Source organism: Alicyclobacillus sp. SO9, assembly GCF_016406125.1.
In the GTDB taxonomy this organism is placed as follows: Bacteria; Bacillota; Bacilli; order Alicyclobacillales; family Alicyclobacillaceae; genus SO9.
In genome coordinates, this window is the sequence record NZ_CP066339.1 from 4,209,785 (window position 1) to 4,325,127 (window position 115,343).

The 115,343-nt window shown below is 48.1% G+C and carries 99 protein-coding genes and 1 pseudogene (2 of these 100 running past the window's edge); 37 read left to right on the top strand and 63 right to left on the bottom strand.

Annotation, left to right across the window (positions count from 1 at the left end; genetic code table 11):
• The 6 genes from GI364_RS19740 to GI364_RS19765 all read right to left on the bottom strand — a co-directional run.
• Positions 1-185: the start of a response regulator gene (locus tag GI364_RS19740; RefSeq protein ID WP_233095884.1), read on the bottom strand. The gene continues 472 nt to the left of window position 1, outside the view; only the first 185 of its 657 coding nucleotides appear in the window; its start codon is at positions 183-185; its stop codon lies beyond the left edge, outside the window.
• The gene (locus GI364_RS19745) at positions 182-1,318 is read right to left on the bottom strand and encodes a sensor histidine kinase (RefSeq protein ID WP_198850904.1); all 1,137 of its coding nucleotides are present in this window, start codon (positions 1,316-1,318) and stop codon (positions 182-184) included. Before GI364_RS19745 ends, GI364_RS19740 begins: the two co-directional genes overlap by 4 nt.
• A gap of 311 nt (positions 1,319-1,629) precedes the next feature.
• The gene (gene metK / locus GI364_RS19750; RefSeq protein ID WP_198850905.1) at positions 1,630-2,826 is read right to left on the bottom strand and encodes a methionine adenosyltransferase; all 1,197 of its coding nucleotides are present in this window, start codon (positions 2,824-2,826) and stop codon (positions 1,630-1,632) included.
• Between the two features lie 170 nt (positions 2,827-2,996).
• Entirely contained in the window at positions 2,997-3,215 is a 219-nt protein-coding gene (locus GI364_RS19755) for an alpha/beta-type small acid-soluble spore protein (protein WP_198850906.1), read from the bottom strand.
• 102 nt (positions 3,216-3,317) lie between these two features.
• Complete coding sequence (locus GI364_RS19760; protein ID WP_233095885.1) at positions 3,318-4,073, bottom strand: WecB/TagA/CpsF family glycosyltransferase; 756 nt, start codon at positions 4,071-4,073, stop codon at positions 3,318-3,320.
• 41 nt (positions 4,074-4,114) lie between these two features.
• Positions 4,115-5,629 (bottom strand): hypothetical protein, encoded by a 1,515-nt coding sequence (locus GI364_RS19765; RefSeq protein ID WP_198850907.1) that lies wholly within the window; start codon positions 5,627-5,629, stop codon positions 4,115-4,117.
• Between the two features lie 219 nt (positions 5,630-5,848).
• Here GI364_RS19765 and GI364_RS19770 point away from each other — a divergent pair, with 219 nt between their 5' ends.
• Positions 5,849-6,046, top strand: a complete 198-nt coding sequence (locus GI364_RS19770) for a cold shock domain-containing protein (protein ID WP_198850908.1) — start codon at positions 5,849-5,851, stop codon at positions 6,044-6,046.
• A 99-nt stretch (positions 6,047-6,145) separates the two neighbouring features.
• Here GI364_RS19770 and GI364_RS19775 read toward each other — a convergent pair whose 3' ends face one another.
• From GI364_RS19775 to GI364_RS19785, 3 genes are all read right to left on the bottom strand, one after another.
• Complete coding sequence (locus GI364_RS19775; RefSeq protein ID WP_198850909.1) at positions 6,146-7,345, bottom strand: MFS transporter; 1,200 nt, start codon at positions 7,343-7,345, stop codon at positions 6,146-6,148.
• 257 nt (positions 7,346-7,602) lie between these two features.
• On the bottom strand, positions 7,603-9,576 hold the full coding sequence (locus tag GI364_RS19780; protein WP_198850910.1) for a S53 family peptidase: 1,974 nt from the start codon (positions 9,574-9,576) through the stop codon (positions 7,603-7,605).
• Between the two features lie 471 nt (positions 9,577-10,047).
• Complete coding sequence (locus GI364_RS19785; protein ID WP_198850911.1) at positions 10,048-11,772, bottom strand: phospho-sugar mutase; 1,725 nt, start codon at positions 11,770-11,772, stop codon at positions 10,048-10,050.
• A 209-nt stretch (positions 11,773-11,981) separates the two neighbouring features.
• Between GI364_RS19785 and GI364_RS19790 the strand changes: the two genes are divergently transcribed.
• Entirely contained in the window at positions 11,982-12,497 is a 516-nt protein-coding gene (locus GI364_RS19790) for a MogA/MoaB family molybdenum cofactor biosynthesis protein (protein ID WP_233095886.1), read from the top strand.
• Between the two features lie 82 nt (positions 12,498-12,579).
• Here GI364_RS19790 and GI364_RS19795 read toward each other — a convergent pair whose 3' ends face one another.
• The gene (locus GI364_RS19795; RefSeq protein ID WP_198850913.1) at positions 12,580-13,353 is read right to left on the bottom strand and encodes an alpha/beta hydrolase; all 774 of its coding nucleotides are present in this window, start codon (positions 13,351-13,353) and stop codon (positions 12,580-12,582) included.
• A gap of 174 nt (positions 13,354-13,527) precedes the next feature.
• Positions 13,528-14,151, bottom strand: a complete 624-nt coding sequence (locus GI364_RS19800) for a biotin transporter BioY (protein WP_198850914.1) — start codon at positions 14,149-14,151, stop codon at positions 13,528-13,530.
• A gap of 192 nt (positions 14,152-14,343) precedes the next feature.
• On the opposite strand from GI364_RS19800, the gene GI364_RS19805 reads away from it, so the two are divergent.
• Both GI364_RS19805 and GI364_RS19810 read left to right on the top strand, forming a co-directional pair.
• Positions 14,344-15,288, top strand: coding sequence for an ATP-binding cassette domain-containing protein (locus GI364_RS19805; RefSeq protein WP_198850915.1), 945 nt, complete (start codon positions 14,344-14,346; stop codon positions 15,286-15,288).
• Positions 15,273-17,093 carry an ATP-binding cassette domain-containing protein gene (locus GI364_RS19810; RefSeq protein WP_198850916.1) on the top strand — a complete coding sequence of 607 codons (1,821 nt, stop codon included), beginning with the start codon at positions 15,273-15,275 and terminating at the stop codon, positions 17,091-17,093. The genes GI364_RS19805 and GI364_RS19810 overlap by 16 nt, the downstream gene beginning before the upstream one ends.
• On the opposite strand, the gene GI364_RS19815 is transcribed toward GI364_RS19810, so the two are convergent.
• Both GI364_RS19815 and GI364_RS19820 read right to left on the bottom strand, forming a co-directional pair.
• The gene (locus GI364_RS19815; RefSeq protein WP_198850917.1) at positions 17,090-18,013 is read right to left on the bottom strand and encodes a DMT family transporter; all 924 of its coding nucleotides are present in this window, start codon (positions 18,011-18,013) and stop codon (positions 17,090-17,092) included. The two genes, GI364_RS19810 and GI364_RS19815, sit on opposite strands and share 4 nt — an antisense overlap.
• A gap of 51 nt (positions 18,014-18,064) precedes the next feature.
• Positions 18,065-19,048 (bottom strand): NAD(P)H-quinone oxidoreductase, encoded by a 984-nt coding sequence (locus GI364_RS19820; RefSeq protein ID WP_198850918.1) that lies wholly within the window; start codon positions 19,046-19,048, stop codon positions 18,065-18,067.
• 141 nt (positions 19,049-19,189) lie between these two features.
• On the opposite strand from GI364_RS19820, the gene GI364_RS19825 reads away from it, so the two are divergent.
• Entirely contained in the window at positions 19,190-20,206 is a 1,017-nt protein-coding gene (locus GI364_RS19825; RefSeq protein ID WP_198850919.1) for a LacI family DNA-binding transcriptional regulator, read from the top strand.
• Positions 20,207-20,212: 6 nt separating this feature from the next.
• Here GI364_RS19825 and GI364_RS19830 read toward each other — a convergent pair whose 3' ends face one another.
• The 7 genes from GI364_RS19830 to GI364_RS19860 all read right to left on the bottom strand — a co-directional run bounded on the left by GI364_RS19830 (position 20,213) and on the right by GI364_RS19860 (position 33,317).
• Positions 20,213-21,739: a gluconokinase gene (locus tag GI364_RS19830; protein ID WP_198850920.1), complete on the bottom strand. Its 1,527-nt coding sequence runs from the start codon at positions 21,737-21,739 to the stop codon at positions 20,213-20,215.
• Between the two features lie 131 nt (positions 21,740-21,870).
• Positions 21,871-23,142 (bottom strand): MFS transporter, encoded by a 1,272-nt coding sequence (locus GI364_RS19835; RefSeq protein ID WP_198850921.1) that lies wholly within the window; start codon positions 23,140-23,142, stop codon positions 21,871-21,873.
• 1,668 nt (positions 23,143-24,810) lie between these two features.
• Positions 24,811-26,046 (bottom strand): IS110 family RNA-guided transposase, encoded by a 1,236-nt coding sequence (locus GI364_RS19840; protein WP_233095887.1) that lies wholly within the window; start codon positions 26,044-26,046, stop codon positions 24,811-24,813.
• A 439-nt stretch (positions 26,047-26,485) separates the two neighbouring features.
• A complete protein-coding gene (locus GI364_RS19845) occupies positions 26,486-26,851 on the bottom strand; it encodes a DUF423 domain-containing protein (RefSeq protein WP_198850922.1) in 366 nt (121 codons plus the stop codon).
• A 373-nt stretch (positions 26,852-27,224) separates the two neighbouring features.
• Complete coding sequence (ppc, locus tag GI364_RS19850) at positions 27,225-30,035, bottom strand: phosphoenolpyruvate carboxylase (RefSeq protein ID WP_198850923.1); 2,811 nt, start codon at positions 30,033-30,035, stop codon at positions 27,225-27,227.
• 197 nt (positions 30,036-30,232) lie between these two features.
• Positions 30,233-31,717 (bottom strand): serine hydrolase, encoded by a 1,485-nt coding sequence (locus GI364_RS19855; protein WP_198850924.1) that lies wholly within the window; start codon positions 31,715-31,717, stop codon positions 30,233-30,235.
• A gap of 340 nt (positions 31,718-32,057) precedes the next feature.
• Positions 32,058-33,317 carry an NRAMP family divalent metal transporter gene (locus GI364_RS19860; RefSeq protein WP_198850925.1) on the bottom strand — a complete coding sequence of 420 codons (1,260 nt, stop codon included), beginning with the start codon at positions 33,315-33,317 and terminating at the stop codon, positions 32,058-32,060.
• Positions 33,318-33,768: 451 nt separating this feature from the next.
• On the opposite strand from GI364_RS19860, the gene GI364_RS19865 reads away from it, so the two are divergent.
• Positions 33,769-34,428 carry a TerC family protein gene (locus GI364_RS19865; RefSeq protein WP_198850926.1) on the top strand — a complete coding sequence of 220 codons (660 nt, stop codon included), beginning with the start codon at positions 33,769-33,771 and terminating at the stop codon, positions 34,426-34,428.
• A gap of 24 nt (positions 34,429-34,452) precedes the next feature.
• On the opposite strand, the gene GI364_RS19870 is transcribed toward GI364_RS19865, so the two are convergent.
• Positions 34,453-35,199 carry a Cof-type HAD-IIB family hydrolase gene (locus GI364_RS19870; RefSeq protein ID WP_198850927.1) on the bottom strand — a complete coding sequence of 249 codons (747 nt, stop codon included), beginning with the start codon at positions 35,197-35,199 and terminating at the stop codon, positions 34,453-34,455.
• Between the two features lie 85 nt (positions 35,200-35,284).
• Between GI364_RS19870 and GI364_RS19875 the strand changes: the two genes are divergently transcribed.
• A complete protein-coding gene (locus tag GI364_RS19875; protein ID WP_198850928.1) occupies positions 35,285-36,046 on the top strand; it encodes a TSUP family transporter in 762 nt (253 codons plus the stop codon).
• A gap of 15 nt (positions 36,047-36,061) precedes the next feature.
• On the opposite strand, the gene GI364_RS19880 is transcribed toward GI364_RS19875, so the two are convergent.
• The gene (locus tag GI364_RS19880) at positions 36,062-36,769 is read right to left on the bottom strand and encodes an MOSC domain-containing protein (RefSeq protein WP_198850929.1); all 708 of its coding nucleotides are present in this window, start codon (positions 36,767-36,769) and stop codon (positions 36,062-36,064) included.
• 148 nt (positions 36,770-36,917) lie between these two features.
• On the opposite strand from GI364_RS19880, the gene GI364_RS19885 reads away from it, so the two are divergent.
• Positions 36,918-37,385, top strand: a complete 468-nt coding sequence (locus GI364_RS19885) for a hypothetical protein (protein WP_198850930.1) — start codon at positions 36,918-36,920, stop codon at positions 37,383-37,385.
• A gap of 107 nt (positions 37,386-37,492) precedes the next feature.
• Here the strand turns inward: GI364_RS19885 and GI364_RS19890 are convergent, their stop codons facing one another.
• Positions 37,493-37,699 carry a DUF1657 domain-containing protein gene (locus GI364_RS19890; RefSeq protein WP_198850931.1) on the bottom strand — a complete coding sequence of 69 codons (207 nt, stop codon included), beginning with the start codon at positions 37,697-37,699 and terminating at the stop codon, positions 37,493-37,495.
• Positions 37,700-37,810: 111 nt separating this feature from the next.
• Entirely contained in the window at positions 37,811-38,263 is a 453-nt protein-coding gene (locus GI364_RS19895) for a GNAT family N-acetyltransferase (RefSeq protein ID WP_198850932.1), read from the bottom strand.
• Between the two features lie 374 nt (positions 38,264-38,637).
• Between GI364_RS19895 and GI364_RS19900 the strand changes: the two genes are divergently transcribed.
• Entirely contained in the window at positions 38,638-38,934 is a 297-nt protein-coding gene (locus GI364_RS19900; protein WP_198850933.1) for a hypothetical protein, read from the top strand.
• Positions 38,935-38,993: 59 nt separating this feature from the next.
• Here GI364_RS19900 and GI364_RS19905 read toward each other — a convergent pair whose 3' ends face one another.
• The 3 genes from GI364_RS19905 to GI364_RS19915 all read right to left on the bottom strand — a co-directional run bounded on the left by GI364_RS19905 (position 38,994) and on the right by GI364_RS19915 (position 41,587).
• Positions 38,994-39,530 carry a TlpA family protein disulfide reductase gene (locus GI364_RS19905; RefSeq protein ID WP_198850934.1) on the bottom strand — a complete coding sequence of 179 codons (537 nt, stop codon included), beginning with the start codon at positions 39,528-39,530 and terminating at the stop codon, positions 38,994-38,996.
• Between the two features lie 163 nt (positions 39,531-39,693).
• Complete coding sequence (locus tag GI364_RS19910; protein ID WP_233095888.1) at positions 39,694-40,449, bottom strand: biosynthetic peptidoglycan transglycosylase; 756 nt, start codon at positions 40,447-40,449, stop codon at positions 39,694-39,696.
• A 1-nt stretch (position 40,450) separates the two neighbouring features.
• On the bottom strand, positions 40,451-41,587 hold the full coding sequence (locus GI364_RS19915; protein WP_198850935.1) for a D-alanine--D-alanine ligase: 1,137 nt from the start codon (positions 41,585-41,587) through the stop codon (positions 40,451-40,453).
• A 114-nt stretch (positions 41,588-41,701) separates the two neighbouring features.
• Here GI364_RS19915 and murF point away from each other — a divergent pair, with 114 nt between their 5' ends.
• On the top strand, positions 41,702-43,078 hold the full coding sequence (gene murF, locus GI364_RS19920; RefSeq protein WP_198850936.1) for a UDP-N-acetylmuramoyl-tripeptide--D-alanyl-D-alanine ligase: 1,377 nt from the start codon (positions 41,702-41,704) through the stop codon (positions 43,076-43,078).
• A gap of 175 nt (positions 43,079-43,253) precedes the next feature.
• Here murF and pstA read toward each other — a convergent pair whose 3' ends face one another.
• The 9 genes from pstA to GI364_RS19965 all read right to left on the bottom strand — a co-directional run bounded on the left by pstA (position 43,254) and on the right by GI364_RS19965 (position 53,305).
• Positions 43,254-44,105, bottom strand: coding sequence for a phosphate ABC transporter permease PstA (gene pstA, locus GI364_RS19925; protein WP_198850937.1), 852 nt, complete (start codon positions 44,103-44,105; stop codon positions 43,254-43,256).
• The gene (pstC, locus tag GI364_RS19930; protein ID WP_198850938.1) at positions 44,102-45,106 is read right to left on the bottom strand and encodes a phosphate ABC transporter permease subunit PstC; all 1,005 of its coding nucleotides are present in this window, start codon (positions 45,104-45,106) and stop codon (positions 44,102-44,104) included. The genes pstA and pstC overlap by 4 nt, the downstream gene beginning before the upstream one ends.
• Before the next feature lie 35 nt (positions 45,107-45,141).
• Positions 45,142-46,266, bottom strand: a complete 1,125-nt coding sequence (gene pstS, locus GI364_RS19935; protein WP_198850661.1) for a phosphate ABC transporter substrate-binding protein PstS — start codon at positions 46,264-46,266, stop codon at positions 45,142-45,144.
• Between the two features lie 276 nt (positions 46,267-46,542).
• Positions 46,543-47,199, bottom strand: a complete 657-nt coding sequence (gene phoU, locus GI364_RS19940; RefSeq protein WP_198850939.1) for a phosphate signaling complex protein PhoU — start codon at positions 47,197-47,199, stop codon at positions 46,543-46,545.
• 103 nt (positions 47,200-47,302) lie between these two features.
• Entirely contained in the window at positions 47,303-48,055 is a 753-nt protein-coding gene (gene pstB, locus GI364_RS19945) for a phosphate ABC transporter ATP-binding protein PstB (protein WP_198850940.1), read from the bottom strand.
• A 625-nt stretch (positions 48,056-48,680) separates the two neighbouring features.
• A complete protein-coding gene (locus GI364_RS19950) occupies positions 48,681-50,063 on the bottom strand; it encodes an MFS transporter (protein WP_198850941.1) in 1,383 nt (460 codons plus the stop codon).
• A gap of 195 nt (positions 50,064-50,258) precedes the next feature.
• On the bottom strand, positions 50,259-51,104 hold the full coding sequence (locus tag GI364_RS19955; protein WP_198850942.1) for a hypothetical protein: 846 nt from the start codon (positions 51,102-51,104) through the stop codon (positions 50,259-50,261).
• Entirely contained in the window at positions 51,101-51,652 is a 552-nt protein-coding gene (locus GI364_RS19960; protein ID WP_198850943.1) for an RNA polymerase sigma factor, read from the bottom strand. Before GI364_RS19960 ends, GI364_RS19955 begins: the two co-directional genes overlap by 4 nt.
• Positions 51,653-51,739: 87 nt before the next feature.
• Entirely contained in the window at positions 51,740-53,305 is a 1,566-nt protein-coding gene (locus GI364_RS19965; RefSeq protein ID WP_233095889.1) for a bifunctional GNAT family N-acetyltransferase/carbon-nitrogen hydrolase family protein, read from the bottom strand.
• A 154-nt stretch (positions 53,306-53,459) separates the two neighbouring features.
• Here GI364_RS19965 and GI364_RS19970 point away from each other — a divergent pair, with 154 nt between their 5' ends.
• Positions 53,460-54,428, top strand: a complete 969-nt coding sequence (locus GI364_RS19970; RefSeq protein ID WP_198850945.1) for a diacylglycerol/lipid kinase family protein — start codon at positions 53,460-53,462, stop codon at positions 54,426-54,428.
• A 5-nt stretch (positions 54,429-54,433) separates the two neighbouring features.
• Here GI364_RS19970 and GI364_RS19975 read toward each other — a convergent pair whose 3' ends face one another.
• Positions 54,434-54,775 (bottom strand): DUF3147 family protein, encoded by a 342-nt coding sequence (locus GI364_RS19975; RefSeq protein ID WP_198850946.1) that lies wholly within the window; start codon positions 54,773-54,775, stop codon positions 54,434-54,436.
• Positions 54,776-54,789: 14 nt separating this feature from the next.
• The gene (locus tag GI364_RS19980; RefSeq protein ID WP_198850947.1) at positions 54,790-55,134 is read right to left on the bottom strand and encodes a DUF3147 family protein; all 345 of its coding nucleotides are present in this window, start codon (positions 55,132-55,134) and stop codon (positions 54,790-54,792) included.
• Positions 55,135-55,241: 107 nt separating this feature from the next.
• On the opposite strand from GI364_RS19980, the gene GI364_RS19985 reads away from it, so the two are divergent.
• Positions 55,242-56,177: a LysR family transcriptional regulator gene (locus GI364_RS19985; protein WP_198850948.1), complete on the top strand. Its 936-nt coding sequence runs from the start codon at positions 55,242-55,244 to the stop codon at positions 56,175-56,177.
• Between the two features lie 127 nt (positions 56,178-56,304).
• On the opposite strand, the gene GI364_RS19990 is transcribed toward GI364_RS19985, so the two are convergent.
• The 3 genes from GI364_RS19990 to GI364_RS20000 all read right to left on the bottom strand — a co-directional run bounded on the left by GI364_RS19990 (position 56,305) and on the right by GI364_RS20000 (position 59,538).
• A complete protein-coding gene (locus tag GI364_RS19990; RefSeq protein WP_198850949.1) occupies positions 56,305-56,730 on the bottom strand; it encodes an SCP2 sterol-binding domain-containing protein in 426 nt (141 codons plus the stop codon).
• Between the two features lie 6 nt (positions 56,731-56,736).
• A complete protein-coding gene (locus GI364_RS19995) occupies positions 56,737-57,918 on the bottom strand; it encodes an iron-containing alcohol dehydrogenase (RefSeq protein ID WP_198850950.1) in 1,182 nt (393 codons plus the stop codon).
• A 132-nt stretch (positions 57,919-58,050) separates the two neighbouring features.
• Entirely contained in the window at positions 58,051-59,538 is a 1,488-nt protein-coding gene (locus GI364_RS20000) for an aldehyde dehydrogenase family protein (RefSeq protein ID WP_198850951.1), read from the bottom strand.
• A gap of 236 nt (positions 59,539-59,774) precedes the next feature.
• Between GI364_RS20000 and GI364_RS20005 the strand changes: the two genes are divergently transcribed.
• Together GI364_RS20005 and GI364_RS20010 are read left to right on the top strand one after the other, a co-directional pair.
• The gene (locus tag GI364_RS20005; RefSeq protein ID WP_198850952.1) at positions 59,775-61,769 is read left to right on the top strand and encodes a DNA gyrase/topoisomerase IV subunit B; all 1,995 of its coding nucleotides are present in this window, start codon (positions 59,775-59,777) and stop codon (positions 61,767-61,769) included.
• Between the two features lie 13 nt (positions 61,770-61,782).
• Positions 61,783-64,227 carry a DNA gyrase/topoisomerase IV subunit A gene (locus GI364_RS20010; RefSeq protein WP_198850953.1) on the top strand — a complete coding sequence of 815 codons (2,445 nt, stop codon included), beginning with the start codon at positions 61,783-61,785 and terminating at the stop codon, positions 64,225-64,227.
• Between the two features lie 144 nt (positions 64,228-64,371).
• On the opposite strand, the gene GI364_RS20015 is transcribed toward GI364_RS20010, so the two are convergent.
• A complete protein-coding gene (locus GI364_RS20015) occupies positions 64,372-65,679 on the bottom strand; it encodes a citrate (Si)-synthase (protein WP_198850954.1) in 1,308 nt (435 codons plus the stop codon).
• A gap of 796 nt (positions 65,680-66,475) precedes the next feature.
• Here GI364_RS20015 and GI364_RS20020 point away from each other — a divergent pair.
• On the top strand, positions 66,476-67,984 hold the full coding sequence (locus GI364_RS20020) for a malate:quinone oxidoreductase (RefSeq protein ID WP_198850955.1): 1,509 nt from the start codon (positions 66,476-66,478) through the stop codon (positions 67,982-67,984).
• A 52-nt stretch (positions 67,985-68,036) separates the two neighbouring features.
• On the opposite strand, the gene GI364_RS20025 is transcribed toward GI364_RS20020, so the two are convergent.
• Entirely contained in the window at positions 68,037-69,368 is a 1,332-nt protein-coding gene (locus GI364_RS20025; RefSeq protein WP_198850956.1) for an MATE family efflux transporter, read from the bottom strand.
• Positions 69,369-69,680: 312 nt separating this feature from the next.
• Between GI364_RS20025 and GI364_RS20030 the strand changes: the two genes are divergently transcribed.
• The 3 genes from GI364_RS20030 (at position 69,681) to dctP (ending at position 73,576) form a co-directional block, all read left to right on the top strand.
• Positions 69,681-70,622 (top strand): LysR family transcriptional regulator, encoded by a 942-nt coding sequence (locus GI364_RS20030; RefSeq protein WP_198850957.1) that lies wholly within the window; start codon positions 69,681-69,683, stop codon positions 70,620-70,622.
• Between the two features lie 180 nt (positions 70,623-70,802).
• Entirely contained in the window at positions 70,803-72,545 is a 1,743-nt protein-coding gene (locus GI364_RS20035) for a thiamine pyrophosphate-requiring protein (RefSeq protein WP_198850958.1), read from the top strand.
• Positions 72,546-72,586: 41 nt separating this feature from the next.
• Complete coding sequence (dctP, locus tag GI364_RS20040) at positions 72,587-73,576, top strand: TRAP transporter substrate-binding protein DctP (RefSeq protein ID WP_198850959.1); 990 nt, start codon at positions 72,587-72,589, stop codon at positions 73,574-73,576.
• An 84-nt stretch (positions 73,577-73,660) separates the two neighbouring features.
• On the opposite strand, the gene GI364_RS20045 is transcribed toward dctP, so the two are convergent.
• Entirely contained in the window at positions 73,661-75,448 is a 1,788-nt protein-coding gene (locus tag GI364_RS20045; RefSeq protein ID WP_198850960.1) for an IS1634 family transposase, read from the bottom strand.
• Positions 75,449-75,756: 308 nt separating this feature from the next.
• Between GI364_RS20045 and GI364_RS20050 the strand changes: the two genes are divergently transcribed.
• On the top strand, positions 75,757-76,263 hold the full coding sequence (locus GI364_RS20050; protein WP_198850961.1) for a TRAP transporter small permease: 507 nt from the start codon (positions 75,757-75,759) through the stop codon (positions 76,261-76,263).
• Between the two features lie 17 nt (positions 76,264-76,280).
• Positions 76,281-77,585 (top strand): TRAP transporter large permease, encoded by a 1,305-nt coding sequence (locus tag GI364_RS20055; protein ID WP_198850962.1) that lies wholly within the window; start codon positions 76,281-76,283, stop codon positions 77,583-77,585.
• On the opposite strand, the gene secF is transcribed toward GI364_RS20055, so the two are convergent.
• The 4 genes from secF to GI364_RS20075 all read right to left on the bottom strand — a co-directional run bounded on the left by secF (position 77,563) and on the right by GI364_RS20075 (position 80,777).
• Positions 77,563-78,438: a protein translocase subunit SecF gene (secF, locus tag GI364_RS20060; protein WP_198850963.1), complete on the bottom strand. Its 876-nt coding sequence runs from the start codon at positions 78,436-78,438 to the stop codon at positions 77,563-77,565. The two genes, GI364_RS20055 and secF, sit on opposite strands and share 23 nt — an antisense overlap.
• Positions 78,435-79,733, bottom strand: a complete 1,299-nt coding sequence (gene secD, locus GI364_RS20065) for a protein translocase subunit SecD (RefSeq protein ID WP_198850964.1) — start codon at positions 79,731-79,733, stop codon at positions 78,435-78,437. Before secD ends, secF begins: the two co-directional genes overlap by 4 nt.
• 134 nt (positions 79,734-79,867) lie before the next feature.
• Entirely contained in the window at positions 79,868-80,278 is a 411-nt protein-coding gene (locus GI364_RS20070) for a hypothetical protein (RefSeq protein WP_198850965.1), read from the bottom strand.
• Positions 80,235-80,777 carry an RNA polymerase sigma factor gene (locus tag GI364_RS20075; RefSeq protein ID WP_198850966.1) on the bottom strand — a complete coding sequence of 181 codons (543 nt, stop codon included), beginning with the start codon at positions 80,775-80,777 and terminating at the stop codon, positions 80,235-80,237. Before GI364_RS20075 ends, GI364_RS20070 begins: the two co-directional genes overlap by 44 nt.
• A 313-nt stretch (positions 80,778-81,090) precedes the next feature.
• On the opposite strand from GI364_RS20075, the gene GI364_RS20080 reads away from it, so the two are divergent.
• Entirely contained in the window at positions 81,091-81,525 is a 435-nt protein-coding gene (locus GI364_RS20080) for a thioredoxin family protein (RefSeq protein ID WP_198850967.1), read from the top strand.
• A gap of 12 nt (positions 81,526-81,537) precedes the next feature.
• Positions 81,538-81,744: pseudogene (locus GI364_RS20085) on the top strand (thioredoxin family protein); the annotation flags it as partial.
• Positions 81,745-82,180: 436 nt separating this feature from the next.
• Here the strand turns inward: GI364_RS20085 and GI364_RS20090 are convergent.
• The 3 genes from GI364_RS20090 to GI364_RS20100 form a co-directional block, all read right to left on the bottom strand.
• Positions 82,181-83,053, bottom strand: coding sequence for a carbohydrate ABC transporter permease (locus tag GI364_RS20090; RefSeq protein ID WP_198850969.1), 873 nt, complete (start codon positions 83,051-83,053; stop codon positions 82,181-82,183).
• A 5-nt stretch (positions 83,054-83,058) separates the two neighbouring features.
• Positions 83,059-83,952, bottom strand: coding sequence for a carbohydrate ABC transporter permease (locus GI364_RS20095; RefSeq protein WP_198850970.1), 894 nt, complete (start codon positions 83,950-83,952; stop codon positions 83,059-83,061).
• 64 nt (positions 83,953-84,016) lie between these two features.
• Positions 84,017-85,366 (bottom strand): ABC transporter substrate-binding protein, encoded by a 1,350-nt coding sequence (locus GI364_RS20100; RefSeq protein WP_233095891.1) that lies wholly within the window; start codon positions 85,364-85,366, stop codon positions 84,017-84,019.
• A 523-nt stretch (positions 85,367-85,889) separates the two neighbouring features.
• Here GI364_RS20100 and GI364_RS20105 point away from each other — a divergent pair.
• The 11 genes from GI364_RS20105 (at position 85,890) to GI364_RS20155 (ending at position 97,745) form a co-directional block, all read left to right on the top strand.
• Positions 85,890-87,086, top strand: coding sequence for an IS256 family transposase (locus tag GI364_RS20105; protein WP_198850049.1), 1,197 nt, complete (start codon positions 85,890-85,892; stop codon positions 87,084-87,086).
• Positions 87,087-87,454: 368 nt separating this feature from the next.
• Positions 87,455-88,180, top strand: a complete 726-nt coding sequence (locus tag GI364_RS20110; protein ID WP_198850972.1) for an HAD family hydrolase — start codon at positions 87,455-87,457, stop codon at positions 88,178-88,180.
• Entirely contained in the window at positions 88,177-89,061 is an 885-nt protein-coding gene (locus tag GI364_RS20115) for a MurR/RpiR family transcriptional regulator (RefSeq protein WP_198850973.1), read from the top strand. Before GI364_RS20110 ends, GI364_RS20115 begins: the two co-directional genes overlap by 4 nt.
• On the top strand, positions 89,058-90,617 hold the full coding sequence (locus tag GI364_RS20120) for an ABC transporter substrate-binding protein (RefSeq protein WP_198850974.1): 1,560 nt from the start codon (positions 89,058-89,060) through the stop codon (positions 90,615-90,617). The genes GI364_RS20115 and GI364_RS20120 overlap by 4 nt, the downstream gene beginning before the upstream one ends.
• A gap of 11 nt (positions 90,618-90,628) precedes the next feature.
• Positions 90,629-91,567: an ABC transporter permease gene (locus GI364_RS20125; protein WP_198850975.1), complete on the top strand. Its 939-nt coding sequence runs from the start codon at positions 90,629-90,631 to the stop codon at positions 91,565-91,567.
• 83 nt (positions 91,568-91,650) lie between these two features.
• Positions 91,651-92,481, top strand: coding sequence for an ABC transporter permease (locus tag GI364_RS20130; RefSeq protein ID WP_198850976.1), 831 nt, complete (start codon positions 91,651-91,653; stop codon positions 92,479-92,481).
• Entirely contained in the window at positions 92,475-93,272 is a 798-nt protein-coding gene (locus tag GI364_RS20135; protein ID WP_198850977.1) for an ABC transporter ATP-binding protein, read from the top strand. The genes GI364_RS20130 and GI364_RS20135 overlap by 7 nt, the downstream gene beginning before the upstream one ends.
• A gap of 22 nt (positions 93,273-93,294) precedes the next feature.
• On the top strand, positions 93,295-94,119 hold the full coding sequence (locus GI364_RS20140) for an ABC transporter ATP-binding protein (RefSeq protein WP_198850978.1): 825 nt from the start codon (positions 93,295-93,297) through the stop codon (positions 94,117-94,119).
• A 139-nt stretch (positions 94,120-94,258) separates the two neighbouring features.
• Positions 94,259-95,458, top strand: coding sequence for a hypothetical protein (locus GI364_RS20145; protein WP_198850979.1), 1,200 nt, complete (start codon positions 94,259-94,261; stop codon positions 95,456-95,458).
• Positions 95,459-95,517: 59 nt separating this feature from the next.
• Entirely contained in the window at positions 95,518-96,198 is a 681-nt protein-coding gene (locus GI364_RS20150) for a PspA/IM30 family protein (RefSeq protein WP_198850980.1), read from the top strand.
• 245 nt (positions 96,199-96,443) lie between these two features.
• Positions 96,444-97,745: an MFS transporter gene (locus tag GI364_RS20155; protein ID WP_198850981.1), complete on the top strand. Its 1,302-nt coding sequence runs from the start codon at positions 96,444-96,446 to the stop codon at positions 97,743-97,745.
• 51 nt (positions 97,746-97,796) lie between these two features.
• On the opposite strand, the gene GI364_RS20160 is transcribed toward GI364_RS20155, so the two are convergent.
• From GI364_RS20160 to GI364_RS20190, 7 genes are all read right to left on the bottom strand, one after another.
• The gene (locus tag GI364_RS20160) at positions 97,797-98,453 is read right to left on the bottom strand and encodes an HAD family hydrolase (protein ID WP_198850982.1); all 657 of its coding nucleotides are present in this window, start codon (positions 98,451-98,453) and stop codon (positions 97,797-97,799) included.
• A 52-nt stretch (positions 98,454-98,505) separates the two neighbouring features.
• Positions 98,506-99,489, bottom strand: coding sequence for an energy-coupling factor transporter transmembrane component T family protein (locus tag GI364_RS20165; protein WP_198850983.1), 984 nt, complete (start codon positions 99,487-99,489; stop codon positions 98,506-98,508).
• Positions 99,486-101,243, bottom strand: a complete 1,758-nt coding sequence (locus GI364_RS20170; RefSeq protein ID WP_198850984.1) for an ABC transporter ATP-binding protein — start codon at positions 101,241-101,243, stop codon at positions 99,486-99,488. Before GI364_RS20170 ends, GI364_RS20165 begins: the two co-directional genes overlap by 4 nt.
• 5 nt (positions 101,244-101,248) lie before the next feature.
• Positions 101,249-101,461, bottom strand: a complete 213-nt coding sequence (locus GI364_RS20175; protein ID WP_198850985.1) for a hypothetical protein — start codon at positions 101,459-101,461, stop codon at positions 101,249-101,251.
• Positions 101,458-102,234 carry an ECF transporter S component gene (locus GI364_RS20180; RefSeq protein WP_198850986.1) on the bottom strand — a complete coding sequence of 259 codons (777 nt, stop codon included), beginning with the start codon at positions 102,232-102,234 and terminating at the stop codon, positions 101,458-101,460. The genes GI364_RS20175 and GI364_RS20180 overlap by 4 nt, the downstream gene beginning before the upstream one ends.
• Before the next feature lie 280 nt (positions 102,235-102,514).
• Positions 102,515-102,706, bottom strand: coding sequence for a hypothetical protein (locus GI364_RS20185; protein ID WP_198850987.1), 192 nt, complete (start codon positions 102,704-102,706; stop codon positions 102,515-102,517).
• A gap of 480 nt (positions 102,707-103,186) precedes the next feature.
• Positions 103,187-103,780 carry a DUF1003 domain-containing protein gene (locus tag GI364_RS20190; RefSeq protein ID WP_233095892.1) on the bottom strand — a complete coding sequence of 198 codons (594 nt, stop codon included), beginning with the start codon at positions 103,778-103,780 and terminating at the stop codon, positions 103,187-103,189.
• 392 nt (positions 103,781-104,172) lie between these two features.
• Here GI364_RS20190 and GI364_RS20195 point away from each other — a divergent pair, with 392 nt between their 5' ends.
• The gene (locus GI364_RS20195) at positions 104,173-106,620 is read left to right on the top strand and encodes a bifunctional YncE family protein/alkaline phosphatase family protein (RefSeq protein WP_198850989.1); all 2,448 of its coding nucleotides are present in this window, start codon (positions 104,173-104,175) and stop codon (positions 106,618-106,620) included.
• A gap of 125 nt (positions 106,621-106,745) precedes the next feature.
• Here GI364_RS20195 and GI364_RS20200 read toward each other — a convergent pair whose 3' ends face one another.
• From GI364_RS20200 to GI364_RS20210, 3 genes are read right to left on the bottom strand one after another with little or no spacing between them, the layout of a single operon-like run.
• The gene (locus tag GI364_RS20200) at positions 106,746-107,852 is read right to left on the bottom strand and encodes a GntR family transcriptional regulator (RefSeq protein WP_198850990.1); all 1,107 of its coding nucleotides are present in this window, start codon (positions 107,850-107,852) and stop codon (positions 106,746-106,748) included.
• A 27-nt stretch (positions 107,853-107,879) separates the two neighbouring features.
• Positions 107,880-109,478 (bottom strand): xylulokinase, encoded by a 1,599-nt coding sequence (locus tag GI364_RS20205; RefSeq protein WP_198850991.1) that lies wholly within the window; start codon positions 109,476-109,478, stop codon positions 107,880-107,882.
• Positions 109,479-109,484: 6 nt separating this feature from the next.
• On the bottom strand, positions 109,485-110,885 hold the full coding sequence (locus GI364_RS20210; RefSeq protein ID WP_198850992.1) for a sugar porter family MFS transporter: 1,401 nt from the start codon (positions 110,883-110,885) through the stop codon (positions 109,485-109,487).
• 447 nt (positions 110,886-111,332) lie between these two features.
• On the opposite strand from GI364_RS20210, the gene GI364_RS20215 reads away from it, so the two are divergent.
• Together GI364_RS20215 and araA are read left to right on the top strand one after the other, a co-directional pair.
• Positions 111,333-112,040: an L-ribulose-5-phosphate 4-epimerase gene (locus GI364_RS20215; protein WP_198850993.1), complete on the top strand. Its 708-nt coding sequence runs from the start codon at positions 111,333-111,335 to the stop codon at positions 112,038-112,040.
• Between the two features lie 27 nt (positions 112,041-112,067).
• Positions 112,068-113,492: an L-arabinose isomerase gene (gene araA / locus GI364_RS20220; protein ID WP_198850994.1), complete on the top strand. Its 1,425-nt coding sequence runs from the start codon at positions 112,068-112,070 to the stop codon at positions 113,490-113,492.
• A gap of 127 nt (positions 113,493-113,619) precedes the next feature.
• Here araA and GI364_RS20225 read toward each other — a convergent pair whose 3' ends face one another.
• Positions 113,620-114,261, bottom strand: coding sequence for an FAD-dependent oxidoreductase (locus tag GI364_RS20225; RefSeq protein ID WP_198854133.1), 642 nt, complete (start codon positions 114,259-114,261; stop codon positions 113,620-113,622).
• Complete coding sequence (locus GI364_RS20230; protein WP_198850995.1) at positions 114,168-114,839, bottom strand: NAD(P)/FAD-dependent oxidoreductase; 672 nt, start codon at positions 114,837-114,839, stop codon at positions 114,168-114,170. The genes GI364_RS20225 and GI364_RS20230 overlap by 94 nt, the downstream gene beginning before the upstream one ends.
• A gap of 249 nt (positions 114,840-115,088) precedes the next feature.
• Between GI364_RS20230 and GI364_RS20235 the strand changes: the two genes are divergently transcribed.
• On the top strand, positions 115,089-115,343 hold the 5' portion of the coding sequence (locus tag GI364_RS20235) for an ArsR/SmtB family transcription factor (protein ID WP_198850996.1). The gene runs 63 nt beyond the window's last position; only the first 255 of its 318 coding nucleotides appear in the window; its start codon is at positions 115,089-115,091; the stop codon falls past the right edge of the window.

Consider the following 115,343-nt stretch of genomic DNA (forward strand, 5'->3'; position numbering starts at 1 on the left):
ATATTGATGTCAAGCAGCAGGATGTCCGGATCTATTGTTTCCAGGCCTGCCATGACATCCAATCCATTAGGCCACAACGCTACTACTTGAAAATCCGGCTCGTATTGAAGCACATCTCTTAGTGTGTCTCGAAAGTGGTCGTTATCATCAGCAATCGCAATTTTAATATGCTTGTCTGAACTCACTTTGACCCACCTCTTAAAATTGGTAATTCCATGACGACCTTAGTCCCCTTGGGCAATGCGTTCATTACCTCGAGCGACCCATTCAGCAGTCCCAGCCGCTGTCTGGATACGGTTAATCCAAGTTTCCCGTTTTCAACCCACTCATACCACTGTGACTCGCCAATTCCAATTCCGTTGTCCACAACTTCGACTTTAAGCCTGTCTACACCGTAGGTCAGCGAAATATCTACTTGAGACGCCTGTGCGTGAGCAAGTGTGTTTTTTAACGTTTCCTGCACTGTCCGAAAGATAGTCATTTTTTCAGTCGGCCGAAGTACTGTTTCGACGCCAATGAGGTGCACGTGAACCGTCACATCCGACCACTCGGCCCATTGCTGTGTATACCGCTTTAACGCAGGAATCAGCCCCAAGTCATCCAAAAGCGGTGGACGCAAGTCAAAGACAATTTGGCGAATGTTCGCAATGACGCTGTTCAAGCGTAGGCGAATGTCCTCTTTCAACTCTTCGTTGTCGTCAGCAACCGGTACTACTTGAACTCGCATGGCTGTCCCTGCCAGGCTCTGCATGGGCCCGTCGTGAAGACGTTGGGCAAGTACGCGGCGTTCGTCCTCCTGCATCTGCATAACCTGTAACCCAACGAGCGACTCAGTCTGTGCTGTTTGTAAGGTGTTGGCCAAGCCCCCGAATTGTTCCGTCAAATAGTCTGTGACGTGCCCGAATTTTACCATCAGTGTTTCGGCTTCATGTGCGGAAATACGAAGAGATTTTAAGCGGCGGGCCAATTCATCCCGGCGCCTGCGCAACTGTGCTTCACGTTCGCGCCATTGTCCCAGTTCCATTTGGAGTGCCTGCGCTTTCTCATACGCATCTTTCATTTCGCCGTGTGTGTACTGATAAATCCCGCGGTTGACCTGGACCAGTTGCTCGCGTGCCCGCCGACTGTGGCGCTCGGTTTCCTCAACACGGTTGATGGCGTCTGTACATTCTTGTTTCACAGATTCATACTCCTGCTCAAGTTCCTGTACTTCCTGCCATGTTCGCGCGACAATCTTTTCAACCTGCTGCTCGCCGTCTTCAATTGCATTCAGGGTTTTTTCGATGGCTGCCTGCAATGCCGCAACATGATACGCCAAATTGCAACACGTCACTTTCTGTTATTGTCTAGTCCATAAATTTCTTGACAGACAGCAGAGATTCCTGCTGGACTTTTCTGGTATGTAAACAAATTGAACCAAAGCATCAAACAAATGGGGTCGTACCAATAAAAAAAGGGCGCGGACAGACTATGCTGACTCGCGCCTAATGGGGTAAGGGTGATGTAAATAAGTTTCGGATGCCCCTCGGATATTTGTGGGGGTCTCAGCAAATTTTTTTGTGCTCATTCTGAGAAATAGTAGTTGGTTCAATATCACCCGCTGTGAGAATTCGCACATGTAAATAGATTTCACACCACACCAGCCTCAGATCGAAGCAGGTTTGCCTTATCTGTCTGTTCCCACGGTAAATTCAAATCTGGCCTGCCAAAATGTCCGTAGGCTGCCGTTTGCCTGTAGATGGGTTTACGCAATCCCAACTCTTTGATGATTCCGGCAGGACGCAAATCAAAATGCTTTCTAATGAGTTTCTCAATCAGGTCTTCATCCACAGTTGCAGTACCAAAGGTATCCACTGCAACAGACACAGGTTGTGCTACCCCAATAGCATAGGCCAATTGAACTTCACATTTTTTTGCAAGGCCTGCAGCTACCACGTTTTTCGCAACATAGCGGGCTGCATATGCAGCACTGCGATCGACTTTCGTGGGATCCTTACCTGAAAATGCCCCGCCTCCATGCCGGGCATAGCCGCCGTAGGTGTCTACAATAATCTTTCGGCCCGTCAAACCTGCGTCACCTTGAGGACCCCCAATGACAAAACGTCCTGTGGGATTTATAAAATACTTGGTTTTCTCATCGAGCAGTTCCGCCGGAATCACTGTTTCAATGACGAACTTCTGTATGTCGTGCGCTATTGTGTCCAATCCCGTGTGCTCGTCATGTTGAGTTGAAACCACAACCGCATCAACCCGCACCGGGATTTCTCCATCGTATTCGACTGTGACCTGTGTTTTACCGTCAGGGCGCAGGTAGGGCAGCGTCCCATTTTTTCTGACTTCCGCTAACTTCCGAGACAACCTGTGTGCGAGACTGACAGGTAGTGGCATTAGTTCGTCCGTCTCGTCGCATGCAAAACCAAACATCAGGCCTTGGTCGCCAGCACCGATTTCCTCAATCAGTGCGTCTGCAACGTCAGGCGATCTCGCCTCCAATGCACGGTCAACACCCATGGCAATGTCGGGAGACTGCTCATCTATCGACGTCATGACTGCGCACGTTTCAGAGTCAAAGCCATACTTTGCCCGAGTATAACCGATTTCCGCTAGAGTTTTGCGGACAATTTTCGGGATATCCACATAACAGGTAGTCGTAATCTCTCCTGCAACGAGCACCAAACCCGTAGTAACGGTGGTCTCGCACGCCACTCTCGCGCTTTCGTCATGCGTTAGAATTTCATCCAAAACAGCGTCTGAAATTTGGTCGCAAATTTTATCAGGATGACCCTCTGTCACTGATTCAGACGTAAACAATCTGCGTTTGGCCATTCGGTTCCCCCTCCTTCTATGTACTGCGGGGTGAAAAACATACCTATGTTAAACTATTCATTTCTACCCGTCAAACAACATTTCAACATAAAGCATAAGGCGAAGCGTATGCTTCGCCTTATGCTATCAACAAATTCTTCAAAATTCAATTTTATTCATGTGAATGCTTTTTACTGTTGCTGTCCCGATGTACCGGAAAGAGACTGTTCTGCGTAGGCAACTAGTCGCTTTGTAATTTCGCCGCCCACTTTACCAGTATCGCGGGTGGCTAACTCTCCCCAGTAGTCTTCGCTGCCTTGATAAACAGGAAGCCCCAACTCCGACGCGATTTCGTACTTCATGTTGTCGAGTGCCTTATGAACACCAGAAACAATGTGACGCTTGCTCATATTGCTGCACCTCCCAGAAAACTTTGTCGGTGCACCGACATTTCTTAGCGTGTCCAGCCGACTTTTCGATACCCTGGGAGATGTTTGGCACAGTTGCTTGTTTTAGCTCCGTTTAGTCACTACTTTCCATGCGAACCTTGGCAACGCCAGTTGTCTCTTCCAGCGAGACGGTTCCCTTACCAGACGATAAAACCATTCTAAATGAACCCGTTGTACAACTTTAGGAGCACGTTGTACCACTCCGCTCCAAACATCGATGCTTCCTCCAACTCCGATTCCAACGCAAGGCGGAAGCCCTGCCAGGGATTCAAAAATGAGCTTTTCTTGCCGTGGTTGCCCTAAGCCGACAAACCAAACATCTGGCTGGAAGGCTTCGATTTCTTGTTTCACTTGTGACCATTCATGATTTTCAAAATAGCCGTCTCTTCCTGCAAATATGACCGATGGATAGGCCGTACGAAAGCTGTCAAGGCAATGTGCCAAGGAATCGCCTCGAGCTCCGAGGATATACACCCGAAGTGGAATGTTCCGAGTCTGAGCTGTTTGCAGAAGAGCCTCGCCTAACTCCACACCCGTAACCCGCTCCAACTTCGCATTACCGATTCTCTTGGCAGCCCAAAGTACGCCGATACCGTCTGGCGTTACGAGATCGGCGACAAAAGCCATTTTCTTCAGTTGTTTGTCACGTTCAGCGTGCATCACAAACTCGGGTCCGGCAGTGATGACCATACGTCTGCTTTTTTCCGATACCCAGTGCAAAATCTGTTCGACTGCAGTTGTCAAGTTTACTTTATTGAATCGAATTCCTAAAACTTCGATGGAATGATGAGCTCTGTATTGAACATTTCCACGCTGCACGAATGCATCCCTCTTCACGTCCGAAACCTGGCCGCAGCCTCCTATTGCGACGTCTGCAGCAGGGTCAGCACAGGATTTGTTTGACTCCGTTCACGGATTACCTCTAATTGTACTCCAAACAAGCTGGGTTTGCTGATATAAGCGGTTTTTCCGTTTACCAACGTGATCCAGCTGTCTGCAAATCCGTAGAGCCCATTATGGTAGTCCAATGCAAATCCCGAGTCCTCCACTTTTTTGCCCTGATACGTAAACGGGTTTTGGGGGTCCAGATTGAGGTATACTGTGTGCTTGTCACTCGGCCTCGAATCATATGTGTGTTGAACGGCACCTGAGTAACCCAGAACTGTTCCATTCGGCAGTACAGTGAGCTTCTGCATCCCTGCATGAAGAGCAATTCCGTCCCAATTGTGAGTCCCATGGGGCAAGATTCGCAGTGAGCCCTTGTACCCGGCGGGAACTTTCAGGGTAATCGTTACACCCTTGTCAGATTCTGCAGCTGCCGTTCGTAAAAGTCGTGTAAGTTCGGTATTCACGTTCGACTGTGATGTGTTAAAAGCTCGTGAAAAGGCACTATTCGCTGGTTGTCCGCTGTGAATAAACCGAAGGAATTTTTGAAATGGGCTTGTACCGTCCTTTTGCAGCAACATGTTTACTGCCAGCCAGTCCTGCAACTCCAGGTCATACGGAGCTTTGCCTTGAATGACTTTAAGCTCATCACCAGTCAAAGGACGAAGGGAACCGCTTATAACGGCAGCAATCACATTTTCAGCCATACGTTTTGCGTAGCCGCTATACACCAAGTTGGGCTCTGTTTTCGTTTGCAGAAGCATCCCCATGTGAACTGCCATCCCCTCATTGAGCCAACTTGGCAGTGCACCCCCATTCTCATTCAGAAACACGTGCGTTAATTCGTGGGTCAAAGTGTTCACCAGTTCTGGTGTTGTTTTGTTTTGGTACAAGGGAATAATGACCGTTGACCCATCGGTAAACCCTCCAGTGTCCAAACTCAATTTGGACGTTTCCGCTTTCGTAACTCCAACTGCTTGAAGGGCTTGTTGGTAATCGGAAGAAGTCGTAACTAAATCAATGGTCGCCCTTGACCGAAGACTTATCCCAAGAAACGAAGCGATTTGTGCGGCAATGTCATATTGTTTTAACAAGTTCTGTGTATGAACGACTTGTGAACTTGGTACATTACTATTGAAGGCTTTCACACGAATCAGTTTTGACAACGAAGCCTGGGATTCCGGACCGAGTGCAGGTTGGGACACTGCGTTGTTTCTTGCCGTGTTGTTATTTTGGCTGTGAGCGCCCGGTGTCCGCTGTCCGTTCTGCTGCGCAAGCGCTGGAACCTTCTGATGCACTGACTGCGTGCTTGGCGGACTATGTAATCCTGAAAATCCAGACAGCAAGGACACATGTCGCAAGGGTGCAAGCCAGTGGCGCACGCGCGCTGGAGATCGCTGGTATTCAATGGCGAGAATCGAAGCAAGGGTAAGGGACAGCGCAAAAACAGAAATGGACAAGTGAAACAACTGTTCACCACGGCGTGACACTACACTTCCTCCTTTTCCCTTGGAGACAGTTCCCATTGGATATCATCAGTCTGCCCACTTGTCTTCGGCGTCAAAACACCGAATTTCGGCAATATTGCTTTTGCCATTCGGTTCGTGCTATGATAGGCTTGCAACGCAAATTCATTTGAGTACAGGTACTGCGAAAGTACGGAACAGGTACTTGGCTGGAGTACATGGTACTAAGTAGGAGGCAATACAGTGCAAGGAACAGTTAAATGGTTTAACGCAGAAAAGGGTTATGGATTTATTCAGGTGGAAGGCGCTAACGACGTTTTCGTCCATTACACAGCCATTACCGGTGAAGGTTTCCGTACCTTGGAAGAAGGCCAGAGTGTTGAATTCGATATTGTCGAAGGTCAACGTGGCCCGCAGGCCGCTAACGTAGTAAAATTGTAATCTTAATAAATAAAACGGCCGACGCCCCGCTTTCGCGGGGCGTCTTAATTATGCATGGAGTATTTTAATGGACAATGTGACAGCCCTGTTGCTGCTTCGTTAGGATACTGGAGCTGTCGCAGATGTGTTTTGACGACGGTCCAACGACTTATTAAAAGCAATTGTCACTGCGTTGATAAGCAAAATGGACATGGTCACATAAAAGACTGCACGAATATTAAACGCAGCAGCAACGCTGCTACCCAAAATTGGGCCCAGCAAGTTTCCTAAGAACAAGGAACTGCTGTTAAAACCGAAGGCAGTAGCCTGAATTTCCTTTGGTGCCAATTTCTTTACCAAGACATTTAGCGATGGAATCATCCCGCCGACAAACAATCCGAGGAAGAACCGCCCCACAAGCAGGACAGTAATCCCCCCTGCCAAAGCCTGCGGAATATAGGCCATCGCTGCCATAACTAGGGCTAACATCAGAATCTTCCGCTGACCGATGTTATCTCCCAAACGGCCAAGTAAAGGCGAACCAATCATATTTGCAATACCTGTGATGGCTACCACGAACCCAGCAACCAGCGCTAAATGAGGCCCAGTATACAGTGTTTTTGCATAAAGCGTAACAATCGGTTCAATACTCATCATCCCGAGCTGTGTCACTACTGATGCAAGAAATACGGGCCACAGAGGAACCAGTGACTTCCAGGCCACTTTGCGCTGGTCTTTCACTTTCGCCACTCTCACGCGCTCTTCCTTTACAAACACTGCTACAATCAAACTAGCTAAAATCAGGAGAGCTCCTGTTAAGTAGAAGACATGGGAATAACCAATTGCCTCCGCTAAAGCCCCGCCAGCCAAAGGTCCAATTAGATTCCCCGCAACGGTACCTGTCTGTAATATACCTAGCGCTCGTCCGGAGTGTTCGTCCGGCGTCACGGAAGCTTGCAGAGAAACGGCCATAGAGATAAATCCAGAAAAAATACCGTTGATCAACCTCAACACCAACAGTTCCCAAGGTGCTCCAACTAAGCCCATGAGGATTGTCATTACGCCCATGCCAATACCCGCTCGTAACAGCATGATTTTACGACCGTGCCGGTCTGCAATAACGCCCCACAGCGGTTGAAATAAAAAAGACGTCACAAACTGCGCTGAAAAAACCCAACCAGACCACCGTTCTACGGTTGCCATGTTGTGAACTCCAAGTTGTTCAATATATAAGGGTAAAAACGGAATAATAAGGCTCATTCCAGAAACAACAATGAAATTAGCAAATACCAGTATGACGAGGGTTCGTTTCCACTGCATACCGCAACCTCTCTTCCACTCTCTCTAGTCTTCGTCTTGATTGGATATCTACGGTAGAAAAGCTTCGGGTACCTAAATAATTGTACCGACATACAGTGTAGAGCACCTTGCGACAAAATTCAAAGGGCCAGCTTTCCAGCCGGCCCCGAATTTTCTTTAGAAATGAAGTTATTTGTGTCTGAATAGCGGTCCCGCAGTAGCGTCAGGCCGTAGGCTTTACAAGCCTGTTCGAGACAGCACAGGTTGGCAGTTGCTGATTATCGGCCGTAACCGTAGAAGCGGCCCCACTCTCCCCATTGTCCCTGCTTAAAGTCTTTCGCCAGTTTCGCCACGTTTGGAACACCCAGCCCTGTAGCCTGGTTATAGACGGTGCCAGGCTGGCCTGTATAGAAAATGTTGTCGTTGCTGGTTCCCTGTGCATTCAGCGGTGTAAACGGCGAGTTTTTCCGTACAGCAAAGCGATAAATTTGCGGATTCCAGAAGCCAACTCTGGTATGGTCCGCTGAATTAATAACAGCAGTTAATCCGTTCAACTGCGGTGAAACTACGCTGGTTCCGCCATACTGCACCCACCCAGGGGTTTGATTGGGAACACCTTTGCTATTCTGCTGGCTGAGATACACGCCATAACCGGTTTCTGGGTCTGCATCCAAGGATACATCGGGCATGTTGCGTCCGCTGCCGACTCCGGTAACCACTTTCGGATTGGGGTTGCTGGTAATAGAGCTGGCATTGCTGTTTGGAATCCAGTTTGTCACCCCCGCATACGTGTTGACACCGGGGACACCCTTCTGATAGCTCGGTGTTTTAAAGATAGTACTGAATCCGCCGCCGTCGCCTACAAGGTAATCAGCAGCCCAATTTGATACTGTCGGCTTTAGTTCTGTATTCAAGTGGCTGTAGTAGTAATCCCAGCCCCAAGCGCGTTCCTGCTTGACGTTCACGTTTCTCGAGGCGTTTTGCCAGGGAAGCGTTGTGCCGCCTGCCGCAGTCACGTACGGACTGTCTGCCGGGTTGTCCACCACGCGGCCAAACAGACCCGCCACTCCGTTAAAACCGTAGTCATAATAGACTGCTGAGTCATAAGCCCCGCCGTCGCCGGATGATGCAAAGGTAGAAATCCCCTGTGCCGCAGCTTCCATATACAGTTGATTGAAGACCTGAGCATACTCCGGAGTCTCTTGATTCTGCTGGACAAAATAGTTGATAATTTGCTCGCTTTCACCCCAACTGACCGATAATTCCTGAACTTGATTCTCCGAGATGGCTTTCGCATAGGCATCCGTAAAACCTGTGTCAGTGTTAGGGCCGATATAGACGTGAATGTTTGCAGCAGGAGCCATAGCACCTGATTGTTCAACATCAAGGGTTGTTTCATCGTAGCCTGAGTAGTAAACGCTCGGAGACTGAGCGTTGGCATTGTCTACGTTGGTCACCGTCAAACGGTGAGGATTCACATTAATGCCCATTGCCTTCCAATAGTGATAGGCGTCGCTGGGATTGAAGCCGGCCAATGTGACGATACCTATAGTCTGACCTTGACCTTTGGCTCCCTCTTTATAGAGTGGTGTAACGTTGTAATGTTTGGCCATTTTTGCCGGAGTCTCAGCATAGGGACCGCTAGGCGGTGTTGCTGACGGCTTCGATCCCGGTTTTTTCATGGACAAGGATTGCATATTTGAATAGTTGGTCAGGCCGAGGATACACAGGATATTGTTGGCTACACTCTCCGGTGCCCTGGGCTCCCTACGCGTCGCATGGAACTCTTTCCCTTTGTACCTTGCCTTTTGAATATCTACGCTAAAGGCTTTATTGAACTGGCCGACAGTGCCAGTTGCGGTTATTACGAGATGGTTCGGATACACAGAAGACTGAATCCCAAATCTCTTCAAATAATTTGTAACACTATGAATTTGCCAGCGGCTCGGAGCAAACTCGCGGCTGAACTGGCTGACACTCAAATAGCGCCTGAAGTTCCAGCTCCCCGGAGTCGTCGTACCATGGATGTACTTTGTCAAAGCCTGTTTGTTCTGAATTTTCATTACAATATCTACTGTTACTTGTGTTGAGGAAGGCAAGTTACCGAAGTAATTGGAGTGCTGTAGTACTTGTGAGCCAATACCCTGAGGAATTGCATTGGATTTGGACGCGGCAAATGCAACGCTGGGCAATGCTGCAGTAAGAAGCGTCCCTGTTGCTGCGACTGCCAAAAACTTCTTTGTTAAATTCACTTTAACCTCTCCTTATGTAAAAATAGTGTGACATCCTGTCAACCAATATTACCACAATTTTAATAGATTAGGATGATTTCTCTGAAAAAATCATTAAATCTGATAACGTTTATTAACAAAAAGATAACAACATCTTCATCTAAATGTAATACTGTACCGGTATACTACAAATCAGTAAGTGAGCACAATGCTTACTCACAATTGACCCCCTTTTTTTTATATATATTTTGTGTTTAGGCTGACCTGTTTCAGGGCGGTCTTTTTCTTTTCATTCAGTGTCTGCTGACGCCTCGGTGCACCCTCAGTGGATTCTCAATAAGCACAGACGGGCGGACAACCCCCACGAAGTAGAAGAAGTAGAAGGAGTACACACAAAAGCACCGCCACGCGACACCCTCGTTGGTGTGTACGCAGGCAGCGGTGCTCGCTTCGGTGAACCCATGCAAAATGAGTTTCAGGCTGTTGAACCAATCATTGTAACAGAGTGTCTACAGCTTCATGCAGTATCTGCATTGAAGCCTGGCAATCCGCCAAGGAATTACCTTTTGCACCAATGTAGACTTTGATTTTCGGTTCAGTCCCTGACGGACGCACGGCCAGCCACGATCCGTTTGAAAAGAAGTATTTCAAAACATTTTCCTTCGGCAAACTCAGTTCAGAAATGGTTGCAGTACCAACTTCTCTACGCTCACTGGTTTGATAGTCTTCTACGGCATCAAGTGTAAGCCCGGGAACCTCAATGCCATGTTGCCTCAAACCGTTAAGGATGTTTTGAATCTTCTTCATGCCGTTGAGCCCGGGCATCTTTCTACTGACCAAGTCTTCGCGGAAATAGCCCACACGTTCGTACAAGGTTTCCAAAGCGTCTAACAGCGTCTGTCCTTTGCTTTTGTAGTAGGCTGTCATTTCAGCAATCAGAAGTGCAATTTGAACAGCATCCTTGTCGCGGACCATAGACGAAGCAAGGTAACCGTAGCTTTCCTCGTAGCCAAATAAGAACTCGTATTCCCCGGTTCTCTCGTAGGCACTAATTCGGTTTCCGATGTATTTGAAGCCAGTGAGTGTGTCCTCTACTGCTACATTGTAAAGTCGGGCTACCTGAGCCCCAAGTTCAGACGTAACAATGGTTTTAAAGACAATTCCATTCGTCGGCAGACCGCCTGATTCGATTCGGGACTTCAATACAAACTCTACCAACAAACCGCCGACTTGATTGCCAGTCAAAAGCCGAAAACTCCCGTCCTGGTCGCCCACTGCTACGCCGACTCTATCAGCATCGGGATCGGTGCCCATCACTACATCAGCACCGCATTTTTTCGCTTCCTCAATGGCAAGTCTTAAGGCTTCAGGCTCTTCCGGATTGGGGCTTTCTACCGTGGAGAAGTTCCCGTCAGGTTTCTCCTGACTTCTAACAACGTAGACATCCTTGTAGCCCGCCTGCCGCAGTGCTTCACGAACAGGTAGATTTCCTGTTCCATGCAATGGCGTGTAGACAAGACGAGTCTCATCCCGGTCATGGGGAGAGACGGATTTCTGCTTGACTTCCGCCACAACGGTTTCTATGTATTCACTGTCGACGTCAGTTCCTATCCAACGCAGATAGCCTGCGCTTTCCGCATCCTTCCGAGCCATAACAGATATACTGAAGAGGTTTTCGATTTGTTCAATTTCACTTGTTATCCGGTTTGCTTCATCTGGCAGCACTTGTCCCCCATCCGGTCCGTACACCTTATACCCATTGTATTCAGGAGGATTATGACTTGCCGTCACCATAATACCTGCTGCTGCGTTCAAGCTTCTTACGGCAAACGACAGTTCAGGGGTTGGACATAAATGTTCAAATACGTACGCCGGAATCCCTTCCGCTGCCAGCACAAGACTAATGTCTTCGGAAAACTCAGGTGACATATGACGGCAGTCATATCCAATTACAACCCCTTTGGCTGCTACATTCAGACCTTGGCTCTTTAGATATCTGGCCAATCCTAGCGTTGCCTTTCGGACGGTATAGATGTTCATGCGATTGGTTCCGGCGCCGAGGACACCTCGCAAGCCTCCGGTTCCAAATTCCAGGTCGCGGAAAAAGCGGTCTTCGATTTCCTGCTCATCGTGCAATTCTTCTAACTGTTTCCGTAAACCTTCGTCTAAAGACGGCTCTCTCAGCCATTGTTGGTACAATTCTGCTGCTGTACTCAAGTCATCCACCTCGCGCTTTACACGTTGTCTTCCGCCTGATTCAACACCTGATTCAACACCTGATTCAACACCATGGTGATATAGGTTCCTAAGTTTTACATTGTAGCACACTCGTCTTATTATTTTTGTGAAAATGGACTCTTGTGTACGCTATAATAGTGGACACCATAGGAAATGAAAGAGTAAGAATAATCAGGAAAGAAGGAACGATGAACATGCCATCAGTTGAAAGGTATACAGCAGCCGTCATTACTATCAGCGATTCAGCCAGTAATGGAGAGCGTGAAGACAAAAGTGGAGACACACTGGAAGGCTTGCTCCAGAAGGCGGGGTTCTCAATTACAGACAGAGAAGTTGTTCCGGACGAGCGTCAGGTTATCGCCGGTACATTAACGCGATGCACAGCCAGCCATAACATAGCCTGTATCTTTACAACCGGAGGTACAGGGGTTGGTCCCAGAGACGTGACTCCTGAGGCCGCGAAGGACGTCATCGAACGCAGAATGCCGGGAATGGAAGAAGCCATGCGCCACGAGAGCCTGCGTCAGACACCATTTGCCATGCTCTCCCGGCAGGTTGTAGGCGTTGCAAAAGATACATTGATTGTCACGCTGCCGGGAAGTGAGAAGGCTGTCCGGGAATGCTTTGCTGTTATTCAGCCCGTGCTGAAACACGTTGTAGATTTGCTGGCAGGGGAAACCGCCCACAAAAGTTCAAACAATTAATGAGACTACTTCACCAAAAGTTGGACGGAAGCGCCTTTGTCCGAGACATTGTCGCATTGCGGCACACGTCTCGGCGATGGTGTCATTGCATGATGTAGCCTTTCACAGCATGCAAGACATCTTGCTCCCACTCGCGTTTGCAAAAGCTGTGATCCGCTCCCTCAAGGATGTGGATCTGAGCCTTTTCACCATAGCAAACATCTTTGTACCTTGAGGACGTCTCGACAGGAACAACGTCGTCTTTACTTCCGTGAATTAGCAAAACGGACTTGTCATACCCTAGTCCCAACTGAATCAGGTTCAATTCGAGAATTTCCTTGGCAAACGGAAGACCTATCAGATAGCCTCCGTTATCATAGGTTTCTGGCAACGGAGCATTGGGCTCTTCTGCACGCATTTGTCCAATGGACGTTCTGAGAACATCCGCCATGTTGCCGGCGGCGCAAAGTAACACAAGTCCGGCAGCTTCATCTGGACGCTTGGCGGCAACGGCAGACGCTACGACTCCGCCCATGCTGTGACCAATCAGTGTTACACGAGACGCGTCAACCGCCTTGTGGCTTCGCACAAAATCCAGGATTGCGTGGGCCTCTTCAATCTCCTTTGACAGCGTCATGTCCTTGAAATCTCCGTCACTCTCTCCGCTTCCGGAAAAATCGAAGCGAAAAGTAGCAATCCCCTGGTTCTCAAGCATACGAGACAGCTTTAGGTACATCCTGTGAGCACCCACTTTCTCGCCTGTGAAACCGTGAAAGACAATCACTGCGGGTACAGGTGCTGTTTCGCTGTTCTCCGGCATGTGGACCATGCCCCGTAAAGTAAGACCATTTACTGCAAGCTGTGTGGATTGTTGCACAGTCCAACCTCCAAACACTATGTATGATTTTCTCATCATACCCTGTTTTGAATCCGGATAAAAGATCGCTGCAAACAAAATCAGCTTGGGACACCCGCATGACAGCGTAAAGCGAATTTCCAAGCTGATCCATCCGATACCTGCTTTCGCATATCTTCTCTAAAAGGTGAACGACTACATGTCCGTAGCACTGTCGTCATTGCTCAGATTCACAACAGCATTCCGGTTTCCACCAAGCAACCGTGAGACTGGATATATTCTCCGTACAGGCAAGGTCACAAGAGCAGCTACAACAGCCTTCGCGAAATCTCCGGGGAGAAAAGGAAAAAAGCCTTCCACCAAGGCCTTGTGGAACGGCAAATGTGCGACTGCTGCGAGTTGCGGCACGCCTCCGACATAGTTAAAAAGCGAGCCGAAAACTTCAATGACAATCACAAGTTTCACAAAGGCAAGACCGCTGTTTCCCCTGATACGCTGACTGAACCAGCCAACTGCAAATGCACATAACGGCCAAAACCAAACAAAGCCTCCGTTCGGACCCAGAATAAGTCCGAGACCACCAGCGCCCCCGATGAGCGGCAGACCCAAAGCAGTCAAGAACACTACCAAAAAAACGCTAAAAAACCCATACCACGCACCTAAGATTGCACCGGCCAGCATGACCGCAAAATTGCCCAGTGTAATCGGGACCGGTGAAAACGGAAGCGGTATGTTAACAAAATTCAGTGCGACGACTAAGGCTGCAAATAACGCACTAAAGACAATCCCCCGTACTGTTAAACGAGTTTCCACTTGCATTCCCCTCACTTTTATTGTTAACCATATGATAGTATGTAGTTGACAATTGGATTCTAGCATAATGTATCCGAATTGGAAAATCACATACTTGGACGTTTGAAGTCAAAACGGGAGTACTTCGAGCTGCCCATCGCAGCCTCAACAACAACTCCAGATGACATATACAGAAATCGAATTGAGGGACTCAACGACATGAACAGCATTGTCATAACAAACGGTACTGTGGCATTTAGCACCGAAACGGAACCAGGCTATTATTCAGCTTTAAGAGACGTGAATTTTGAGATTGAACGAGGAGAATTCGTCGCTGTTGTCGGCGCAAACGGAAGTGGTAAGAGTACATTGGCAAAGGTTGTGAGCCGGCTGCTGCCTTTGTCTAGAGGCACAATAAAGTGGCCCAACGTGTTTGAAACACTCGGGCGTGTTGAAAAGGGGACAGCAAGCGGTCTTTCTGATTCACCGACTGCAACGATGCCTGTACAAATGGTGTTTCAAAACCCTGATGCGCAGATTGTGGGTGAAACGGTTTACGAGGATATTTGCTTTGGTCTCGAGAACTTCGGAATACCGGCTGACCAAATGCGAACCAGAGCACAGCAAGCTCTCAAACGAGTCGGCCTTCATGTACATCTCACACAGCTTGTCAATAATTTGTCTGGCGGCCAGAAACAATTGCTGTGCATTGCATCGTGTCTAGCTGTCGGTGCACAGGTGCTCGTCTTCGACGAAGCCACGGCCATGCTCAACCCGGCGGCACGTCAACGTATACTAGAGCTTGCACAGAGATTGCAACAAGACGGAGTTACTATTCTATGGGTAACTCAGTGGCTGGAGGAAGCTGCGCAAGCCCGCCGAATCGTTGCGCTGCAAGGAGGAGGTATTTTCTTTGACGGCACACCCAGAGAGTTTTTCTACGGAACTGTAAGTGACTCTGTAAGCGACTCTAAAACACCGAGTTGTGAAGCTGACGGCGTCATCACAAGAGCTCAAACACCCTGTGAATTACTGCAATTGAAGCCTCCCTATGTAGTCGAGGTTTCGCAAGCACTTGCTGCAAGCGGCACGTTTCTACCCGTGACGCCCCTCACACTTCAAGAATTAGCTGAAGGAGTGCAGCAACTTTGCCAATTACAATAAAGGACCTGTCAGTATTTCCAGACCATCACCCGGCTAGAGGTACGCCGCCCATTCTCAACCGCCTCAATTGCACTTTGTACGACGGTGAAATTACTTTGCTCGTCGGACAAGTTGGCGCGGGAAAATCCACGCTACTTGATGTGATTGGTGCATTGCGGCAACCAGATGAAGGTACCATTTGCTTTAATCAAAAGCCAATTTGGAAAGGCCGTAAATTGGATGTTAAAACAGTTCGTAAGGTTGGCATGGTGTTTCAATCTCCGGACGAACAGTTGTTTGCTAAAACCGTCCTCGCTGAATTCAAATACTCACTGCGTCAGCTCAGGCTGAGTGAAGTACAACTGAGACGCTGCGCAGAATCGGCCTTAGCAAGCGTAGGACTGTCTCCTGAATTGCTGCAAGCAGCACCGCTGACTCTCAGCCAGGGCCAGAAGCGCAGAGTAGCACTGGCCACCACCTTCGCCGCTAATCCAGATTGGCTCCTGCTTGATGAGCCTACTGCCGGACTTGATACAGCGGCGTCAAGCCAATTTGTTCGGCATTTAATTGAAAAGAAACAAACTTGTTCCGGTGGATTGGTGATTGCAACGCACGATTTAGACACCTTTCTCCCAGTTGCCGAGCGCGTGTTGGTGCTTAAATTCGGGCGGATTGTGGCCGACGTTACGCCATCGCAATTGGTAGATAACCACGATATCTGGACGGCTGCAGAAGTTGGGCTTCCAAGTGCAGTACAACTCATCCTGCATTCGGAAGCAAAGAACTGTCCAATTCAGCTCCATTCCTACCGCCCTGAGGCCGCAGCAGCAGCTATTAGACAAAGAATTCAGCAATCAAGCGTGTCAACGTCATCTGTGTGGAGGCGAAATCCAGAAGTCAAAAGCTCACTTCAAGACACGGTCTCATCCTCCGCAATCACTTCTTCTGAATCTGTCGGCTCCGCATCTGGTAGCTCCAGTACCGCAGCATTACCAGTCGGCAGTTCTTTGGAGGTACCGTCAAATTCTTTGTCTGAATCTGCGTCATCATCTGCTGTCTTGGACGGGTTTGTCCGGCGTTTGGATCCCCGTGCAAAATGGCTGGCGTACATGCTGCTGTCCGTTGCGATACTACTTCAATCAAATTGGGACGGACTCATAGCCGCTTCGTGTGTTACGCTTGCAACAGTGCTGGTTTCTCGGGTCAAAATACAAGAAACACTGCGCCTGCTGGCACCTTTCACTGCACTGCTCGCCGTGTCCACTGCCTTTGCCGCAGTGAAGTTTTCTCAACAAGCTCCGATTTGGAGTGGAAAAATCGCTGGATTTTCATTGTTGGCTGCAAATACCACAGCAAAGAGTCTGTTCCCATTTTTATTGATTATGATTCTGGGAATGCTGCTGCCGGCTACTACAAGCCAGTTGCGGATGAAACAAGGTCTGGAGCAGTCACTGGAATTCCTGAAGAAACTCGGCCTTCCAGTGGAGGCTTTCGCTTTGGCGACATCTCTTACACTTCGCTTCATTCCCGTCATCATAGGAGAACTCCGGCGGTTTAGCCGAATAGCACAGTCTCGACAATTCCGAAAACGTCGCAGACAGGGGATCCCGCTTTGCGACATACCAGCGGTGGCCATTCCCCTGTTGTTATCTATTCTTGCGATTGGCGATCAATTGTCCACCGCACTCGAAGCAAGAGGGTACCACTCAGTCGGACAACCGCGAACCCGCAGTGTCAAGCTCCGATTTACTCAAGTTGACTGGCTGCTCATCTTTCTATTTCTTTGTATCAGCCTGATGCTGATGTTGTTTCGATTCTTGATTTAATATGCATCAGAATTCACGGATGAAGCAGGGGGATTTGCTGAATGGGCTTTTCTGCCCCCTCTCGAACCCCATATGTTCACAACCAGCACACCGGCAATGGCAACAGCTCCGCCAATGATGGACAGCCATGTGGGCCATTCTCCAAGCCAAATCCAAGCAATAAATATGGCTAATACCGGATTGATATAGAGGGCTGAGGAGACTTTGCTTGCGTCACCCAATGAGAGTGCAATCGCCCAGGCCACATATGCCACAGCGGCTGGAAACACACCGATATAAATGCCAGATATGGTGGCAGCCAACGTTGCATGCACTGAATTGCGGAAGAAACCTGGCAAAAACCACAGCATCGGGATAGTTCCGAACCAAGTAAAGTAGGCGGTCAAGGTAATGGGCCGATACTTCTTAAAAAGAGGCTTTTGAAAGACAAAGAAAAACGAAGTAGCCACAGCAGACAACAAAATCAACAAGGCCCCCGGGTTAATGCCACGACCCCCGCCTGAACCCATGGTAATCAGAACAATCCCGGAGAACCCCAAAAGAATGCCCATCCATCCAATTCGGCTTAGTCGTTCTCCCAGAGCTGCTGTAGCAATCAAGGCCGTAATTGCGGGTGCTGCCGCAATCAAGAGACTGGCTGTGCCCGCTTCTACGCTTACCTCTCCAAAAGTCAACGAGGTATGATAGATGGAGATGCCGGTGAAGCCCAGGAGGGCGATGCGAACGAGATCGCCCCGGGTGGGTACCTCCATTTTCTTAAAGACCGCATATATGAGAAAAACCAGAGAAGCGCTTAGAAACCTCAGCAACACCAGATGCCCGGGTGTATATCCGCCGAACAACCCCTCACGAATGCCTGCAAAGGCGGAAGACCAGAATAACAACGTAACTGCAACAGCCGCGACAACCTTCCAGTTCAAAGCGCTTCTCCTCTCCACTCTTCGATGCCTTGCCAATCGCCACGCCAAATATCATCCGATTCGCAACACGATTTTCCCCGTGTTCTTATTGTCTTCCATAAATTGATGTGCCTTTGCTACCTCACTCCATTCGAACACGGTATCCACAATCGGCTTAAGCTGACCGCTCTCAAACTTGGACAAGGCATACGAAGCAAATTCCTGTGTGAGGCGAATTTTGTCCTCTGCCGCTCGCGATCGCAACGCCGTCCCGATAACCTGCAGCCGCCTCCCCAGCAGCATACCCAAGTTGACATCCTTGACATTGGTTCCGCCCAGGGTTCCAATGATAACCAACCGACCGTCCACAGCCAAGGCTTTCAAATTCTGCTCAAAGTAGGGCTCTCCGATGAAATCAAAGATCAAGTCTACTCCATCTTGGTTCGTCTGTTCCTTGACAAAGGGCAGAAATTCCCCGTCGTGATAATTCCAGCCTGCTTTAGCGCCCAGTTCGTAGCAGTATTCTAATTTTCCCTTCGATCCCGCTGTAACGAAACTCACAGCCCCCGCTTCTCTCACCAACTGAATGGCGGCCGTCCCAACACCACTGGCACCAGCGTGAATCAGGACGCGTTTATCGGCTCTCAGACCGCCAAGCCAGTATAGATTGGAGTAGGCAGTCAGAAATACTTCGGGAATTGCTGCGGCCTGTTCGAATTCCATGCCCTCCGGCATCCGCATCGCCATACCTGCAGGAATCTTTACGTATTCAGCATATCCGCCCCCTGGCAGCAGCCCAAAAACCTTATCTCCCAGTTCGAAATCCAACACACCCTCGCCAACGGCAGCTACTTCTCCCGCCATTTCCAAGCCTAAAATTTCTGAAGAACCTTTTGGCGGCGGGTAAAAGCCCCGTCGTTGCAGCAGATCTGCGCGATTTAGCGCTGTCGCTCGAACTCTTACCAGCAACTCGCCGGTTCCAGCAGCCGGGGCTGGTGTTTCTCCTATGTACAATACGTCCGTATCTCCGTAGTCTTTTAACAAAACTGCCTTCATAGCAAAACCTCCTTAGAATTCCATCCTATCACGCCTACTGTCAACAGCGTATTCGGGCCACTCGCTTCAGCGGCTGCTCGTCCCTCTATGCTATGATAAGGGGCAGTTGAGAGCTAAAGTGCCCTAAGAGAGAGGTTTCTTATGCGCGAAAAGCGAGTCACCATTCAAGATGTAGCAAAAGCCGCAGATGTGTCTATCACCACTGTATCACGTTTCCTAAACAAACGTTACGAATCCATGAGTACTGCGACAAGAGAGCGAATCGCCCGCGTCATTGAGGAGCTAAATTACAAACCGAACATTCTAGCGCAAGGGCTAAAGGGCAACAAGACGAAGACAGTGGCGATTGTTGTAGTCAATATTACATACCCATTTTGTGTCTCTGTAATTCGAAGTCTTTCCACAATGCTGAACGAGGCAGGTTACCGCTTGATGGTAGCTGATACAGGCGGCGACGCTGCCCGCGAACAAAGTCTGCTGGAGTCCCTAATGGCACAGCAAGTGGAGGGCATGATTGTACAGACCAATGGAGATAACAACAACTTATTAGGAGAGATTGCCAAGCAACTGCCCGTCATCATCATTGACCGACAGTTTGATATTCCGCATACAGTCAATGTGATAACGGACAACGAAGACGCATCCCGAAAGTTGACGCACACACTGTTTCAAAATGGATACAACACTGTCGTTTACCTGACGGAACCAATAGCAGGTATCAGTACCCGCCACGGTCGACTAAAGGGGTACGAATCCGCATGTAGAGAGACCGGTCATGAAGCCATTGTCGTGTGGGTGAACAAGGATGAGTCTGACAGCTTCAAGAGAGCACTGGGGGAAATACAAGGTCTGAATTTAAACAAACCCGCGGCAATTTTCACTGCCAACGGGTTAATTATGCTGTCGTTTTATCCGCTCATCCGCGACGCAGAGTGGAACGTCCCTCGCGACTTTGGCTTAGCCACATTTGATGAGCCAGACTGGGTGCGCCTCACGACACCACCCCTCACATGCGTGCGCCAGCCAACCACAGAAATTGGACACTTCAGCGGCGAAGCCATCCTAAAAGCACTCCGAGCAAGTAAGGGTCTAAAACGGCGACAGGTCGCTGTGTTTCCTTCGGAAATTATGCTGGGTGACTCAACTCGCCTGTCCTAAGGTGCTTCACTTCCGGCGTAAGTCCCATGCCCGGCTCAACTCTTGGAAGGCCGCCGCAGTCTTCCTAAATTGCTGGTACTTGTGTTTATATTGAAGCGGATTTTTGGGAAAGAACACTTCTTCTTTTACGTTCTCAGATTGTAGCGCTTCTTGCACTGGCCGTTCCGCTTCCAACTGTTTCGTTTCTGCCCCGCTTTGACAGTCGCTGTGTTCTGCCAGGTCCACGGCACCGAGTATCGAGGCATCGGAAAGGAAATTGACACGAACAGGAATGTCGAAAATGTCTGCCAGCAACTGCCGTACCCACACTACTTCAAACAGCTTTCCTGATGCAATCAAAACATGGGGCTTGCCCACTTGTTCAAATAATTCGGAAGCAATCCAATACGCGTTAAAGAGAATTCCCTCAATTCCCGCTCTCAGCATGTGCAGGCCGTTGTGTTGAAGGGTTAAACCCACAAAGGACGCCCGTGCTTCGGAATCCCATAAGGGAGATCTTTCTCCACTCACATAAGGCAAACAGTACAAGCCGTCCGTACTCACTGTCTTCGCAGCGTCAATCGCTTGGGTCATCGACATGTCCTTAACAGCAACATTGCTGTAAATCCAATCAAGCACGATACCGCCGCTGTTGCTCGGCCCCCCGACGACGAATCGGCTGTCGTCAAGGATGTAACAGAAAGAGCGAATGGCTTCATGGGTTTGCGGTTTCTCACTGAGGAGTCGAACCGCTATACTCGTACCCATTGTCAAGGCGATGCTGCCCGATTGCACTGCTCCCACACCCAGATTTGCCAAAACGCCATCTGAAGCTCCGATACCAAAGCGAGTGTTTTTCGTTAAGCCAGCGTCCAGAAGTCGTTCTTCTTGACACCCTCTCCGAGAAAACTTCGTCTTTACAATTTGCGATAATTGACTCGTGCGCACTTTCACAAATTCCAAAGCTTGCTCATCCCATTGCCTGGTCTGCAAATTTAATAGTCCCGTTGCACTAGCGATAGATTCATCTACTTCCCAGACGCCAAACCACTGATACCAAACCCATTCTTTGAGTGAAACAAATTTGCCAGTGCTCTGAAATTCTGATGGCATAACATCCTGAAGCCATACCAGTTTCACCATGGGTGACATCGCATGCACGGGGGTGCCTGTACGGTAGTACAATTCTCTGCCTGTTTTCGTATTCCAAATTTCATTTGCAGTTCTTGCAGCTCGGCCGTCCATCCATGTCATGGCATTCCCAACCGGCGTTCCGTCAGAAGATACCAGCAGGAGGCTGTGCATCGCTGAACTAAACCCTACCATTGCAATGGAACGACCTTGGCTGACAGCAGCGCTAATCGTTTTTTCCATTACGAGCGTCAATTTCTCGTAAACCTCATGGGGGTCCTGCTCTGCCATATAATTTGATTCAACAATTAGGTTTAACTCATCACGGTTCTTTACCAGGACATTTTTATTCATATCAAACGCTACGGCTTTGACGGAAGTGGTTCCGATGTCAATTCCCAAGATGCAAGATTTATCTGTCAAAGGTGCCACACCCTCATCTCAGTCCAAAGGTCAACCGCTGTCAGTAGGCAGTTGACCAAAGGACATGAATCTAATTTAACAATATACTATCCAGCTCAGAGAACAAACCGTCGATTGCAGGACAACACAATTTAATGAAACGACGGACTCTTGATTTGTTCCATATCAGGCAACAAGAACAAGTAACTCAAGATACCAATGACTAGGACGACTGCAGCAACCAGAAAACCAAGTCCAAAGGAGCCCGTTCCGCCAGCAATAAATCCTGTTACAATCGGAGCAGCAATTCCCATCACGTTGTTGACAAAGTTCATAATACTGCCCACCGTACCCACTGTTCCTTTTGGAGCAATCAGTGCCGGGATGCTCCAGCCAATGGGGGCTGAAAAAGCCAGTCCGCCAAGAGCGATTGAAATAAAGATAATGGCAACATTGGGATTGTTGGTAAAGGCAGCACCTGCCACAGACAATCCGAGGACCATTCCAATCACGAGCAGGGTTTTTCGGACTCGGGTTGGATTAAACCCTCGCTTGATTAAGTAATCAACCAGCCATCCACCAATGATGATGTCGGTCAGCGTAGCGATAATCCACGGTACAACCGTATACCATCCAGATTTCAGCACGCTCATGTGCATCTGATTTTCCAAGTATCCCGGTAACCACGACAGGAACAGGTAGAACGAATAGCCATAGGCAGCAAATCCAATCGTCAGCCCCCAAACCTTTCGCTGTTTCAAGACATAACCCAAGTTACGCATCACACCGCCTGGTGCTTCTCCGGTTTCTTGCGCTCCACCTTCAACAATGAAATCATATTCTGCTTTTGTCAGCTTGCGGTCTTCTTTCGGATCCCGATACCAAATCCAGTAGGCAATCGCAAACAAGAAACTCAAAATACCTGTGACGACAAAGCCGCCTCTCCAGCCCCACTCCATTACAGACCAAGCGACCAGCGGCACACCGATTACATTTGACAACTTGGCTGCAGCATCAAATGCAGATGTTGCCAGTCCTCTTTCTTGCCGAGGGAACCAGTAACCTGTAGCCTTTGATGCACCGGGAAAGGCGGGTGCTTCCGCTGCCCCAAGTAGAACACGGGCGACAATGATAAAACCCATTCCGCTCACGACCGCCGTCAACAGTGTGGCAGCAGACCACAGCAATGTGCCAATCCGCATCAACCACTTCACACCGACTTTATCAAGCAGTGTCCCAATTGGAATTTGCAGAAGTGCATATGACCAACCGAATGACGATAACAAAATCCCCATTTGTCCGTCGGTTAAATGAAAGTCGCTCATAAGTGGTTTTGTTGCCACAGAAATATTAGTCCGGTCAAAATAGTTGATGACGACCCCAATCCCAATCAACAACGCAATTCCCCATCGACGATTCCTCACGTATTGAACCCCCTTGATTTCAAGTAATAGAAAAGTAATCGCTTTCGAAATCAACTATATCGTTTTACGAAAACGTTTTACTAACAAACCATATGCTACTAGATTTAGTTAAAGTCCGCAAGAGGAAAAATACTCACTTAACACCACATTTGCACCACTCTGCCGACAACCTCAACTGCGTCCCAGGCTCACAGCCTAGCAGCGTCCCGCCCGCCGCAGCGGTGGCCGGAAGACCCAACGAGATCGATCAGGACCGGCCGAAAAAGGTAAGCGGAAAACTGCCCCTTATACACTTAAAATGAATGAAATTCCTAATATTGGTATAAATCTAGCATCCCCATGATGAAAACACTCATGCAGTGTCCAGTCTGAGCCAATTTGTTCGTGATGCGGTTAGTTAGGGATCCCGTTGATCCCTACGCCCCACCAATTAATGTCCATTTATGACACTAATGCCTCGGCCAAGGTGGCATTAGGGATCCTTGCGATCTCTATCGCGCCGGCACTGCGGAAATAGGGATCTTTCGAGGCACTAACCAGCCTCACCGCCCTACCGCCAGCCACCGCAGGCAGCGAGGCCCCGGCGAGCAACGGGATCAAAACGGGAACACGAGCGGAAAACTGCCATTAATCAACTGATATTGAAGTTATACCCTTGTAATAGGATGAATTTGGAAGGCGTTGCGATGGGCAGAGTGGGTGCAGGCGTCTGCGCCGTTGGTTAGTGATCCCGTTGATCCTTAGCTCGATATCCGCCACATGATAGTGATCGATTCGATCACTATCACCAGCAGGCCCTCCGAAATAGTGATCCCTTTGCTCCTTATCACCCGCGCTCCACTCTGCCTCTCCCCAGAATAGTGCCCTTTTATGACACTAATGCTACGAGCAAGGTGGCATTAAGGATCATTGGGATCACAATGGCATCGTCCCTCCGACAATAGGGATCTTTCGAGGCACTAACCAGCCTCACCGGCTGGCCCGCCAGCCACCGCAGGCAGCGAGGCCCCGGCGAGCAACGGGATCAAAACGGGAACACGAGCGGAAAACTTCCATTAATCAACTGAAATTGAAGTTACACCCTAATCATGGAATGAATTTGGCAGTTGCTGCGACGGACACGGGGGTGGGGGGTGTCTGCGCCGTTGCTTAGTGATCCCGTTGATCCTTATCTCGATATCCGCCACATGATAGTGATCGATTCGATCACTGATATGAACGAAGGTGTCAACTACAACTTAGACTCCATGACACTACACCGTTCGAGTACCTAAGTACCGCGTGGCTTGAATTGGAGTGGCTGCCGTGATAGGCTCATTTGCCGCGGCCATTAAGTACTTTATATAGGCTGCCTTGGCTGCAGTCATCACGGCTGCAGAGGCTCCAAGTCAAGCCACTTGAGCTGAAAGACTCGACTCGAAGGCAAAAACTTCTCGACGATGAGCATTCTGATATGCGTGGGTTGGTTACCACATAGTATCTCTCCGTCCAAGGAGCTTCCGACTAACTATTGGCGTGCGTTCGGTGGAGAAAGACTCTCCACGTAGCAACAAGTGATCTGCGTGGGTTCTCCTCTACGGTTTTACACTTTTGCCTTCGAGTCCAATCTTCAAGCCTTTATATCACTTCAAACGGTTATCCCACAGGGCTATGACAACGGCAACTTACTCAGTTACTAGCTACTGAATTCATTTCTTCTTTAGAGATGGCCCACACGAACCCAGCTAACTCTCGGGCAAGTGCAACGATGGCTTTGGTACTAGGCTTACCTCGAGAGAGCAATCGAAGGTATTTACGATGTAAGCGGTCCTGGGCTTTCCAAGAGATACTTTGCACAGAAGGGGACTGCCCTTCCTGTCGCTTTCGAATGTCCCCCCTCAATGCAGGTCTATAGCGATAGCTCCAAGCCGCTTCGACGAGTACTCTTCTTAGGTGGGTATTTCCTGTCTTTGTAACTTTCCCTTGACGTCGCACAGGGCCGCTCGATGATTCACTCGGTATTAATCCTGTATATCCCATGAATTGACGGGCAGTCGTAAAGCGACGGAAGTCTCCAACCTCTACAACTAAGGTCACTGCCGTAAGCTCTTTTACACCACGGAGTGTTTGTAGTGCTTGAATGACTGGCTTGTGTGGGCTTTTCATAGCCAGTTCGTGAATTTCTTTTTCCAAGCGTTCAATTCGTTGTGCAATTACAATAATTGCATGTAGATATTCTTGATGTGTCTGTTGTAGAGCTCGGTTCGAAAACTTTAACTGCTGTAGCCAAGCCATATATTTGCTCTTCCACTTTGTCATCTTGGCAGGGGATGTTAAGTCATGACGAAGAAGAAACTTACTCATGCGCTGTCTTGCTCTTAGTAAGTCCTCTTTTGCATCTTCTCTACAGCGCACTAGATCTCGCAGTGCCTCATCGTCTTCGTTCGGGACGTATACCGCTGTGAGCTCCCCTGCTCGGTGTAGATGTGCCAGCTTGATTGCATCTCGACGGTCTGTCTTCACTCGATCTCCAGGTCGTGACGGAATGAGAGACGGGGCGATAACAGAACACTTTACACCCATTTGGGTAAGCATTCTCTGGAGTCCATATCCTAAGGGACCCGCTTCATAACAGACATCCAAATCCTCAGGTTGACCCAACTTCCGAATGAGTTTTCGAATTGCTTCCGGTGTGTTAGGAATAACCCCCCATGACCTTGGTGCATCTCTGCCGGCGTCGGCAACAGCAATAGCAATCGTATCTTTGGACGTGTCTAAACCAACATATTTTGTGTTATCCTGCATAGTATCGGCTCCTTCACAATGTAGCTCTGATTGGTTTTCTGGTTCTCTTACAAATCCAGTATTGCCAATTAACCTACGAAATTGTGACATGGAGCCGACTTCGTTCATGATAACTATCACCAGCAGGCCCTCCGAAATAGTGATCCCTTTGCTCCCTAACCCCAACCTTCCATTGTGCCTCCCCCACGTTAGTGTCCATTTATGACACTAATGCCTCGGCCAAGGTGACATTAGGGATCCTTGCGATCACTATCGCACCGGCACTGCGGAAATAGGGATCTTTCGAGGCACTAACCAGCCTCACCGCTCTACCGCCTAGCAGCCTCAGTGTCAGACCCTAGAGCCAGAACCAAGGTTGTCCTGAATGACGGCCAGACATAGTAACATCCCCTAAACCATCGCGGCATATGGTGATTAGCAACGATTCAGGAGATGTAGGACATTGATATACTTTTGGCAAGCTGTGCTGCACAAACGCTGTCAGACAGAAGCCTTAAAAGTCTGAATCCAGGTGTCACCGCCAGGGGTTTGGCGTAGCGGCCCAGAAGGTAGGTCGCCGTTACAGGACACTACCTCCGCCGATCAGCAGTGCAATCCACCCTCCAAGAAAGCACAGACCGCCAATGGGTGTAATCGCACCGAGTTTTCTGATTCCGGTTCCTGCCAGCGTATAAAGGCTGCCAGAGAATAGAACTATACCTGCGGTAAACAGCATTCCGGCCCAACTGAGAGCCGCCGAATGTCCCATCCTCATAAGAATTCCAACCACTACAAGAGCAAATGCGTGATACATCTGGTATTGGACACCGGTCTGGTACACTGCCAAGCGGTCTTCCGGTATTTTGTCTCGGAGTGCGTGTGCCCCGAATGCACCTAGGGCCACAGCAAGAAAACCCGCTACACTCCCCAGCACGAAATATGTCAAGAAAAACGCCTCCCGTCGCCATGCCAAATACGACACAGTAGTCTACGGTGTAAGTCTAACACATGCTCAAACAAAGCCGTATATAGGCTGACGTGTAAGACGTCAACTTAATTTCCATGTATCCGTCTTGGTTCGAGATAACGGATCTGGCATCAACCAATTTGACTGCCATTCGTAACAGCACACAACAACACAAAACGTGCTCCTCGTCTGATGGAGACGAGGAGCACGCTGATTGTGCTGCAGGGAGACGGATGCGTATCAACGTACGAATGTGCCAACATGGCACCAAATCAACGTACTGACTAACTGACTAACTGACTAACTGACTAACTGACTAACTGACTAACTGGCTAACTGACTAACTAACGTATCAACCAGTGTTGCGGAGCCCGGACGCAATTCCGTTGATGGTCAGCAACACTTCCTGCAGTTCATTATTCTGTGTGCTGTCTTGTGTCTGCGGGTTAGTGCCCGGATCCTCTGCTGAGTCTTTTTGGGCGTTCGGTTGTCCCTGTGCGGAACCATTCTTTCGCATCTCCTCCAGCAGAAGAACCTGCATGAATGAAAGCGGATCGACGTAGGGATTACGAAGACGAATCGATTCCCGAATCACATCTGAATTGGCCAACAGTTGTGACTGGCCTGTCATTTGCAATACCCATTGCTTCGTACGTTCGTATTCTTCCTCGACTGACGAGAACACTCTCTCGGCCATTCCTTCATCTTGCACCAGCCGTTTGTACAGCGGGGCAATCATCATATCTGCTTTCGCCAAAGCCATTTGCAAATTGTCGATTAATGACTTAAAGAAAGGCCAGTGGCGGTACATCCGACCGAACATCTCTTTGTCGGCGCCGTCCTCCTGTGCCGCTTTGTCGAGGGCCATGCCAAAGCCGTACCAAGCTGGCAGAAGGTGCCGATTCTGCGTCCAAGAGAATACCCAGGGAATAGCCCGAAGTTCTTCGATTTGAGGAGAGTTTTTGCGTTTTGACGGACGCGATCCGATATTTAATTTCCCAATCTCTTCAATTGGCGTCGCTTGATGAAAATACGGGAGAAAGTCAGGGTTGTCATAGACAAAGTTGTGGTATGCCTGAAACGACGACTCAGAAGCGGTTTCCAAGACCTTAGACCATTGCCGTTCTGTCTCGCGCATCCTGTCAGTCTGAGTGTTCGTGGCCCCAATAAAGAGTGCTGAAACTGCCGATTCAAGCGATCTCATTGCAATCTCCGGATACCCATAGCGCTGCGATATAACCTCGCCCTGTTCTGTTATCTTTACCGGACCCCGCAGGGCTTCGGGAGGTTGTGCCAGAATACTTCTCCAGAGCGGTCCACCACCGCGGCCGAAGGCCCCGCCGCGACCGTGAAAGAACTTCAGATGAATACCGTAACCCTTTGCCACCTCAACAATGGCCTTTTGCGATTTGTACAGTTCCCAGTTGGCAGTCAAATAGCCCCCGTCCTTATTGCTGTCTGAATAGCCAAGCATAATTTCCTGAAGGTTACCTCTTGCCTCAAGATGCTTTCGGTAGACAGAGTTGGAGAACAGCTCATCGACAACCCCAGGAGCAGCTCGCAAGTCCTCGATGGTCTCAAACAATGGCACGACATTTAAGCGGCTCTCCACTTCTGTCTCGTTTTTCCATTCAAAGAGACCAGCCTGTTTGCAAAGCAGCAGTACTTCGAGAAGATCACTGGTTCCTCGCGTCATTGAGATGAGATAATTCTGAATCGCTTGTGGTCCAAATAAGTTCTGTCCCGTGCGGACGGTATGGAACACGTCCAAGGTTTCCTTGCTCTCGGGTGTGACTTCCGTAAATGGACTGATAACCGGTCGTGCATCTTCCAAGAGCCTAGTCAGAGTTTGAATCTTCTCAGCCTCAGATTGACTCTTATACGAAGGCAGTTGGACCCGGTGCATCCATTCATCAATTGCATTTTCGTGGACTTCACTGTGCTGTCGAATATCCAGGGTTGCCATGTGAAATCCAAACAATTCAATCTGGCGCAACAGCGGACGGACTTTTGCCTCTGCCACATAGGACCCGCCGTGATTGAGAAGAGATTGTTCAATCATTCGAATATCTTCTGCAAAGCCACCTGGACCATTGTAGACTCTAGCGCTGTCTGCCACATTTCTGCCGTGGTAGCGATTATACGTTGCTTCCAATGCATTTAAAACCTGCTGTACCTTTTCACGATATGGTTCATCCGGAACTTCAGAAAGCTGCAACGAGTCAAGCAACTCGTCACTGGCACCGGTGAGACGGTGGGACTGACTGAGGTCCTGATATAGTTGTGAAACGCGTTCCTTATACTTATTCATTGCTAAATCGAAGTGTAAAACCAGTGTATCAAAGGTAAGGTTTGAAGTGACAGACGGATTGCCGTCCCTGTCTCCTCCCATCCATGAACCAAACCGGATAAGTGAAGGAACATGCCAGTCCTGTTCAGGGTAGTGGTTAGCCAACTGCTGTTCCAGTTCGATATGAACCGCGGGCAGGACGTCAAATAGAATTTCATCAAGGAAATACAAGCCGTTTCGGACTTCATCCAAAACAGTGATTTTTTGCTTACGAACCGGACTTGTTTGCCATAAGCCAACTATCTCAGCGCGCAAATCCTGTTCTAGTTTTCGACGTTCGCGTATTGTCAAAAGCGGATCGTCAAAATGTTGTAGAATTTTCGCGATTTGGTGATGTTTGTTTAATACTGTTCTTCTCATGGCTTCGGTCGGATGAGCAGTCAATATCAACTCCAAGCCCACGTTTTCCAGAAGTTGATTCAGGTCTTCCGCAACAAAACCTTGCTGTTTGAGCCGTGTCAATGCATTTCCAATGGTACCCCTCGGCGGAAGTCCTCCTTCACTCCGTTCAAATTCAATTTCATATTCACGGCGACGTCGAATTCGATGGTTCTGCTCTGCAATATTCACCAACTCAAAGTACAATGAGAACGCCCTGATAACCTGCCTTCGTTGCTCAGCAGGAACGCTCTCAATCAGCTTTTCGAAATCACCGATACTAGCATTTGTTTCTTCATTGCGAAGGATTTTCGCTGCTGCTCGAATCTCTTCTACCTTGTCAAAGACCTCCTGCCCGCATTGAGCAATCAGCACTTGACCGAGCAGATTGCCTAGCAATCGAATATCTCGGTGTAACATTGAACTATTCGTCATACATTCTCCTCCACTCAGACATATTGTGTGTACCAAAAAGGACCTAGCAAATCATTGTAAACTCTTCTCGTCTATTCTCTGAAAAAGGATTATTCTGATATTTTAACAGTTTACCGCTCTAAACTCCAGAAAGGGTGCTTGAAATAAGAGCACCCTTGTAGTGGAATTTGCAATTGTATTTCGACGGACACCTGTGATTAACCCATTGCCTCCCAAATCATTTGGGATACTTTGTCTACTGTCTGAATCCCATATTGTTCACTCGGGTTCTCTTCGCTCATGACGGCGATTACGTAGTCTCTGCCGTCACCGTCAATAAAGCCAATGCTGTTTACATGCCAGTGACTTTTTGCTGTTGGCACCCAACCGTTCTTTAAAGCTACCACAACCTTGCCCTTGGCGCCGGTAGAGACTCCCCAGTCCTCCCAACCCACGACATGGCGCATCAGTGACAGTCCGTATTGTCGACTCGTGTAATCCAGTACATGATTGGGAAATGCAAAAAGCTTCATCAGGTCGACCTCATCAAGGGCCGTAGTTGTTGTCAGACCCCAGTAACCGTTTTGTCCGGGCGTTGTGTGATTCATGCCTACTGAGTGGACAAACTGTCCAATTCCACGCGCAGCCCCGGCAGTATTCCACAGCTTTGAAGCTGCTTGATTACTGCTGACTTCAATCATTGGCGTCATTAAAGACTGTTCTTCTTTGGAAAGGGGTTTGTGATTTTTCTGGGACTGATAGAGTAGGTCTGCCATAATCGTTGCTTTTACAATACTGGCAGTATCATAGCGTTGCGAGGGATGATAGGTGAGGGTCTTTCCGGTCTTGGCATTGAAAATTGCCACTGAAACCTGACTCTGGCGCGTTCTCAAGTAGTTTGTAAACGGCTTACCAAAGGGATTTGCACCAGCCTCCTCCTGATAGCGCATGACGTCAGCTACATGTACATTGTGAATTGCATTCTTAAGTTGTTTCAACACCTCGGCATGCTCCTTGAGCTGTACCTGCGGTGACTGCGCAAAGTATTTTTTAATATCCGTCACCGTAACTCGCGCACTCTTCACCTTCTTAGTATTGGGAGCGCTTTTTAACATGCTTGTAAGTGTTTTTACTTCTTTGAAGACATCCGATGGATGCCCGTCACTGTATCCGCCGCTGACATGCTTCAGCTTTGCTACTGTCGCCGTCCAGGATTGCTTCTTTTGCTTCCACGCCTGTGTCAGTTGCCTGTACGCGTTGGGTGTGGTTGCTTGCTTTAGAGCCTGCAATCTGGCTTGATGCTCTGTTGCGGAAAACGAGCCCATTGTCTTTTCCAATGCTTTCAACGCAGTTTCAGCCTGCTGCTTTGTGCTCTTCATCGTCTTTGTCCACAGAGTCGACGTCTGTCCGCGCAGATTCTGCAGCGATCCCGTCGTACCATCATAAGTGGCGAACCACGTTGCCGGAATGAATCCAAGCCGGCGGCTAGTGAGTTTTTTTAAGTTTTGCTGGAGGGGAAGCAGTTCTTGTCCAGGTACCCCTGCCTCCTCATCACGTTTCCAAGTTTTCCGTAGTTTTCTGGTGGACGTTACAACACGCTGTTGTGAATGACGAACAACTATAGATAGAATCCCACTTACACCCAATAACGGTAATACAATAGCCAAGCTTAACACCAGCCTGCGCACACCTTTTCTCTGCACGCCCCCATCCCCCTTACCGGACCGCGTTTCTCATCAGTGCTGTGCTCCCAAGTCTCAATAACTGTTGTTCTGCAACTCTTATCTATATCTCTTCTCTGAATACGTATTCTAATTATTAGACGAAATGAACCACAGATTTGTTTCATAGTATTCCATTAGTGGGGCTTTATGGGCTTGTCTAGTATAGTGGAATGATGAAATTTATTTCTAAATAACGGCTTGGGGAGGGGATTTAGAATGTGTCACGATCTCGAATTTAATCGGCGCCGCGCACCGCTTCGCTGGAGCGCGGACACTTGCTAGGCTGTCTCTTGCTACGTTGCCTCTTGCTAGGTTGTCTCTATAAGGTAGTCAGCGCCATGTATAAGCCGAACAGCATAACCAGTCCAGACACAGTCCATACCGTATACTTATACGCACCCTTCATGCGCCACTCTGTTGGCAGTACTTTCGCCTCCAATGCCAGCAGAAATCCGAGCACAATTGGCAGCAGCATAGCATTCATGACTTCCACATCAATATTCAATTGAATCAGGTTTACACTGAAGATGACAAGCAGAGCTCCTCCAACATGAGCAAGCGTATAAATAGAATAGAACACTTTCGCATCCTTAAAACGGTGGTTAAGACTGTGGTTGAACCCAAAGGCCTCGCCGATGCCCCAAGCTCCAGCCACTGAGACCACCAAAGCTGCAATAAAACTTGCACCAACCATTCCAAGACCAAACACGACTTTGGCACCAGCCACTCCCATGAATGGGACAAGTGCTTGTGCGATTTGCTGTACATCATTGAGGGATTGACCTGGATGTGACATTCCCAGTGTTGCTGCAGTCGCGATGACTACCGCAATCATGATGATTTGTGTGACGACCGAACCAATTAATGTATCTGACTTCGCTGTGCGCAGGTGCTGCGGACCCAGTTTCTTATCAATCACAGCTCCCTGTTGGTAAAACACCATCCAAGGCATAATAACCGCACCAACATTGGCAGCCAACAGAAACATGTAATTGGCATTATGAATGGGGATGGAGCGAACTCCCGAGATTAAATCTGGCAGATGAGGATGTGCCATAAAGGCCGCTGGAATGAAAAGAAGTTCCAGTAAACCGACTGCTATTCCCACACGTTCCACCCGCTTGTAACTCCCTGAAAGACCAAGCGCAATGAGAAACAGTGTTGCTGCAGAGACTGTAATCCAACCAGGAACACCAAACAGTTCACTCACTCCGGCAAGACCTGCAAATTCGGTTACCAAGGCTCCAACAGATGCCACAAAGAGTGTCAGAACGGAAAGAATGGCCCATTTCAGACCAAACCCCTCACGAATCAGTTCACCATGTCCTTTACCTGTGACAATTCCCAGACGCAGGGTCACTTCCTGCACAAGGTAGAGAATAGGAATGAGAATCAACTGAGGCAATATCATTTTGTATCCCCACTGCGCTCCAGATTGAGCAGCAGTAATGACGCTCCCAGCGTCCGTATCAGCCAACATCACCATAAGACCTGGACCGAATGCCGCCAGCATAAGTATGAATCGTTTCCAGCCCTGCCGCCTTACCTGTTGCATGTCCGGTACGGCTGAGTTCGCCATAAGATGCAGTCCCTTCTTCCCCTGGTTCAGACAAGTGTCCGCTATGGAAACCTGTTTTATCTAAAAAAGTATCTTTTTATCTAAGAGAGTACCTTCAATGAGCGTACCTTCAATGTCTTGTTCATCTGTACGCATACTCTTACGAATACTCTAATGTACCAATACTCTAATCTTGACTTACAAGGTCAACTTTTTCAACCTGTCTTCGTGACAGTTTTGTGAACCAAATCCACACAGTTAGTATACACGAACAACAGTGAGGGGCAACAGTAGAGTAATACTGCACAAAATGGCATAAGTCCGTGGATTTTGGGAAAGTCTGTGGTAAGGATAGCGTGGCTCAACTAAAGGTACAATACTCATTTGGACTATTCCACATGGTTTGAACGATTCTAAATGGAACATGGCACCGATGATGGGTGGAAATGATTCTATCAGGAGTGGGTAATTCGTGATTTCTGCATTTTGGAAAGTGGCAGTTACTAATCTGCTCTTGAGCAGTGACAACGCCTTGATGATTGCGGTATTAACCAATGCTGCCAAAAAGAAACATCGCCTGCGCGCATTGATGTGGAGTTATCTGCTTTCTGACATAGCGCAGTTAATTCTCCTGTTTGCCATCTCCTACCTATTTAGAATAAAAATCTTGCAGTCTCTGTTTGGCTTATTTATTTGCTTTATGGCGCTTCAACTTCTCAATAATCAAGAGGGAGACAAAGTCGAACATGCAACAAAGCACCAGACTTTATTACCTGTTATTGGGAAGATAACGACCGGTAACCTGATGATGAGCTTCGAAAACGCTGCAGCCCTGGTGGGGGTGTCACACGGCCATGTGTGGACAGCCTGGGCCGGGGTAGTCGTGACCTCAGCCTTCGTGTTTTTTGGAAGTCATCTTCTCTCGTCATTCCTCGACAGGTTCGACTTTATTCTCTATTTGGGGTCCGTGGTTCTTTTTTGGATTGGTGCAAAACTGGTCTTTACTGAACCTGTTTTGTCAGCGTACGCAAAAACGGGGATTTGGCTGACAACAACCCTATACTTCCTTGTCGTCGCTTACATCTACGCGCGACGCAAGGGGATATTTGGAAGGACACATCAAAAAGGATAGAAGCCGTTTTAATTCCGTTTGCTGCTACCACTCGGACCCTAAAATGCGCTCAATCACATAACTTACCGCGTCTTCTTCGCAAGTCAATGTGATATGTGCAGCGGCATCCTTTACTGGTTGTTGAGCATTGCCCACGGCTATGCTCATACCTGCCCAATGAAACATCGGAACATCGTTCAGACTGTCACCCATGACCACTGAGTCACCAGCAGTAATACCCAGGTGTTTCACAACGTTCTCGAGTCCCGCTCCCTTGTTGACGTACTGAGCGTTCACTTCTATGTTATACGGGTCTGAATTGGACAGGGAGAATTTATCCTGCGCTTCCAACTCACCCCACAGCTTTCGGAGTGCCTCAAAGTTATCCGTATGGTATCCAAACTTTACCCATGACTTAGATTCCAGCGGTCGCGGAAATGCATCTTCATTGACCGGCATTTCCGTTGTTGAACCCCAACACGAAACGCCATACTTCTGCGCCAATGAGTACAGGAACTTTACGTCACTTGATGAAATTGTACGCCTGCTCAACAGAGTTCCGTCCGGCGTCCATACTTCTCCTCCGTTTAGCGTTACAAAGGGAACCTGAATATGCAGTTCATCTACAATCTCACTGACCATTCCTTTTCGATGACGACCTGTAGCGAAAGTTACGTACAACCCCTCGTGCTGTGCTCTCAAAATGGATTCCCGATTTCGGTATGACAGTCTCTTTCCTCGTACAATGGTGGTTCCGTCAATGTCTAATGCAAGCAGTTTCCATCTTCTCATGTTATCCTCCATATTTCAGGATTGCTCAAATACATGGCGTGCGCTATGCTCGGATTGGCATGAATGCTAAATCAAGGAGGCCAATATGCACCATATTGCCCTGGGCACGATTATATTTCTTGTCATTTCCGGTTTCTTGGCATCATTTGTCGACTCGACTGTAGGAGGTGGAGGATTAATCTCTTTGCCTGCCCTTCTCCTAACCGGTCTTCCACCAGCAGTGGCAATTGGTACAAACAAGCTTGGCGGTACAGCCTCAGCACTGACCAGCACTCTGTCGTTTCTGAAATCGAAAAAGGTTCACCTTCATCTTGTCAAATACCTGATTCCTTTATCCCTGGTTGGCTCTGTCGGAGGAGCGGAGCTAGTGCACTATTTGCCGACCGGATTTCTAAGACCCATGGTAATAGTCATGTTGATAGGTGTGACCGCCTATACAGTGTTCAAGCCCAATGTGGGACTTGCCTCCACTTACTCCGGAATGACCAGAAAAGTCGGAGTCATTGTTGTGAGTGTTGCACTAATTATAGGATTTTACGACGGTTTTTTTGGTCCAGGAACCGGGGCGTTTCTCGTGTTCGCCTTTATCTTCACCGGGTTTGACTTCGTCGAAGCGTCCGGTAATGCGAAAGTACTGAATTTCGCCAGCAATATTGGTGCTCTCGTGACATTCGCCGGTCTCCGTACCATCAACTATGAATACGGCATTGTGATGGCTGTATCCATGATGGCGGGCGCGGTAGTCGGTTCACAGTTGGCAATTCGTAAAGGTGCCCGCTATGTACGGCCAATTTTTATTGCCGTTACACTGCTTCTCATCAGCCGCCAGCTTTGGGGCTTGCTGTAAGGAATGACCTACATATTACGGTGCCTCCACCGACCCAAGACGTTGTTCAATTCCTTTTCGACAAGCATCCGCCAGTTCCGGCAACAGTGCGATGTCCATCATGACAGCTTTGTCCACAATCCGGTTATGAATCACGTCGTTTACCAGTCGAATGGTCACCATTTCATGTGTGCGGTCTATCAAGCGCATCGAATCTCCCGCTTGAACAAATCCTTGTTGCAAAACGCGCAGATACCAACCTGTTCGACCCGTCTTTACAACTCGATCCAACAAGTCCGGAATACCCCAGCGCTCAGATATTTTCCAGCATGGAACGCGTGGCTGGCACACTTGTACAGTCGCTGTACCGACTGCTAGCACATCCCCGATGCACATCGTTTCTTCAGACCATTCCGTGACCGTGAAGTTCTCCCCAAATGCTCCATTTTCAAAATTGGAGTTTCCTTGCCTAGCCAACTCTGTTGCCAATTCATTTTTCCAATTCGGGTAGTGGGAGCCCGCGTAAACGAGGACTGCCTTATCCTTCCCTCCATGATGAAGAGTATCGGCTTGACCATCACCCTCAATTTGAAGCTCCGAGACGAATCTCCGGTCAGTGACAGATTCTTTCACGAATCCTGTGCGCCAGGTCGAGTTCATGTCTTGATGCCGTCTGTGCAGGGTCAAGGGGTAGTCCAATGGCAACCCTACTTGAAGTGACGCCAGTGTCCCTTCGCTCTTCATACTAAGTCACCTCGTTTACAAGTCTGTTTCATGGTAGCAGAAGAAGAGACAAATGTAGAGACACACACCCAGACAAAAATCCATATACATAGGGCGACAGCCCTGATTAGCGGTCAGTCAAACAAACGGGCAAAGGGGGGATGAGACCGTGGCGATTGCCTACACACTATTCGAACATGTTTTCCAAAACATGTCACATTGTATTTACGCAGAACAGGTTTTTTGCTCTCTGACAACAGAAATGAAGTATCTTCCTGCATTTAAAGACAATCCGCATTTACAAGCACTGCACAAAGAGAACTATGAAACTAGCTATCATCAAAACACGGCCGCAGGAAATTTGCAAAGGTTAATGGTAGGTGCCAAGACGCGGGAGCAAGAAAAGGTTCTCGTAGTTGTTGCCGCGAGATGTATGCTGGAAGCAAAAAAGCACCAAGCCAAAGCAGACGAGGCACTCAAGACCATCAGTGTACCGCAGGAACACGTTGCTTGGCTTGACGCTTCCCGGCATTGGCAACACATGCGACATCGTTGGCTCAAACTTGCAATGAAGGACCTCAGGTCAGCAGTTCCACCAAAATGGTGGTCTGAAGCAGAAGCCATGAATCTGTCTTAAGCAGCTTGTGTAGCTTTTCGTGAGCTATATAGATACAATTATGCATTTCGTGAGACGACAGGACAAAAGCTGCAGGGGGAAGGGCCTTCCCCCTGCACAACCATCGTTTAGACATTTTTATATTGGGGCTCTTCCTGCTCCATTTGAGTGACTCGTTGTTCAAGCTGCTGTACGATAGTTTGCGTCTGTGTCGCTGCATCCTGATACATCTGCTTTGCTTGCTGATTTTGTGTCTGGAGGGCAAATGTTTCAAAGTTTGCTTGGGCACCTTTCAGGCTCGCTAAGGTTTGCTTTACCTGTGATCCGACAGTCATAAGAGCTCTCCTCCTCCTTCACCGACATCCGGTCATCAATTCATCAAAAACAGTCTGGTGACTCATCGTTTAACCAAGCTCATTATTCGTTACCTCCTGAAGAAGTATTCACTACGACGAAGCAATTATTTTCCTCATAAGTATCGTTCTATAAAAAGACCAACCCACATCTTCAAATCCTAGCTTGTTGTAAAATTGAATGGCCCGCTGATTTGTCGTCTGGACAGAAAGCTCCAAGGCTGTTCGGTTCTCCCGCTGCGCAATGTCCTCAAGATGCGTCATCACGGTTTGACCGCAGCCCTGTCCTTGGGAAGATTCGGCTATAACAAGGGTGTTTAAGTACAAACAGTCGTCAGGACGTAAAATGGAGTAGAAGCCAATTTTTTGATTCGATTCATCCTCGATAATAGATAGCTGAGCACCGGGAACATCTAGGATTTCTGCCGGATCGACAGGTCGTCCCCACGCCTCAAGTAAAACCTTGTCCATTTCTGCCTTGGCAATTTCGATAACAAAGAGGTCGTCTTCATCATTCTTCTCCCTGTACTTCAAAGTGTGCGTCATGTTAGGGACTCCTTTCATTCTCCAGACTGCAACTCGTTCCGGCCGCGATAGATGCACTCGCCGAATGGGTATCACCGCGGTTCCTCAAACGTTCCTCGCAAGCCGGCTTCTGACGTCAGACTATGCGCTGCATGTGCTGATAAACAAGGGCAGGAGCCCGGTTTTGGAGACATTCTACGAAGACCCGGGCACAGGCCCAAGCAAAATCAGACACCATTGCATTGAACATGAGGAGGAGTCGATATGAACATCACTGTCAACGCCAGCCTCGCGACTCCTCGCGACCTGAGACGCAGCGGCGCAAACGTGCGTTCCAAAAAGATGCGCGGACAGAGAATGGAATGTGCTTGAGTGAATAAGGGAGGCACAAAGCGATGGAACAGGAACATCAAACGGGGTTGAGCAGCACCAATACACCCGCTTACGAAACTGAGGACGATGTCTTTCAGGCTGATAGATACGAACTTGCAGATGCTCGTTTTGGTCTGGATTTGGTAGCAGATGGGGCGTGGAAAGTGATGCTCGGGCTGGAGGTATTGCGGGATCACCAGAAGCTGTTTAGTCAGGCCGGAGCCGAACTGGCGCGGACAGAAAATTGGGTCCGTCAAATGAACCAGGAACTGGATGCCCTATACGATGCGCTGCCAGACTGGTTAGAGCGAGACAACTGACTTTGGGCAGCGGAGACCTGTTGGAGTAGAGTAACCTCTTGGATACCGGTTGAGCCGGACTAATTGCTATATGACGGAGAAGTTCCTGTTTCGTGAGCCCATTGAAGCAACTCAGACTCTCGCAGAGGCCCCTCTGTATGGTATAAGACTTTACCGTTCTGATTGATGAAAACGGCTTCTGGTTGCCCGCTGACTTCGTAGATTTGGGAGAGTTTGTCCGGCTGGTTGTACAGGACTGTAATTTCGCTTGCAACGCCGTACTTTTTTATAAACCTGCGAATCATGACCTTGCTGTCACCCCGGTCTATCATCACAACCTTCACCTTGCCCCGCGATGCTTGCGCAAAGCGATTTAATGCAGGCATTTCCTGCTGGCAGGGACCACACCAAGTAGCGAAGAAGTCCAAAAGAACAGGCTCCTTCTGACCTATGGGAAAAGAAAAGTTCTTTCCCGAAACAGTCATTGACGAAAAGGCCGGTGCAACCTGCCCAATCTTTGCCCTTGGCCGCGTTATTGCAGCATGTACCTCAAAAGTCACTGCCAGGAGAAGCAGTGCAGCCCCTGACAGAAGAATGACGAGTGCTCGTTTAGTCATAACAATTCCTCCAGAAAGCGAAAAACTGCCCGCAAGATGGATAAGGAACAGTGAGATGGATCACGCAAGTTGTACGTTGTAGACGCTTTTGGCCGGCGTGAAGCGGGGTCCGCGTTAGCTGCCTGACCCCGCCGCTTGCGTTGGTAAACATCCGGCAATGGTACTAGCCCTTCTGCGTAACAAGTTGGATAGGTTCCTGAAATACTTGTTTTGCTTTCTGCTTTGACAAGCGCCCGGCATCTTCCATATTTTCAAGGACAATTTTTTGTCTTGCTCGGGCTAACCGGTAATGGTGAAAAGGGTCATAGTAGAAAGGAGAATTCGGGAGCCCAGCCAGCATAGAAAGCTCCCCTTTGCTTAACTGATTCACACTTTTGCCGAAATAAGTCTTCGCCGCGTTCTTGAGTCCGTACGCACCGTTACCATAGTAAATCACATTGACATAATCCTGAAATGTCTGCTTTTTCGACATGGTGTCGTAGATGCCAATGGCGTCAAGCATCTGCAAGACTTTTCGCCGAATAGTTTTCTTATGATTTAAAATCGTATTATCGACAAGCTGCTGCGTTATGGTGGAGCCCCCTTCCACATAGCCGTCTTTCTGAATATCAACAAAAAGAGACCGTGCAATACCGATGGGGTCAATGCCTGGGTCGGTTTGAAACCTCCGGTCTTCCGTAGAAATCACAGCATCACGAAAGAACTTCGGAATTTCTTTATAGGTGAGCGGCTGAATATGGTACTTGGCTATCCGGGCTTGAACCGCATGTTCAATGATAGGCTTCATGGGTTGCACGTGGACAAAATACACATAGCATCCCGCGAAGAGAGCTGCGGTTAAGACGACAAAGGCCGCGAGCAAGCGAATCAACTGTTTCGTGACGAAACGAAAAGCGTGCATGAGCCTCGTTTTTTTCATCTTACTCACCCAATGAGAAATCTGTCTTAATCTTCTCTTTCTCTTGATATCTCTCTATAGCAAAATCAATCAAGCGCTCAATCAATTTTGGATAGGGTACGCCGGTTGCTTGCCACAGTTTAGGGTACATACTGATTTCTGTAAAACCGGGCATCGTATTAATCTCGTTGACATAGATAGCTCCGGTCGTCCTCTCCACAAAGAAATCCACTCGACCGAGACCCGAACCGTCAACGGCCTGGAAAGCACGGACGGCAAGAGTTCGAATCTCCTCGGTCTGCTCTGGTGTGAGCGGAGCAGGGATGGTCAGAACCGAATCTCCGTCAACATACTTTGCTCGATAGTCATAAAATTCGTTCGAAGGTGTGACCTCTCCTGGAACAGAAGCCTCTGGGTTGTCATTGCCGAGAACGGCAACTTCAATCTCACGTGCGTCCAGCCCTTGTTCGACAACAACTTTGCGGTCATAAGCAACGGCCAAGTTAAGAGCCCTTTTCAGAGTGTTCCTGTCTTTTGCTTTGGAAATTCCCACGCTCGAACCCAGGTTTGCCGGCTTTACGAAACACGGATAACCAATGGCTTTTTCGACATCATCCATGACTTCGTCGGGGTTGTTCTCCCATGCCTTTCGGCTGTACGATGTATATTGAACCTGCGGCAAATCGAAAGCTGAAAATGAACGTTTCATAAACACCTTATCCATGCCCACCGCTGAAGCAAGTACACCGGCTCCTACGTAAGGAAGATTCATCATTTCAAGCATTCCTTGAATGGTACCGTCTTCTCCGTAGGACCCGTGCAAAACAGGAAATACTACGTCAATCGCATTAATGACGTGGTTAGGTACAAGGCCGGATTCACTCTTCAGGACTTCCGGGGTTGTCTGTCCAGACAACTCAGTCGAAGCTTCCTTTGACTCGCCGAGTGACGCATCGTATGAGCTCTGTGCCTCTGCGTCTCGAAGTTGCAAATACGATTCTCCAGTCAACCAACGGCCGTTTTTATCGATTGCAATAGGTACCAGTTCATATTTTGTCTTGTCCAATGCTTGCATCACAGATTTGGCGGAGTTGACCGAAACCTCGTGTTCGCCGGAGCGACCGCCAAAGATGACACCTACGCGTACTCGTTTTGTCACATTGTCATCTCCTTCGCAGTTCACCTAGATTATAACGAGGACACATACAAATACAAGGTATGCGCTTCGTTAAATTGTGTTTACTTTAACCTGATATGGGACAGGAGTGTTTACATGTTGACCCTTACTGCCGAAACAGCGGCACGCATCATCGGCGGCCAACTGCTGTCGGGACCGGCAAATGCTCAAATTAAAGGACTCACCATAGACAGTCGCGAAATTCAGCCAGGTTTTATGTTCGTTGCGTTTGAAGGCCAACACGTTGACGGACACGACTACATCTCACAGGCTGTTCAAAACGGGGCGACAGCCGTGCTAGTGGGCAAAGATAACGCTCCTGAAACACCGGCCAACATAGCCACGATTAAGAGCGACGATGCCCTTGCTGCAATACAAAAACTGGCCGTTTACGAACGAGATCACTGCACCGGTCCAGTGGTTGCCGTTACAGGGAGCAACGGGAAGACCACAACAAAGGAGATGCTGAAATCCGTCTTCGCAACACTTGGTCCATGTCTTGCCACAAAACAAAACCAAAACAACGAACTCGGCTTGCCGCTCACACTCTTGCGACACGATGCTTCTCACACCTCAATTGTCGTGGAGATGGGAATGAGAGCAAGAGGTGAAATAGAAGAACTGAGCACGATTGCGAAACCGACCACGGGAATTATCACCAACATTGGCCACAGCCACCTCGAACTCCTGGGCAGCCAAGAGCAGATTGCCCTGGCCAAAACAGAACTGTTAGAATCACTCCCCGAAGACGGTTATGCGGTTCTGCTCAGTGACGACCCTTGGCTGAGGAAACTCGCTCATAAGACTTCAGCTCAGATTGTATGGTTCGGGATGAGTGAAGATTGCGATGCGTGGGCCGAGAACGTGTCCATTGCAGGTAATTCTACTATGTTTACAGCTCATGTGCTTGGAAGTTCGGCTAAAGTGACGCTTCCGACACTGGGTCAGCACAATGTCCTGAATGCACTCTCGGCGCTCTTGGCGGGTGCTGTGAACGGATTACAGCTGCAAAAGATGGCCGAAGCGCTGCAACAGGTTTCGTCAGTCTCAGGGAGGCTTCACCAGGTACCAGGTAAAGACGACCGCATCATTATTGACGACTGCTACAACGCCAGTCCAAGTTCGATGAGTGCAAGTCTGCACGTGCTTCAACAGGTGGCCGGACAGAAGAACATGCCTGCAGCGGCAATTTTGGGCGATATGTATGAGTTGGGCACATTTGCCGAGGAAGGGCACAGACAGACCGGAGCCTTAGCTGCCCAAATGGGGATACAGCACGTGATTACAGTCGGACAAATGTCCCGTTGGATTGCCGAGGGGGTCCGCAAAATGGGTAAGACGGCCGTACACGAATTCTCTGACACCAAAGCACTTCTCGAAGAACTCGACCGGATACTCCCGCCGCACTCCGCAGTGCTTGTTAAAGCATCACGCGGTATGCACTTGGAGGAAATTGTTCGCGCACTCACTTGATGCAGGGCGGCAGTTGTCACGAATGGCCGTCAAGTTGGCAGTGGAAGCCTGAGCAAGGGAGTCAGCGGCCGGCTGTGCCACGAGTGCGAAGGAATTAGGATACTAGCGCACGAATAGTCTGCAAGCTCATGTAACCAAAAACCAGCCCGTTCATAGCACAGCCGGCCGCCAAGACTCAGTCCCTGGACAACTCCCTGCGATTAATCCACAGGCGCAATACGATTTGAATAATAAGTATAATCACAACCAGTATGAAAGCTGCACTGTACGCCAAAGCATGTGACTGTGAGTAGGGCATGTCGATATATGTCCAAATCACGTATGTCAGATAACCGACCTGACTGTGCAACAAATGGAAATTCGGATTTAGAGACGACCACCCTGCAGTATAAATGAGCGGGGCAGTCTCTCCCATCCCGATGGCAACAGCCAGCAAGAGACCTGTCAGAATACCGCTTGCCGCAGGCCGCCACGTTACTTTCGACACTGCCTGAAAGCGTGTCATCCCAAGCGCCCATGCGGCTTCACGTTGGGGCAGAGGAACCTGTGTGAGACTCGATTCTGTGGTACGGAGGATATACGGTAACATTATAATCGTTAAAGCAATGCCTGCTGCAAGGGGGGAGAATCCCCAACCCCAGCGCATAACCATTAACAGGTAGCCAAAGTACCCGATGACAATCGACGGGACGCCTGACAAAACCTCAGTCAGAAAGCGTATGACTCCGGCCACTCGGTGATGGGCAAATTCAGAGACGTAGACGCCTCCCAACACACCTAGGGGCGCTGCAATCACTGTGGAAATTACAACGAGTTCCAAGGTCCCCAGAATTGCATTTTGAAGCCCTCCGCCATAGCCGTGCGTGACAGTAGTCAGCATGTCCCAGCGGAAAGACATAACGCCCTTTACGATAATGGTTCCAATCATATCAATGAGTCCAAAGAGTACGAGCCCCGTCGCAATCCAAGCCAGTGTCCAGCCCATGTAGGAACGGAACTTACGGCTCGTTCGTCGAGAAGTTCTCATGCCTTCACCCCCGCGCGCCGCTTTTGTCCGGTCCGAGTGACCAGCCACCGGGCCAGTAGATTGGTAAGCAGCGTCAACACCATCAGCACCAGGGCGAGCTCAGACAGTGCGTGAACCGCCATATGCGTTGCATCTGTCAAAGCGCTGTCAAGTTGGTCAGCTATGGTTGCAGCCATAGTGGAAATCGGACTGTAAATGTTCTTCGGGAGAAAATTCATTGCGCTCCCGCTTACCATCAGTACCGCCATGGTTTCCCCCATCGCTCTACCCCAACCAAGTGCAATTGCACCGACTAGGCCATCCTTCACGTACGGAATTGAAATGAGACGCACCACTTCCCAGGTAGTCATCCCAATCCCTAATCCGCCTTCTCGGTAAAGAATAGGGACTTGCTGTAATAAATCCCGAGTTGTAGCCGTAATAATGGGAGTAATCATCAAAGCCAACACAATGCCGCTGGTCAGTAAGCCCATGCCGGTTCCTACGGGACCCTTGAGATAGGGAATGACCGTGCCCAGATGTGCGAGGAAGGGGCCAAAGCGATGGGACATCCACGGCGCAAGAACGACGATACCCCACAGCCCGAAAATGACACTTGGAATACCGGCCAGCAGTTCAACAAGGATGGAAAGAGCTAAGCGAAGACGACCGCGAACTTGATAAGCCAAAATGACTGCCGTAAAAATCGAGATTGGGACGGCAATGGCAATGGCAATAACGGAGGTGGCCAATGTGCCAACAATAAAAACAAGTCCACCGTAGGAAGCACCCGATGGTGCCATCACTCCGTGAACTTTTTCCATTGCACCGTACATGTTCCCGAAATTCCATTGAATCTGCGTGAGAAAATGCCAACCCATAAAACGAATACTCGGAATCGACTCCAAGACAACAATCGCAGCAATTGTGACAAGAAACACAAGTGGGCTACCGGCACAAATGCCAGTAGCCACTGTGAAGATCTTGTCGGCAACTTTCGTTTTTGAACTTACTTGCCGCATGACCTTAAATCAGCTCCTAGGGTTAATACCAGGGATTAGCCTTTAATCTTCGCAATTTGAGCTTTGCTCTTCGGCTCAATGTTCGAAGGCAACGGACGGAAGTGCACAGGATTCAAGTACTTCGCCTGGTTTCCTCCGGTGGGGCTAATCGCCCAGTCCAAGAATTTCTTCAGTGCTTTTGCCGTCGCAGCGTCTTTCTGCTGGGACTTTACAATGGCGTACTCAAAGTTGATGATGGGGTAAGAATTCTTCCCTGGCATCTCAATCAAGGACACGCGCTCGTCTGCAGGCACACTCGGCAGGTTTGCAGCCGCCGCCTTGATGTTCGTGCTGTTCGGCAGAACAAAGTTTCCGGACTTGTTCTTCAGTGCTGCATAGCCGACACCTTTTTGGGTGGCCTTATCCAACCAGCTGATACCCACATAGCCGATGCTGTACTTGTCGTTGGCTAGGTCGGTCACAACACCCTCGTTCCCTTTTGCGCCAACTTCGGCTGATACCTTCGGCCAGGATACGGTGGTGCCATAGTGAACCTGATTGCCCCATGCAGTATTTGTCTTCGACAAGAACTGCGTGAACAAGAATGTATCTCCACTTCCGTCAGAACGACGAACCGGTACGATTTGTTTGTGCGGAAGGCTGACACCAGGGTTCAAGGCTTTGATAGCCGAGTTGTCCCAGTACTTGATTTTCCCTTCGTAAACCTGGCCAATCACATTGCCGGAAAGGTGAAGGTGCTTCTTGTTCAGACCTGGAATGTTATACATAATCTGCTGTGCAGATATGGCCATCGGAATGTTCAACATACCTGAATGCTGCTGCATCACTGCCTTAGACAGATACGCGTCAGACGCACCAATTTGAACGGTTCCTGCCAGTGACTGAGAAATACCGTTTCCGCTGCCGGTAGACCCTGCTGTCAATGTTACATTGGAATCAACTGACTTATATGCATCAATCCACTGACCGTTAAACAGCGGATACAGCAGTGACGAACCCGTTTCAGCCAAAGTGACCTTCTGGCTTCCACCGCTTGATTGCGCGCCGTTGCCGCTGCTTGTATTCCCGCCGGACGTGTTATTTGCTGTGCCACAACCTGCAACTGCGACTAAAATGGCGGCTGCAGATGCTGCTGTTGTCAATTTTGTCATTTTTGCCATCACACATTCTCCTTTGCCCCTCTTAGTTTCAACAAGCACCATTCAATAATGTTTCCTACGGCACTGAGAATATCAGGCGAATGTGAACTTGCTCTTAAGACTACGTTAAGAGTTTGTAAAGATTCGTAGACTCTTGTCGAATCCATTTGATGGCACTAACTCACAGCAGCGAACATCAGGCACTGGGGCATGTCAGCCGCGACAAAGACTAAAGACAGCAATCTGCTGCATGTTCAGTTTCAAAAAAGGCAGCAGCCGTATCAATCATTCTAATGATTAGTTCAAATCAGACCTGTCACCGGATACGATGTAAATAACACTCTCGCCAATGTTTGTAGCGTGATCGCCAACCCGTTCTAAATATCGCCCAATGAACGCGACATACATTGCATAGGGGACCGCTTCGGGCTGTTGGCCGCTGGCAAGGAACAAGTTTTCCACAATCTGACGATATGTTTTGTCAACCTTATCGTCCTCATCTGCAAGCTTGCGTGCCAAATCTGTACGGTTCTCCACGTATGCATTTAACGCATCCGTTATCATAGAGTCCGTAACAGCGGCCATTTTCTTGATTTCAGGCATGGTCTCCACCGGTTTTTCGCCGTCCAGACGAATGACAGTTTTGGCAACGTCCACTGCCAAGTCGCCGATACGTTCGAGGTCGGACGCAATCCGCATCCCTGCGACAATCTTCCTGAGATCGGTGGCCACTGGCTGCTGGGTAGCAATCAACCGGATACAGAGGTCCTCAATCTCGTGTTCCATGTGGTTCACGTTCTTGTCGTTGTCCCGCACTTCTGCTGCAGCATCGAGATTGGCGTCCTCTAGCGCCTGTACCGCTTGCTGTATGGCGCCTGCCACCATCTCACCCATTTGCAACAGCTTTGTTCGCAACTGACGCAACGCTAAGTCAAAAGCTTGTCTGTTGTCCATGTACGACATCATCTCCTCTTTACTCCGGCTTGTAACATACAATTATGCATAGTCTTCCTTATTTTGCCCAGTATTTATGAAAAAGTTGAAGCTCATGCAATTTCTAGCCAAAGCGCCCCGTAATATAATCTTCAGTACGCTTGTCTGACGGAGCTGTAAAGATTTGTGTCGTATCATCCATCTCAACGAGTTCTCCATTTAAAAAGAACGCAGTGCGGTCCGCAATTCGAGCCGCTTGCTGCATGTTATGTGTAACAATCACGATTGTATAAGACCCTTTTAACTGCTGTACCAGTTCTTCTACACGGAGCGTGGAAATCGGGTCAAGCGCTGATGCAGGCTCATCCATCAGTAACACTTCCGGTTCAACAGCCAAGGCGCGAGCGATACACAAACGCTGCTGCTGACCTCCGGAAAGTGCAGTTGCCGGTTTGTCCATGCGGTCTTTGACTTCATCCCACAGCGCAGCCATTTGAAGGCTCTGCTGCACTCTGTCCGAAAGTTCGCGCTTATTGCGGATACCGCCAAGCTTCATTCCCAAAGCAATGTTGTCGAAAATAGATAAGGTAGGAAATGGATTTGCCTTTTGAAACACCATGCCAATTAGGCGGCGTACGTCAACGGGATCCATATCGAACAGGTCTTTGTCTCCAAGTCTTATTGCTCCCTCTGCCCGCGCATTGGGCACCGTTTCGTGCATCCTGTTCAGACAGCGGATAAACGTCGATTTCCCGCAACCCGAGGGTCCGATAATGGCTGTTACTTCGTTGGCGCGAAGTTCCATATCAATGCTCTTTAGCGTCAACTGTGAGCCATACCATGCCTGTAGGTTTGAAACGGAAATGGCTTCCCCCATTACAACACCTCATCCCTCATACAAGAGGCTGAATTTAGATCCGTACCATCACCCATCATGTCCGCTCCTACATCCTGCCGTGTTTTCCTAGAGCAGCAGACCAATCTTACACCCAAAGTGTGCAAATCAAACGACAATGATACGCATACCTTCTCAACAGCTTATCCTAATACACTAGTGTTAATGGTTTTTTAATTTTGTGTTAAGAAATTGTAAAAGAAAAGTAAAGAGGAACGTGAAATTGCGAGAACGATCAGCGTGGGATGTGTTTCGGGAGTGTGGACAGCAACCAGAACAGTGGAGTCAGAAACCGGATGGAGAAAATTTTACACAAGCAGGGGCCGCCGCTCCGCTTGTATCAGCGAACTGGACAGCCCCCGTATTCAACATCTTTTACGACGAGATACTTTCTTTAGTACGCACCGGCTCCCGCTGTGCCAGCTGGTACGAATAGGAAGAACAACACAAAGATAATCAGAAATACAACCGCCCACTGTGTGTAACCACCAAATGCACCATACATGTTGCATTCTCCTTTCTTTAGTTGGCTACACTAAAGGGTACGTAACAGAGTCTCTGGCGTACACGACATCCGCCCGGTTTTCGCGGCATCCGTACAAAAAGTTCACTGAGTGATTGAAGAATTTGCCGATGCATCTGTCCCCTCCAACCAACGTCGAGTGACAAATATGGATGCCCCAAGCATTAGTAAAGTCGCACTGGTAATAAGAAATCCCGCAATGGCACCCAGAATGGAGACGATGACTCCGCCCAGCGCCGGCCCGACCAGGGCTGCAGCAGTCGTCAGACTCCCAATCGTTCCAAACACGCGTCCGGTTAGATGTGACGGAGTACTGCGCTGTGCCATTGTCTGGAAGGGAACAAATATGAAGGCTGCGCAGACACCGACCAACAGAGCCGTGCCTATGATGGTCGCCATCCAAACAGCAGTGATATGTCCTGTTGCATGTGCGAATGCCACGAGCAGAGCAGAGCCTCCCAAACCGACGCCGCAGCCCAGCACTCCAACAGCCATGATTCCACTCGCTGATTTCCACTTTATGACGTTCACCAACAGTGCCCCCAACAAAGCTCCGCCGCCTGAGAGTGCCATGATAAGCCCCAGAAGACCGGATGATGCATCCGGCACTAAGCGGATAAGTGTGACGATTTGCGCGTCAGTTAACTGAATTAAAAGCAGGGCAACGGTCAGAATCAGTGTCCCTGCAAACAGCATGCGGACTCGGCGAATATGCTGAAGTCCTGCGACAAAACGCTTCCCGGCGCCCTCTTGAGGTTTTTCTTCGGTAATCCCATCTGCCGCAGATTGATTTTTTGCTGTGCTGGAATTGTGCAATCCGTCTGTTTGGGACTGAAAGCCGGTGAATGGCAAGAAAAGACTGGAGACAATAAACGACAGGGAATCGAGCCAAAAGGCCGACGCAGAACCAAGGGTCGCAACGATAACCCCGCTCAATCCAGGTCCCACTACCTTTGCCAGCTGAGTAATCGAGGAATTTATAGATACAGCTTTCTTCATGTGATTATCAGAAACAATTTCCTTTAATTTGCCCGCTTCCGCAGGATTAAACAATGATTCAAAAATGCCCACTAAGACAAGAACACCAAACAACATCCATTTTGAGGGTAACCACGGTATCACGGCCACAAGTCCTGCCATGACCAAGTTGGATACTAACATCAGCGTTGTTCGATTCCATTTGTCAGCCAGAACGCCAGTGAAGGGACCAAGGACGGCCATCGGGGCTGTGAGCGCCAGCATCATCCCGGAAATCACCAGCGGTGTTGCATGCCAACGAAATCCTATTAGCACAAATAGCGCCAGTATGTAGAGCCAGTCACCCAGATTTGAGACAGCCTGCGCGGCCATCAAAAACAGGTACTTCTTGTTCCAAAACAGACTTCGTTCAGTCTGCCCATTCTTGCCGTCAGCAGCAGATAAACTGCCAAAAGCCCCCTGTTCACCTCGATGCGATTTGTCTTTCAACGTCATCAGCTCCTCTAACCCCAGCATATGGGTAACGAGCTGTTTCCACATCAGACCTGCGCAGTGAACCGGATTAAGACTTTAGACGGAGTACAGCCGCAACTAACCTCGAAGCAATTGAACTCTTTCATTCTGCACGTTGAAAGCGAAGTCACGGCAAAAAAAGGAGCAGGAGATACAACAAGTGCTTTCAGTTTACTTTTTTAGAATAGATGATAGCTGCGGCCACAGATGAGGGGCGCTTAAGGTAACTCCGTGCAAGGTGATATACCCGCAGTTGTTCACTTTGACAGCTACCTTTTCTCCGGAACTTGTGACAAAGGTCAGATTTGCAGCTTGACCCGTCCCGTTACAACCTGGTTCTGAGGGTGATGCTGGCTGTGAACTGTTAATTGACTTACGCAACCTTTCAATAACAGCAGACGAAGTAATGGTTCGCGAGGACACCCCAGATGAATGGTTGCTTCCCCCGTCCTTTGAAGCCGATGTAAGTTGAACCTGTATCTTCGAAATATGGTCGGGCACCTTCCATTTACTGGATGTTATCCCGGTCGTTTCCTTTGCGCCTCCTGAAGCGCTGTGTTGGCTGACTATGGACCCCGTGTGTGAACTCGCTTGACGCCCGGCGTTTGCTGCAGCAGATTGCCTGGTGCCTGAGGAACTGCCAGAAGAACTCTTCGCAACCGCTTCAGAGGTTTGCGCAGACGCCGTAGATGAAGCACTGCTGTCCGTACCGTGCTGCACTGCATGCAGTCCATGGGGACTCTTCAAAGCGACAACCAGTAACAGTACAGCCGCTCCTCCCATGATACCCGCGCCTAGCAATCGACCGCGCCAGCGTACCAACCATGGCAGAACTCCGGCACGCACGCCGCGTGCGTAATGTTGATCGTCCTCGTCGCCAGGATGTTCACGAACAGAATGTTCCTGAAACTGCTGTAGCGCTCTTTGTATCCGTTCCTCCCTGTCAGACGGGAGCGCTGTTTCCTGCCATTCACTCAGATGTTGTTGCAGTTGCTCTTGCTTCAGGCTTCGCCTCATAAGCGTTCATCTCTTTTCCCAGTCATCGCGCTTGAATGTGACAATGCGGTATTGTGCGCTGTTCGAAACCAGTCCGCTTGCACGTGCTTTCTCAGTTTCGAGACAGCACGATGCAGCACAACCCTGACTGTCCCCGCCGTATACCCCAGCAACTCTGCCGCTTGGGAAGTCGAATAATCGGCAATCAAACGAAGGTATACGACCTGTCGTTGTTTATGCGAAAGGACTTTGAGAATCTCTTCCCACTCCACCATCGAATCGAGAGGCGCACCGGAGTCCACAAGATTCACGTCCAGTTGTGCAGTACGCTTCCCGTTTCTCTGCCGCTTTCGGATGCTGTCTGTTACACAGTTTTTTAGTATGTGCCACAACCACGTCTTAGGGCTCGCATCTTCTCGAAACCCGTCCCAGTAACGCAACACGCGCAGAAAGACTTCCTGTATAACGTCTTCAGCATCATCGGGATTTCCCAGCACGAAGAGCGCATAGCGATATAATTCTGTCTTATATTCGTGAAACAGCTGGTTTGCCGCTGCTTTGGCATCCATGGCAGAAGACCACCGTTCTGTTAGAACTGGGTGTACCCACTCAAGTCCCAAACCGGACTAGTCAAAGGGTCCAAGTACTCAGACGATTCACAAACGCTTTTTGTTAACAGGTGTAGCCTGCTGTTTTAAGCGAACTTCAAACAGTTCTCTTCTTCGATCACGTAATGGCCGCACAGTACCGGTTCTACGCCCCCGCCGGAGTATTTCCAGGTCTACATCCCCTACAACTACCGTCTCGATGTTGGGATTGCACTCTCCGACGATTCCGTCCCGCGCAAAAGTGTAGTCTGACGGAGAGAAAATTCCGGACTGCGCATACTGAATATCCATGTTTTCAACTTGAGACAGATTGCCGACTGTTCCGGAAATGACCGTGAAAATCTGGTTTTCTACTGCTCGTGCCTGAGAACAGTAACGCACCCTCAGATAGCCCTGTCTGTCATCTGTACAGAACGGAGTAAAAATGATGTTGGCACCCGCATCTGTAGCAATCCGAGCCAGTTCCGGGAATTGCACGTCATAGCAAATTTGGATGGCAATTTTGCCACAGTCAGTATCAAATACCTTCACTTCATCTCCGCCGCTGATACCCCACCATTTGCGTTCATTAGGTGTTACATGAAGCTTGTACTGCTTTTCAATCGTACCGTCTCTGCGAAACAGATATGCGACGTTATAGAGTTCATTCTCTTCTTCCACGAAATGCGAGCCGCCAATGATATTGATGTTGTAGCGTACCGCCAAGTCCTCAAACAGTTCAATGTATGGCTCGGTAAATTGAGCCAAGTGTCGGACTGCCTCACTCGGTCTTTTTTCATCAATGCAAGACATGAGCTGTGTCGTCAGTAATTCCGGAAACACCGCGAAATCAGACTCATAGTCTGCTGCTACATCAACGTAGTATTCGACTTGTTGAGCAAACTCTGCAAAGGAGCTCACCCGTTTCATGGCGTATTGAATTGTACAGATGCGGACTGGAAAGGAGGTGCGAAAGCGCCGGCGGTTCGTTGCCCGGTAGTCAACGTTGTTCCACTCCATCAAGGTTGCATAGCGTCTTGAAGCTTTGTCATCCGGCAGATACTCTGGATTAATTCGCATCAGTGTGAAGCCGTTGCGAAGTTGAAAGGTCAAAACGGGATCGTGTAAATTATGCCGTCCTACCTGCTCCACATACTCCCGCGGCGACATTTCCTGAGCGTGCTGCGAATACAGCGGCATCCTGCCCCCAATAATGATGCTTTTTAGATTCAGGCGTCGAGCCAGTTCCTTGCGTGCCTCATACAGGCGTTGCCCGATGTTCATATTGCGGTAGGACGGATGTACCTGAACTTCTATGCCATATAAATTAAAGCCGTCAGAATCGTGGTTGGTGATATAACCTCCGTCTGTAATATCGTCCCAAGTGTGCTGGTCGTCGTACTCGTCAAAGTTGACAATCAGGCTTGACGCAGACCCCACCAATTTCCCCTCATACTCAACACAGAACTGCCCCTCTGGAAAAATCTCTAAATGACTGAGTAAATGCTCAGGCTTCCAGGGCTCCATGTTGGGAAAACAAAGCTGCTGCAAAGCAATAATGTCGTCAATATCTGACTCCTGAATGTTTCTCAGTATAATTTTCCGCTCGAATTTACTAACATCCAATTTCTCCAAGTCCACTTCCTCCTTTAGTCCCAGTGTACCAAGGAACGACAGAATCAAAAAACACATTTGTTTCACAGCAGAAGGATTAACAGACTGATTCCCGAATGTTTTTATTGACAAAAATAGATATAGTTCCGTTACTCAGAGAATGCGGGGGAAATGTGTGTATCACTTTTTGGTCAATCGCAGCGCGGGAAATGGAAGAGGAGAAAAAGCCTGGAGAGAGATTCAGGGAGTCCTTGAACAGCGGCGTACAGAGTACCGGGTATCCTATCCAGGAAACGCTGAGGAAGCCGTCCAGCACGTGAGGAGCCTTGAACCTTCTGTAGAAACTGTCGTCATTGTCGGTGGAGACGGATCAGTGCAGAGTGTGTTGCGCGAATTAATGGTAAGAAAACTGCATGTAGGCATCATCCCGGCTGGCTCCGGAAACGATTTAGCCCGTGGATTGAACATTCCCATGACACCAAAAGCAGCGTTGGAGGTATTGTTCACGGGTCGTCCTTTTCCTGTTGACGTTATCCGGCATGGAGAACAGGCCTATGCGACTGCCATTGGCGTCGGCTTTGACGGAGCTGTGGCCTTCGCCGCAAACCATTCCTGGTATAAAAAATGGCTGAACGCTTTGGGTCTTGGCCGCCTTGCGTACGTAGCAGCATTGATAAAGACACTGTTTCACTATAAACCGGCGGATATAGAGTTGATACTAGATGGACGGCATCTGCATTTAACCAAAGTATGGTTGATCGCCATTAGTAATTTCCCATCCTACGGCGGAGGAATGAAAATCTGCCCCCAGGCACAGCCAGATGACGGCTACCTGAACATTTGCGCCGTGCATCATGTCAGCCGTCTCGAAGTCATCCGAGTGTTTCCAAAGGTTTATTCGGGGACTCACACGAGCCATCCTGCTGTAAAGATGTTTACGGCGAAGCGCGTACAAGTTCATGCATCAAAACCCCTGCTTGCCCACGGAGACGGAGAATCCATCGGACAATCGCCGATTGAAGCGGAACTGCAGATGGGCAGTGTCCTGGTTGTCTCTCATGCAAACGCCGCTGCCAGGCACGGTGCGAAAGGCAGTGCTAAGGGCAATCTGGAATTCTCCCCAGACAGCGCTGGCAACACGTGAAAGTCTCAAGCACGTGATTTCGCGACGATGAACAGACCGTAGGACGCGTAAGCTATGAGTCCTCCTGCAATTGCAGCATACCACGGCAGGTTAGCAAGTAAGCCAGCGAGCGTGACCACCGCAGTTAACATTGTTCCGATTGCTCCGTGAATGCCGCCGCGGGCGAAGTGAACCGTCTGCCCATGTCCGGCAGAAAAACGAATCAGAACGAGAGCAGTTAGAAACACTGCAGGAAACGCTGCAAGCAATCCGGAAATCCGGGGTGACACGTTTGCAAGTAAACTGACACCAGCAACCGTCATGCCCCCGACAAAAAATCGAATCAGGTAAGGCATCAGTGCTTTCATCTGTTGTCTCCTCCTCATCCCGGCAAAATCATGGTGGAAAGACCCGACGCAAACGCCCAAATACTCAGCATCAGAATCACTGCAAGGCCAAACCGCATCCGAATGAGTGCTCGCGGCGCTGCTAGAATCATTGTTCCATTGGCAACTATTGCACCAATACTCGCACTCACAATTGTGATTAACAAAGCATCTGCCGTTCCTGCAGGATGGCCCCAGGCCTCCAACACGTACACCGTTGTAAAGATGGCAGGAAACCCTGATAAGACACCGCCGACGCGCCCTCCGAGACGATTTGCCAAAGCCGTTACTGCCGTAATCACAAGACCGCCAACAATAAATTTCACTAATATGAGTCCCACTCCAACCACCCCGTTAGTAATGATAAAATGGCTTATATAAAAGTTCAAAGACCGTAATTTTATAATTAGGCATAAGTAATTGTTATGGGGATGAGGTGGACCAAGCCGTGGACATTAGAGAATTGGAATACTTTCTTGCCGTCGCCGATCACGGAAGCGTTACACGGGCTGCGCAAGTCCTTCACGTCAGCCAGCCAGCCGTCAGTCAAGTTATTCGGGGGTTGGAAGGGGAAACGGGACAACCGTTATTCCACAGGACACCCACTGGCGTTGTATTGACACAAACTGGGCTCTTGCTCAAGCAGCATGCCCTGAAAATCATGCATGTCTTTGAGGATACACAAGAAGCGTTAAACATGGACCGCCACAGAATGCGCCAATTACGTCTTGGTGTGCTGCCTACTCTTGCACACGACTATGTGCCGGCCATCTTGAGGTCATTTTTGCAAGCGGAAAACATGGATCCTGAGCACATGGAAGCTACGGAGGAAATCAGTGTCATGCAAGGCAGTACACAAGAGTTGCTGCACAGTGTCAAGAGCGGAGACCTGAACCTGGCCATCGTTGATTTGCCAGTCAGCGAACCGTCCTTGTCTGTCGCTCGCTTATGGCGAGAGCCGTTGGTTGTCATTAAAGCTGTAGACACACCCTTGTTAAAGAGTCCGCTGCCCTTTCAGAGTTTGGCAAATGAAGTATTTATCACAATGGAGACTGGCTACGGATTGCGGGACGCATTGTTCCGCAATGCTCTCGACAACGGTTTCCAGCCGAAAATACTGTTTGAACTAAAAAGTATCATGGCAGTAGTCGGATTTGTCCAAGCCGGATTCGGGATTTCGTTGGTTTCAGCGAGGACAGTCTCTCTTGAGACTGAATTAGACCGTCTGCAGGCTGTTGAGACCGTTCCGCCCCTGAGCCGCGACATCGGTATTGTCTGGCGAAATGACAGACGTTTACCGCCGTTTGCACGACGATTTCAAGAATACTTTCTGGAGCAGGCGAAACTGCTTGCCAAGACAGAGGGAGATATCGAATTGCATTAGCAATGGGAGCCGGAAGCGCAAACAGAGATTGAGAGCAAGCATAAGCTCATTCGAACCCTCTATTTGCGCTCCAGTGCCGGACTCCCGCTGCTGTCATGCCTCACTTTGGTGCTCCAGGTCCTTACTGCTATTTCTTCAACAACTCAGGCCTGCCGATGTCCTCAACGTACGCCTGGTATTTGGCATATGCAGGCTGAATGGCCGGCAAGAGTTTCAATATCTTTGGTATCGGCCCTTTCGCAACCATTTGCCGCCGTGACAAGGCTGCCAAGAGATTGAGTTTGCCGAGCCAGAACTGGTTCGCCACATCTGCTTTCATAGTCATATGAACATCCGGCTTGACGTCGACCGGCCCTTCCATCACAGCGAAATAGGTCCCTGCTTCAGCTTTTGTCGTATCAATGGTTAAGACTGAATTCGGATCAGAGTACTCAAATTGAATCACAAGTCCAGACGTTTGAATGGCCGGCCCCATTGCTTCGTCCTTCGCTGCATCGCGAAAAAATGCACCTAGCACATCATAAACATCCTGCTCACTCTGAAACAATCCCACAATTCATCACCTCTTCATTACTTTTTGATACATCTGCAAGATTTCGTCGGGTTCCACAAACTTGGGGTTGTAAACCATCGCGCCGTCTTCTTGGGCTCTTTGCACAAGTAAATCAAGGTCAGATTCCTTTACCCCTGCAGATTCTAATGACAACGGCAGTTCTGCCAGATGACCCGCCAGCTCCCTCATACCTGCAACTCGTTCAATTGTTGCCCCCGCCAGTTCCTCTACAGAAGCGTCAGACCGCTGAATCAGACCCGTCCGAATCCCAAACTCAGCGATTCTGTCCGGTACCACTTCTGCGTTGCAAATGAGCCCCTCCACCAGCATTAAGCTGTTCGCCTCGCCGTGAGGGACATGACAGACGCCGCCTAACGAATGTGCCAGCGCGTGGACAATACCGACCATGCTGTGATTAAAAGCGATGCCGGCCATCGTACTCGCAATTTGCAACTCGGCCCGAGCATCCTCAAATTGCTCGTTCTGGAGCGCCGTCTTCAGATGTTGGTGAATGGCAGAACCTGCTGCCACTGCCATCGCGTCGCTAAAAGGGGAGTGTTCGATGTCCACATAGGCTTCAATCGCGTGCGTAAATGCATCCATTGCCGTCGCAGCGACCATCCGTACGGGCAAGGTAAAAGTTGCCGCCGGGTCAAGAATCGCCAAGGTCGGTGCTAACGCCTTGTCGACGAAGGTCAGTTTACGCGCGTCCGCTTTATCGGAAATGACAGACACCATTGTCACTTCCGATCCCGTTCCCACAGTAGTCGGCACCGCCACTAGCGGCAGCACTGGCTCTGTCAGAGTCTGTGCGCCTTGATACTCATGCAACTGCCCTGTGTGCGTAAGAAGAATATTGGTTGCCTTGGCTGTATCGATAACACTTCCTCCGCCAACAGCCACAAGCAGATTCACGTCGGCCTGTTGAAATTCATCAGCAACTCGTTGTACGACACTCAGTTCACTGTCCTGAGGTACGTCGCGGAATATGTCAGCAATGACAATCCCTGCATCCTCCAGACTTTCTATTACACTTTGAAAAAATCCAAGTCTCGCAATCACAGTATCTGTTACTACTCCTGCACGCAGACCTGCGAACGCCTCTAATTCCGGACTTGCATCCTTCAGAAAGCCTGGACTTCCTCCAATAATCTGGGTTGGCGAGGTGTACTGAAAGAATTCCAGCATGCCCGTCTCCTCCTCTTCCCGTAACTTTCCGGTACGCCGTCTCCATCAGGCGTTCTAGCGACTGTCGATTCTAGTATTAACACTCGTGCCTCAGTACTGTCGCACTGTAACTGCCGACCCCCAGCAGGCACGTTATTCGTACAGCGTAATGATTTGGTCTTCCAACTCCACGTACACATTTTTCACCTGGGTGACATCATCAAGAGCTTCTGTGCCAAGTTCGCGGCCCATTCCAGACTGCTTGTAGCCTCCAAAAGGCGCCTCTACACACAGGCGGTTGTACTGATTAATCCAGACCGTACCGAGACGCAGTTTTCTAGCCATGCGCAAGCCCCGTTTTATGTTCTCTGTCCATACGGCACCAGCCAAACCGTAGCAGGACTCGTTTGCCAGTTTCACTGCTTCATCTTCGTCATGGAAGCGAATAATACTTGCCACAGGTCCAAAGATCTCCTCTTGGGCAATTTCCATGCTGTTGTCCACGTCCGCAAACACGGTTGGCGCCACGAATGCACCGTCCGGACACCCCTCCACAGAAACCTTTTCTCCGCCGCAAAGCAGTTTTGCTCCTTGACTCTTCCCAGATTCAATGAAGTGCATAACCTTATCAAACTGCTGACGATGCACGAGACTGCCAACTCTTGTCTCCCAGTCCATGGGATGGCCGATAGGAAGCCGTTTTGCTCGCCTCACGAAAGCTTCCACAAACTCGTCGTAGATGCTGTCCTGTACGAGAATTCGCGTGCCCGCAATGCAGACTTCTCCCTGGTTCATAAACGCCCCAAGGACGGCACCGTCCAATGCTTGCTCCAAATCTGCGTCTGCGAACACAATATTGGGACCCTTTCCTCCCAACTCGAGAGTGACCTTTGTCAAGCTCTTCGCGGCCGATGTCATGACGCTCTTCCCTGTCCTGGTCGATCCCGTAAAACTGATTTTATCCACATCTTCATGCTCGGCCAACGCCTGCCCGACTTCTGGTCCAAAACCGCTAATGACATTGAACACACCAGCGGGTACACCCACCTCTTCTGCAATCTTAGCTAGTTCAAATGCAGTCGACGGTGTGTATTCTGACGGCTTTAAAACAACTGTGTTGCCAGCCAAGAGCATTGGCGCCACCTTAAAAGCTGCCAGCAGCAACGGAAAGTTGAACGGTACAATAGCTGCCATCACACCAATAGGTTCCCGAAGCGTAAAGTCAAGCGCATTTTGTGGAAGAGCGACCTGACGACCCCCAAGTTCTGCTGTTAATTCGGCAAAGTACTCAAAGCAATCTGCTGCCAGGTGAATATCTATGACCGAGGTTTCAATGATGGGTTTGCCGCTGTCCAGTGTCTCCATTTCCGCCAAAGTGTCTACGTTGTTACGAATTTCTTCCCCAATGGCCCGGAGCAACCGCGCGCGTTCCGGTGCATTCAGGTGACTGGACCACTCGTCTTTGTCAAAGGCCTGACGGGCTGCTGCCACCGCTCTGTCCACGTCCGTTTTCGTTCCGTCTGGAACAGTCGCAACAACCTCTCCGTCTGCAGGACAAACGCTTTCAAAACGCCTGTTGGAATCAGATTCTATCCATTTTCCGTCAACGAAGTGCTGATAGCTTCGTACGGTCTCGCTCACATATCTCCCTCCTTGTTACCCTTACAAACCTCATTATACTATTCATCCGACTGTTTGGTAGAAATAATTTATTCAGAACATTAAAAGAACACGGAAACAAGGACACCTGCCATTCATGGAGAATGTATAAGACGCACATGATACAACAGCTTCTGATATGGTGTACGGATGTAAAAGTTGACAACACGTAGGCTACACTCGTAATGTGAAGCCATCATTTTAACGGAGGAAACAACATGTCTATAGAAGCACCAACGACATACAATGAGTCTTCAATTCATGTTCTCGAAGGCCTTGCCGCGATTAGAAAGCGCCCAGGAATGTATGTGGGCGGTACAGGTGTGCAGGGATTCCACCACTTGTTCAAGGAAATCATCGACAATGCAGTGGATGAAGCCTTGGCCGGATACTGCAATCGCATCGATGTCATCATTCATGAAGACAACAGCCTGTCTGTCAACGACAACGGACGAGGCATTCCCTTTGGTATGCATGAAACAGGAAAGCGAACCATAGAGGTTGCGTTAACTGTGCTTCACAGCGGCGGCAAATTTGGGGAAGAAGGCAGCGGATATAAGGTGTCAGGAGGGCTGCACGGCGTCGGCCTGACAACGGTCAACGCTTTATCCAAGTGGCTTGAAGTCACGATTGTACGCGATGGAAAGCAATATGTTCAAAAATACATCAGCGAAACGATTGTAAAAGACGGGAAAGAACGGGACATTATTGGTGAACCTCAGGAACCAACGATTACACCTGTACAGGGGCACCCGTCAGGAACAAAAATTCGCTTCTTGCCAGACGCGCAAATCTTCGGCAACATCCACTTCCAAAAAGGCATCATTGAAGAGCGCATTCGGATGATGGCGTACTTGAATTCAGGCCTGACCATTACACTGACCGATGAGCGGAATCACGACGAGACGCAGGTCTTCTGTTACGAAGGTGGTCTTGCCGAGTTTGCAGTGTTTTTGAATGAAGACAAAAGGCCATTACAAAACCCTGTGTCTTTTTCCGGCACAGCGCAGAACGTCAGCGTTGAAATTGGCCTGCAGTACACAGAGGGCTATGCCGAGACTTTTGCGAGTTTCGTCAACTGTATTCCTACGAAAAGCGGAGGTACCCATGTTCGAGGCTTTAAAACCGCGTTTACCCGTACCTTTAACGATTACGCCAAGACCAACGGTCTCTTAAAGGAAAATCAGGATAACCTGGAAGGAGACCTCATTCGCGAAGGCATGACCGCTGTATTGTCGGTCAGTATTGAAAATCCTGAGTTTGTCGGGCAAACAAAGGACGAACTGGCGAATCGCGAGGTACAGAATATTGTCAGCAGCATTGTCTCCGAACAATTAGGAGCCTATCTCGACAAGAACCGTGACTTTGCAGAAACTGTCATTGAAAGGGCTTTGGTCTCCAAAAGAGCGCGTGAAGCTGCAAAAAAGGCGTCTGAAGACATTCGAACCGGGAAAAACAAGAAGGACAAGAACGGCAGAAGAAAGGTTCTCGTAGAGAAGTTGACGCCGCCGCAAAGCAACGACTTTGACAAAAACGAACTGTTTATCGTAGAAGGGGATTCTGCAGGCGGTTCAGCAAAACAGGGCCGTGACTTTCGCCATCAAGGCATACTGCCCCTGCGCGGTAAATCTTTGAACGTGGAAAAAGAGAACGACCTTTCCAAAATCCTGAAGAACGCCGAGATTGCCGCTATTGTCGATTCCATCGGAGCCGGCATCGGAGCATCCTTTGATTTGGAACAGTGCCGCTATGGAAAAATTATCATCATGAGCGACGCCGATCCCGACGGCGGGCACATTCAGTCCCTCCTCATCACCCTGTTTTATCAGTACATGCGGCACCTGGTTGAAGCCGGGCGCTTGTATATCGCCATGCCCCCTCTGTATAAAATTAGTTATAACAAGGGAAAAGGCAAGAAGAAGCAACAAGAAGTGCAGTATGTGTGGACGGACGAAGAGTTGGACCAGCTGCGTGCCGAACTCAACCAAACTAAGACAGCGTTTGAATTGCAGCGCTACAAAGGTCTGGGTGAGATGAACCCCGAGCAACTCTGGGAAACCACTATGTGCCCGGAAACCAGAACACTGATTCAGGTTGAGGTTGCAGACCCTAGTGTTGCCGAGCGCAGAATCACGACCTTAATGGGCAACAAATCAGATTTGCGAAAACAGTGGCTGTACGAACACGTCGACTTCAACTCTTACGAAGAATAGAGGGGTTTCCAAGATGTCAAATACCGAAAAAACGATTTTGACGGACATTTCCGAGCTGCTGGGAGACCGATTTGGACGCTACTCCAAATACACCATCCAGCACCGCGCAATCCCTGATGCGCGCGATGGCCTAAAGCCTGTGCAACGCCGCATTTTGTATGCGATGTATCTCGCAGGCAACACGCATGACAAAGGCTACCGTAAATCTGCAAAGACGGTAGGAGACGTCATGGGGAACTACCACCCCCACGGCGACTCGTCGATTTATGAAGCCATGGTGCATTTGGCGCAGCCGTTCAAAACGAATCAACCGTTAATCGACGGTCACGGAAACTGGGGCTCAATCGACAAGGACCCCCCCGCCGCAATGAGGTATACAGAAGCCAGGCTCTCGCCCTACGCTTTGGAACTCCTGGCAGACATCAAAAAAGACACAGTCCGGATGGTTCCAAACTTCGATGAAACCACGACTGAGCCTATTGTGTTGCCAGCGCGGCTGCCAAACCTGCTGATTAACGGCGCATCAGGGATTGCCAGCGGCTTTGCGACAAACATTCCACCCCACAATCCGAAGGATGTTGTGGAAGCTTGCACTGTCTATCTCAAGAACAAAAATGTGACCAATGAAGAATTAATCGAGATTATTAAAGCCCCGGATTTCCCTACAGGCTGTGAAGTAATGGATACCGATGGAATTCGTGCCATTTATACAACGGGATCGGGCAGCTTTGTCATGTCGGCTCGAATGGAGCGGGAACAGCCAAAAAAAGGCGGACCTCAACTGGTTTTCTCCCACTTACCGTATAACGCCGTAAAACAGCAAATTGTCGTTGCTTTGCAGGAGATTGTGCTGAATCGAGACATTGAGGGAATTGTGGAAGTCCGGGACGAAACAGACCGCAAACACGGAATGACTGGTGCTCGTATCGTTGTCGAACTAAAGCGGGGCTTGACGGAAGATCAGATGGATTCCATCGTTGCCTACCTGTATAAAAACACCGACTTGATGTCCTACTACCGCGCGAATATGACAGCCATCGTCAACGGCAGTCCTGAGAAAATGGACCTGAAGAAATTTGTTGCGGCCTATATTGAGCATCAACGAGAGATCATCCGCAATCGTACCCAGTTCGATCTCAACAAGGCAAAGGAACGCTTCCACATTGTTGAAGGCTACATTAAGGCTCTGGACAGTCTCGATGAAGTCATTGCTATTATCCGAGGGTCCAAAGACCGAAAAGACGCAGTTGAACAACTCATAAGCCGTATCGAACTGACAGAGATCCAGGCCAATGCAATTCTCGATTTACGTTTGTATCGCCTGACCAACATGGAAATTGACAGTTTTAAAAAAGAGTGGGAAGACTTGCAAAGAATCATCCGCAAACTAGAAGGCATTCTTTCATCTGCAACAAAACTAGATAAGGTCATTGAAAGAGAACTGAGCGAATTTGTAAAAAACTATACATATGAACGCCTGTCTCCGATTAAGGAAGAAGTCAAACAACTCAATGTAGACGTCAGTATGACCATTCCTGAAGAAGATGTATATGTCGTATTAACCAGAAACGGCTACATCAAGAGACTTAGCAAAAGAGCGTACATGGGTATCGAGCGAATCGAAGGAATTAACTTGAAACTAGGAGACAGCGTCCAAACCACCGTATCCGCCAAGACAACGGACACACTGCTCCTGTTTACTTCAAGCGGCAGCTACTATTCACTACTGGCTTACAGAGTTCCGGAAGGAAAATGGAAAGACGAAGGCAGTCCGCTGCACACTGTGCTTCCAGTCGGGAATGAGGATAAGATTGTGGCGATTCTTCCCATAGAAGACTTTGAAGCAGAATTATCCTTGTGCTTTCTCACTGCGCAAGGAATGGCGAAGAAGACGAGCTTGAAAGAGTACAAAACTGACAGGTCTGTCGCTGTGCGGGCATTAAAACTAAAGGACAAGGACGAACTGAGAGACGTGTTTGCGGCCAACGAAGATGAACGGTTCATCACTGTTACAGAACGAGGATTTGTCGGTTTATACGACCAGCCAGATGTCCCGCTTGCCGGCAAAAACACGCTTGGCGTAAAAGTCATATCGCTGAGCCGAAACGATTCGGTGCTGCAAGGATACAGAGTAGGAAAAGATACCCCGTTCCAAGTCATCCTGTTTGAGCAGCACGGTTACTACCGCATTGTGCCGTCGCAGCGCCTGCCAGGAAAAAAACGAGGCAACAAAGGAACCCAGGCCTGGAAAAGCTTGAAATCTGAAGACCGGATTGTAACCGGACTGCTTGCGCACGGTATGCTGCAAAGGCCGCTTGCTGGTGCCTATATCGTTGATGGACGACAGTTGGAGAAATTCGAACTGGATGTAACACCAACAGCCGCACTTCCTGTGCAATACGCGCCACTTGACTTACATTCTGTGGTTACAGATATTATTACAATGCCGCAGAAATAAGGAAAACACCAAATGCTGGCCCGACTTAAAAATTCAGCGGGGACAATCCCCGCTGAATTCAACCTGTAAGTATTTCGAACCCACTCATGGCATATTACTATCTACCTGTGATGTACGGTTAAACCATGTTGCGTCTACGCCGTATTACTGAATACCAGCCCATTTTTCGAGCATGTCTGTCGTGACAGATTTTGGTCGCTCGATGGGATAACCAAGGGCTCTGTCCCAGATGATGTTTGACAATACTCCCAGTGCTCTGCCAATGCCAAACAGTACCGTATAGAAGTCATATTCAACAATCCCGTAATGCCACTGGATAACACCGGAATGAGCATCCACATTGGGCCACGGGTCCTTGACTTTTCCCAGCGATGACAAAACTGGCGGAACCACTTCAAAGAGCATAGAGACGACTTCAAACAGTGGATCGTCTTGGAGATGTTTCAACGCGAACTCTCTTTGCGCTATGTAGCGTGGATCCGTTCTCCTCAAAACAGCGTGGCCATACCCAGGAATCACTTGGCCGTTTGACAGTGTTTCCTCAACAAACCTCTTCAACTCGTCTTTTGTTGGAACTTTTCCTCCCAGGTTCTTCTCCACAGTTTCTTGAATCCATTTCAGAACTTCCTGGTTGGCGAGACCATGTAACGGGCCCGCTAAACCGCCCATCGCTGCAGAATACGAGTAATACACATCAGACAACGCGGATGCCACCAAGTGGGCTGTGTGGGCAGATACGTTTCCGCTCTCGTGGTCAGAGTGGATGATAAAGTACATACGCGCCACATCGTCATACGGAGTTGCAATTCCCATCATATTGGCAAAATCACCGCCTAAGTCTAAAGAAGGGTCAGAGGCAATGACTGTATCGTCCTTATATTTCAATCTATAAATATAGGCTCCAAGAGTTGGTAACTTCGCCATCAAGTCCAATGCATCTTCGTACATTGATTCCCAACCAGTAGCCTTATTGTATTTACCATTTTTGTAATCTGCAGCAAACTTCGATTCTCTCTGCATCGCCAGAATGCCTGCCGCAAACATGGTCATCGGGTGGGTATCTCTCGGCATAGCCCTTAGGGTATCCTTCACGTACTCAGGGAGGTTTCTTCTGTCTTTAAGGTCTTCGGCCAACTCCTGTGCTTCTTCCAATGTCGGAATATCGCCGGTGAGAAGCAACCAGAAATGGCCTTCTACATAGGGCATTTCAGAGCCCGGTACCTTTGGCAATTTGTCCAGCACCTCGGGAATCGTGTATCCGCGAAATCTGATGCCCTCATCGGGATCGAGATAAGAAATATCTGTTACCAACGATTTAATGCCTCTCATCCCGCCGGCTGCCTGTGCGATTGTAACCTCATCAATCTTGACACTGCCGTACTCCTTCAAAAGTCTGGTTGTACGTTCCCTATGCTGAGTAATTTTTTCAGCCAACTTCTCTTTTAATGACATATAGAATCCTCCCTCAGTAAGTGATGTATATGATTCCCTGTTCTAATGCCGTTAGACCTAGAACAAGTTTCCCCGTTTGTGAAGGGAACTACCTACCCGCAAACTGTGTACACAGAACACGTTCCCCCCCTTCCATATTAGTGCTCCAAATCTGATATGCAATACCAACCACACTGTAAGCGGATACAAGTTTGCCTATCTTATAATTATAGAGATTTCATACAATTTGGAGTGATTTCGGGACGGAACGGTTTATTCCGTGATACACCCTTGTGTGTGCCGACAAATCGTCATTCATTAAAAAGTATTCACCACCTTGAATTCACCACTGAACGCGCTTTCGCTGTCGGCTGTAACGTACCGAGTGTAAGGAAAGCATTAAGAAAATACCCGTTGTTTCCACGAAATGAAAAGGACGAGATTAGCACTCGCCCCGCATGACCTATGTTAAGTATAACTCCAGTCTCGACGAAAACACGTGACAATTTTGTGGATTCTATATAAACTGCACTTTGATTTCCCCAAGACTGTCTAGAAATTCATTGATTCAGATCAAGCCAAAATGAGCGAAAGACTGGTATAAATAGATGTTGAAGCAATAGATCGGCATACTCTCTTTTTACTAGTTCACACTTGCCATATAATAGTATGGGGTGGAAACTGTAATAGTAGCTATAGACTATGATATGGTTAGTAGAGAGACAAAAGGTGTGTTTCGACGAAAGACTCGCTTCTAACAGCGCCGAAGCAGGAGTGCCTACTTTATTCATAATCCACATGATAAGGAAGGTTTGCTATGGAAGGGACACAGAACAAAACTGATGTGATTCTAATTGGAGCAGGTATCATGAGTGCAACTTTAGGATCATTGCTGAAGGAGTTAGCACCTGACTGGAACATCAAAGTTTTTGAGAAACTTGACAGTGCTGGAGAAGAAAGCTCAAATGAATGGAATAATGCCGGCACCGGCCATTCCGCGCTTTGTGAGCTCAACTACACATCCGAAAATGCTGATGGATCAATGGATATCAGTAAAGCCATACGAGTAAATGAACAGTTTCAACTCTCAAGGCAATTTTGGTCTTACTTGGTTGACAACGGGCTGATTCATAATCCAGAAGAATTTATCTCGCCACTTCCTCATATGAGTTTCGTTCAAGGGGAAGATAACGTGAGGTTCTTAAAAAAACGCTTTAACGTCTTGTCAAAGCACCCTCTGTTTCAAGGGATGGAGTTTACTGACGACCCGCAACAGCTAAAAGAATGGATTCCTCTCATGATGGAGGGCCGAACTTCTGATGAGCCTATAGCAGCCACAAAAATCGATTCTGGAACTGACGTGAACTTTGGGGCTTTGACACGAATACTGTTCAGCCACTTGGAGTCCAAGAACGTAAATGTGCAGTACAGACACAATGTAGAAGACATCAAACGTACACCAGACGGATTGTGGGACGTAAAAGTACGTGACATGAACACTGGGATAACTCAGTCTGTGACTTCCAACTTTGTGTTTATCGGCGCTGGCGGCGGCAGCTTGCCTTTGTTGCAGAAGACTGGTATTCCCGAGTCGAAACACGTTGGCGGATTCCCAGTCAGTGGACTGTTTATGGTTTGCAACAACCCTGAAGTTGCAGATTTGCACCATGCCAAGGTCTACGGTAAAGCGAAAGTCGGTGCTCCCCCAATGTCCGTTCCGCACCTTGATACCAGACATATTGACAATAAAAGAACATTGCTGTTCGGGCCATTTGCTGGTTTTTCACCAAAGTTCTTGAAGACGGGGTCCAATTTTGACCTGATAAACTCCGTTAAACCGAACAATCTCGTTACGATGTTGGCAGCGGGACTGAAAGAAATGTCTTTGACTAAGTACTTGGTTCAACAACTCATGCTGTCAAATGAAGACCGGATGGAACAATTGCGTGAGTTTATCCCTAATGCCAAAAGCGAGGATTGGGATATTGTAACGGCAGGGCAACGAGTGCAAGTTATTAAAGACACTGAAAAAGGCGGCAAGGGAACATTGCAGTTCGGGACAGAAGTAGTTAGTTCCTCTGATGGATCAATTGCTGCCTTGCTCGGTGCATCGCCGGGTGCCTCTACGGCCGTTCACGTGATGCTCGACGTACTGGATAGGTGTTTTCCTGGAGAAATGAAATCCTGGCACCCTAAAATCAAAGAAATGATTCCGTCATTTGGCGTCTCGTTGGCAGATTCTCCGGCTTTGTTCCGCGAGATCCATGCCTCCACATCGCAATCTCTTGGCTTAATGGAACCGGAACGAGAATTGGCCTACAGTTGATTAAATTCCAGGGACCCGTGGGAGGCCTCATTGGCCTCCCGTTGTGTTTTGTCTAAACAAGGTGCGTCACGAATGCACGCTTTCTCCGATACCACGTAAAAATCACTGATCGTATCATGTTATCCACAGCAATACTTGCCCACACTGCCGGCAACCCGAACCCCATTCTCCAACCAAAGACGTATACACCAACTGAGCGAATGCACCAGATTCCTATGGTTGTCACCATCATAGGAAACCTAGTGTTTCCTCCGACTTGTATTGTAGCCGTGTCAATCACAACAGAAGACATAAAGGGCTGGGAGATGGTGTCAATGGCCAGAATAACAGTCAACAGGTTGATAACGTGGGTACTGTGTGTGTAAAACTGGGCAATCCACGGACTAAATATGCACAAGAGGCCAGTAATCACGGTCATCGAGACAGCAGCTTGTAAGTAGCTCCATCTCCGATAGGTATCAATCAAGCTTTTATGCCCCCTTCCAATCGCGTTTCCGATGGCCGCTGTGGCGGCAATGGAAAATCCTTCTCCTACGGCAGAGGCAAAGGGTGTCAGTGTCCCAGCGATGTTGTGAGTTGCATATACATCCACACCCATGCGCACAATGATTCCAAAATACAAAACTTGACCAAGTCGCTTGGACAACCGCTCTGCAGCCGCGGGCAGTGAAAATCGCATCATTTGTTTCAGTATGTCTAGTTGCAAAGTCAAATCTGCCTTGGACAGGGCAATGGCTTCCAGGCAGCGGGATTTCCACCACAGCCGTGCCAGAGCATAAATCCGCACCACTAGAAGAGACAGTGCTGCTCCGCGTATACCTAGTGCAGGGATAGGGCCAAATCCAAATATAAGCAGGTAATCCACGACAACGTGAATTGCGTTCATTTCAAGACCGATGCGCAAGGGAATTTTCGTCATGCCGATTGCACGGAATGCAGCGGACTGCGCTGTGAAGAGTGCAATTAAAGGTGCCATCGCCAAGACGATTTGAAAGTACGGTATTGCCGTTTGCAGTAGTGCCCCACGCGCTCCCATGATGCGTAACAGAGGAACCGAAAACAGCACCGAAGCAACACCCAGGACTGTGCCAACAACAAGAACAATGATAAAAGCATGCCAGATGGCAGCTCTGCCGGTTTTAAATTGTCTTGCACCAACATAGCGAGAGAGAGAGACTGACAAGGCAGTTGAAACGGCGGTGAAAACCGCTGTGTAAGTCAGCTTATAGATATTGGTCACACCAACTGCTGCGACTGCTGCCAGACTGATATGAGCAATAAAAATCATATCAACTACGCCTAAAAAGTTTTGCAAGTAAGCTTCTCCAATCGCCGGCCATGCTATTGCAAAAATTCGCCTAGCAGCTTGCGGGACATGACTCACGTAATCCCCCCCCTCCTTCACTACTTCACAGATGCTACTCGTACAAAGGGAGGCCCAACGGCCCCCCGAATATCTTATCAAAAGCTATAGCTCTCTTACATCTGTAGTGATTCAAAAACCCATCAGTCGATTCTGAAGTTTGACAGTTCGGTTTCATATAGAGGAACATTGAGCTGTTTACCAGCGTCCTAAAACCTTATGATATTTATACCGGATTTTATCTAAATTTTTCGTTAACTCCGCCTGATTTTACCACAACCTGCCCAAAACTCACATGTACTATATCGTATTTGAGAATGAGGAGTGAAAGTAGTGGAATTGCGATTATTGGAGTATTTCATGATGGTGTGTGAAGAACTGCATTTTACAAGAGCTGCTGAGCGATTGGGCATCAGTCAACCGACTTTGAGTCACCAAATTCGGGTTTTAGAGTCCCGCCTTAATACACAATTGTTTCATCGCATCGGAAAAAAGGTTTACTTGAGCCAATCCGGCAAAATACTATTTGAACATACAAAACTGGTGTTTTACGAACTAACACAAGCCACCTCAGAAATTAAAGAACTGCAGGGCTTACTCAGAGGAACTTTGGCCATTGGCTGTGCTGGCTCACATCTTTTAACCTCTGCAGCCATGTCATTTCACAGCCGTCATCCTGACATCGAACTCTCCATACTTGACCTCACCAGCAAAGAGACGATTGCCGGCCTTCTAAGTAATAAACTAGACATTGGAGTGATTTTCAAAGCATTCATTGGCCAACATTTTGAGTTTGTACCGCTGTTCAATGAGGAGCTTTTATTAGTGGTGGACAGACACCATCCGCTAGCCAACACACAGCAGATTGAACTGAAAGACTTACAGCGCATACCGCTGTCTCTGCTTCCAACGAAATACCTTATCCGCCAGTTTGTTGACAAATACTGCCACGATGCCGGATTTGAACTTCATCCCAAGATGGAGTTGTCCAGTCTCGAATCTCTGCATCAGATTGTCAGTCTAAAAACAACTGCCACCATTCTAACGAAGTCTTATCTTGCTACTACTCAAGATCCAACAATCTCATCCATATCCATCGAGAACCCAACCCCACAGCAGTCCATTGGTGTTGTATACAGAAAGAACTCATTTCTTGATAAGGGAATGCATGCATTTGTGACTCATTTAATTCAGTACTACACCGAAAACAAATCAGCAATGCAATCAAATCACAGCATCTCTCCATCAATAAAAAATCATAGACAGCATCTATAGGTGTCATACGCACATTGATATTGAAGCTGAACGAACGCCTCCCTATAATGTGTACCATAATCTTTTAGGGAGTCTTTAACGCTAGCTTGAGTGCTTCGTGATACTTCTGAACAGACCCTGATTCACAGCCAGAGAAAGCGCTATCAGAGTGTCGTTACAGAAAGGAGACAGACTTTAAATATGCAAGCACACTCAACAAAAAACGAAACCTTTACGGTTTCAGACGGCCTGCTTAAAACACTTAGTGAGATTGGGGTTCAGTTTATTTTCGCGAATTTAGGGAGTGACCACCCTGCTGTCCTAGAGAGTCTTGCAAAAGCAAATGAAAATCAAGCCTCAAACTTGCCGCGCGTCATTGTCTGCCCTCATGAAATGGTGGCACTGAGTGCAGCCCATGGCTTCGCTCAGGCAACAGGCAAAATGCAAGCCGTGTTCGTTCACGTGGATGTGGGTACTCAGAATATGGGAGGCGCACTGCACAATGCGATGCGCGGCAGAGTTCCCATTTTTATCTTTGCTGGAGCGTCTCCGGCGACACTAGACGGTGAAGCCACAGGGAGCCGAAATGAATTTATTCACTACTTGCAAGATGTATTCGACCAACGGGGTATCGTCAGAGGATACACTAAATGGGACTATACACTACACCTTGGTCAGAATGTCAATCTCGTTGTCAAACGCGCAGCGCAAATCGCCTCGTCCGAACCCAGAGGACCCGTTTACCTCATGGCACCCAGAGACATTCTGGAACAAAGTGCTGATGAGTCTGTTGAGCAGCACAGCCCGCAATTGAAACCGCTTCACCCATCTGCCTTGAGCTCAAACCAGGTTTACGAGATTCTTTCTGAACTTACAAACGCAAATCGACCGCTCATCATTACAAGCTACTTAGGACGCAATCCGTCAGCAGTCTATGAACTAGAGACACTCAGTAATCGATTGGCCGTTCCGGTTATGGAAGCGGGCCCTTTTTACATGAATTTTCCTGCAGATCACCCTTTACATCTTGGATACGAAGACTTTATCAACAAAAACACTTACCTAGAATCGGCCGATGTTGTCTTGGTACTGGACAGTGATATTCCTTGGATGCCCCAAACATCGAAAATACTGTCATCTCTAAAACTCTATTGGATTGATTCAGACCCGCTCAAAGAAGATATCCCGATGTGGTATTACGCAGGTCAAAAGGCGATTAAAGCAGATTCTGGTGTCGCATTAAAACAGTTAAATGAGGCACTGGATGATTTCGAAGTTAATGAGAGCAAGGTTAACCTTCAGAGAACAAATCTGATGAAGGAACACCGTAAACGAGCAGATGAGCGGGTTCAGAAAGAGACTACACCTGAAAATGGCGTAATCACACCGGAGTTTCTAACTCGAGTCATCCGCGAAACGATTGACGATTCGACGATTGTCGTGAATGAGACGATCTCAAACTATGGCGCTACTTGGCGACATCTTCAGCGTACAATTCCGGGCACTTTCTTTGGTAGCGGCGCAAGCTCCCTGGGGTGGCACGGGGGAGCTGCCATCGGAATGAAACTGGCTTACCCTGACAAAACTGTAGTCGCGCTGACGGGTGACGGCGCCTTTCTATTCAGTGTGCCTTCCGCTGTTCAATTGGTAGCAAACCAATTTAATGCTCCCTTTCTCACAGTTATCTTTAATAACGGGGGTTGGAAGTCGCCGAAATTGTCTACACTTGCAGTTCATCCTGATGGGGCAGCAGCCCGGAACTCCGATTTTCACGTGAGCTTTCTCGAACAATCTAATCTCGAGCAAGTTGCGGGTTCGATTGGGGACACGTGCGGCTTTAAAGTGTCATCTCCGACGAATCTTCGAGAAACACTCAAAAAAGCACTTGATATCGTTCAGCATGGGAACCCAGCCGTTGTCAACGTAATACTTCAGAAGCTTTAATTACTGAATTTTTAGAATTAATCAACTTCAGGAGGGGTAAAATGAAGAAGAACTACTACGTTGTATCTATAAGTACACTTTTGGTTATGTCTACAATCGTTGGTTGTGGAGTGTCTGGAGCAACCAAATCGAATGGAAGCAATGCTGCATCCGCAACGAAGTCCGGGGTGATTACATTAAAGGCGGTTTCTGCATGGCCTAAATCCACTCCTGACAACGCGGGTCTGTTTGACCTCATCAAAAAAGTTAATGCGTTGGGTAAAGGAAAAGTCCACATTGAGTATTTAGGCGGACCTTCAGTAATTCCGACTATGCAACAGCCTGACGCTTTGAAATCAGGAACAATGGACATTGATTGGACATCCGCTGGATATACATCCTCTCTTGTACCCGCCGCTAACGCGTTGAAACTTTCAACTTTGACTCCGCAACAGGAACGCAGTCAGGGGGTCACCAAACTGTGGAACACCATTTTCAAACAGATGAACGCTCGATTCCTCTGTCGTGGCGCAGGGTCTCCGAAGGTAAGCTTTCATCTGTATACGACAAAACCCGTAAAGTCCTTAAGTGACTTTAAGGGACTGCCCATGCGCACATCGCCTGCCTACAAGAACTTCCTCACTGCCCTGGGAGCAGCGCCGGTTTCACTTCCTCCTGGCCAAGTTTATACAGCCTTGCAGCGAGGAGTAGTAAAAGGATACGGGTGGCCCGGCTATGGGATTCACAATTTCGGATGGGACAAACTAACAAAATATATGATTGATCCGGGATTTTATCAAGTGGATGATATTGCCCTAATGAACCTAAAAACCTGGAATAGTCTGCCGAAGAACATTCAAGCAATATTTAACAAAGCCGATGTTCAAGTCGAACAGGACATGAAGAAGCATTTTTTGCAGCTTCAGAAGAAAGACGTGGCCAGCATGCAAAAGAAGGGTGTAAAAGTCATTCATTTGAGTTCACAGCAATCCAAGACCTATACGAAGCTAGCGTACAGTTCAGCGTGGAACTCATCCTTGACAGCACCCTAGACCCCGCAAGGGATTGTAGGGGGGATTTTGCCCTACAGCACAAATAGCCCCAAACGGATTGGGGCCGTAAGGATGGGATTCTCGTTAAACGAGTGTGCCTGAAGACGTGTTGCGTAGTTGGATTGCCTTGGCAGGAAGCGGGATACCCAGTGCCTTGAGGACCTCGCTTAGGTTCTGTGGTGGCGGTGGAACGCTGAGGAATTCTTTCCCGAGAAACTCGGCTTTCATCACGTGCCAACGCGAGAGGTCTTTCATGATTCGCTCGCCTGTGTACCAACGGTCATTCAGTTCCTCCAGCCGTTGCTCGCGCTCGTCTGCGTTGGTCATCTGCTCTGCTTCTTGCTCTTGCTGCGCCCACCCACGTCGGTACATCACTTGGATCTCTTGCTCGAACAGATAGGCAAGTACGCAGACGAAGATGTGCCCGCGCACACGTTTTTCATTCCAGTGGTACACCGGCCCTACATCCAGGAAGTTCTTGATCTCTCGAAAAGCCCGCTCTACGTTCATCAACGTTTTGTAGGAAGTAACCACCTGTTCGGCAGGGAGCAACGTGTTGGTCTTAATCACAAACTTTCCGTCGCGTAAGGCTTCTTTGGCGAGGGCCGCCTCATTCCATGTGTAGGAGAGCTTCTGTTCACTGAACTCCACCTCAAGGAACCCCTGTACACCTTTTTTGGTGAGGATGTCACTGACTTTGAGCATGATGGACTGTGTACTTGCTTTTCGCCCGCGATGGGGCTTGTCCAACCACGTCTGGTAGTCCACCAATGCCTGTTCCGCTTCCTCCAATGCCGATGTGCGGAAGGCTTCATCCGCCTTCGCCTTCAGCGGATTGTAGCAGAGAATATAGCGCGCATCTTGCCCTTTCTCATCGTCTTCCACTGCAGATGCGGGCACTTCGAGATAGCTGAGATTTCCGCGCAGCTCAGTGTAGAGAGAGAGGTCACCGTACTGTGCCAATAAGGTGTCGCTAACCACGCGGCCACGTTTGTGGTAGCCCACAATATAGGGATACTCAAGCGCCGCCAACAACTCCGTGTTCTTTTTCGTGACCATACCGCGGTCTCCGACGAACACACATTGTTCAACGGAGAAGTCTTTCTTCAAACGCTCCAGAACTTCCTTGACGGTCTTTTTGTCCGGCGTGTTTCCCGCAAAGACTTCATGGGTAATTGGCAACCCATCCGGAGTCACAAGCAGACCCAGCTCGACCTGTTCCAGGTCCGGCCTGTGGGTTCGTGAATATCCATGCTTGCCAATTGGGCAGTGGTGGCCACTGAGGTGCGTACTGGTCAGGTCATAGAGTACAAGCGATAAACGAAAGTTCAAGAGGTCCGTGAGTCGTTGATAGATAAATGTCTCCAGTTCGGGCTTCATATCCATCAGGTGATCCAGCGCACGATAGAAATGTTGCAACTGCCAGGATTCACCTTCCTCCTCCGGAAGATACATGTCCTCAATCGTATGAAACAAATCCAACTTACTAGACGGATTCATCAAACGGTTACAGACCATGGCCTTTACATAGCGAGCTACGTCAAAGGTGACCTGACGGTCTTTGAGTCCGGTCTCTATCGCCTTGGTCAACCCAAGCTGATCCCACAAAAATTGAACCACGTAGGGAACGCCAAAAGAGAGGGTCGACTTGGGGTCAAAGTCCTCAATCGAACCAGAGGTACGGTTCTGTAGGAGCGATTCAAGGGTACGAATAAACTGCTCAATCTCTTGCTCAGAGTAGTTATCGATGTTACCAAGACTGGCAATCCGACGCTTTTTAACGGTTTTTCCCTCGCGATAGGACTCAACAATATGCATATACCTGTAGGTACGACCATCGGGGCGTTTTGTGGATACAACTTGTGCGAACACTGGGCTCACCACCGCTCATAATATTACCTACAATTATACAATATAAATACTTTTATAACAAGGAAAAAGTTATCCACTGTCCAAACACATTTTGACCTACATTTTTGAGCTCAAAACACAACTTATCAACAGAAAAACCGCGCAACGGCGCGGCTTCGGGATACTGATAACCTACTTTTCCACAGCTAAACTGTCAAAGATGAGGTGGAAAAGCGTATTAAAGCATGCTCCAGACTATGGACTTAAAATCAAGAAGGCACTAGGACAGTAGAAGAACCACCAAAATTGGACTTGGATGTGGTGCCAACATGAAAGTAGTTTTTGAAAAGGTAGTCATGCTAAACGAACGTATTGCGAAATACCTTACTCTCATTGCAGGAATTATTATCATGGCTCTAATGTTCACAATTACAATTTCCGCCTTATCGAGACACTTTCTCGACAGACCAATGGCGTGGGTCACGGATACCAGTACCTATGCATTATTATTCGTGACATTCCTCGGCGCCCCCTTGCTGGCTGTGGAGAATCGACATATTAACGTAGAAATGCTACCAGCTTCCCTTGGCAGACGGGGGAAGGCCGTCGTCCAGTTCGTTACGAACTTAGTCTCTTTTGCAATGAGCCTAATCATTGCGTGGTTCGCACTGAAGACGACTTTGCAGGCGTACACAGAACATGAAGTGGATACAAATATCCTAGCAACTCCCATGTACTTACTTTTTGGAATTATTGTTGTCGGGGCACTTTTTATGGCGTTCAGCTTCCTGATAAATGCTCTGCAGCCGTCGCGAAACAGCAAAGATAAACAATAACAAGGGAGGTGTGTCCGTTGGTATGGTGGTTAATTGCCATATTGTTTTTTGGAGGACTTCTGCTTGCCATTTTCAGCAGTCTCCCTATTGCAATTGGCTTCTTCCTGGTAGTTACAATTGGGATGCACTTCGTTATGGGACCTCAATTTGGCCACGACTTAATCCGAAGTATTTTTGCATCATTAACCAACGTCGAATTGACGCCCATCCCTATGTTTGTGTTAATGGGAGAATTTCTGTTTAACTCAGGGGTTGCGCTGAAGGCACTTAATACAATTGAGAAATGGCTTGGCAGGTTACCTGGACGGCTCAGTGTATTAAGCATCGTATCCGGAGCACTGTTCGCCAGCTTAAGCGGATCTACTATTGCAAACACGGCTATGCTAGGTTCGCTTTTAACTCCGGAAATGAGGCGAAAGAAGTATCACAAGAGTATGATTATCGGTCCAATTGTTGCATCTGGAAGTCTAGCAATGATGATTCCTCCAAGTTCGCTTACCGTTGTCTTCGGAAGTCTTGCAAAAATATCCGTTGGAGACCTGCTTGTAGCAGGAATTCTTCCCGGTCTTGTAATGGCCGGACTTTACGTTGTCTATACAATTGTACGTTGTCTCACAAACCCCGCTCTTGCTCCGGCTTACAATGTCGAAAAACACTCTGTTAAAGACACATGGTTTGATACGCTAAAATACGTTCTTCCACTGGCATCCGTTGTCCTACTCACAGTCGGGGTCATCTTCTGGGGGATTGCCACACCTACAGAAGCTGCCTCATTTGGTACACTTGCATCACTCCTTCTGGCTTTCATTATGGGAAACTTCACACTTCAAGGATTGGAGAAGTCGATTTTCGGATCAGTTCGTATCACGTCTATGATACTAGTTATTATAGCGGCCTCTACGGCCTTCAGCCAAGTTTTAGCATTTAGTGGTGCGACAACGCACTTACTGCAATTAGTGACAAAACTACCGTTTGGCCCTATAGGCTTTCTTGTCGCCATGCTGACAGTCGTATTTATCCTTGGAATGTTTGTCGAAGAAGTGTCCATCATGATGATTACTCTACCCATATTTATGCCTGTCGTTTCAGCTGCGCACATAAATCCGATTTGGTTCGGAATCCTGTATCTGCTAATTCTCGAAATTGCAATGCTGACACCGCCGGTTGGACTGTTGCTCTACACGATTAAGGGAGTCACTCCGGCTGAGATAACAATGAATGACATCTGGAAGGCAGCTTTTCCCTATGTTCTATGCGGGTTGGTGGCAGTAATCATCGTATTGAAGTTCCCAGTCATAGCTACACTGGCGGTTCACCCTTAAGAGAATGTCCGCGCCAAGCTACCCACAAAGGACTGGCAATGAAAATGGAACTGTAGGTTCCGCTTATAAGTCCCACGATGAGCGCCATGGTAAAGTTGTGTATGGTCGGGCCGCCAAAGAAAAATAAGGCGAAAGCTGCAATCAAAACAGTACTAACTGTGTTCAGCGAACGTCGCATCGTTTGCCTCAAGCTCACATCAGCTATTTGTTCCAGTTGTTCGGCTGTCTCCGGTTTTGTCAACTGCAAATTCTCCCGAATTCTATCAAATATCACAATCGTATCATTGATGGAGTAGCCAACAATAGTTAAAATTGCAGTCACAAACAGCATGTTAATTTCAATGCGAAATAGTGCAAAGAAGGACATGACAATAAATGCATCGTGAAGAAGTGCGACAATTCCGGAGACGGCAAACCTGAATTCAAAGCGTATTCCCACGTACACCATAATAAACACAGAGGCAAATAACACGGCAAGAATCGCTTTATGTGACATGACCTTTGCCTCTAACGGATTCACCGTATCAATTTGCGTGTTCTTCCAGTGCTGTTTTATTTGCGATACCTGTTGCGTATCCATTACTTCCGGCAGTCTTACAATGGTCAACTGATGTACTGAGGAACCGCCGTACGTAATCTCCTGGGGTTTTACGTGGATGCCTGTACCAGCAAACACACGCTGAACTTGGACTGTCGACATGGCACTCTTAAGCTGAATACGAGACCCAGACTTGAAGTCCGGTCCAAGATTAAAGCCATGCACTGTAAAGACAACTAGTCCGGCTAACGTAATAATTGAAGACAGTAAAAAAAACCATGCACGTCGCTTCACAATATGAAATCTCCCAGTCATGATTTTGCACCCTCTCCCCCGAACCCAAACCAGTTGGATTTGCGCAAGATCTTGGACTTTGCAAGGTGCAGCAGCATAGTTCGGCCGAGAAAGACAGCAGTCAGAAGACTCGTGCCAATACTTAGCATCAAAGCGACAGCAAAGCCCTTAATGGCGCCGCTGCCGACTATGTACATGACGGCTCCTGCAATAAAGGTGGTGACATTCGAATCCATGATGGGGCGTAATGCTCGCCGGTTTCCAGAAATTATGCTCGATATTAGACTCTTACCAGTGCGAAGTTCATCACGTATGCGTTCATTTGTAATAATGTTTGCGTCCACAGCCATCCCCAGACCCAGTACCAAAGCCGCGAGACCCGGCAGCGTCAGGACAATGCCCAGTCCGTCGAACAAAGCCAGAGTAACAAATGCATAGGCTATTAGCCCCACGTTAGCAATCAATCCGGCTGTGCGATAAATGAGCATCATAAACAGAAAGATAAGAACCACAGCGAGAGTAGCTGCAAAAACCGTCGCGTCCAGCGACGCCTGACCAAGAGATGGTCCAACTGTTGTAGAGCTAATCAGCTTTAATGGATACGGCAGGGCTCCCGCATTTAACTCTTTCGCGAGAACAATACACTCCTGCTTGGTCATGCCTGTAATCACGGTCTTACCATTGGGTATAATTTCGTGGATAGTAGCGTAGTTGACCATTTTCGAACCGAGAAAAGTATACACAGGATGATGCAAGTAAGTCGTGGTAATGTTCCTCCATTGTATCGGATCTTTAAAAGTCACAGAGACGACATTCCCCTGTTGGGGGAACTGTTCCCAAGACGCGTTACTCTTCAAGTCGCTGCCTGTCACAAGGAGCTTCCCACTCGGAATAACCTTGCTTTGAGGCAAAGCAGCATTGAAACTCGTATACGGTACTATAGTGCCGCTCTTTTCCTTGATTTTCGCGTTGGAATAGATTTTCAGCTGAGATGTGTGGCCAATTATGGCGTTTGCCTGTTGAGCGCTGTACGCTCCCGCAAGTTGTACATTCACCTGATTTCCATTTTCCAACTCAATGTTTGGAGAGCCAATTCCTGCGGCGTTGACACGCAGTTGAACTGCTTGTAGAACAGCTTGCTTATCCGTCCTACTGAGCAACTTCCCATGTGAATCAATTTGGTACAACAAGTCATATCCTCCACGCAAGTCTAGACCTAGTTTCGTGTGTTTCCAAAACGCCGGTGCTGTGCTCATAGTGATTCCAAGAACGAACATCACAACAGCAAGAAACGAGAACAAATGCCTCCATTTCATAGGACGCCTCCGTGTAAGCGAGTTTTTGGCCATGACAAAGAGCCCTGCAGCGGCACAAACCTCTACAAGCAGCGAGATCTCAGTCATTCAAGCTTTGAAATATATTCTCAATGCATCACTGTGTTGAAAGGTATTTAGCTGGATGCGCTGTATTGGGTCCTGCGATGATCAATAGGGTAAAGACTCATGGTAAGGTTCTTTTGAATGGGATTCGCGCCAGCGGCCAAAACCGCTGTAAGTGCAGCCGCGGGAACAACAGAACTTATAGATACTTCGATAGCTGTAATTGCCTCACGGTGGTTCTTGGGTGAATGCCCCATCAGCAAAGCGGCGAAAGTCATTATTGTCGCAATTGCAATCGCAACAAAAGCCCATAGATGAGTTCGCGAACGCACGGGTTGATGAACACTACTGTCCTCTAACTGAATTGCTTCAATAATGCTGTCTTCCAACTGTCGTGACATCTTGATATCCTTCATAACGGTCATTTCAGCGGCTGGTTTAAGCCTTGTTAAGGACTGTTCGAGGTTGGATTCGTTCTTCATGTTCCCTGCACTCCTTTCCCTGCTTCAGCGCCTTTCTCGCTCTGAAGAGCCTCACTTTCACGGTGCTCACAGTGACACCTAAAATCTTCGCAATCTCTGCAGTAGGTCTTTCCTCATAATAATGAAGAACAATGACTTCTCTCAGCGTAATGGGAAGTTGCAGTACCAGTGTCACGAGTTCTTGGTCGGTTGACCTTTGAATGGCCTCCGTCTCTGCGGAAGGGCTCCAGTCAGTCGTAGGTACACGATCTACCAATATCTGCGGATGCCGTTTGTTCGTTCGATAGTAGTTTCTGCATACATTCACTGCTATCTGCATTAACCAGGTTTTGGGCTGGCACTGGTTGCGGAATGTGCTTCGGTTTCGATGAGCACGGAGAAAAACTTCCTGCGTTAGGTCTTCTGCGTCATTGCTGCTCTTCGTATAGAACCTAATGAACCTCAGAACATCAGTGCCGTATGTTTTCAGTAATTCCTCCGTTGATTGTTCAAGAGTCATCAGTTCGTTCACCTGCCTTCACCTATTTAGACACCAGACACGCGTTCCGGTTACATATTAGGAAAGGATTCGTCAAGGTAGACCTTATCACAAGAAATGTCCGGGAGTCGTGTTTGAAAAGAACAACGTTTCTTCTGAATTCTCGTCGCATAAAGAAGCAGTATTTACGAAATACCAACTCTAGGTGATGGATAAGAGCGAGAGGGAGGCTTCAGATTGCTAAGTTTTTCTTAAAGAACTACAATAATGAGTGAATCTAAATACCCCTATGGGTTTAAAGATTTAACACTGCAGGAGATAAGGAGTTGAGATTTTGCCCCAAATTGAGGAAAGTGATAAGCAAGCAATTAAAAACTTGTTTGCACACAAAATGGAAGGCACTGCACACATTCGCTTCTTCACTTCCAAAGCAAACTGTCAGTATTGTGAAGACACATTGGATATCTTAAACCAGCTTGCACAGTTGTCAGACAAAATTGACTTGCAGGTATTTGACAAAGATGCGAACGCAGACGAAGCTCGCCAATTTGGAGTCAACATGTACCCTGCCATTGTATTTGTAAATGATAATGGCCACGATACTGGCGTACACTTTTATGGGATTCCGTCTGGGTATGAATTTAGCACATTGATTGAGGATATTGTCGATGTCGCCAATAATCATACTGACTTGTCTCCAGAAACAATTGACGTTCTAAAACAGATTAATACGGACGTCACTCTCTCCGTTTTTATCACACCGACCTGACCTTATTGCCCCCGCGCAGTTCGCGTGGCTCACCACATGGCAATGATTAATCCTCATATTAAAGGAGAAATGATTGAAGCCATGGAATTTCCAGAACTATCAAACAAACACAACGTAATGGGCGTACCAAAGACCGTTATTAATGACGGTAAGGCGGAACAGGAGGGCGCTGTGCCCGAAGACGTTATTTTAGCCAAAATTCAAGAATCTCTACAATAACTGTAAAACTAAAAGCGGGCATTCACCGGACTGGTAATGCTCGCCCTCTGATATTGTGATTTTTTACCACTGACATGATGTCAGCGTAAAAGGAGACCCTTAGGCCTCCCCACGGTTACTTTGACAGTATCCTTGTAGAAACCTCAAAACAGAGTACTATCGCAGTACTACAGCATTCAACGCAACCATCTATCCAAACTGCTGATGCACCATGCAGGCATCGCATTTTCTAGCAAAATCACTGCGATGTACAGTCCCGTGTATCGCAGATTACACGCCCCAGTTTTTATAGAGCAGCCCTCTATATGGACTATTCTCGGTGTGCCGGACTTCAGTTTTCTCCTGGCATCCCCTTTTTCAAAGGATTGTCTTAATCATAGTAAACGACGACTTACTAACAGGAGCTCACATCGTCACACTATTTAATGTCCTAATACTACCTTCCAAAGCCAGCAAGCATTCCCGCACGAAGATATTTCCCTGCAAAAATATACGCAAAAATTAGAGGTAATGCAGAAAAAATGACAGCTGCCATCGTTACAGGCACGTTGATAGAATGTTGCCCCTGAAACTGCACAATAGCCAAGGGAAGAACCTGAACAGCCTTACTCTGAGTGAGTACCAATGGAAACAAAAAGTTATTCCACGCCTGAATAAATTCGAAGATACCGATGGAAACCAACGCCGGTTTGGACAAGGGAGTTACAAGGTGCCATAGTACTTGAAAATCGGAGGCTCCTTCAAGCCCCATTGATTCGAACAGCTCAGAAGGTATGTCTCGGACAAAGTTGACAAGAATGAGCAATGTAAGCGGCAAACCAAACGCAACCGTTGGAAGTATCATTCCGATAAGGGTGTTATACAGGCCCAGTTTTAGTATTAGGAGATAAACTGGTATTATTGCTGCCTGAATTGGCAGCGCTAAACCGACCAAAAAGACATTAAAGATTGTTCGGACTACCTTGTTTGTAGAACGCACGATAACATACGCCAGTGCGAGTGCAAATGCAACAATCAAGACTACAGAAGTGACGGATACCACCACACTATTGAGAAAGTAGTGGAAAAATCCGGCCTGCAAAACCTGACTATAGTTACTCAAGGTGGGGTGGAGCGGTGGTAGCCAAGGCTTACCCACAAGGTAGCCATTTTGATGTTTCAAACTTGTCATCAACATGTACAGCAAGGGATAGCCGGCAATGATAAGCCATATAGTGCCAAAGACCGTAAAAGCTATTCCGTAGCCAGAGACTTTGCTGCGACGCTTGGTAGATTTCATCGGCTGTTGCGTAACTCCTGTCGTTCCCATAGCGATTACGAACCCTCCATCTGACTTTCCATCTTAGTGAAGCCAGTAAACTTGAGAATAACAATTGACAAAAGTAACCCAAAGACGGCAAGAATGACCGCAATAACGCTGCCGGCGCCAATGTTTAGACTATGAAACGCTTCTTTGTACATATACATCGCTAGCACATTAGTGGAATCTCCAGGACCACCGTTAGTGACCACGTAGATTAAATCGAAATAAGTAAGCGTACCCGTTAAAATTAGAACGGTCGTCGTAACAATCGTATACTTTAATTGAGGTAAAGTAATCCTAAAGAAGGTTTGAATAGGGTTTGCTCCGTCTAACATGGCAGCCTCATAAAGAGAGTCAGGTATCTGTCTTACTCCACTCTGATAGAGAAGGGAATTGAATGGAATAAATTGCCAAGCTATAATACAAGCCACAACTAACATAGCTATGTGGGGGTTTCCTATCCAATTTTCCGCGCCATTGCCAATGCCAATAGATTTTAGCACAGAATCCAGTAATCCGAATTCCGGGTCAAGGATGTATGACCACGTGACACCAATGGCTACAGCAGAAAATAGGAGCGGGATAAAGAAAATCACTCCGTAAACGACACGGTGTCTCTTCTTACCTGCCATAAATACTCCCAATACAAGACTAAGCGGATTCTGTAGAATCCAGCACAATACCATCAATTCAATGGTAAGCCAAAGGGAATGCAAGGCCTGCCCGTCCGAAAACGCGTGTGTCCAGTTTTGAACTCCCACCCATTGAGCATGGCCAACACCGCTCCAATTTAGCCCGCTGTAATAAACGGCAACGAACATTGGCACCAGCGCAAAGACTCCAAAAAAAATAACGGCCGGCAACATCATCAGCCAGCGTTGCCAATTCATGCGTGCCCCCGACATCTAAGTCACTCCTTACACAAGATAAGGTGACCAGGAGGCACCGTGCCTTCCTGGTCACCTCCTATCATTTAGATGCTTTCTTCAACTGAGTATTCATATCCGATTCAAATTTACTGATTGTCATTTGGCCAACCATGAGTTTTCCAAGGTCGCTATCCAGCTGATTTCCTTCAGCAGCAGACAGGGCCGTGTCCCAGGACTGTTGGAAGTACGGTGCGTTCGATGCCAAATTATAATAGAAAGTTTCATAGGAGGAACTCTTGGATTGCTGAAGTTTGGATTTAATTCCCTTTATGCCAGGCACATAGCCGATGTTCAAGTAGTTTTTCACATTCTGCGAGTTCAGGTTGTAGTTTTTCAAGAAATTGACCGCAGCCTTAACCTGTGACTTGCTTGCAGAGGTCGGAATAGAATAGTAGTTACTTGGGTTACCAGCAACATCCTTCGGATTACCCTTTCCTCCGGAAATTGCCGGGAAGGGAAACCATCCTAGTTGAGAAATGAAACTCTTATCGTTGGCTTCTATGGCGCCATATCCCCAACTTCCCATTAACCACATGGCAGCTTTACCACCATAAAGCAGAGCCGAGTCGGAACCATCGTTGGAGCCGACAGAGCTTAGTCCAGGCTCGAAGGCTCCGGCCTTCTTAAGATTCAGCATCATCTGCAGCGCCTTAGTAATCGTCGGATTAGACCAGGCATTGGCTTTTCCTGCCGCGACATTTTTATAGGGTTGTTGACCTCCCAAGCGGTCAACAATGTACTCAAAATACATCAAATCCGGCCAGTTATCCTTACCCCCGAGAGAAATAGGAATTACACCGTGGGACTTGAACACCTGCACGTCGGATAGCAATTCCTTCCACGTTGTGGGCGGTGTCAAATTATACTTCTTAAACAGCTTCTTGTTGTAAAAGAAGTTCACGGGCTGCATGTTGCCGTAAGGAATACCGTAGACCTTGCCGTTAAATGTAACCGACTTCATAACGGACGGAAGAAATTTGTTCTTCCAAGACGGGTCTGCATTTAGATAAGGGGTTAAGTCAACCACATCACCCGGAGTAATGTAGTTTTCCAAGCGACCCCCTCCCCAGTTACCGAAGATGGTAGCAGCGTTGTGAGCGCCCATGGCGATCTGTAGTTTTTGCAAATACGGATTAGATTGGAAGAACTGTGCTGTTATCTTGGCTTTAGGATTTTCGCTGTTGTACTGCGCTACCAGCTTTTTATCTACCTTTTCAGCCGCTCCACTATCAACGTTCCAGAGCGTCAGGGACGTTTTACCCCCGGAAGAGGTCCCACTACTATTACCGCCGCTGTTGCTTGCCGAACCTCCAGACCCACATCCTACAACCAGAGTAGCTGCCGTAATAGCGCTTACAGCAACCACAGAAATACGGCTAGATTTTTTCACATTTTTCACCCCTATTAATATGTTGGGCTAACCAATAAACTAATTGCATTTTATATCTTTCCTATGTGCATGTCAACGCGATGTCCTAACCACAGCGCGTTTGAATGCAAATCACTCCGAAAAATCGCAAGATTTATATATAATGTCCAAAAAGTCAATGTAATACAGTCTTTGATGCTCATACAAATGTGCCAACACCAATGTTCGTGTACATGCTCCATGTCGGTTTTCCAAGACTGCTGGAAGGAGCTATTTCATGAAAGAAAGTCCCTGTTCCCTCACAAGTTCATTCAAGATATACATAATCCCTCAACAAATTAACGCAGTAAAATTGATTTTATGTTGAGATAGAATAGTGAATCAGTCCAATCTAAAAACGAAAATTCAGCCCTAAAATCCAGTCTTGAAATTCACTTAATGATGAAGTAAAATTGTTTGTGTAGGAGAATTTGGATCCTTCTCAGATAACAAAAAGGTAGGGTATCCTCGGGATTGCGACATCACCAGAAAGGAAGCCCTACCTATGGATAGTGTACATGAACAGAGTATTGGAGATCTAATGGAAAATCTCGTGAAAGGCTTTGTTAAGGAAAAACTCGAGTTTATCATGCGAGAAGAAATTGAGCATTTCCTGAATGTGGAGTATGAGGGGCGCCGCCCGAGTAGAAATGGTTACTATGGTCGCTCCTTACAAACGCGGTATGGCGAGATAGAGGACCTACAGGTTCCCCGAGACCGTAAGGACGCCTTTCAGACTCAGTTGTTTGAGCCATACCAACGCCGGGAAGGTTGGCTAGAAGAGGCTGTCATTCACATGTATAAAGGCGGTATGAGTACCCGGGATGTCGCGAAATTTATCGAAGGGATGTTTGGCACAGAGTACTCGCCAACGACCATCAGTAATATCACAAAGACCGTTTTGGAAGATGTAGAAGAATGGCAGCAGCGTCCGTTAGAAAAGCGTTATTCGGTCATCTACCTAGATGGCATCTACATCAAGTTAAAACGTACTACGGTGGACAGCGAAGTCGTCTACCTGGCGATGGGTATCAACGAAGACGGATACCGACAAATACTCGGCTTCTACGTGGGCGGCAAAGAAAGTGCCAACGGTTGGAAGGACGTGCTCAAGGACCTATACAACCGTGGAGTACACGAAGTGTTACTGGGTGTATTTGATGGGCTCCCTGGTCTCGAAGAAGCCTTTCGAGAAATCTATTCAAAGGCTGACGTTCAGCACTGCGTCGTACATAAAGTGCGAAGTACCTTCCCAAAAATCCGAGTCGGTGACAAGACGGAATTTCTCAGTGATCTCAAAACGGTGTACACCGCACCAGACAAGGACTTGGCCGTAGCTGCGTTCGACACCGTCAAAGATAAGTGGGGGAAAAAGTATTCGAAAGAAATTCAGTCCTGGGAAGGCCAACTTTCAACGCTCCTGACGTTTTACAAATATCCGAAGCTGATTCGTCACGCAATCTATACTTCAAATGCCATCGAGCGGACGAACAAAGAACTTCGCAAACGTTTTAGACCGATGAACAGCTTAACAAATATGGACGCTGCTGAGAAAATTATCTATCTGGAGGTCACAGCGTACAACGAGAAATGGAGTACCAGGGTCATCCGAGGCTTTGGCGATGAGGAAACAAAAGCCGGGCTACAGCGAATGTATGAAGAGCGTTACCCAGCTGTCTCCGAGACTCTCGACAAGGAATAATTATCCAAAATAATTCCGAGACAGTCCAGCAATTCAACAAGGATATTAGTTCTGAATATTCAATCCAAGAGGGATAAAGTTCTAATTTTCGGTGGGGGGTACCCCCCACCTACCAAAACAAACCAAATAATGATGTTATCCATCTTCGATGGATAACCCTACTGAAAAGAAATTACACAAACTTCTTGACACTACCCACTTAATGGTAGCCGCTTCTCTTTTTGCTAAGAGAATCTTTACAACTCCCATATAAAAAATTAACGGTTTATATATTTTCTCTTAACAAACGCTCACTATAGTACGAATCGAAAGATATCCTACACCTGACCCCCAATTTGTAGGAAATACTTCGAGAGGAATAGACTTACATGAGGCAGTACAAAGGAATCTTTTTTGATTTAGGTTACACCCTGGTCCGAACAGACAGAGAACTCTCAATGCAAAAGCGCATGATGCAACTACAGATTGACTGCTCCCTTCTTGAATTAGAGCATGCCTACCACGCAACAGACAAGTACTATATGCAACACCAGCCTGGACTCTTGGCCTTAGACTCTCGTCGCTTTTTCCCAAATTATATCCGTCGTGTAGCAGATTACCTTGGTCTCCAACTCGCGGATAAAGAGTTAGACCACCTTGCACGAGTTGACGACGGCCGAGGTGTGTGGTCGTTGATTCCAGGAGTCCAGGACGGACTCAAAACACTTCGAGACTCGGGACTTCATGTGGGCCTTATTTCAAATTGGGATGAGAGCGCCCGTCCTTTGTTGCAGCGGCTGAAACTGGAGGATCTGTTTGAGAGTATCATCATTTCCTCTGAAATCGGCATGCAAAAGCCAAATCCAGACATCTTCCTTACTGCTCTGAAACACGCAGGCATTACAGCAGAGTCCGCCTTATACGTCGGAGACAACTACTATGACGATGTCGTTGGAGCACGTAAGGCTGGTCTAGACGCTGTGCTCATCAATCGCTTTGGAAAGTTAGGAATCGAAGACATTCAAGACTGTCAGATCTATGAATCAGTCACGCAGGTGATTGACTCTGTTTTGTCGCATGCAGCGCAACCGGCTCACGGGAGGGCGACACCATGACTTTGACACGAACTCCCGCAGAGCTCCCAATCACTGAAGATCCCCTGCGTCTTCTTCTCGATAACGCCAGGTCCAAGTTGACACCCAGTCAGAAGAAACTGGCGGACTTACTGCGACATGACGCAACCATTCTGGCTTTTGAACCAGCGCTCCATGTGGGCAAACGAGTTGGTGTCAGTGAAGCCACGGTTCACAGATTCGCTTTACAACTTGGTTTTGCTTCTTTCTCCCATCTGCAAAAGTTCGCGCAAAATGTATTTTCAAAGGGTCGAACGGTATCACGGTTGAGGAGAGTGGCTGATAACCAAGTGCAAGGGAGCAATACCCTCGAACATACAATCGAAGTCGATGTATTAAACCTGCAAGATACACTCGCATCTGTCAGTGAGGAAAGCATTGACCAAGGTGCCGCGATGATTGCAAAGGCGAGGCGGATTTACGTAGCCGGATGGAGAGCAGGACTGGCAGTCACAGCCAGTTTAAATTATTCCCTGAATCTGATGCTCGGGAATTCCACCCTCTTGCCAATGCACGGAGGGCTGTACGAATCAATGCTGACCATGAACGCTAGCGATGTGTTCATTGCAATGGGTTTTCCCCGATACTGCGAGACCACTTTAGAAGCCATGGAGCAGGCAGTCGCCAATGGGGCAAAGACAATAGCGATTACGGATGTTGCCACATCGCCATTTCTTCCTCTCAGCGATGTTGTTTATTTGGTTCCGTCATACTCAGCAGGATTTCTTGATTCCTATGTTGCACCGCTGTCCCTGACCAGCGCCATTATCACAAAAGTGAGTTTACTGCGAGAAGACGATGTCATGAGCAATTTGAAAAAACTTGAGAAGTTAATACGATATGTGGGAGATGAGACAGAATGAATCGCAGAAAAAAACACGTTCTGACAGCTTCAACCGCTGTAGCAATGACCCTGCTCACGGTTGCCGGATGCGGCACTTCAAACGCAACGTCGGGTACACAAAACAACTCAGGAACTTCTTCATCCCAGACGGCATCAAGCACCATTAAAATTGCACTTCAAAACGACGTATCTGGGTTCGATCCCGAAAAGACGGCGTCCGCATCTACCTTTAAAGTCACCAACAACATCTTTGATACCCTTGTCGACGTCAAACCCAATGGACAGTTGCAACCCGGTCTTGCCACAAAGTGGCACGTTTCCAAGAACGGACTGAACTGGACTTTCGATTTGCGTAAAAACGTACTGTTTCAAAACGGCAAAACCCTGACTGCGGCGGACGTGAAATATACTTTTGACCGAATTCTAAACAAGCAAACCGGGGACCCTAATATTAGTGATTTTAGTGAAATTAAAAGTATCAGTATCGTTTCACCGCAGACCGTCAAATTCACATTGTCAAAACCCTACGCCCCGTTTCTAGCGTCGATGGCATTGCCTTGGGCAGCCGTGATTGAACAAGGAACCGGTACAAATCTGAAAAACAAGCCTATCGGCACAGGGCCATACAAGTTAGTCAAATGGGTTCCTCAGCAGTCCATCACACTGACAAAATTTAGTAAGTCGTGGGACGCAAAACAAGCGCACATCAAAACCATCAAATTTGTAGTAGTACCTAATCAATCCACTCGCCTGATGGACCTAAAAACAGGAATTGTAGACGTCTCAACGGTATCCCCTGCAAATGCATCCAGCGTAAAATCCAATGCAAAGCTCCAACTCCTGTCCAGCCCATCGAACGCCGTTCAAATTATGGCGATGAACAACAAGAGTAAACCGCTGAACAACATCCTTGTCCGCCAAGCGATTGAATACGCAGTCAACAAACCTGCCATCATTAAGGCCGTCGATTTTGGTTACGGACAGGAAATCGGGAGTCATATGCCCCCGAACAGCCCGTACTACGTCAACTTAAATAAGACCTATCCATACAATCTCCACAAAGCAAAGCAACTCTTGAAGAAAGCTGGATATGCTAATGGACTGACATTGAATATGGCACTGCCGCAACCCTACCCCATTCACATAAAGACGGGTCAAATCATTGCTCAAGAACTGAAACAAATTGGTATTACTGTTCACACCAAAGTAATTCCATGGTCACAGTGGCTGAAAAACGTTTATTTGGGACGACACTACCAATTGACAGTCATAACGCATACCGGCCGGCTTGACCCCGCTCAATTACTGGATCGGTACGAGGCAGGCAATAAAGGGAACTATTTTAACTTTTCGGACCCCAAGGTAACAAAAGACCTGAAACAGGCTGTATCCACGACAAATCAAGAGATGCGAAAAAAACTGTATCAACAAGTACAAACACTGCTAGCAAAAGATGCAGCAAATGTGTTTATTCAAACACCTGACAACTTAATTGGTATGAATAAGCATGTGAGCGGCTGGAGCACCTATCCTGTTGATATATACAACCTTCGCGGTGTACGTCTTTCTCACTAGGAGGGGCTCAAATGCTGACATTCTTTGTTCGCCGCAGCGTTGGCGCAGGCTTTGTTCTGGTCGTCGTATCACTCATTACGTTTGCCATTCTGCAATGGTTGCCTGGCAATCCGGCTGAAATCATTCTTGGGATGCACGCATCACCGGCGCAAGTCGCCAACCTGGAAAATCAACTTGGACTGAATCACCCTTGGTACTTGCAATACTGGAATTGGCTGACGAAAGCCGTCCATGGAAACCTGGGAACATCATTGGTATACGGTGCGCCTGTATCGACGCTCATCTTGCAACGTTTGCCTGTAACCCTTTCGCTGACAGGAATGTCACTCCTTTGGGCAGCTTTCATCGGCTTCCCAATTGGAGTCATTGCTGCAGTCAAGAAGAATAAGTGGCCCGATAGCGTCATTCGCGTTGGGCTCCAAATCTTCCTCGCTGTCCCGTCGTTTTGGATGGGACTGCTTCTAATGTCTCTCTTTGCCATGCACTTTCAGTGGTTCCCGGTGAGTGGACTAGACAACCAGGGAATCGGCTCATTCATAAAAAGCCTGGTGCTTCCGTCCTTTTCCCTGGGCTTGGTAGAAGTCGCTGTCCTGGGACGGATTGTCAGGCGGTCAATGATTGATGCCTTAGAAGCGCCTTACGCTTCCACAGCGCTGAGTAAGGGCCTGCCTGCAACAAAGAGATATGTGCGGCACGGACTGCGCACAGCTTTAATTACGCCCATTACGATTGTCGGAATGCAGGTTTCAAGTTTGCTTGGAGGTACCGTCGTCATTGAAAATCTGTTTTCCCTTCCTGGAATCGGCAGATTGTTGTTTGTAGCAATTCAGCAAAAGGACTACCCGCTCATAGAGGGACTCACTTTATTCATTGTAGTCGCGGTGTTTTTAAGCAGTTTAATTGTCGATCAGTTGTACCGTTACCTGGACCCGCGAATTAGGTTACGGTAGCTCATTTTAGAACCCGCGTGTTCGTCTCTCGTCTCCAGTGGCGAAGCAGACGGTATCGCAAAACTACACAAGGAGGTGTTCCCGTGCTGTTCAGCAACGTACTGAAGTCAAGTAGAAGCAAAAACCCGTCTCTGAATATCGGTGTGACAATCTTTTCCGGTATGCTCATCTTGGGTGTTATAGGCCTTGTGCATCCCCCGCAAAACCCGTTTGCAATGTCCATTAATCATCGCTTCGAGCCACCAAATTTCACGCATTGGATGGGTACAGATCAGTACGGTCGCGACATCTTCAGTCGTCTTTTAGTATCCCTAGCCTCTTCGTTTACGATAGCGTTCTCTTCCCTTGTTCTAGGAATGTTAGCCGGCGTTACAATTGGCGGTCTCAGTGGTTACATCGAAGGCGTCTTCGGAGAATCGTTGATGCGTTTTGTCGATGCTCTATATGCTTTCCCGCATATCTTGTTGGCCTTACTTGTTTTGACTGTACTCGGTCCTGGTGAGGTCTCTGTTTCCATTGCCCTTGTTATTTTTAATGCGCCTGTCTTTGCTCGGATTACCTACGGTGCCGTTTTGGAAGGCAAACACTCTCTTTATGCGCAAACCGCAAAGTGTATGGGAGGCGGAACGTTCTACATTTTACGCAGGCATGTTTCACTGTACGTAGCTCCCTCGCTATTAGTTCAGGCTACCTCCAGCTTTAGTCTCGCGATTCTTGTTGAGGCTTCCCTATCCTACCTTGGCTTAGGTGTTCAGCCTCCTCATCCAAGTTTAGGCGGAATGCTTGCCAGTGCACAGAACTATCTGCAACAGTCCTATTGGACACTCATTTTTCCAGGCCTGTTTCTAATCCTTGTTGTTCTTGGCAGCAATTTGTCCGGTGACGGAATCGAAGGGAGGTTTGGCAGATGGTAGGCACTGACCCGCTCTTACAACTTGAAAACGTATGTATCGCAACGACTCAGTCGCCTTCGCGGTCTCTGGTTCACGACTTGAGTCTGTCTGTTTGCAAACGGTGTGTAACGGGGCTGATTGGAGAATCGGGATCGGGAAAAACTCTGACAAGCCGTGCCATTGCAGGACTTCTTTCCCCTGGTGTGCAGATTACTTCCGGAACAATTCGGATTGAGGGATTGGATGTGACAGATTGGGACAAACAGACCAAATTGCGGCGAGGTCGCGACATCGGGTTCATTTTCCAAAACCCGATGTCTATGTTGAATCCGGTGCTCAAAATCAAGGAACAGATGATAGAAGGTGTGTTGTTTCATCAAAGACTTGGTAAATCTGCGGCAATCGCTTTGGCCTCCGAGTTTCTAAACAAGGTAGGACTTGGGGAAAAACACAAACAAATCCTAAACAGCTACCCGCATACCCTCAGCGGCGGAATGCTTCAACGAGTGATGATTGCCATGACACTCATGCCGGGCCCGAAATTTATTGTGGCCGATGAGCCCACCACCGCCCTTGACGTGACGTCTCAACTGAAGGTTCTTAACGTGTTAGCAGCCCTCAAACAGGAGTTCAACCTGACAATCCTGTTTGTCAGCCATGATTTATCCGTCATTTCCAACTTCTGTGACGATGTCTTTGTCATGCAAGAAGGTTCTATTGTGGAATCCGGCGCGGTAGACAAAGTTTTCAGCCAGCCAGCAAAGGACTACACGCAGAATCTCCTGAGAGCCCATGAACTTACCACCTACTAAACACCGCAAAGGAGGAGCACCTGTGGAACCAATTCGACCTCTGATGGAAGTGAAGCACCTGACCAAGCGTTACAGGGATAATTCCTATCTGCGCAGAACTTCGGTTCAAGCACTGAACTCAATTTCAGTGACAATTCCTTATTCCCAAACAATTGGTATCGTGGGTGAAAGCGGATCCGGAAAATCAACCCTCGGCAGAATCATGACGAATTTAGAGCGACCTGATGAAGGAGACATTTTGTATCAGGAGGTCTCTCTTAAACGGATGACACAACGAGAAAGAAAAGAATTCAGACGCAATGTTCAAATCATTTTTCAAGACCCAGTGAGTTCCCTGAATCCCCGCTTCAACGTAGAGCAAATCCTGTCCGAACCATTTTACTTGCAGAACAAACCACTGTTCCGGGACAAAGGTGCTTTAAAACAACGCATACTGGAAATGCTTCGCGAAGTGGGCTTAGAACCCAGTCTGTTAGACCATCTGCCTCGGAACATGAGCGGCGGGCAGTGTCAAAGAGTAAGTATCTCCAGGGCCTTTGCATTGAAACCAAAACTTATTGTATGCGATGAATCACTGTCAGCACTAGATATTTCCGTCCAAACCACGATGATTGCATTACTGAAACGACTGCAACGAGACCATGGGACAAGCTATATGTTTATCACTCACGATTTAAAGGTGGCCCGTGCAATCTGTGACTACATCTACGTGATGAAAGACGGACAGGTCGTAGATGAAGGGTCGCCCTCTTATCTCATGAACGAATCCATGCAGCCGTATGTCCAGGAACTGCGAAATGCCATTTTGGAGCTTCGCCAAAGTCCCGCCTTAACAGCACGAGGTTGATCCAAAGCCTGTCTCGAATTTGCTGCTGAGCAGTGTTGCAGCTTTACGACGCTACTGTCACAGGTCCGTCAAACGGCTGTAACTTAGCGAAGCTTTGGCGTACAATAATACAGTATCAAGACAACTGGGGGGTGAGTAGATGTCCTTGTTTGACCGCTTTCGCAAGACTTTTCAACACGGAGATGAAAAGACGCTGGAAGAAAAGTTGCACGGATACCAAAGACTAGGGGAGCAGGTCTATGAAGTTGAGGTAGAATTGGCTGAGACAGAGAACCGAAAATCCTTAGCATTTCTCCAGGCTGCCAAGTGCCTCAAGGAGATGGCTGATGCTCTGGTTCATGAGGACGGTGTCCAGTTGGAAGCTCGACATCTGCCGGAGGCCTCCATCGAGTTAGCTGAGAGTTGGTATGGACGTATACCCGACGTGATTGTTGCCGCTCGTCGTGAAGCGGCAGTCCCTGACAGCAGCGAAATTGGGCTGCCAATTCGACTGCGAAGGTCACGAGAAGCGCTGGATACATGGTCCGACGAACATCTGTTGGGGCTTAGACGCGCCGTTCATGCTCTGCAAGACCTATTAGAAAAACGGATTGAACACGCAGAGTTTCGTCGCGATGACAATAAGGATGCACTCCTCTACTACCAGGAAGCCAGAACACGGCAGGAGGCCGGCGATTCCATTGCCGGGTTGTTAGTGCAGGGTGAAGAAGTTTCGGACACCTCGCGTCAAGAGGCACAGAACCAGTACCTGTCAACTTTGTCGAGCTATGTCTTGATTGCCCAGGGGCTTGAAGAACCTACGGTCCTTACGTATGAACAAATTAACGTAGACTTTGCGGAGCAAACAGCGACTAGTACTCGGTCTGAACTGCATAACGATAATACGGGAGGATTGCATACCATGAACTTTGAGCAAATGCAGCAGCAAAGCAATAACATCCAGCAACATAACACTACGATTGTCAATCAGTTGCAGCAAATCGTTGGTAAAGTGCAACAGATAGATGCCAATGCTGAGAGTAAACAGGACATTGCGTTTGCGTTGCGAGAGTTGGCTTTATCTGTACGTGGACTCAATCAGGAAACCATGGGCTTATTACAAAACATGGCGCTGTACATACAGCATCTTGAGGACAGCCATCAGCATGCAGAGCACTACCAAAAGCAGTACCCGCCACAATACCAGCAACCTCAGCAACCGCAACCTGCAGGTGGAATGTTTGGGGGTCGTCGCGGCGGCGGATTCTGGAATACACTCATTCAATCCGCTGAACTGGGTGCTGGCTTTGAAATTGGTGCAGATATCGTGAACGACATCTTTGGAGGTAATGGTTTCTAACTCATAGACGTGAATTGCTTCAGCAAATCTTGGGCGCGCATCTGCAAGGAGGATGGTTCGTGAGCCTGTTCAGCCGTTTGAAAAATGTGGTCGGTGCGAAAACAAATGAGAAACCAAGAGAGGCGGAGAACCCGGAACGGACACTCAGTCTCTATATTGAACAAGCCACAGAGCGCTTACGAGAATTCCACGTTCAGGTGAGCCGCATTGAAGCTCGGTGCATCTCTCTCGAGAAAGACATCAGAGATTCCCAAACGGCTGCCGCAAAGTGGCATCAGCAGGCGAAAGAAGCCGTTCAGCAAAACAAGGAAGATGAAGCGCGTAAAGCATTGGAACGAGAGCATCAAGAGCAGGAAGACGCAAACAGGCTCAGCTCTGAACTGTCGAATACAAAGGCTGCGGCCTTCCAACTCAACGAGCGCTATGAGAAACTCGCACAGAAATTAGAAGAAGCCAAGGAGCAACGAGATGCCCTCTCCCGCCGCGATAGTCTTGCGCAGGCAGAGTATTCGGCGGCAGAGGCAATGAAAAAACTGTCTCAAGACAATCCATTGGCTGAATTTGAAACAGTGCAAGACAATGTTGAGCGCCACGAGGCACAAGCACAAGCCGCTTACTCGACCCTAAATTCCGATCTCTCCTACCAACTCGCCGACTTGGATAAGGGGGAATCGAACAAGAAAGTTGACGACGCGTTAAGTCAGCTAAAGGAAGAAATAAGTAAAGATGGACAAGAGTAGCGAAGTGCTAGAGTGCACGTGAAGCCAGAATTCCGGGAGTTGAGATGACGCGCTGGCGGCAGCCCCTGTGAGTCGCAGACCATTGCTAGTACATCCGCCTTAAGACTGAGGCGAGGTTCAGTTATGGGTCTGATTCAGAATCAGTCGCGAGCCTCAAGACAGAAGAGCGCTTCTGGAATACTCTGACAGTAGTCAGGATGCTGGTTAAAGCCTCTTGCATCTCATTTTAGGGTGGAGGTACACTCGTGGGTCTACTCAAGAACCGCAACTTTGCTATTCTGCTTTCCGGACAGTTGGTTTCAACCATCGGCAACAACCTGTTTAGCATCGCTCTTCCTTGGTACGTCTACACCCTTACAAATTCCAAGTCTGCTTTGGCGCTTACCGGCGTCGCACAAACCCTCCCTGCCGTCGTCGGATTAGTGGCGGGAGTCTGGGTCGACAGATGGCGAAAGCGAACAACGATGATCTCTTCAGATGTCGTCCGCGGTGCTTTGAGCCTCATTCTCTTCGCGGGCATTGTCCTTCACTGGCCATTGTGGACTATCCTTGTCATGGTGCTGGCTCTGCAGGGAGCGGGGCAGTTCTTCAGCCCTGCTGCAGGCGCCTTATTTCCGTTATTAGTTAAGAAGGAAGATATTCCTTCAGGGAGCGGTCTGCTGCAGTCGTCCAATGCCACGGCTCAGTTGCTTGGCACTGTGTCCGGCGGTGCCTTGATGGGAGCTTTCGGCGCACCTGTTCTGTTTCTTTTGGACGCTGTATCGTTCTTTGTGTCTGTCATCAGCCTGTTTTTCATTCGGGTCAAGGAAGCCATTGTTCCGCGGCCTTCTGAAACGCCCTCCTCTTCCCCTGCGCAAGGGGAACAGCCTCAGCAGGCAGCGAACCCCCTAGTCAATTCGAAGAAGCGGATGCATGCCTTTCTGCAAGACTGGTTGGATGGCCTTAAGTTCCTTGTATCATCCCACTTCCTCATTCTTGTTGTCTCAGCAGCACTGGTTGTCAATTTCGCACTTGCCCCAGTCGACATTGCCATCACTGCCTGGGTCAAGGGTCCCATGCATGGAGTCCCTGTCGATCTCGGAATAATCAACGGCGGCTTCTTCATCGGCGTCATCCTCGGCGGTATCTCCGTTGGGGCTGTCACCAAGCACATCGCTATCCGAAAGTTGCTCTTACTAGGACTCCTGGGTATCGGTATCTGTGTAGGTATTTTCGGTCTGTTCCGTACCGTCGTTCCAGAAACAACGATAGCTCTAGTAACCGGCTTAGCGATTGGAAGCGTCAACGGATCACTCAATGCTATGTTTATTCAAATGGTTCCGGAAGCTATGCGCGGACGCGCTTTTGGCATCCTCGGTGCACTGTCCACCTTTGCCATGCCTCTTGGGATGGCACTGTTCGGATGGCTCATTGTACAGTTGCCTTTACACATTGTCTTTATCCTAATCGGTGCCGTTTGCAGTCTTAGTGGATTGACATTTCTACTACCTGTCAAGGACGCTCCAACTCCGGCGAACCAGACAACAGCTTCAACAGTCAGTGAGTGAAATTCTGTCCTCACTGACTGAATGATAGTCTGCCAAATCAATACTGCGGTTTCACGAAGAAAGTGTTGTGTTCTTTTTCAGTTTCGATTGCGTTAGAGTAAACAAGCCTTCCTGCCGAAGAAAGTCCATAAAGGTGTCAGTGGTGGTGAACACGTGGGTATGAAAACCAAGCTTCTCGGCAACGGAGGTGTTTCGAAGTTTATCGTCAATAAACAGAATCTCGTTTGGTTGTAAATGCAAATGTTCAGCTGTATACCTGTAAATTTCTTCATCTGGTTTCGCCATACGCACCCAATGGGAATTCACCACAAGTTCAAACAGCCGGGCAATGTTGAAATGTTCTAGGCGCGCTTCTAGATTGGCACCGGCGTTAGAAAGGGCTGCAACCCGATAAGATGGCTGCAACTGACCAACGAGAGTCACCAGACTTTCATTTAAAACTACACTCTTTTCGCTGGACTCCAGCAATTCTACTACGCGGTTCTCAAGAGATGAGGGGAGTTGGCCCGCTATTTCCAACAGCAGTTCTGCTTCAGTTAGTTGGCCGCGTTTATACCTGTCCCACCGAGGACCGTAAATGACCTCATGCAATTCGGATCCGCTTAACCCGAATTGCCGAGCCTCTTCATGCAACTGGCCCAGATCTCGATGGAGAAAGACATCACCTATGTCAAACAACAACAACTTAATGTTCAATCCACTGTTCAAAACACGGCCCCCCAGAGTCGAATTTGCTGCACGATTTCTGACGTTCAACGGCTTACGCCAATCCAATAACGTGTCGATTACCAATGTGAAATATCAGCAGCAAAATAATAACGATACAGAGTATTGCTAATGCTGCCCACGCCGACTTATCCGCGGCGGTTAGCTGATACTGCCGGTAAGTTGTAGGAACCTTAGTGGAACCAAAGGCACGGGCATCTACAACCATAGCCATAACGGCAGTCTCCCGCAGACTCCCGATAAGAAGCGGGATAGTCACCGTCGGAATGCTGACCAGCATGCGGACAATGTAGTTTGGCCACAGGTAAACCTGGTACCAAGCCGGGGCATCAAAACTGTAGCCGCGTACCTCCATGGCTTGCAACAGCGTCGTCATTCGCTCAAACATTTTTGGCAGAAATCGGAGAGCCACCGACACCACTAAGCCAACGGTAGCTGGTAAGCGAAAGCTTTTATAGGCCCAAATGATGTCGGATGGTTTAGTCGTCATGATGAGCAAGAAACTGGATGACGAAGCCACAAGCATTCGACCCGCTTCCTGAAGGCCATATACGGTACCGCTTCTCTGCAGACCAGGGGTCCCCAGCCAGGAGAGCGTTGGCGGCAGCTTAAACAGTAAATCACTCAAAGGTTCACCTGTGGTGGTATGATACATGCCCTGTTGCCAAACCATGCCGATTGCAGGGGCTAAGGTCATGGTAAGCAGTACACGTAGCCGCTGCGACGAAGGACGCAGCAAGACCCACGGAATGACGGTGACAAAGAGCAATCCGTAAACAAATTTCCAGTTCAGGAACACTGACAGAATACCGACACACAGTGGATAAATAATCTTGATGCGCGGGTCAAGCCTATGAACAAAAGTCTGGCGGGACTCATAAGATAACAAGTTTCGCAGGCCCTTGAAGCCTACCAACTTGATGAACAGTGCAGGCAGTATGAGAGGAATCGTGAACAGCAAAAGATAGCCAATGATGGTTCTAACCCACAGAGTATGCAACAGCATGGCAGTACTCATATGCGTGCCCCCTCTCGATTCATAGAGAGAAGAAAATCATCAACACTGGTAGCTACCCAGTTTGCCGACCCGCCAAGCAAACGCAGATGCAGTTCTGCAATCGCTGGAGGAATGACCTTCGCAGCGGCAAGACTTTCAGATTGAGTAAAGACGTACTCTGGAGCGCCGGTATCAAGGATCTGCCCATCAGCCAGCACAGCAATTCTCGTTGCATAGCGCGAAGCAACCCGCATATCATGCGTGATCATAAAAAAACCGGTGGATTTGGTTTCACGCAACCGCTCCAAGTAGTGCAGGAATTCGTTCGCGTGTTTTTCATCCTGGCCCGTTGTCGGTTCATCAAGAATGATAAGTTGAGGGTGTTTCGTCAACAGAGAAGCCAGCGCTAGACGCTTACGTTGTCCGTGACTGAGTTGGAATGGTTCACGGTCCAAATAGGGGGTCAAGTCCATCAATTCGGCGGCTGCCAATGCGGATTGACCCGGCAGACCTAGCACTTCACCCTTACGTTTCACGCGAACATTACCAAACAACAGTTCCTGCCGTACCGTACGCGAGAACAGCATTTTGTCCGCTGCCTGAAACAGAAAGGAGATTTTTGCAGCCTGCCGCGATATCTTTCCTGCGCGCACAGGCTGTCCAAAACACTCCACATGTCCTTGTGTCGCCCCTACGAACCCCATTGCGAGAGCTGCCAAGGATGTCTTTCCCGATCCGTTGGCTCCAACCAAAGCCACCCATTCTCCTCTTTCCACGTGAAAATCAATATCCCGAAGAACGAGTTTCTCTCGATATGCCAGACCTGCCTGCCGGAACCCCACTGCCGAGTCCTTTGGCATATCTTTAGCGGCCCCCGCTCGCAATCGTTTTGCGATTTCCGGCGGGATAACGTCCTGTGTCACCCTCAAGCCTTTCACGGCCGGGTGACCGACCATAGCTGTATAAGCATCATCCACCGTCAACGGAACCCCATTCGGGAACAGCGCCGGTATTGTGTGGGCCAAGCGTACGATGTCGGGCACCGTCACACCAAGATTGTCCCAAAGTTCAATATCCGCAAACGCTTGATTTGAGGGTGCATCAAGGACGATTTGGCCCGCATCCATGAGGATTACACGCTGCACAAATCCGATGACCTCTTCAATCTTGTGTTCGATGAGAACGATAGTGATACCCTGCTCCTCATTCAGACGACGCAGAGCCTGTAATACTTCATAGGTGCCAACGGGATCGAGATCGGATGTCGGCTCATCAAGAATAAGCACCTGCGATTGCATAGCTAAGGTCGCTGCAATCGCAACACGTTGGCGTTGACCTCCGGATAGTTCCTCGATGTGACGATGCAGAAGTGAGGCTGTGTCCGTAGAACTGACGGCGGCTTGCAGACGACGATGAATGTCGGTTCGAGACACACCAAGATTTTCAGGACCGAATACAATTTCTGATTCGACATCCAGATGGACCAACTGGGTGTCAGGATTTTGAAAGACAAAACCTACACGTCTGGCCACATCGTGAATTTCAGCGCCTTCCACTTTCTCACCACAAACCCGTATGCTTCCTTCCGTCCGTGCAGGAATGCGACTAGGAATAAATCCTGCCAATGCCAGACCGAGCGTCGACTTTCCACATCCCGACGGGCCAGAAAGAAGCACAAACTGGCCCTTGGGTATGGAGAGGTTAACGCCGTCGATGGCGGGCATCGCTGCACCTGCATAGCGAATCGTCATGTCTTGAACTTCGATGTCCGCCACAAGCATCACTTCCTTTGTGACTGACGACTTTCGATAATGACGGAAACCACTGTGATAATGAACATAAACAGGGCACCAATCAAAATCGTTGCACCGTCAGACAAACCGAAGTTATTGACAGCCTTGGGCTGATAATGAGTGATTGTCATGTACAGACCGTCTAGAGCAATGAGGATGGTGACCACTAAAGCAATCCAACTGATTTTGCCTAGCTTCACAGTGCATCCCTCCCTGCATTCAGTAGGGACCCATCGGACGCCACAGTTCCAGAATAGAGGCCCACTGCCCTCGCAACGCGTATCGCCAGCGGTGCGGTGATACCAGCTTCCAGTCCGTTTCCGATGGCATTGAACAAGGAGTACCAAAATACCAACGCGACGGTCTCTGTCTGACCGTTCAAAAAGGGTCCCATAAACAGTGACTGAATCGTGACAGCCGGTATAGCGCGAAGAGCGCCCATCACAAGACCGTCCCAAAAGTTCCTAAATCCGCCGGAAGCGAACACACTTCCTTGACGAGACAGGAAATAGAGGTCAATGAACAAACCTTGAGCAAGACCGTAGGGCCAGTAAAGCGGTGTAGACTCAGAACCCCCGTACAAGAGTTGCATGATGAGAAAATCTACAAAGACCATTGCAGTAGCTGCTCCCGGCTTACGGACGATAGCAATACCCACCATTAAGAGGAACATGTAAGGCAAATCATTGGCTGCGAAGATGTGGGCGAAGGGAATATTTCGGATGATAGGGGTGACGAATTGATCGCCAATCATGTTGTCGTAGACTTCGAGAATAACACCCATGATAGCGACAATTAAGATGTCCTGCGTTGTCCACTTCATGAAGCTGCTGCTGGAACGCGCACCGCGAATCACGAAATAGAGAAGTGTAAGGCAAAGCAACCAAATCAAGATGTAAACAAAGAGACCTCCGGCAAACGGCAAATGCAAGGTCGCAGTGCCTTGCCACGACTTAGGTAACATAGACGACATTTCCACACCTCTTCCCCTCGTTTTGCGGGTACTGTGCCCACAACCAAGTAGTGTAGAGGAATTCTGTAAATTTAGAATAAAGTAGCAGTAAAGCTTGTGTAACGATGCCGTCACACTTTTGCAACATAAATTTTACAATTAGAGGATAATGTTCTTTCTCGCCCTTTACCCTCCGCTCGCTCTTATTTTGCTAAGCGTGACTCCTGGAAATCAAAAGCCCGCCAAAACGGCGGGCCACTACGTCGCGATGTATCCACAACTCAAACAACTTGTCGGTTTATTATGGACTCAGAGACCTGCCTTCTCGTCCTGCTTTTCTCCGAATCAGGCGAATTCCGCGCCCGAACAAAGAGAGGTGATGCTCTCGATGCTTTTGAAGGACATGCTCGAACCTCCAGATTTGCATTGCTTTCTTTGCGACTCTATCCTCCTGGTGCCGACTCAATACTTCCGCTGAATACCAATCGTTCATTTTGTATCTCTCCTATTTTTTCAAATTGTCCGTGTAAATCTAAACTTTCTGTTCCAACATTACATTTCGAAAATGACATTGAAGTCGCTGTGCTGACATTGTGACTCATTACTTCATCCTCCTTTTGTGATTTTGCTTTGAAACAACAAAAGGGCCTGCGTACATATCGCAGGCCATTAATATCATCTGACTAAGCGTGAAACTTTCCGTTTAAACACAAAAGGCCGCAGTTTACACCGCGGCCTGTAACGTAAGTTTCAACTTAACCCAAGTAGCTCCGGCGGTATGTGTGATGCATATTCAATTCGATGAATTTGTTCGTATACATCTCGAACATACCGAAGAACCACCTTTCATTGAAGTATCAAAGCATGATTAGTATAACAGCAAATCACACTTTGGTAAAGATATCCTCCAAATTAATTTTTTATTACGCCTTCGCTGCGACAACTCAATGTAACTCACTCTTTCACACTAGAGTCACTTGTGGCTCGAAATGGGTTGTCGTTCTGCATCGTGACTCACAGCGGTTTGTGAGGTCAGTATAATGAGCAATCGCTCCAGTTCGTGCAACTTTCCCTCGACGCGGTGGAGGTGACTCTGCATATCGTCGATTTCCTGTTCAGCTTTATAGTTAATAGCAAAATCAATTACGGATTCATGTTTATCCCGTGCAGCTTGCCTGTTCTGGCTCATCATGATGATAGGGGCCTGAAAGGCGGCAATAAAGGACAGGCAGAGATTCAGTAAAATAAAGGGGGGTTTGTCAAAATGCCAATGATTTGTCAGTGCTGTGACATTCCATACAATCCACAGACCCAACACAGTGGCGAAAATCAAGATGAAAGACCAACTGCCGCCGAAAGAGGCAATCTTATCGGCCAGCCGATCCGTCCACTTTGTCCGCCGTGAGTAATCCTCATCCAGATGCATAAGAATGCGGCTTTCATAATTGTCGACCAGTCTGTCAATGCGTTTCTTGTCTGTTTCATTAATTTGAATGTCGAAACCTTCAAAAGTAGACCTGTCTCGATACTTATCCTGTGGTTTTACGAAATAGTTTCGCTTGCCCAATGTGGCCAACTCCTCTCTATAGGGGAATTGAACACACATTGAACACTTACACAGGCTGAAATCTCTGTGTATAAGAATTCAAGATGGTGAACAATTCCCCGTTTGTTAAGTCAGGTTCAGGAGGCATACTGTCCAAAATCCCATCTCCTTCTGCGCGAGATCCGCATACCTATCGTATGGCGTACGCGCCGATAATGCAATATAAATTTTGCGTATTAGACGACAGCACAGTGAGAATTCCTCTGTCGCTCTTTTACAAAACCTTTACCCTATTTACAAAATATTAAGTTCAGTTTTGTCCGAATTTTACAAAATGAAGGTAGATTCTATGTCAGGGGCAAATTCAAGGGGTGATAAATAGAGAGAGACGTATTCATAGGAGGGAACAGCACATGCACTTCGGAAAGAGACGCACTCGGATTCTTGCGGGCGTCGGTATGACCGCCATTTTGCTGACGTCAGGGACGGTGTTCGCTGCATCGCGCATCTTCGCGGGACCGCAGGGAAACGGAACGGGTATCACCTCCTACGACTGGAAACTGACTCCGGCTGGCAAACAGCTCACGCTCGGTGATTTTCCGATGGGGGCCGCCGTCAGTCCCAACCACAAGTACATGGTAGTAAGCAACGACGGGGATGGAACCCAATCCTTACAGGTCGTTGACATTGCAACCCGCAAGGTAGTTCAAACCATTCCGTATTACAGCCCGAAAGCCTTGTACTTGGGTGTAGCCTTCAGCCCCGACGGAAAAAAGCTGTACGCTTCCTCCGGCGGCAACAATGAAATCCGGGTCTACTCCTTCAGAAACGGCAAGATGACTGAACAGTCTCCAATTAAACTCTCCATCGCATCACGCTACCCTGCTGGTCTCTCCGTATCTCCCGACGGCAAGACACTCTATGTTGCCAACAACCTCAGCGACTCTGTGGCAAGTATTAATCTCATCACTGGCAAAGTGGACAAAACAGCCAAAGTGGGCCACAATCCGTACACTGCGTTCTTAAGTAAAGACGGCAATACACTGTATGTAAGTAACTGGGGCGAAAGCAGTGTCACAGTGCTCAATGCAGCAAACATGAGCGTAGAAAAGACCATTCATGTAGGTCTTCATCCCAACGCCATCGCTGAAAATCCAGTGACAGGTATGATTTATGTGTCGAATTCGGACAGCGATACTATCACTGTCATCAATCCGAGAAATGAGACGGTAGTGCACAAGGTTTCACTTAAGCCGTACCGCGGGGCACTGCCTGGGAGTACGCCAGATGCGCTGACTGTCAGTCCCGACGGCCGAACTTTGTATGTGGCGAATGCCGACAACAACGATATTGCTGTCATTGGTCTGAAAGGTGAAGACATGGGCGTACGCGGTCTCATTCCCACCGCCTGGTACCCAACCGGTGTCTTCACTAGCTCCAACGGCAAGGGCCTGATGGTTCTCAATGCAAAAGGCCTTGGTGCCGGACCTAACACACAGGGACAGTACATCGGAAGCATGATAAAAGGTACGATGTCCTTCATTCCCGTCCCAGATAACGGCCAATTGCACAGGTACACAGAGAAGGTGAAGCGCAACAACCACTTCAATACCGGCTTCATTCACGAAGCCGAGGACAAAGTCGGAAACTTTGTGCGCAGTGTAGAAAGAAGAACCACGCCTATCCCTCGCTTTGTCGGCGAGAAATCCCCGATTAAGCACGTCATTTACATCATCAAGGAGAACCGCACTTACGACCAAGTCTTCGGCGACATTAAGAAAGGCAACGGCGACCCCGCGCTCACTCAGTTCGGCGCCAACATCACGCCAAATATCCACAAGCTGGCCAATCAATTTGTCCTTCTCGACAACACCTACACGGATGCAGAAATCAGTGCCCAGGGCCACAACTGGTCCACCGCAGCTATCTCCAACGACTACACGGAGAAAAACTGGATGGCGGATTACAGCGGTCGCGGCCGGGGCTATGACTTTGAGGGCACGAACAAGGCCACATACCCGAAGGACGGCTTCCTCTGGAACGATGCCGCCAGAGCCCATGTGAACTACAAGGACTATGGTGAATTCATGTCAATGAAGAAGTCTGGAACCTGGGCACCGAACGACCCAACCATCAAGAACTATGACCCTAACTACCCCGGTTGGAACCTGAACATTTCCGACTTAACGCGCTACAATGAGTGGAACAAGCAGTTCCAGCAGTACGTCAAGAACGGCAAACTGCCGCAACTCGAGATTGTGCGGTTGCCAAACGACCACACCAAAGGCACCACACCAGGCGCTCTGACACCTCAAGCCTATGTCGCACAAAACGACAAAGCGCTTGGTAAGATTGTGGACACAGTCAGTCACTCGAAGTACTGGAAGAGCACCGCTATTTTCGTGATTGAAGATGACTCACAAAACGGGCTCGATCACGTTGACGCCCACCGCACAGAAGCACTGGTCATCAGTCCCTACACCCAGACGGGTAAAGTAGACAGCACCTTCTATGACACCGCATCTATGCTCAAGACCATGGAAATGATTCTTGGCATGAAACCAATGACGCAATTCGACGCAGAAGCTACACCTATGCTTGGTGCCTTTACCAACAGGCCCAAGTTCACACCGTTCAATGCTGTGCCGGAGACCTATCCCATCACCAAGACCAACAGTGCCAACGCACCAATGGCCAGCATTGCCAAGAAAATGAACTGGTCCGTAGCAGACATCAATAGCAGCGATGCCATGAACAAGATGCTGTGGAAGGCTACCAAGGGAAATGTCCCATACCCTCATGTACACCATACGGACGGGTCCCCTGATGTGGTACAGACTACACCAGGGAAAGTTGGTTGATTAGCAGAGAAGCATGTTGGACGAAAGAAACTGTGTTCACGCTAAAAGTGCTGTCCCAGTCGTTAACGACTGGGACAGCACCATGGCTGGGTATCGAGACCTCTACACAACATGAGGACCCTTCTTTATCTGTTTGAATTCACTTCGCTCGTGTGCTTCAGTGTTTTTACTGAGTCTCTTATGATAATTTCCGGCTCATATACCTTTGATGAAACAGCCTGCTTATCTATCATTTTAATCATCATTTTCCCAGCATCCAGGCCCATTCTTTCCTGGGGGTGAGGAATGGTTGTTAATGCGGGACTAATAAATTGCGAAAATTGATAGTCGTCAACACCCATGATGGAAATATCCTCAGGAACTTTCAAACCAATTTCCTTCACAAAATTAATAATCTGAATCGCTAGCTGGTCGTTGTAACAAACAACCGCTGTCGGAACAAACTTAGGCCTAGTCAGGATTGTATAGAATTTCTGAAACAAGTTGATTTTGTTTTCTTCGGTCTGATACATCATGATTTCACTCAGATTGGAGATTTCAGGATGTGCCTGGTAGGCCTTGATATAGCCATTCATGCGATGAATCCCTTGTTTATCATCAACCTTAAAGATCCCCACAATTTGTTTGTGGCCCTGAGCAATTAAATTGCTTGTAGCCATTTCTCCGATTTTTTCATCATCCATAATCAAATAAGGAATATCTAAACCATCGTAAATGGCATTAATGAACAGCATGGGGATACCCATTGCTTTAATGTTCTCGTAAATACTTTTGTTCCCGTTATTCAAGGCACTTCTTGTTGGTTCAATGATTAAACCGGACAACTTGTTTGATAACAAGTTAGCCAAACTCTTCCGCTCTCTATCCGAATTATTCTGTGTACTGGCAATCAAGACAGAATAACCGTAATTGGCAATGTAGTTATCAATTCCCGTAATAATATTGGGGAAAATATAATCTGCAATATGGGTTGTAATCAGGCCAATCGTCTTATTTTCTGCGCTGGGTCCAGGTTTATTTTTCCAGTCGTTCACAAACATTCCACCGCCTTGAATGCGGTAAACAAAGTTCTCCTGTTCCAGTTCCCCAATTGCATGGCGCACGGTGAACCGACTCACGTTATAAATCTCCATGAGTTCCGATTCAGTCGGGAGTTTCTGGTTCACCTTATAGACCTCTGAAAAGATTTTCTCGCTGATATCCTGCTTAACGAGTTCATACTTTTTCGTCATAGTATTTTCCCTTACCACAAAGTGAGATTAGATACACTCAATTGCCTGAGACTCAATTGGTAGACCTGCTTGGTACTTCTTCATGAACTCTTGGTATCCAGCAACTCCGTCAGGCTCTGGATTTAAAGTGACACTGTCAGGACTCGTGAAGACCTCTTTATCCAAGAAATCCTCCAGACTGATTCCACCGCTTTTGTGTTTAGTGTAAGCAGCCAGCACAGCCATACCCCAAGCGCCGCCTTCCCCAGCAGTGGCCATTACCGTAACAGGAGTATTAAGTGCGTTGGATAAGACTTGTTGACCAACACCCTGTGTTTTCAGCAGTCCACCCTGAGCAACCAAAACATCTGCCTTGATTTGTTCTTCATTTTTCAAGATATCCATTCCCATTTTAAGTGGTGCAAAAGCAGCATACAACTGGGTTTGAATAAAGTTTGCTAATGTGAATGAGCTGCTGGCATCGCGGACAAACAGCGGACGCCCCGCCGGCATTCTCGTAATATTCTCGCCCGACAAAAAGCTGTAGTTCACTAATCCCCCTGCGTCAGGATCAGACTTGGCAGCCGCCAGAAACAGAGTTTCGTATAAGCGATCAGATTTCAAATCGACACCGAGACGCTCAGCAAACTCTCTAAACAGGTTAGCCCACGCATTAATATCAGAGGAACAATTGTTAATATGGACCATGGCAACAGGGGCACCATTTGGCGTCGTGACAATGTCTACATCCCTATAAACTTTCTCCAGTGGCTTTTCAAGCACAATCATTGAAAAAGCGGATGTTCCAACTGAGACATTTCCGGTACGTTTACGAACACTGTTGGTACTCACCATTCCAGTTCCAGCATCACCTTCAGGAGGAGCCATTAAACTCCCTTCCTCCAGATGGCCGCTAACATCCAGCAATTGGGCGCCTTCTCTCGTTAGTGTTCCTGCGGCTTTCCCGGCGTTTAAAACCTTTGGTAATATGTCCACAGTATTCCAATGATACTGACTAACCTTTTCAAGAGCATCAAATTTCTTGAGAAGTTCTTCAGAATAAGTCCCAGTGTCTTCGTCAATCGGAAAGACGCCAGACGCATCCCCGACTCCCAACACCTTTGCTCCAGACAATTTCCAATGTACATAACCGGCAAGAGTAGTCATAAAGTAAATCTCATGTACATGAGATTCCCTGTTTAAAATTGCCTGATAGAGGTGAGCGATACTCCAGCGCTCCGGAATGTTAAATTGAAACAGTTGCGTCAGTTGGTCCGCAGCTTGTTCAGTAGTATTATTACGCCAAGTCCGAAAAGGGGTTAGCAAACGCTCGTTCTTTGCAAAGGCTAAGTACCCATGCATCATAGCGCTTACACCAATTGCCCCAATTTTTGTTAGCGTAATATGATACTTGCCTTGCACATCTGCCGCAATCTGGGCGTAGCTTCTCTGAATACCTTTCCACACTTCGTCCAGTGGGTAGGTCCAAAGCCCATGTTCAAATCTGTTCTCCCAAACATAGCTGCCAGAGGCAATCATATTAAAGTCGTCCGATATCAACACTGCTTTAATGCGTGTTGAACCTAATTCTATGCCCAACGAAACATTTCCTTGCTGAATTGCCTCAGACGTTTCGACTAAGTTCACTCGTTCCTACCTCCCAACTTCATAAGCCAGAACTGCTTTTTCTTCTCCAACTTTCTCAATTTCCTCCAGAGTATGACCTCGGGTTTCAGGAACATATGTCCGAATAAAGAGCACTCCGAGCAAGCAAACAATGCCAAAGATGGCGAAAACCGCTTCTTGGGACATGGAAGCAGTCATAATTGGGAACAGCAACCCAACCAAAAACGAACCAATCCAGTTAAACGAAGAAGCCAACCCTGACGCGCGCCCGCGAATTACTAACGGGAAAATTTCACCAACGATAACCCAAGTCAACGGAGCCCACGTAAACGAATACAGTGCTACGTAGATACTCAAGAAGACAACAATCATCATTGGATTGGCGTGAGGAATTAATAAATTCAAGACTGCAGGCAAGATAAAGGACAGCGCCATAATGGTTCCGCCCACCGTTAATAAGGTTCGACGATTAAACTTATCAGCAATCATGAGGAATATCAAGGAACCGACGACGAGAATGACGCCTTGAATAATTGGCCACATCAAGGCTGAACTTGCTGCATGACCCGTTGCCTTTTGGACAATTAAGGGGATATAGTAGAAAATTGCGTTAGCACCTTGGAATTGTTGAAAAGCTGCCACACCTACACCGGCAATCACGAGATACCGGTATTTTCCACTGAACATGGTGCCCAGTGATACTTTTTGATTCCCTTCCCTCTCCTGCTTGACTGTCTCTTGTATCTGCTGTATTTCAGAATCAATTTCTTCTTGATTCGACCGAATATAACTCAGCACCCTGCGTGCTTCAACAAGTTGGTTGTTCTTCAACAAAAAACGTGGTGATTCGGGTAATCGTAATACGCCAGCAAAGAGAATCAGAGCTGGTACTGCTGCCAGACTAAGCATTAACCGCCAAGCTAATGTCTCTGGTAACCCTTTCAACAAGAAATCGACAACGTAAGAAAGGAGCATACCAGAAACAATCATAGTTTGATTAATACCTGATAAACGTCCGCGTACACCTGCAGGCGCCATCTCTGACATATATGCGGGAACCAATGCAGATGCAGCCCCGACAGCCAACCCCAATAAAATGCGAACAGCAATCAAGTAGTACTGACCATTATGAGGAGATATACCGGACAAAATTGATCCAAGAACAAACACTAATGCAGATAACAAAATGGTTTTCCGCCGACCTAAGCGATCAGACAGCTGTCCGGCCAAAGCGCCCCCAAAAATAGCACCAAACATGACTGCAGATGTTATCCACCCAATCGCACCGGCACTGTTTTGAAGATGCCAGTCATTCTCTAGAAAGGGCAGGGCTCCTGTCATTACTCCGATGTCATAGCCAAACAGAATGCCGCCGAACGCTCCAAAGAAGTAAATGAATCCACTTGGCACTTTCTTTTCATCAACCACTAAAATTCACTCCTTGCGTAAATTGTAAATCATAGAACAACATCTGTTACCGCCCCGCCCATGGGCTGTATCTACAGCACGCAAAATGTAAAAGCGTTTTCAAAATGCAGAGTAACACTGTTATACGAATAAATCAACGAAATAATATTTATACGTATAAACTTGTCCATTTAGTTTTCAAAGATGACACAACCACTACATCACGGCTTTACCTGAGAACGTTGACGATTTACAACACCTCAAATCACAGCTTCGGTATTTGTGACTAAGCTGCTCATGAACTGCTTCGAATCATTCATACGGAATACAACCTGAATCATTGACTTATACGTATAAAAAATATAGCATTACCCTCTGTAAGCGATTTATTGATGCTGAAGAGTGGTAGTGTTAACAACATTAACAATGTCCGGAACAACAAATATATAGCAAAGGAATGATCGGGTGATGTTGGAAGAACTAAAGGAAGCAGTCTATCAGGCCAACATGCTGCTGCCGAAATACAATCTGGTCACCTTTACCTGGGGCAATGTAAGCGGAATCGACCGCCAAAAGGACCTGCTTGTAATTAAGCCGAGTGGCGTTGACTACGACAAATTGTCACCACAGCAGATGGTCATCGTCGACCTTGACGGGAACGTGGTGGAAGGTGATTTAAATCCATCAAGTGATACACCCACACATGCTGTCCTCTATAAAGAGTTCCCAAACATTAAAGGAGTCGTCCATACACATTCGCCTTGGGCTGTTTCGTTTGCTCAAGCAGGAGTTGAGATTCCAGCGGCAGGGACGACACACGCCGACACTTTTTACGGACCGATTCCGGTCACACGAGCTATGGAGATGAGCGAAGTTGTCACCGACTACGAAAAACAAACCGGGAACGTGATTGTTGAGACCTTCCGAAAACTGCAGCTTGATTCCAGTCAGGTTCCAGGTGTGCTCGTCAATGACCACGGGCCTTTTACTTGGGGTGAATCGCCTGCTAAGGCTGCTCATAATGCCGTAGTTCTGGAGGAAGTTGCAAAGATGGCCTACCACTCACTACAACTGAATCCTCATCAGATTGGCATGGATCAGTTTCTTCTCGACAAGCACTACCTGAGGAAGCATGGTAAGAACGCGTATTATGGTCAAACAAACGATAAAAAATAGGCAGTTATCATTGGGGAGGTTATCTACTTGTTGAAGACAGGAAAATATGAATTCTGGTTTGTCGTTGGCAGTCAGCACTTATATGGAAAGGAAGCACTGGACGCAGTAAAGGACAATGCAATTAAAATCATTGATGAATTGAATCAGCGCGGTAACTTGCCTTATCCCATTGTTTTTAAAACGGTAGCCACGACTGCGGACAGCATTACTCAAGTGATGAAAGAAGTAAACTATAATGATGACGTTGCTGGTGTCCTGACCTGGATGCACACATTTTCCCCTGCAAAGAACTGGATTAGGGGCACAAAGCTGCTGCAGAAACCGCTCCTTCACCTAGCCACACAGTTTCTTGACCACATTCCGTGGAAAACTATCGACATGGATTATATGAACCTGCACCAAAGTGCCCACGGCGACAGGGAGTATGGTTTCATCAACGCAAGATTAAAGAAAAGCAACAAAGTCGTGGTCGGCCACTGGAAAGATGACCGCGTCCAACACCAAATCGCGAATTGGATGGATGTCGCGGTTGCGTATAATGAAAGCTTCCACATCAAAGTGGCGCGATTCGGAGATAACATGCGCCATGTCGCTGTGACAGATGGAGATAAAATTGAAGCCCAAATTCAATTTGGGTGGACGGTTGATTACTACGGCATCGGCGACCTGGTTGCGGAAATGAAGGAAGTGTCGGAACAGGAAATTGAAGCAACGTTTGCAGAGTGTCAAGAGAAATACGAATTTGTTGTCGGGGATAATAGTCCGGAGTTTTTTGCGGCACATGTCAAAGAACAGATAAAAATTGAAATTGCTTTGCGCAAATTCCTGGAACGAGGCGGGTATACTGCGTTTACCACGAACTTTGAAGACCTGTGGGGGATGAAGCAGCTTCCAGGCATGGCCGTTCAACGTCTAAACGCAGAAGGATATGGTTTCGCCGGAGAAGGCGACTGGAAAACAGCTGCACTCAATCGCTTGCTGAAAATCATGGCTCATAATCAAAAGACAGGCTTTATGGAAGACTATACGTACCACTTAGTGCAAAACCAAGAAGAGATTTTAGGGGCACATATGCTTGAGGTTGATCCAACCTTTGCCAGTACCAAAATCCGAGTTGAAGTTCATCCTCTCGGCATCGGCAACCGGGAAGACCCTGCACGCCTGGTCTTTGACGGGTCCGATGGGGATGCCATTAACGTAACCATGTCTGACTTTGGCAGTCACTTCGAACTGATTATGTATGAAGTCGAAGGGAAGAAGCCAGTCGAGGCAGCTCCGGAGCTTCCCGTTGCTCGACAAATCTGGACACCCAAGCCAGGGTTCTACGAAGGCGTGCGCAAGTGGATTGAACAAGGCGGTGGACATCACACCGTATTCTCGTTGGCGCTCACAACAGAACAAATTGAAGACTTTGCAAAAATGGCGGACATCAAGTTGGTTAACATTAAATAGCAGCTTGTATTTTGAAGTGCTGAACATGTAGATAGCCGCGCTGCTGCGCGGCTTTTCTATGAGTACACCGAGCACGCTCCATAAATTGGTTTCCAAGCCCATTCTAACAACCTTTTCTCGTCAACAACTACTTCTGAAAACGGCCCAGGTACAGGTTTAGCAATCGCTGTGCCAGTTGCGGCGGCATCTTTCCCTGAAACTTCACCATGTACGTATCAAATGACGACTTCATTAAGTGCGACATAGCGCTGTGATAGGAGATATCCATGTTCCCTCCCCACAGTGTATTGGAACGAATCAACATGGCCTTGCGATGGCCCATATTCATGATACAAAACACCTCCGGCTCATAGTCGTATGCCTCTCCATGTCCTGTAATACGTTGATGAAGCAGGCTGGCCACCAGGTTCCCTTGTTCTACCGCAAGGTGTCCCAATTTAGGCACTGTTCGCGATGCGACATCGCCAATGGCGTAAATGTTTTGGTGATCCAAATGTAGGAAATTTTGGTCTGTGGGGACAAACCCCACTTCGTCTCCCAGACCAGACTCAGTAATCAGGTCTGGACCGCGATATGTGGGGATCAAAACCGTCAACGCGGAAGACATGGTTGAGCCATCGGTAAAGGCAACCTGGTCCTTCTCTATTCTTTTAATCACTTTATCGGTCACAACATCTACTTCATGCTCACGGGCCAGGTCTTCAAATGCTTCGTGAACTTTGTCTCCAACATCTTCAAAGAAGATTTCTGCGGGGCTGTAGCAGATAATGCGAGCTTTGTCGCGCCGCGTCTTTGCAGCTCACTGTCAATCATGAAAGCAACTTCTCCAACGGGGCCCTCACAAGCTGTTTCCAGATGAGGAACATCTTTGAGTCGTGTCCCCGAAAGCATTGGCGCAGATCCAACCAAAATGTTCCCGTGCTCGAAATTGCTGATGGCCTCATGCAGTCTCGGAGCTAGAATATCTGTGCATACGGAATAACCGTATTCGCGAAAACCAGGTACTGACTCAAAGTCTTTCTTCCCCCCAAGTGCAATCACAAGAAAGTCGTATGACACAGTTGCTTCGTCGTCCAAAAACACTTCCTGAGCCTTTGGATCAATCCGATGCACGCGACTGCGGATGAACCGGCCGTAAGATTCAATCACGGGTCTCAGAGGAAATGTAATATCACGAATGTCCTTCTCCCCAAGTGCCACCTCCGGAAGCGAGGGTTTAAGCAAAAACGTTTCCCGCTCGTCAATCACCGTCACATCTACTTCTTCCCAGTCTTTCCAGGCTGAAACATGATGAAAGACGGTAAGCCCTGCAAATCCCGCACCAATAATGACAAGTTTTTTTGCCAAGACTAATACCTCCAAAGAGAAATTTAAGTACAGTGTGTGCGTCACGGTGGAAAATCATAACAACAGCAGGGATTTTCTTCACACAGTTCAAGCGTACTAATAAAAATGGTTCATTTTACAACTATAAAACTAGAAATATAGTTATATAATGATTGATGAGAGGAGGAGACGCGTATCTCGAACAAACAGTCTCCACAGTGGCAGTTATCTGTCGGAGAAGAAATCAGGAAAGTCGTCGAAGCATCTGAAATGAAGTACCCAATTTTGCAACAGAATTCTGATTTAGAGCAATTGGCCCTTTTCCACAAGGCGCTGGGCGACGAAACCCGCCTCAGAATTATAGGTATTTTACTCGTCCAAGATGCCTGCCTGTGTGAAATTGTAGAAGGATTGCACACCCCAACCTCTACCATTAACCACCACCTGAAAATCTTGGAGCGGGGTGGAGTCATTCATGGCCGCCGGGAAGGGAGGTTTACCGTCTACGGCATTGATAGGTCCAAA

Bases quoted from the DNA above. Each gene is read 5' to 3' on its own strand.
- metK (WP_198850905.1), bottom strand. From the start codon at position 2,826: ATGGCCAAACGCAGATTGTTTACGTCTGAATCAGTGACAGAGGGTCAT.
- GI364_RS19755 (WP_198850906.1), bottom strand. From the start codon at position 3,215: ATGAGCAAGCGTCACATTGTTTCTGGTGTTCATAAGGCACTCGACAAC.
- GI364_RS19775 (WP_198850909.1), bottom strand. From the start codon at position 7,345: ATGCAGTGGAAACGAACCCTCGTCATACTGGTATTTGCTAATTTCATT.
- GI364_RS19790 (WP_233095886.1), top strand. From the start codon at position 11,982: ATGAACATGCCATCAGTTGAAAGGTATACAGCAGCCGTCATTACTATC.
- GI364_RS19800 (WP_198850914.1), bottom strand. From the start codon at position 14,151: ATGCAAGTGGAAACTCGTTTAACAGTACGGGGGATTGTCTTTAGTGCG.
- GI364_RS19805 (WP_198850915.1), top strand. From the start codon at position 14,344: ATGAACAGCATTGTCATAACAAACGGTACTGTGGCATTTAGCACCGAA.
- GI364_RS19820 (WP_198850918.1), bottom strand. From the start codon at position 19,048: ATGAAGGCAGTTTTGTTAAAAGACTACGGAGATACGGACGTATTGTAC.
- GI364_RS19825 (WP_198850919.1), top strand. From the start codon at position 19,190: ATGCGCGAAAAGCGAGTCACCATTCAAGATGTAGCAAAAGCCGCAGAT.
- ppc (WP_198850923.1), bottom strand. From the start codon at position 30,035: ATGACGAATAGTTCAATGTTACACCGAGATATTCGATTGCTAGGCAAT.
- GI364_RS19860 (WP_198850925.1), bottom strand. From the start codon at position 33,317: ATGGCGAACTCAGCCGTACCGGACATGCAACAGGTAAGGCGGCAGGGC.
- GI364_RS19870 (WP_198850927.1), bottom strand. From the start codon at position 35,199: ATGAGAAGATGGAAACTGCTTGCATTAGACATTGACGGAACCACCATT.
- GI364_RS19875 (WP_198850928.1), top strand. From the start codon at position 35,285: ATGCACCATATTGCCCTGGGCACGATTATATTTCTTGTCATTTCCGGT.
- GI364_RS19880 (WP_198850929.1), bottom strand. From the start codon at position 36,769: ATGAAGAGCGAAGGGACACTGGCGTCACTTCAAGTAGGGTTGCCATTG.
- GI364_RS19890 (WP_198850931.1), bottom strand. From the start codon at position 37,699: ATGACTGTCGGATCACAGGTAAAGCAAACCTTAGCGAGCCTGAAAGGT.
- GI364_RS19895 (WP_198850932.1), bottom strand. From the start codon at position 38,263: ATGACGCACACTTTGAAGTACAGGGAGAAGAATGATGAAGACGACCTC.
- GI364_RS19900 (WP_198850933.1), top strand. From the start codon at position 38,638: ATGGAACAGGAACATCAAACGGGGTTGAGCAGCACCAATACACCCGCT.
- GI364_RS19905 (WP_198850934.1), bottom strand. From the start codon at position 39,530: ATGACTAAACGAGCACTCGTCATTCTTCTGTCAGGGGCTGCACTGCTT.
- GI364_RS19910 (WP_233095888.1), bottom strand. From the start codon at position 40,449: ATGAAAAAAACGAGGCTCATGCACGCTTTTCGTTTCGTCACGAAACAG.
- murF (WP_198850936.1), top strand. From the start codon at position 41,702: ATGTTGACCCTTACTGCCGAAACAGCGGCACGCATCATCGGCGGCCAA.
- pstA (WP_198850937.1), bottom strand. From the start codon at position 44,105: ATGAGAACTTCTCGACGAACGAGCCGTAAGTTCCGTTCCTACATGGGC.
- pstC (WP_198850938.1), bottom strand. From the start codon at position 45,106: ATGCGGCAAGTAAGTTCAAAAACGAAAGTTGCCGACAAGATCTTCACA.
- pstS (WP_198850661.1), bottom strand. From the start codon at position 46,266: ATGGCAAAAATGACAAAATTGACAACAGCAGCATCTGCAGCCGCCATT.
- phoU (WP_198850939.1), bottom strand. From the start codon at position 47,199: ATGGACAACAGACAAGCTTTTGACTTAGCGTTGCGTCAGTTGCGAACA.
- pstB (WP_198850940.1), bottom strand. From the start codon at position 48,055: ATGGGGGAAGCCATTTCCGTTTCAAACCTACAGGCATGGTATGGCTCA.
- GI364_RS19955 (WP_198850942.1), bottom strand. From the start codon at position 51,104: ATGAGGCGAAGCCTGAAGCAAGAGCAACTGCAACAACATCTGAGTGAA.
- GI364_RS19960 (WP_198850943.1), bottom strand. From the start codon at position 51,652: ATGGATGCCAAAGCAGCGGCAAACCAGCTGTTTCACGAATATAAGACA.
- GI364_RS19975 (WP_198850946.1), bottom strand. From the start codon at position 54,775: ATGAAAGCACTGATGCCTTACCTGATTCGATTTTTTGTCGGGGGCATG.
- GI364_RS19995 (WP_198850950.1), bottom strand. From the start codon at position 57,918: ATGCTGGAATTCTTTCAGTACACCTCGCCAACCCAGATTATTGGAGGA.
- GI364_RS20005 (WP_198850952.1), top strand. From the start codon at position 59,775: ATGTCTATAGAAGCACCAACGACATACAATGAGTCTTCAATTCATGTT.
- GI364_RS20010 (WP_198850953.1), top strand. From the start codon at position 61,783: ATGTCAAATACCGAAAAAACGATTTTGACGGACATTTCCGAGCTGCTG.
- GI364_RS20015 (WP_198850954.1), bottom strand. From the start codon at position 65,679: ATGTCATTAAAAGAGAAGTTGGCTGAAAAAATTACTCAGCATAGGGAA.
- GI364_RS20020 (WP_198850955.1), top strand. From the start codon at position 66,476: ATGGAAGGGACACAGAACAAAACTGATGTGATTCTAATTGGAGCAGGT.
- GI364_RS20035 (WP_198850958.1), top strand. From the start codon at position 70,803: ATGCAAGCACACTCAACAAAAAACGAAACCTTTACGGTTTCAGACGGC.
- dctP (WP_198850959.1), top strand. From the start codon at position 72,587: ATGAAGAAGAACTACTACGTTGTATCTATAAGTACACTTTTGGTTATG.
- GI364_RS20050 (WP_198850961.1), top strand. From the start codon at position 75,757: ATGAAAGTAGTTTTTGAAAAGGTAGTCATGCTAAACGAACGTATTGCG.
- secF (WP_198850963.1), bottom strand. From the start codon at position 78,438: ATGACTGGGAGATTTCATATTGTGAAGCGACGTGCATGGTTTTTTTTA.
- secD (WP_198850964.1), bottom strand. From the start codon at position 79,733: ATGAAATGGAGGCATTTGTTCTCGTTTCTTGCTGTTGTGATGTTCGTT.
- GI364_RS20070 (WP_198850965.1), bottom strand. From the start codon at position 80,278: ATGAAGAACGAATCCAACCTCGAACAGTCCTTAACAAGGCTTAAACCA.
- GI364_RS20075 (WP_198850966.1), bottom strand. From the start codon at position 80,777: ATGACTCTTGAACAATCAACGGAGGAATTACTGAAAACATACGGCACT.
- GI364_RS20090 (WP_198850969.1), bottom strand. From the start codon at position 83,053: ATGGGAACGACAGGAGTTACGCAACAGCCGATGAAATCTACCAAGCGT.
- GI364_RS20095 (WP_198850970.1), bottom strand. From the start codon at position 83,952: ATGTCGGGGGCACGCATGAATTGGCAACGCTGGCTGATGATGTTGCCG.
- GI364_RS20105 (WP_198850049.1), top strand. From the start codon at position 85,890: ATGGATAGTGTACATGAACAGAGTATTGGAGATCTAATGGAAAATCTC.
- GI364_RS20110 (WP_198850972.1), top strand. From the start codon at position 87,455: ATGAGGCAGTACAAAGGAATCTTTTTTGATTTAGGTTACACCCTGGTC.
- GI364_RS20115 (WP_198850973.1), top strand. From the start codon at position 88,177: ATGACTTTGACACGAACTCCCGCAGAGCTCCCAATCACTGAAGATCCC.
- GI364_RS20120 (WP_198850974.1), top strand. From the start codon at position 89,058: ATGAATCGCAGAAAAAAACACGTTCTGACAGCTTCAACCGCTGTAGCA.
- GI364_RS20125 (WP_198850975.1), top strand. From the start codon at position 90,629: ATGCTGACATTCTTTGTTCGCCGCAGCGTTGGCGCAGGCTTTGTTCTG.
- GI364_RS20135 (WP_198850977.1), top strand. From the start codon at position 92,475: ATGGTAGGCACTGACCCGCTCTTACAACTTGAAAACGTATGTATCGCA.
- GI364_RS20145 (WP_198850979.1), top strand. From the start codon at position 94,259: ATGTCCTTGTTTGACCGCTTTCGCAAGACTTTTCAACACGGAGATGAA.
- GI364_RS20165 (WP_198850983.1), bottom strand. From the start codon at position 99,489: ATGAGTACTGCCATGCTGTTGCATACTCTGTGGGTTAGAACCATCATT.
- GI364_RS20180 (WP_198850986.1), bottom strand. From the start codon at position 102,234: ATGTCGTCTATGTTACCTAAGTCGTGGCAAGGCACTGCGACCTTGCAT.
- GI364_RS20185 (WP_198850987.1), bottom strand. From the start codon at position 102,706: ATGAACGATTGGTATTCAGCGGAAGTATTGAGTCGGCACCAGGAGGAT.
- GI364_RS20195 (WP_198850989.1), top strand. From the start codon at position 104,173: ATGCACTTCGGAAAGAGACGCACTCGGATTCTTGCGGGCGTCGGTATG.
- GI364_RS20200 (WP_198850990.1), bottom strand. From the start codon at position 107,852: ATGACGAAAAAGTATGAACTCGTTAAGCAGGATATCAGCGAGAAAATC.
- GI364_RS20215 (WP_198850993.1), top strand. From the start codon at position 111,333: ATGTTGGAAGAACTAAAGGAAGCAGTCTATCAGGCCAACATGCTGCTG.